Annotated in this window: 95 protein-coding genes and 7 tRNA genes (2 of these 102 cut by a window edge); 63 read left to right on the top strand and 39 right to left on the bottom strand. The window is 66.0% G+C overall.

Annotation, left to right across the window (positions count from 1 at the left end; translation table 11 throughout):
* Positions 1–449: the 5' portion of a mechanosensitive ion channel family protein gene (locus ACX9OW_RS07095; protein WP_193396694.1), read on the bottom strand. The gene continues 445 nt to the left of window position 1, outside the view; only the first 449 of its 894 coding nucleotides appear in the window; it begins with the start codon at positions 447–449; its stop codon lies beyond the left edge, outside the window.
* A gap of 151 nt (positions 450–600) precedes the next feature.
* Entirely contained in the window at positions 601–2,979 is a 2,379-nt protein-coding gene (ppsA, locus tag ACX9OW_RS07090) for a phosphoenolpyruvate synthase (RefSeq protein ID WP_346475620.1), read from the bottom strand.
* 145 nt (positions 2,980–3,124) lie between these two features.
* On the opposite strand from ppsA, the gene ppsR reads away from it, so the two are divergent.
* From ppsR to ACX9OW_RS07065, 5 genes are all read left to right on the top strand, one after another.
* Positions 3,125–3,946, top strand: coding sequence for a posphoenolpyruvate synthetase regulatory kinase/phosphorylase PpsR (gene ppsR, locus ACX9OW_RS07085; RefSeq protein WP_053517875.1), 822 nt, complete (start codon positions 3,125–3,127; stop codon positions 3,944–3,946).
* A 177-nt stretch (positions 3,947–4,123) separates the two neighbouring features.
* Positions 4,124–4,636, top strand: coding sequence for a DUF1249 domain-containing protein (locus tag ACX9OW_RS07080; RefSeq protein WP_053517876.1), 513 nt, complete (start codon positions 4,124–4,126; stop codon positions 4,634–4,636).
* A 40-nt stretch (positions 4,637–4,676) separates the two neighbouring features.
* Positions 4,677–5,165 carry an NUDIX hydrolase gene (locus ACX9OW_RS07075; protein WP_053517878.1) on the top strand — a complete coding sequence of 163 codons (489 nt, stop codon included), beginning with the start codon at positions 4,677–4,679 and terminating at the stop codon, positions 5,163–5,165.
* Between the two features lie 93 nt (positions 5,166–5,258).
* Positions 5,259–5,891 (top strand): DUF2239 family protein, encoded by a 633-nt coding sequence (locus tag ACX9OW_RS07070; RefSeq protein WP_111187038.1) that lies wholly within the window; start codon positions 5,259–5,261, stop codon positions 5,889–5,891.
* Between the two features lie 115 nt (positions 5,892–6,006).
* A complete protein-coding gene (locus ACX9OW_RS07065; RefSeq protein WP_459062112.1) occupies positions 6,007–7,368 on the top strand; it encodes an MATE family efflux transporter in 1,362 nt (453 codons plus the stop codon).
* Positions 7,369–7,466: 98 nt separating this feature from the next.
* Here the strand turns inward: ACX9OW_RS07065 and ACX9OW_RS07060 are convergent, their stop codons facing one another.
* Positions 7,467–8,117, bottom strand: coding sequence for a class I SAM-dependent methyltransferase (locus tag ACX9OW_RS07060; protein ID WP_053517883.1), 651 nt, complete (start codon positions 8,115–8,117; stop codon positions 7,467–7,469).
* A gap of 343 nt (positions 8,118–8,460) precedes the next feature.
* Here ACX9OW_RS07060 and ACX9OW_RS07055 point away from each other — a divergent pair, with 343 nt between their 5' ends.
* The 10 genes from ACX9OW_RS07055 (at position 8,461) to ACX9OW_RS07010 (ending at position 18,640) form a co-directional block, all read left to right on the top strand.
* Positions 8,461–9,075 carry a CDP-alcohol phosphatidyltransferase family protein gene (locus tag ACX9OW_RS07055; RefSeq protein ID WP_053517884.1) on the top strand — a complete coding sequence of 205 codons (615 nt, stop codon included), beginning with the start codon at positions 8,461–8,463 and terminating at the stop codon, positions 9,073–9,075.
* Between the two features lie 22 nt (positions 9,076–9,097).
* On the top strand, positions 9,098–10,189 hold the full coding sequence (phaE, locus tag ACX9OW_RS07050) for a class III poly(R)-hydroxyalkanoic acid synthase subunit PhaE (protein WP_164153103.1): 1,092 nt from the start codon (positions 9,098–9,100) through the stop codon (positions 10,187–10,189).
* Between the two features lie 3 nt (positions 10,190–10,192).
* On the top strand, positions 10,193–11,266 hold the full coding sequence (gene phaC, locus ACX9OW_RS07045; protein ID WP_459062111.1) for a class III poly(R)-hydroxyalkanoic acid synthase subunit PhaC: 1,074 nt from the start codon (positions 10,193–10,195) through the stop codon (positions 11,264–11,266).
* A gap of 32 nt (positions 11,267–11,298) precedes the next feature.
* Entirely contained in the window at positions 11,299–11,670 is a 372-nt protein-coding gene (locus ACX9OW_RS07040; RefSeq protein ID WP_445394347.1) for a YfeK family protein, read from the top strand.
* A 64-nt stretch (positions 11,671–11,734) separates the two neighbouring features.
* Positions 11,735–11,938: a PspC domain-containing protein gene (locus ACX9OW_RS07035; RefSeq protein WP_074899197.1), complete on the top strand. Its 204-nt coding sequence runs from the start codon at positions 11,735–11,737 to the stop codon at positions 11,936–11,938.
* Positions 11,939–11,949: 11 nt separating this feature from the next.
* Positions 11,950–12,387 carry a hypothetical protein gene (locus ACX9OW_RS07030; RefSeq protein ID WP_445394580.1) on the top strand — a complete coding sequence of 146 codons (438 nt, stop codon included), beginning with the start codon at positions 11,950–11,952 and terminating at the stop codon, positions 12,385–12,387.
* A gap of 738 nt (positions 12,388–13,125) precedes the next feature.
* Entirely contained in the window at positions 13,126–13,341 is a 216-nt protein-coding gene (locus ACX9OW_RS07025; RefSeq protein WP_005410085.1) for a hypothetical protein, read from the top strand.
* Between the two features lie 205 nt (positions 13,342–13,546).
* Entirely contained in the window at positions 13,547–15,934 is a 2,388-nt protein-coding gene (locus tag ACX9OW_RS07020; protein ID WP_445394348.1) for a Tex family protein, read from the top strand.
* Between the two features lie 208 nt (positions 15,935–16,142).
* Complete coding sequence (locus ACX9OW_RS07015) at positions 16,143–18,338, top strand: PAS domain S-box protein (RefSeq protein ID WP_445394349.1); 2,196 nt, start codon at positions 16,143–16,145, stop codon at positions 18,336–18,338.
* A 62-nt stretch (positions 18,339–18,400) separates the two neighbouring features.
* The gene (locus tag ACX9OW_RS07010; RefSeq protein ID WP_128990489.1) at positions 18,401–18,640 is read left to right on the top strand and encodes a hypothetical protein; all 240 of its coding nucleotides are present in this window, start codon (positions 18,401–18,403) and stop codon (positions 18,638–18,640) included.
* A 9-nt stretch (positions 18,641–18,649) separates the two neighbouring features.
* Here ACX9OW_RS07010 and ACX9OW_RS07005 read toward each other — a convergent pair whose 3' ends face one another.
* On the bottom strand, positions 18,650–19,738 hold the full coding sequence (locus tag ACX9OW_RS07005) for a DUF5694 domain-containing protein (RefSeq protein ID WP_197571903.1): 1,089 nt from the start codon (positions 19,736–19,738) through the stop codon (positions 18,650–18,652).
* 427 nt (positions 19,739–20,165) lie between these two features.
* Between ACX9OW_RS07005 and ACX9OW_RS07000 the strand changes: the two genes are divergently transcribed.
* Positions 20,166–22,001: a methyl-accepting chemotaxis protein gene (locus tag ACX9OW_RS07000; protein ID WP_459062110.1), complete on the top strand. Its 1,836-nt coding sequence runs from the start codon at positions 20,166–20,168 to the stop codon at positions 21,999–22,001.
* Here ACX9OW_RS07000 and ACX9OW_RS06995 read toward each other — a convergent pair.
* Both ACX9OW_RS06995 and ACX9OW_RS06990 read right to left on the bottom strand, forming a co-directional pair.
* The gene (locus ACX9OW_RS06995; protein ID WP_445394350.1) at positions 21,998–23,434 is read right to left on the bottom strand and encodes a GGDEF domain-containing protein; all 1,437 of its coding nucleotides are present in this window, start codon (positions 23,432–23,434) and stop codon (positions 21,998–22,000) included. The two genes, ACX9OW_RS07000 and ACX9OW_RS06995, sit on opposite strands and share 4 nt — an antisense overlap.
* 205 nt (positions 23,435–23,639) lie before the next feature.
* Positions 23,640–23,725 (bottom strand) — tRNA-Leu (locus ACX9OW_RS06990).
* A gap of 140 nt (positions 23,726–23,865) precedes the next feature.
* On the opposite strand from ACX9OW_RS06990, the gene ACX9OW_RS06985 reads away from it, so the two are divergent.
* Positions 23,866–24,246 carry a response regulator gene (locus ACX9OW_RS06985; RefSeq protein ID WP_459062109.1) on the top strand — a complete coding sequence of 127 codons (381 nt, stop codon included), beginning with the start codon at positions 23,866–23,868 and terminating at the stop codon, positions 24,244–24,246.
* Positions 24,247–24,286: 40 nt separating this feature from the next.
* Here the strand turns inward: ACX9OW_RS06985 and ACX9OW_RS06980 are convergent, their stop codons facing one another.
* The gene (locus ACX9OW_RS06980) at positions 24,287–25,243 is read right to left on the bottom strand and encodes an SOS response-associated peptidase family protein (RefSeq protein WP_459062108.1); all 957 of its coding nucleotides are present in this window, start codon (positions 25,241–25,243) and stop codon (positions 24,287–24,289) included.
* Between the two features lie 77 nt (positions 25,244–25,320).
* On the opposite strand from ACX9OW_RS06980, the gene ACX9OW_RS06975 reads away from it, so the two are divergent.
* Positions 25,321–25,737 carry a GNAT family N-acetyltransferase gene (locus ACX9OW_RS06975; protein ID WP_065182734.1) on the top strand — a complete coding sequence of 139 codons (417 nt, stop codon included), beginning with the start codon at positions 25,321–25,323 and terminating at the stop codon, positions 25,735–25,737.
* 38 nt (positions 25,738–25,775) lie between these two features.
* Here the strand turns inward: ACX9OW_RS06975 and ACX9OW_RS06970 are convergent.
* The 7 genes from ACX9OW_RS06970 to ACX9OW_RS06940 all read right to left on the bottom strand — a co-directional run bounded on the left by ACX9OW_RS06970 (position 25,776) and on the right by ACX9OW_RS06940 (position 27,113).
* Positions 25,776–25,851 (bottom strand) — tRNA-Glu (locus ACX9OW_RS06970).
* A 48-nt stretch (positions 25,852–25,899) separates the two neighbouring features.
* Positions 25,900–25,975, bottom strand: a tRNA-Ala gene (locus tag ACX9OW_RS06965).
* A gap of 42 nt (positions 25,976–26,017) precedes the next feature.
* Positions 26,018–26,093 (bottom strand) — tRNA-Glu (locus tag ACX9OW_RS06960).
* 49 nt (positions 26,094–26,142) lie between these two features.
* Positions 26,143–26,218: transfer RNA gene (locus ACX9OW_RS06955), tRNA-Ala, on the bottom strand.
* A 180-nt stretch (positions 26,219–26,398) separates the two neighbouring features.
* Positions 26,399–26,474, bottom strand: a tRNA-Glu gene (locus ACX9OW_RS06950).
* A gap of 54 nt (positions 26,475–26,528) precedes the next feature.
* A tRNA-Ala gene (locus tag ACX9OW_RS06945) sits at positions 26,529–26,604 on the bottom strand.
* 110 nt (positions 26,605–26,714) lie between these two features.
* The gene (locus ACX9OW_RS06940) at positions 26,715–27,113 is read right to left on the bottom strand and encodes a MerR family transcriptional regulator (RefSeq protein ID WP_459062107.1); all 399 of its coding nucleotides are present in this window, start codon (positions 27,111–27,113) and stop codon (positions 26,715–26,717) included.
* A 181-nt stretch (positions 27,114–27,294) separates the two neighbouring features.
* Here ACX9OW_RS06940 and ACX9OW_RS06935 point away from each other — a divergent pair, with 181 nt between their 5' ends.
* The 6 genes from ACX9OW_RS06935 (at position 27,295) to ACX9OW_RS06910 (ending at position 35,757) form a co-directional block, all read left to right on the top strand.
* Positions 27,295–28,368: a GlxA family transcriptional regulator gene (locus ACX9OW_RS06935; RefSeq protein ID WP_164151882.1), complete on the top strand. Its 1,074-nt coding sequence runs from the start codon at positions 27,295–27,297 to the stop codon at positions 28,366–28,368.
* Between the two features lie 83 nt (positions 28,369–28,451).
* Entirely contained in the window at positions 28,452–29,255 is an 804-nt protein-coding gene (locus ACX9OW_RS06930) for a redoxin family protein (RefSeq protein WP_459062468.1), read from the top strand.
* Between the two features lie 30 nt (positions 29,256–29,285).
* A complete protein-coding gene (dsbG, locus tag ACX9OW_RS06925; RefSeq protein ID WP_065182736.1) occupies positions 29,286–30,128 on the top strand; it encodes a thiol:disulfide interchange protein DsbG in 843 nt (280 codons plus the stop codon).
* Between the two features lie 459 nt (positions 30,129–30,587).
* Positions 30,588–32,018 carry a DcaP family trimeric outer membrane transporter gene (locus ACX9OW_RS06920; protein ID WP_459062106.1) on the top strand — a complete coding sequence of 477 codons (1,431 nt, stop codon included), beginning with the start codon at positions 30,588–30,590 and terminating at the stop codon, positions 32,016–32,018.
* A gap of 77 nt (positions 32,019–32,095) precedes the next feature.
* On the top strand, positions 32,096–33,448 hold the full coding sequence (gene adiC, locus ACX9OW_RS06915) for an arginine/agmatine antiporter (RefSeq protein ID WP_053517667.1): 1,353 nt from the start codon (positions 32,096–32,098) through the stop codon (positions 33,446–33,448).
* Between the two features lie 20 nt (positions 33,449–33,468).
* Positions 33,469–35,757: an Orn/Lys/Arg family decarboxylase gene (locus ACX9OW_RS06910; protein ID WP_065175308.1), complete on the top strand. Its 2,289-nt coding sequence runs from the start codon at positions 33,469–33,471 to the stop codon at positions 35,755–35,757.
* A 132-nt stretch (positions 35,758–35,889) separates the two neighbouring features.
* On the opposite strand, the gene ACX9OW_RS06905 is transcribed toward ACX9OW_RS06910, so the two are convergent.
* From ACX9OW_RS06905 to ACX9OW_RS06870, 8 genes are all read right to left on the bottom strand, one after another.
* Positions 35,890–36,603: an energy transducer TonB family protein gene (locus tag ACX9OW_RS06905; RefSeq protein ID WP_459062105.1), complete on the bottom strand. Its 714-nt coding sequence runs from the start codon at positions 36,601–36,603 to the stop codon at positions 35,890–35,892.
* Positions 36,596–37,372, bottom strand: coding sequence for a ChaN family lipoprotein (locus ACX9OW_RS06900; RefSeq protein ID WP_065182739.1), 777 nt, complete (start codon positions 37,370–37,372; stop codon positions 36,596–36,598). Before ACX9OW_RS06900 ends, ACX9OW_RS06905 begins: the two co-directional genes overlap by 8 nt.
* Positions 37,373–37,382: 10 nt before the next feature.
* On the bottom strand, positions 37,383–39,854 hold the full coding sequence (locus ACX9OW_RS06895) for a TonB-dependent receptor (RefSeq protein ID WP_445394352.1): 2,472 nt from the start codon (positions 39,852–39,854) through the stop codon (positions 37,383–37,385).
* A 64-nt stretch (positions 39,855–39,918) separates the two neighbouring features.
* A complete protein-coding gene (locus ACX9OW_RS06890; protein WP_053517660.1) occupies positions 39,919–40,845 on the bottom strand; it encodes a FecR family protein in 927 nt (308 codons plus the stop codon).
* Positions 40,842–41,351 (bottom strand): sigma-70 family RNA polymerase sigma factor, encoded by a 510-nt coding sequence (locus ACX9OW_RS06885; RefSeq protein WP_180876974.1) that lies wholly within the window; start codon positions 41,349–41,351, stop codon positions 40,842–40,844. Before ACX9OW_RS06885 ends, ACX9OW_RS06890 begins: the two co-directional genes overlap by 4 nt.
* A 134-nt stretch (positions 41,352–41,485) precedes the next feature.
* The gene (locus ACX9OW_RS06880; RefSeq protein ID WP_053517658.1) at positions 41,486–41,710 is read right to left on the bottom strand and encodes a hypothetical protein; all 225 of its coding nucleotides are present in this window, start codon (positions 41,708–41,710) and stop codon (positions 41,486–41,488) included.
* Positions 41,707–42,408, bottom strand: a complete 702-nt coding sequence (locus ACX9OW_RS06875) for a glutamine amidotransferase (RefSeq protein ID WP_445394354.1) — start codon at positions 42,406–42,408, stop codon at positions 41,707–41,709. The genes ACX9OW_RS06880 and ACX9OW_RS06875 overlap by 4 nt, the downstream gene beginning before the upstream one ends.
* Positions 42,405–43,178, bottom strand: coding sequence for a YggS family pyridoxal phosphate-dependent enzyme (locus ACX9OW_RS06870; RefSeq protein WP_065175300.1), 774 nt, complete (start codon positions 43,176–43,178; stop codon positions 42,405–42,407). The genes ACX9OW_RS06875 and ACX9OW_RS06870 overlap by 4 nt, the downstream gene beginning before the upstream one ends.
* Before the next feature lie 76 nt (positions 43,179–43,254).
* Between ACX9OW_RS06870 and ptsJ the strand changes: the two genes are divergently transcribed.
* On the top strand, positions 43,255–44,538 hold the full coding sequence (gene ptsJ, locus ACX9OW_RS06865) for a MocR-like B6 salvage transcription factor PtsJ (protein WP_445394355.1): 1,284 nt from the start codon (positions 43,255–43,257) through the stop codon (positions 44,536–44,538).
* Between the two features lie 14 nt (positions 44,539–44,552).
* On the opposite strand, the gene ACX9OW_RS06860 is transcribed toward ptsJ, so the two are convergent.
* From ACX9OW_RS06860 to ACX9OW_RS06840, 5 genes are all read right to left on the bottom strand, one after another.
* A complete protein-coding gene (locus tag ACX9OW_RS06860; protein WP_053517653.1) occupies positions 44,553–45,059 on the bottom strand; it encodes a hypothetical protein in 507 nt (168 codons plus the stop codon).
* An 81-nt stretch (positions 45,060–45,140) separates the two neighbouring features.
* A complete protein-coding gene (locus tag ACX9OW_RS06855) occupies positions 45,141–48,251 on the bottom strand; it encodes an error-prone DNA polymerase (RefSeq protein ID WP_197600990.1) in 3,111 nt (1,036 codons plus the stop codon).
* Positions 48,252–48,257: 6 nt separating this feature from the next.
* Positions 48,258–49,667: a Y-family DNA polymerase gene (locus ACX9OW_RS06850; protein ID WP_197600989.1), complete on the bottom strand. Its 1,410-nt coding sequence runs from the start codon at positions 49,665–49,667 to the stop codon at positions 48,258–48,260.
* A 9-nt stretch (positions 49,668–49,676) separates the two neighbouring features.
* Complete coding sequence (gene imuA, locus ACX9OW_RS06845) at positions 49,677–50,291, bottom strand: translesion DNA synthesis-associated protein ImuA (RefSeq protein ID WP_053517646.1); 615 nt, start codon at positions 50,289–50,291, stop codon at positions 49,677–49,679.
* Between the two features lie 210 nt (positions 50,292–50,501).
* Positions 50,502–50,936 (bottom strand): VOC family protein, encoded by a 435-nt coding sequence (locus tag ACX9OW_RS06840; protein ID WP_053517644.1) that lies wholly within the window; start codon positions 50,934–50,936, stop codon positions 50,502–50,504.
* Between the two features lie 334 nt (positions 50,937–51,270).
* Between ACX9OW_RS06840 and ACX9OW_RS06835 the strand changes: the two genes are divergently transcribed.
* Complete coding sequence (locus ACX9OW_RS06835; RefSeq protein ID WP_111185970.1) at positions 51,271–54,066, top strand: beta-glucosidase family protein; 2,796 nt, start codon at positions 51,271–51,273, stop codon at positions 54,064–54,066.
* 414 nt (positions 54,067–54,480) lie between these two features.
* Positions 54,481–56,391: a CocE/NonD family hydrolase gene (locus ACX9OW_RS06830; protein WP_065182748.1), complete on the top strand. Its 1,911-nt coding sequence runs from the start codon at positions 54,481–54,483 to the stop codon at positions 56,389–56,391.
* Between the two features lie 95 nt (positions 56,392–56,486).
* Here ACX9OW_RS06830 and ACX9OW_RS06825 read toward each other — a convergent pair whose 3' ends face one another.
* Positions 56,487–57,578: an alkene reductase gene (locus tag ACX9OW_RS06825; RefSeq protein WP_459062104.1), complete on the bottom strand. Its 1,092-nt coding sequence runs from the start codon at positions 57,576–57,578 to the stop codon at positions 56,487–56,489.
* 172 nt (positions 57,579–57,750) lie between these two features.
* On the opposite strand from ACX9OW_RS06825, the gene ACX9OW_RS06820 reads away from it, so the two are divergent.
* From ACX9OW_RS06820 to ACX9OW_RS06785, 8 genes are all read left to right on the top strand, one after another.
* Positions 57,751–58,509: an SDR family NAD(P)-dependent oxidoreductase gene (locus ACX9OW_RS06820; protein ID WP_053517641.1), complete on the top strand. Its 759-nt coding sequence runs from the start codon at positions 57,751–57,753 to the stop codon at positions 58,507–58,509.
* Positions 58,510–58,636: 127 nt separating this feature from the next.
* Positions 58,637–59,086 (top strand): MgtC/SapB family protein, encoded by a 450-nt coding sequence (locus tag ACX9OW_RS06815; RefSeq protein WP_053517640.1) that lies wholly within the window; start codon positions 58,637–58,639, stop codon positions 59,084–59,086.
* Between the two features lie 215 nt (positions 59,087–59,301).
* The gene (lldP, locus tag ACX9OW_RS06810; RefSeq protein WP_459062103.1) at positions 59,302–60,960 is read left to right on the top strand and encodes an L-lactate permease; all 1,659 of its coding nucleotides are present in this window, start codon (positions 59,302–59,304) and stop codon (positions 60,958–60,960) included.
* Between the two features lie 71 nt (positions 60,961–61,031).
* The gene (gene lldR / locus ACX9OW_RS06805; RefSeq protein ID WP_053517636.1) at positions 61,032–61,796 is read left to right on the top strand and encodes a transcriptional regulator LldR; all 765 of its coding nucleotides are present in this window, start codon (positions 61,032–61,034) and stop codon (positions 61,794–61,796) included.
* Positions 61,797–61,800: 4 nt separating this feature from the next.
* On the top strand, positions 61,801–62,940 hold the full coding sequence (gene lldD, locus ACX9OW_RS06800) for an FMN-dependent L-lactate dehydrogenase LldD (protein ID WP_459062102.1): 1,140 nt from the start codon (positions 61,801–61,803) through the stop codon (positions 62,938–62,940).
* Entirely contained in the window at positions 62,937–64,646 is a 1,710-nt protein-coding gene (gene dld, locus ACX9OW_RS06795; protein ID WP_459062101.1) for a D-lactate dehydrogenase, read from the top strand. Before lldD ends, dld begins: the two co-directional genes overlap by 4 nt.
* Positions 64,647–64,735: 89 nt before the next feature.
* Positions 64,736–65,344, top strand: coding sequence for an SMI1/KNR4 family protein (locus ACX9OW_RS06790; RefSeq protein WP_193396811.1), 609 nt, complete (start codon positions 64,736–64,738; stop codon positions 65,342–65,344).
* Between the two features lie 119 nt (positions 65,345–65,463).
* Positions 65,464–66,348: a hypothetical protein gene (locus tag ACX9OW_RS06785; protein ID WP_459062100.1), complete on the top strand. Its 885-nt coding sequence runs from the start codon at positions 65,464–65,466 to the stop codon at positions 66,346–66,348.
* Positions 66,349–66,465: 117 nt separating this feature from the next.
* On the opposite strand, the gene ACX9OW_RS06780 is transcribed toward ACX9OW_RS06785, so the two are convergent.
* The 9 genes from ACX9OW_RS06780 to tssJ form a co-directional block, all read right to left on the bottom strand.
* Positions 66,466–66,771, bottom strand: a complete 306-nt coding sequence (locus ACX9OW_RS06780; RefSeq protein WP_053517630.1) for an I78 family peptidase inhibitor — start codon at positions 66,769–66,771, stop codon at positions 66,466–66,468.
* A 225-nt stretch (positions 66,772–66,996) separates the two neighbouring features.
* Entirely contained in the window at positions 66,997–67,566 is a 570-nt protein-coding gene (locus ACX9OW_RS06775; RefSeq protein WP_368865546.1) for a hypothetical protein, read from the bottom strand.
* A complete protein-coding gene (locus tag ACX9OW_RS06770) occupies positions 67,563–68,147 on the bottom strand; it encodes a M949_RS01915 family surface polysaccharide biosynthesis protein (protein WP_180877001.1) in 585 nt (194 codons plus the stop codon). Before ACX9OW_RS06770 ends, ACX9OW_RS06775 begins: the two co-directional genes overlap by 4 nt.
* A 133-nt stretch (positions 68,148–68,280) precedes the next feature.
* Positions 68,281–70,164, bottom strand: coding sequence for a TIGR02594 family protein (locus tag ACX9OW_RS06765; protein ID WP_065182755.1), 1,884 nt, complete (start codon positions 70,162–70,164; stop codon positions 68,281–68,283).
* Between the two features lie 11 nt (positions 70,165–70,175).
* The gene (locus ACX9OW_RS06760) at positions 70,176–70,688 is read right to left on the bottom strand and encodes a hypothetical protein (protein WP_164151854.1); all 513 of its coding nucleotides are present in this window, start codon (positions 70,686–70,688) and stop codon (positions 70,176–70,178) included.
* Entirely contained in the window at positions 70,685–73,552 is a 2,868-nt protein-coding gene (locus ACX9OW_RS06755) for a type VI secretion system Vgr family protein (RefSeq protein ID WP_459062099.1), read from the bottom strand. Before ACX9OW_RS06755 ends, ACX9OW_RS06760 begins: the two co-directional genes overlap by 4 nt.
* Before the next feature lie 10 nt (positions 73,553–73,562).
* Positions 73,563–74,354: a type IVB secretion system protein IcmH/DotU gene (gene icmH, locus ACX9OW_RS06750; protein WP_065175286.1), complete on the bottom strand. Its 792-nt coding sequence runs from the start codon at positions 74,352–74,354 to the stop codon at positions 73,563–73,565.
* Entirely contained in the window at positions 74,354–75,688 is a 1,335-nt protein-coding gene (tssK, locus tag ACX9OW_RS06745) for a type VI secretion system baseplate subunit TssK (RefSeq protein WP_053517623.1), read from the bottom strand. The genes icmH and tssK overlap by 1 nt, the downstream gene beginning before the upstream one ends.
* 215 nt (positions 75,689–75,903) lie before the next feature.
* The gene (tssJ, locus tag ACX9OW_RS06740; protein ID WP_053517622.1) at positions 75,904–76,527 is read right to left on the bottom strand and encodes a type VI secretion system lipoprotein TssJ; all 624 of its coding nucleotides are present in this window, start codon (positions 76,525–76,527) and stop codon (positions 75,904–75,906) included.
* 238 nt (positions 76,528–76,765) lie between these two features.
* Between tssJ and ACX9OW_RS06735 the strand changes: the two genes are divergently transcribed.
* The 14 genes from ACX9OW_RS06735 (at position 76,766) to ACX9OW_RS06670 (ending at position 95,259) form a co-directional block, all read left to right on the top strand.
* Positions 76,766–77,386 (top strand): tetratricopeptide repeat protein, encoded by a 621-nt coding sequence (locus ACX9OW_RS06735; protein ID WP_180877009.1) that lies wholly within the window; start codon positions 76,766–76,768, stop codon positions 77,384–77,386.
* Positions 77,387–77,416: 30 nt separating this feature from the next.
* The gene (tssB, locus tag ACX9OW_RS06730; protein WP_053517620.1) at positions 77,417–77,917 is read left to right on the top strand and encodes a type VI secretion system contractile sheath small subunit; all 501 of its coding nucleotides are present in this window, start codon (positions 77,417–77,419) and stop codon (positions 77,915–77,917) included.
* Between the two features lie 3 nt (positions 77,918–77,920).
* Entirely contained in the window at positions 77,921–79,411 is a 1,491-nt protein-coding gene (gene tssC / locus ACX9OW_RS06725) for a type VI secretion system contractile sheath large subunit (protein ID WP_053517619.1), read from the top strand.
* Between the two features lie 146 nt (positions 79,412–79,557).
* A complete protein-coding gene (locus ACX9OW_RS06720; RefSeq protein ID WP_006465355.1) occupies positions 79,558–80,055 on the top strand; it encodes an Hcp family type VI secretion system effector in 498 nt (165 codons plus the stop codon).
* 126 nt (positions 80,056–80,181) lie between these two features.
* Positions 80,182–80,670, top strand: coding sequence for a type VI secretion system baseplate subunit TssE (gene tssE / locus ACX9OW_RS06715; protein WP_180877011.1), 489 nt, complete (start codon positions 80,182–80,184; stop codon positions 80,668–80,670).
* Positions 80,670–82,505 carry a type VI secretion system baseplate subunit TssF gene (tssF, locus tag ACX9OW_RS06710; protein ID WP_053520395.1) on the top strand — a complete coding sequence of 612 codons (1,836 nt, stop codon included), beginning with the start codon at positions 80,670–80,672 and terminating at the stop codon, positions 82,503–82,505. Before tssE ends, tssF begins: the two co-directional genes overlap by 1 nt.
* Complete coding sequence (gene tssG, locus ACX9OW_RS06705) at positions 82,469–83,560, top strand: type VI secretion system baseplate subunit TssG (protein ID WP_053520394.1); 1,092 nt, start codon at positions 82,469–82,471, stop codon at positions 83,558–83,560. The genes tssF and tssG overlap by 37 nt, the downstream gene beginning before the upstream one ends.
* 66 nt (positions 83,561–83,626) lie before the next feature.
* Positions 83,627–86,380 (top strand): type VI secretion system ATPase TssH, encoded by a 2,754-nt coding sequence (tssH, locus tag ACX9OW_RS06700; RefSeq protein ID WP_346480741.1) that lies wholly within the window; start codon positions 83,627–83,629, stop codon positions 86,378–86,380.
* A gap of 22 nt (positions 86,381–86,402) precedes the next feature.
* On the top strand, positions 86,403–86,753 hold the full coding sequence (locus tag ACX9OW_RS06695; protein ID WP_053520392.1) for a hypothetical protein: 351 nt from the start codon (positions 86,403–86,405) through the stop codon (positions 86,751–86,753).
* A gap of 121 nt (positions 86,754–86,874) precedes the next feature.
* A complete protein-coding gene (locus tag ACX9OW_RS06690) occupies positions 86,875–89,616 on the top strand; it encodes a type VI secretion system Vgr family protein (protein ID WP_459062098.1) in 2,742 nt (913 codons plus the stop codon).
* A 3-nt stretch (positions 89,617–89,619) separates the two neighbouring features.
* Complete coding sequence (locus ACX9OW_RS06685) at positions 89,620–90,471, top strand: DUF4123 domain-containing protein (protein WP_459062097.1); 852 nt, start codon at positions 89,620–89,622, stop codon at positions 90,469–90,471.
* On the top strand, positions 90,464–93,205 hold the full coding sequence (locus tag ACX9OW_RS06680) for a T6SS effector BTH_I2691 family protein (RefSeq protein ID WP_128989169.1): 2,742 nt from the start codon (positions 90,464–90,466) through the stop codon (positions 93,203–93,205). Before ACX9OW_RS06685 ends, ACX9OW_RS06680 begins: the two co-directional genes overlap by 8 nt.
* Positions 93,206–93,208: 3 nt before the next feature.
* Entirely contained in the window at positions 93,209–94,258 is a 1,050-nt protein-coding gene (locus tag ACX9OW_RS06675; protein WP_164151845.1) for a DUF6708 domain-containing protein, read from the top strand.
* Positions 94,259–94,317: 59 nt separating this feature from the next.
* A complete protein-coding gene (locus tag ACX9OW_RS06670) occupies positions 94,318–95,259 on the top strand; it encodes a DUF6708 domain-containing protein (protein WP_262218317.1) in 942 nt (313 codons plus the stop codon).
* A gap of 50 nt (positions 95,260–95,309) precedes the next feature.
* Here the strand turns inward: ACX9OW_RS06670 and ACX9OW_RS06665 are convergent, their stop codons facing one another.
* Positions 95,310–96,059 (bottom strand): hypothetical protein, encoded by a 750-nt coding sequence (locus tag ACX9OW_RS06665; RefSeq protein ID WP_253118604.1) that lies wholly within the window; start codon positions 96,057–96,059, stop codon positions 95,310–95,312.
* A 197-nt stretch (positions 96,060–96,256) separates the two neighbouring features.
* On the opposite strand from ACX9OW_RS06665, the gene ACX9OW_RS06660 reads away from it, so the two are divergent.
* The 6 genes from ACX9OW_RS06660 (at position 96,257) to ACX9OW_RS06635 (ending at position 104,466) form a co-directional block, all read left to right on the top strand.
* Positions 96,257–97,138 carry a M15 family metallopeptidase gene (locus tag ACX9OW_RS06660; RefSeq protein ID WP_239519783.1) on the top strand — a complete coding sequence of 294 codons (882 nt, stop codon included), beginning with the start codon at positions 96,257–96,259 and terminating at the stop codon, positions 97,136–97,138.
* Positions 97,139–97,243: 105 nt separating this feature from the next.
* Positions 97,244–97,504 (top strand): PAAR domain-containing protein, encoded by a 261-nt coding sequence (locus tag ACX9OW_RS06655; protein ID WP_053518398.1) that lies wholly within the window; start codon positions 97,244–97,246, stop codon positions 97,502–97,504.
* A gap of 42 nt (positions 97,505–97,546) precedes the next feature.
* Positions 97,547–98,980 carry a hypothetical protein gene (locus ACX9OW_RS06650; protein WP_263174662.1) on the top strand — a complete coding sequence of 478 codons (1,434 nt, stop codon included), beginning with the start codon at positions 97,547–97,549 and terminating at the stop codon, positions 98,978–98,980.
* Between the two features lie 16 nt (positions 98,981–98,996).
* Positions 98,997–102,698, top strand: a complete 3,702-nt coding sequence (gene tssM / locus ACX9OW_RS06645) for a type VI secretion system membrane subunit TssM (RefSeq protein WP_459062096.1) — start codon at positions 98,997–98,999, stop codon at positions 102,696–102,698.
* Positions 102,695–103,678: a type VI secretion system-associated protein TagF gene (tagF, locus tag ACX9OW_RS06640; protein WP_053518394.1), complete on the top strand. Its 984-nt coding sequence runs from the start codon at positions 102,695–102,697 to the stop codon at positions 103,676–103,678. The genes tssM and tagF overlap by 4 nt, the downstream gene beginning before the upstream one ends.
* Positions 103,679–103,680: 2 nt before the next feature.
* On the top strand, positions 103,681–104,466 hold the full coding sequence (locus ACX9OW_RS06635; protein ID WP_111185953.1) for an OmpA family protein: 786 nt from the start codon (positions 103,681–103,683) through the stop codon (positions 104,464–104,466).
* A 56-nt stretch (positions 104,467–104,522) separates the two neighbouring features.
* On the opposite strand, the gene tssA is transcribed toward ACX9OW_RS06635, so the two are convergent.
* The gene (tssA, locus tag ACX9OW_RS06630; RefSeq protein ID WP_065175277.1) at positions 104,523–105,581 is read right to left on the bottom strand and encodes a type VI secretion system protein TssA; all 1,059 of its coding nucleotides are present in this window, start codon (positions 105,579–105,581) and stop codon (positions 104,523–104,525) included.
* Between the two features lie 233 nt (positions 105,582–105,814).
* On the opposite strand from tssA, the gene ACX9OW_RS06625 reads away from it, so the two are divergent.
* The 8 genes from ACX9OW_RS06625 to ACX9OW_RS06590 form a co-directional block, all read left to right on the top strand.
* Positions 105,815–108,598, top strand: a complete 2,784-nt coding sequence (locus ACX9OW_RS06625; protein ID WP_368865476.1) for a type VI secretion system Vgr family protein — start codon at positions 105,815–105,817, stop codon at positions 108,596–108,598.
* Positions 108,595–109,491 carry a DUF4123 domain-containing protein gene (locus ACX9OW_RS06620; protein ID WP_111185952.1) on the top strand — a complete coding sequence of 299 codons (897 nt, stop codon included), beginning with the start codon at positions 108,595–108,597 and terminating at the stop codon, positions 109,489–109,491. The genes ACX9OW_RS06625 and ACX9OW_RS06620 overlap by 4 nt, the downstream gene beginning before the upstream one ends.
* 19 nt (positions 109,492–109,510) lie before the next feature.
* Positions 109,511–109,981, top strand: coding sequence for a DUF3304 domain-containing protein (locus ACX9OW_RS06615; protein ID WP_111185992.1), 471 nt, complete (start codon positions 109,511–109,513; stop codon positions 109,979–109,981).
* A 105-nt stretch (positions 109,982–110,086) separates the two neighbouring features.
* Positions 110,087–111,919, top strand: a complete 1,833-nt coding sequence (locus ACX9OW_RS06610) for a T6SS phospholipase effector Tle1-like catalytic domain-containing protein (protein ID WP_258391152.1) — start codon at positions 110,087–110,089, stop codon at positions 111,917–111,919.
* A 92-nt stretch (positions 111,920–112,011) separates the two neighbouring features.
* Positions 112,012–112,602: a hypothetical protein gene (locus ACX9OW_RS06605; RefSeq protein WP_053518388.1), complete on the top strand. Its 591-nt coding sequence runs from the start codon at positions 112,012–112,014 to the stop codon at positions 112,600–112,602.
* A 91-nt stretch (positions 112,603–112,693) separates the two neighbouring features.
* Positions 112,694–113,302, top strand: a complete 609-nt coding sequence (locus ACX9OW_RS06600) for a hypothetical protein (protein ID WP_368865477.1) — start codon at positions 112,694–112,696, stop codon at positions 113,300–113,302.
* Positions 113,303–113,428: 126 nt separating this feature from the next.
* Positions 113,429–114,049 (top strand): decarboxylase, encoded by a 621-nt coding sequence (locus ACX9OW_RS06595; RefSeq protein ID WP_368865478.1) that lies wholly within the window; start codon positions 113,429–113,431, stop codon positions 114,047–114,049.
* A gap of 122 nt (positions 114,050–114,171) precedes the next feature.
* Positions 114,172–115,343, top strand: the start of a protein-coding gene (locus ACX9OW_RS06590) for a type VI secretion system Vgr family protein (protein ID WP_368865479.1). 1,603 nt of this gene lie beyond the right edge of the window; only the first 1,172 of its 2,775 coding nucleotides appear in the window; its start codon is at positions 114,172–114,174; its stop codon lies beyond the right edge, outside the window.

The following is a 115,343-nucleotide window of genomic DNA, read 5'->3' as shown; positions in this document are numbered from 1 at the left end:
ATGCGCACTTCGCGTACCGTGCCGGTCTGGCCGGCGACCGTCACCACATCACCCACGCGGAACGGGCGCAGGGTCACCAGCATCACGCCTGAAGCGATGTTGGACAGCGAATCCTTCAGCGCCAGGCCGACGGCCAGGCCTGCAGTACCGAGCACGGCCAGCAGCGGGGTGATCTTTACGCCCAGCGTGCCGATGGCCAGCACCACCACGATCACCAGCGACGCCGCATACACCACGTTGCGCAGGAAGCTGCCCAGCATCGGGTCGGCGCCCATTCGCGCGGTCGCGCGCGGCATTGCGTTGGACAGGCGGCGTGCCACCCACAGGCCGACCAGCAGGACCACGATGGCGGCCAGCAGGGGCACGCCATAGGTTTCCAGCAGTCGCTCCCAGTTCAAGGTGTGGAACCAGGAGGACGTGGCGGGCGTAGCGGGTGCGGCGGCGATCATGCGGGTGGTCCTCTGCTGCGGAAGTGGGCTGCCTAGGGCAGGGCGTGCGCGCACGCCAGAAACAGCAAGCCCCGCAGAGGCGGGGCTTGCATGCAGCAGCAGTATGGGCATACGTCGATGAAAACGACGTCAGCCTGCAGCCTTCAACGCATCATGCGCTGGCCTTCAGCTTGGCCAGGCGCAGCCAGGTATCGACCACGGTGTCCGGGTTCAGCGACACCGATTCAATGCCTTCCTGCATCAGCCATTCGGCCAGGTCCGGGTGATCGGACGGGCCTTGGCCACAGATGCCGACGTACTTGCCCTTGGCCCGTGCCGACTTGATCGCCATCGACAGCAGTTTCTTGACGGCCGGGTTACGTTCGTCGAACAGGTGGGCGACGATCGACGAGTCGCGGTCCAGGCCCAGGCTGAGCTGGGTCAGGTCGTTGGAGCCGATCGAGAAGCCGTCGAAGATCTCCAGGAACTCATCGGCGAGCAGTGCGTTGGACGGCACTTCGCACATCATGATGATCTTCAGGCCGTTCTCGCCCTGCTTCAGGCCGTTCTGGGCGAGGACTTCCACCACCTTGCGGCCTTCTTCCAGGGTGCGCACGAACGGAATCATGACCCACAGGTTGTCCAGGCCCATTTCGTTGCGCACGCGCAGTACGGCCTTGCACTCCAGCGCGAAGGCGGCCGAGAAGCTCGGATCGACATAACGGCTGGCGCCGCGGAAGCCGATCATCGGGTTCTCTTCGTGCGGCTCGTAGTTGCTGCCGCCGATCAGGTTGGCGTACTCGTTGGACTTGAAATCCGACAGGCGCACGATCACCGGGTTCGGCGCGACCGACGCGGTGAGGGTGGCGATGCCCTCGGCCAGTCGGTCCACGTAGAAGCTGACCGGGTCGCCATAGCCGGCGATCTTCTCGTCGATCTTCTTCTTCGTTGCCGCGTCCTGGCGGTCGTACTCCAGCAGCGCGTTCGGGTGGATGCCGATGTGGCTGGCGATGATCATTTCCAGGCGCGCCAGGCCGATGCCGGCGTTCGGCAGCTGGCCGAAGTCGAAGGCACGTTCCGGGTTCGCCACGTTCATCATGATCTTCAGCGGAGCCGGCGGCATGTTGCCCAGATCGGTGGTGGTGCGCTCAAAGCCGAGCTTGCCTTCGTAGATGAAGCCGGTATCGCCTTCAGCGCAGCTGACGGTGACCAGCTGGCCGTCTTCGATGACCTTGGTGGCGTTGCCCGAGCCGACCACGGCCGGTACGCCCAGCTCGCGGGCGATGATCGCGGCGTGGCAGGTACGGCCACCGCGGTTGGTGACGATGGCCGAAGCGCGCTTCATCACCGGCTCCCAATCGGGATCGGTCATGTCGGCAATCAGCACGTCGCCCGGCTGCACGCGGTTCATGTCGTCCAGCGTCTTCACCACGCGGGCCACGCCCGAACCGATCTTGGCGCCTACGGCACGGCCTTCAGCCAGCACGTTGCCGCCCTTTTCGGTCAGCGCGAAGCGCTCGATCTGGGTGGCGTGGCTGCGCGACTTCACCGTCTCCGGGCGCGCCTGCACGATGAACAGCTTGCCGCTGACACCGTCCTTGGCCCACTCGATATCCATCGGGCGGCCGTAGTGCTTTTCGATCACCAGCGCCTGCTTGGCCAGTTCCTGCACGTCCTCGTCGCTGATCGAGAAGGTGTTGCGCAGTTCGGCCGGAGTGTCCTCGATCCTGACGCGCTCGCCGGGAACGTCCGAATACACCATGCGGATCGCCTTGCTGCCGAGCGAGCGGCGCAGGATCGCCGGCTTGCCGGCCTGCAGGGTGGGCTTGTAGACGTAGTACTCGTCCGGGTTGACCGCGCCCTGCACGACCATTTCGCCCAGGCCGAAGGACGAGGTGACGAACACCACGTCGCGGAAGCCCGATTCGGTATCCAGGGTGAACAGCACGCCGGAGGAACCTACGCCCGAGCGCACCATCAGCTGCACGCCGGCGGACAGGAACACGTCCTCATGCTTGAAGCCGTGGTGTACGCGGTAGGCGATGGCGCGGTCGTTGTACAGCGAAGCGAACACTTCCTTGACCTTGTGCACGACATCGTCGGCACCGGTGACGTTGAGGAAGGTTTCCTGCTGGCCGGCAAACGAGGCATCCGGCAGGTCTTCGGCGGTGGCCGAAGAGCGCACCGCCACGGCCACGTCGCCGCCGCCGTTCTCGGCGCTCAGCTTGGCGTACGCGGTCCGGATGTCCTGGTCCAGCTGCGGCTGCAGCGGAGCGTCGATGACCCAGCCACGGATTTCCTTGCCGGCCGCGGTCAGCGCGGTAACGTCCTCGACGTCCAGCGTGGCCAGCTTGTCGAAGATGCGCTTGGACAGATCGTTGTGCGCGATGAAGTCCTTGAAGGCTTCAGCGGTGGTGGCATAACCGCCTGGCACCGACACGCCCAGACCGGCCAGATTGCCGATCATCTCGCCCAGCGACGAATTCTTGCCGCCTACGCGGGCCAGGTCGGCCAGACGCAGTTCGTGCAACCACAGGATGTTCTCGTTCAAGCGCGATGCTCCGTTTGGCCATCGCCCGAGGCGGGCTGTAATGGCCGCGTCCGTAGGAAGAAGCCGATATGATGCCGGGCAGAGTACCGTCGGCACAAGCTTGTGCTGGCGGCCTTTTTAGGCTTCGTAGGGGGTAAAAGCGCGCATGTCGACCATCCGCCCGGTGTTCTATGTTTCCGATGGAACCGGTATCACCGCTGAAACCATTGGACATAGCCTGCTGACCCAGTTCTCCGGGTTCAGCTTCATTACCGATCGCATGTCGTTCGTCGATGACCCCGAAAAGGCCCGTGAAGCCTGTGCCCGGATCCAGGCGGCGGGGGAGCGCTACCAGGTCCGGCCGATCGTGGTGAACTCCTGCGTGGACCAGAGCCTGAGCCTGATCCTGGCAGACAGCGGGGCGCTGATGCTGGACGTGTTCGCGCCGTTCATCGAGCCGCTGGAGCGGGAACTGTCCAGCCCGCGCTTGGCCCGGGTCGGCCAGGCCCACGGCATGGTCGATTTCGACACCTACCACCGCCGCATCAATGCGATGAACTTCGCCTTGACCCACGACGACGGCATCGCGGTGAACTACGACGATGCCGACGTGATCCTGGTGGCGGTGTCGCGGGCCGGCAAGACCCCGACCTGCATCTACCTGGCCCTGCACTACGGGGTGCGCGCAGCCAACTACCCGCTGACCGATGAAGACCTGGAAAGCGACCGCCTGCCTGCGCGGCTGCGCAACTACCGGCGGAAGCTGTTCGGCCTGACCATCGACCCGGACAGGCTGCAGCAGATCCGCCAGGAGCGCCGGCCGAACTCGCGCTACGCCAATCTGGAAACCTGCCGGCGCGAAGTGGCTGCGGCCGAGACCATGTTCCGCATGGAGAGGATTCCGACCCTGAGCACCACGCACACCTCCATCGAGGAAATCTCCAGCAAGGTGCTGGGCACGCTGGGGCTGCAGCGCGAAATGTACTGATCCTCTCCCGGCGGCGCCGGCGATGCCGGGCCACGCTGGATGGCTGCGCTGCGTGCTCGCCGGGCATGCCCCAGCGCTACCCGTCGGCGCGTGGCTGGACAGGGACGATCGCGGCCGGTGGGTTGGCTGCGGCTTGAACCGCCCCCACGTTGAACCACCAACGTGTAGGATCGACCCATGGCCCGAGCCTTGCCCCGAACCGAACGCATTCCCCGCCTGAGCCGGCTGAGCTGGCTCATGGGCCTGTATGCGGAAAACTACCGGCACCTGGTGCGCCTGTTCGCACCGGCCGAGCTGGTTGCGGGCAGCTACATCTCTTCGGTGGGTGATGGTCTGGATGTGCGTCTGGACGTGATCGAGTGCCATCGCTACACCGTCGAACTGCGCCTGACCTACGACCTGGCCGACCCGGTGACCGGCGAGCCGGACCCGTCGGCCTATGTGCGCCTGTACCGCGACGCACGCCAGGCTGAAACCACCCATTGCTACGTCGGCCGCCGCTGGCAGGACACCATGGGGCTGTATCCGCCGCCGGCCGAACTGATCAGCCACCGCATGCGGATGAACACCTTCCTCGGCAAGTGGCTGGAATACCTGGCCGAGCGTGGCCATGGCGTGGCCACCCTGCGTCGCGATCCGGACGGCAGCGCGGCAGCCGATGGCGAGCGTCGCCTGTCGCTGGTGCGCTGATCGGCCATAATCCGGGGCTGACCTGCCGCCGGATGCCGCCATGCCGTATACCCCGATCGTCGCCACCCTGGGCTATGTGCTTTCGCCCGACGGGCGCCAGGTGCTGATGATCCATCGCAATACCCGCCCCGGCGACCACCATCTGGGCAAGTACAACGGCCTGGGGGGCAAGATCGAGCCGAGCGAGGACGTGGCAGCCGGCATGCGCCGCGAAATCGCAGAGGAGGCTGGCATCGCGTGTACCTCGATGCGTCTGCGCGGCACCATCAGCTGGCCGGGTTTCGGCAAGCACGGTGAGGACTGGTTCGGGTTCGTGTTCGTGATCGACGGCTTTGAAGGCAGCCCGCACGGCGGTAACCATGAGGGCACGCTGGAGTGGGTGGACCTGGACAAGCTCGACACGCTGCCGATGTGGGAGGGCGACCGCAATTTCCTGCCGCTGGTGTTCGACGCGGATCCGCGTCCATTCCACGGGGTGATGCCGTACAAGGACGGACGCATGCAGAGCTGGTCGTTCAGCCGGCTGTGAGCCGCGTCGAGGCAGTGCGGATTAATACCCGGGTGATATTGACGCCATAAAATTGCCCGGGTAATATTTCCGCATCGACCCGGTGCCCGTGCCATGTCCAATGCTCCCCTTCCGCCGTTCAGCTGCTTCGACGGTCATCGACTTGTCGCTTCCGGTACGCCGGACGTCGCCGCGCTGGCGCTCAGGCAGCTGCGTGCCGATGCGGCTGCCGGCCCGCTGCTGGTGTTCGACAACGCCACCGGCCTGACCCGGGATTTCGACACGCGTGGCAGCGTCGCGCAGCTGCTGGTGCGTATCGCCCAGGCCTTCCCGGCATCACGCGCGGACGCCGATGTGCAGACGGCGGCCACCGATGAGCCGGTGGTGGCGCGCGGGCGCGGGCGACCGAAACTGGGTGTGGTCGCGCGCGAGGTCACGCTGCTGCCGCGTCATTGGACCTGGTTGGCCGGACAGCCGGGCGGCGCCTCGGTGGCGCTGCGGCGGCTGGTGGAAGCGGCCAGCCGGGCCGGTGCCGATCTGGACCGGCAGCGCCGCAACGCCGAGCGCGCGTATCACTTCCTGCAGACCATCGGCGGCGATCTGCCCGGCTTCGAGGAAGCCACGCGTGCGCTGTTCGCGCACGACCGCGCGCGCCTGCAGGCTGTGCTGGAAAGCTGGCCTGTCGACGTACGCAGCCACGCTTTGCGTCTGGCCTTCGACGAACCTGCCGGCAGCACCGACGACTGACCTGCCGCCCCGCACATGCAAGCGGCCGCGCTGACCGCGGGCCGTTACTCCTCCCACCTGCGTCTCCTGCTGGCCCCTTGGCCGGGCAGGGCAACGCCTTGCCCATGGAATGCCAATGAATCCCCCATCACTGTCCGCAGCGCCTGTGGCGCCCCCCCTGTGGCGCGCCTATCTCGGGTTGTTGCTGCCGATGCTGTTGACCAACGCCCTGCAGCTGGCCTCCGGGACGCTCGACAACATCTACCTCGGCCACCTGCTCGGTGCACATGCGGTGGCCGCGGCGGCAGCGGTGTTTCCGATGTTCTTCCTGTTGCTGGCCCTGGCAATGGGCCTGGCTACGGGCGCCACGGTGCTGATCGGGCAGGCGTGGGGCTGCGGTGATGTGGTGCGGGTGCGGCGGGTCGCCGGAACGGCGGTCGCGCTGATGCTGGCGGTGTCGTTGCTGGTGATGGTGGTCGGCAACCTGTTCGCACCGCAGCTGCTGCAGGCGCTCGGCACACCGGCGCCGATCCTGGGTGAGGCCATCGCCTACGCGCGCATCGTGCTGAGCGGCGTGCCGGTGATCTTCCTGCTCTGGCTGGCAACGTCGGTCAGCCGCGCGGTGGGCGATGCGATTTCGCCGCTGCACGCGTTGCTGATCGCCACCTTGATCGGCCTGCTGTGTACACCCTTGCTGATCGTCGGTGCTGCAGGCCTGCCGAGGATGGGAGCAGCCAGCGCCGCATTCTCCGCGGTGCTGGCTTCCACGCTGGCGTTGGCCTGGCTGTCGTGGCGCTGGCGCCGACAGGGGCATCCGCTGGCACCCGATCGTGATCTGCTGCGCGCGGTGCGCGTGGATGCGGGCACGGCGCGATCAATGTTGCGGATCGGGGTGCCGTCGTCGCTGCAGATGCTCAGCCTGGCCGTTGCCGAAATCGTACTGCTGGGCTGGATCAACCGGCACGGGTACCTGGCGACCGCCGCCTATGGCGCGGTCAACCAGCTGATGAGCTGGGTGCAGCTGCCGGCGATGTCGCTGGGCATCACCGCCACTGTACTGGCTGCGCACGCGATGGGCGCAGGGCGCGTGGCGCGGCTGCCTGCGATCGCCCGCACCGGTGCGTGGCTGGGGGGCGGGCTGCTGGCTGCGGTGGTGGGGCTGGTGATGCTGTCGGCACCGTGGCTGGTCGGCCTGATCCTGGACGCACCGGACGTACGCGCACTGGCGACAGAGCAGCTGCGCACGGTGGCCTGGGGCGTGCTGGCAATGGGCGGCGCCTCGGTGCTGGTGGGCGTGATGCGCGGCAGCGGCACGGTCGTGTGGCCGGCGCTGCTCGGAATGGCGGCCATCGTGCTGCTGGAACTGCCGCTGGCGGCCTGGCTGCATGCGCGGCATGGCCTGGCGGGACTGTGGTGGGCCTGGCCGCTGGGACTGGTGATGATGCTGGTGCTGCAGCTGTTCTGCTTCGCTGGTTGGCGGCGCCGGATTGCCCGCTGAGCGCCTGGGCGCCTGGCCGCTGCGCCCGCCGGGCATGGCCCGGCGCTACCGGGCCGGCATCCTTGAGGTAGCGCCGGGCCATCCCCGACGGAAAACGATCACTGCCGGTGCGCCAGCAGCAGATGGAAGTGCTTCTCGCGCTGCTGGCCATCGTTGCCTTCCGCGGTTTCACGGTGTGCCCGCCAGGCCGAAACACGGAAGCCCGAGATCCGCAGCGCGCGTTCCACCGCCTCCAGTTCGTGCAGGTGGAAGGTCGAGGCAAACGGCAGACCGCGCATGAAAGTGGCATCGCCGAACGCCAGGCACAGGCGGCCGCCAGGGCGCAGCACCCGCGCCAGTTCGTCCAGCACCGGCGCCAGGTTCGGCCAGAAGTAGAGGGTGTTTACGCTCAGCGCCGCGTCCATGCAGGCATCGGTGACGGGCAGGGCGTGGGCGTCGCCATGGCGCAGTTCCGCGCGATCACCCAGGCCGGTCGAGGCCAGTCGCTGGTTGCCGGCCGCAACCATGGCGGTGGACAGTTCGATACCGAGGTAGCGGCTGTTGGCCGCTTGCAGCAGCAGGGGCGCGAACGCGCCATTGCCCGGGCCGATTTCCAGCACGCTCTCGCCTGCAGCGGTCGCGAGCAGGCGGATGGCGGCCTGGTTGAGCCCGCCATTGCTGCGGTTCATCGCGTCGGCCACGTCCAGGGCGTGGTCGCCATGGGGCATCCGCAGTTGAGCAGCCAGGGTGGCTGCGTCCAGCATCGGCATCGTCCGGTGAGGGGATCAGGACGTGGCGACGGCGGGTCCGCCGCTGACCATAGCGCCAGAGAGCCGGCTTGGGAAGGGCGGAAACCCCGCCAGAAGTGATGAGCAAATGTCCACCGTCGCAGTCGGTGAGAACGGGTTGTCCACAGGGGGTGTGGATTACGCGTGGGCAACTTTGTGGATAAGCCTCGACAGGCGCCACCCCCCTAGGCTGTCAAGATGGGTGGCGAAAAATTCACCGTTGGTGACGATGCGTGAGCGACCGGTGAAGGGGGAACGCGGGCCGTGCTGTCGCCAGCGGCTGCGCTCGCGGTAACCTGTGGTCCTTGATGCCCCGTGAGACTTCATGAAACGTCACTTCTCGATGCTGCGCGAGTTCCAGCTGGCGGACTGGTTCACCCTGGCCAACGCCTTCTGCGGCACCGGCGCGGTGTTCGCCGCCATGCGCTTCCTGCAGGATGGCGAGCGTGGCTACCTGCTGTTCGGCATGGCGTTGATCCCGCTGGCCTTCATCTTCGACGCGCTGGACGGCCGCATCGCGCGCTGGCGCAAATCCAGTTCGACGCTGGGCCGCGAGCTGGATTCGCTGTCCGACGTGATCTCCTTCGGCGTGGCCCCGGCCGCGCTGGCCTATGCCTGTGGCATGCAGGGCGGGTGGGACTGGCTGGTGTTGAGCTACTTCGTCTGCTGTGGCGTCAGCCGCCTGGCCCGCTACAACGTGACTGCCGAGGCGCTGGCCGGCGACGAGGGCAAGGTGAAGTTCTTCGAGGGCACCCCGATCCCGACCAGCCTGGTGCTGGTGATCGTGCTGGCGATCGCGGCGGGTACCGACGCGATCGGCCCGGACATCTGGCTTGGCCAATGGCAGCTGGGTCCGTGGCAGTTGCATCCGATGGTGCTGCTGTTCGCCCTGTCCGGGTCGCTGATGATCAGCAAGACCCTGCGTATTCCCAAGCCATGACGGCATCCTGCGGAGGCCTGCGATGACCAGTTCGGCCCATGACGCCGGCAGCAGCGATTTCGAGACTCTGGCCCGGCAGTATTTCGGGGCTTGGGGCGATGCCCTGCGCCATGCCTCCGCCGCCGGTGCGCCGGGCAGCGGCGATGCCGGCAGCTGGCAGCGCCTGTTTGACGGCTGGAGCCAGATGCTGCCCGAGCAGGGGCCGGGTGCGCCGGAGGACGCGGTGCGCCGGTTCCGCGAGCAGGCGGGCAGCTGGTACGGCACGATGCAGGAGGTCGCCAGCCGCTTCGCCGGTCGCGATGCCAGCAGCGCAGAAGTGGCACAGGCCTGGCGTGAGGCAGTGCAGGGCCAGGGGGATGGCCTGCTGCAATGGATGCTGCAGGGCGCGCGCGGCAGCACCCAGGCCGGCGGTTCGTTGCCGGAGTTCGCCAACTGGCTGCAGCAATGGCAGCTGCAGGCGGGCCCGTGGCTGCAGAGCCCCGCCTTCGGTCCCGGCCGTGAACACCAGGCGCGCTGGCAGGCCCTGCTGCGCGCGCAGGAGGATTACCAGCAGCAGTCACGCGCCTATGTCGAACAGATCCGGCAGGCGCTGGACGAGGCCTTCGAGCTGTTCGAGCAGCGGCTGGCCCAGCATGAGCAGCCCGGCAGCCAGTTGACCAGCGCGCGGGCGATGTTCGACCTGTGGATCGAGGCGGCCGAAGAGGCTTACGCCAAGGTGGCCCTGTCCGAGCCGTTCCAGCAGGTCTATGCCGACCTCGGCAACGCACAGATGCGCCTGCGCGCTGGGCTGCAGCGCGAAGTGGAGCAGGTAAGCGAGCGGATCGGCCTGCCGACCCGTTCCGAAATGGATGCCGCGCACCGTCGCATTGCCGAGCTGGAGCGCAGCCTGCGTCGCCTGCAGGCGCAGGTGACGGTGCTGGCGGGTACGGCGACGGTGGATCCGGCCGCACAGCCGGCCCCGGCCAGGGTGAAGCCTGGCACTCGCAGGGCGGCCGCGAAGAAGGCGGCGCCAGCGCCGAAGGCTGCAGTCAAGAAGGCTGCAGTCAAGAAGGCTGCTGCAAAGCGTGCGCCAGCCAGGAAGGCGACATCCCGTACTTCCTCGCGGAAAACATGACCGATGAAGGGACCTCTGGGCTTCAATGCCGATGACCTGATGCAGGAGACCCTGGCCATGCAGCGCAAGCTGATGGAAGGGCTGAAGCTGCTGCCGCAGGTGGAAGATGTCGATTACGGGGTGACCGCCCGCGAGGAAGTCTGGCGTGATGGCAAGGTGGTGCTCTATCGCTTCGTCGGCGAACAGGCACCGACCCGGCGGACGCCGCTGCTGATCGTCTACGCACTGGTCAACCGCCCCTACATGGTTGACCTGCAGGCCGATCGCTCGCTGGTGCAGAAGCTGCTGGCACTGGGGCAGGACGTGTACGTGCTGGACTGGGGCTACCCGGATCGATCCGAACGGTTCCAGACGCTGGAGGACTACCTGCTGCGCTACATCGAGGGCGCGGTGGATGCCCTGCGCGCGCGCAGCGGCGGCCCGGTGGACCTGCTCGGCATCTGCCAGGGCGGTGTGTTCGCGCTGTGCTATGCGGCGCTGCGCCGGCAGAAGCTGGGCAAGCTGATCACCATGGTGACGCCCGTTGATTTCCACACCGCCGACAACATGCTCTCGCACTGGGCGCGGCAGGTGGACGTGGACCTGCTGGTGGACACGCTGGGCAACATCCCGGCCGACCTGATGAATGCCAGTTACCTGATGCTCAAGCCGTTCCGCCTGAACGTGCAGAAGTACGTGGGCCTGCTGGACATCCTCGATGACAAGGCCGCGCTGGAGGATTTCCTGCGCATGGAGAAATGGATCTTCGATTCGCCGGATCTGGCGGGCGAGGCGTTCCGCGACTTCATCAAGCAGTTCTACCAGGACAACGCGCTGGTGAACGGTACGGTGCGGATCGGCGAGGAAGCCGTGGATCTGTCGCAGGTGACCCTGCCCGTGCTGAACATCTATGCCGAGCAAGACCATCTGGTGCCACCGGATGCGTCGCGCGCGATGCGGGGGCGCCTGGGCACGGAGGACTACACCGAGTCCAGTTTCCACGGGGGGCATATTGGAATCTACGTGTCCGGACGGGCGCAGCGCGAAGTGCCAGCTACGATTGATGGCTGGTTGAAGGCCCGGGACGGGAAGGGCTAGTCTCAGGCGCTCTGGACGGGCTGGAGCCAAGGATGCTGTCGCACAAATCACTGCTGGTTGCAGCGCTGCTGCTGACCCCTGCATGGGCCCCTGCGGCCCCGGGCCCCGTAGCGCGCGGCGAAATCGCGCAGCTGATCTCCGGCCTGGACGGCTCCCAGTGCCGTTTCCAGCGCAACGGCCGCTGGTACGACGGCAGCAGTGCGCGCGCGCACCTGCAGCGCAAGTACGACTACCTGCTGAAGAAGGACCTGGTGGACAGCGCCGAGCAGTTCATCGAACGCGCGGCCACCCAGAGCAGCATGAGCGGCAAGGCCTACCGCATCCAGTGCCCCGGGCAACCGGAGCAGGCGTCGGCCGCATGGTTCAGCGCCCGGCTGCAGGCGCTGCGCCAACGCACGCCGTAGACAGGGGGGCGGTGTAGAGTCGAGTCCTGTTCGACTGCTTTATGCACTCCCAGGAGGATCCGCCATGAGTACCGCGCCCCGCACGTTGTCGCGCTCGCTGAACGACCGGATGATCGCCGGGGTGATGGGCGGCATCGCGCATCGCTTCGGCTGGAATTCCACGCTGCTGCGGGTGGTCTTCGTACTGGTGTCGCTGGCATCGGCGGCATTCCCCGGCATCCTGGTCTATCTGATCCTGTGGCTGCTGATTCCCAACGAGGCCGATTGAACCGTCCTGCCATGGTCCGGCCGATCTGGCTGCGTGCCTTGCAGGTGCTGGGTGCAGCCTGGACCGTCCCCAATTCGCTGATCGGCCTGGTCGGAGGCCTGGCCGGGCTGCTGGGCGGTGCGACGGTGCGCTGGAGCGGCCGTGAGTGCGCGCTGGTGTTCGATCGCTGGCCGTGGGGGCCCGGCGGCGCGATCACGCTGGGCAACGTGATCCTGCATACCGGCCATGATCTGGCCATGCCGTGCCGGACCTATGGGCATCAGGCGGGGTGGGGGGCGGAGCCGCTGATCCGGCTGGACGACCATGAGCGCGCGCACGTCTACCAGTACCTGGTGCTGGGGCCGCTGTACCTGCCGGTGTACCTGCTGTGCGGCGGGGTGAGTGCGCGCAACCCGTTCGAGCGGGCGGCGGATCATTACGCCCGGTTCGGGCACGGCTGGTGGCCGTAGTCTGCAGCCAACGGCACAGCCCCTCGTGGGCGGCAATGCGCTTTGTCGCCAAATGCAGAACCGGCGGGCTGGTCGGTCGGGTCGGGTTCGCGGGGGTGGCCGCGGCATCCGTGCCGCGGACACCCCCGCGACCCCAACCCGACCGCCCTCTGACAGAGGGCTGTGGCCTGCACCAGCCACGGAAAAGAAGAAAGAACAGCAGAAGCGGGTCGCCCGCTGCGCGTGCTCGTGTAGAGCCGAGCCTGCGCTCGGCTTCGTGGACTGACCTGAAAGCAGCCGAGCGTGGGCTCGGCTCTACAAAATGCGGTCGGCCAGGCTGCTTTTGCTTTTGATCTTCTTTTTCTTTTCCGTGGGTGAACGTGCCCGAAGAACTGTCAGGGGCCGGGCGGGGTGGGTTCGCGGGACCGTTGGCGCCGTGGATGGCGCCATCGAGCCCCCAGGGACGGGTTTACGGCGTGTCCCGCGAACCCACCCCGCCCGGCCCAATCACATGAAACGCGTTACACGACCGCCCGCGAGGGGCTGCGCCGTTGGCGGGAATTCCCTTGGAATTCGTTAGCTGGAAGTTAAAGATCCGTAAGCATTCTGCTGCGATCCCGCCGTCATCTGCATGCAACCGATCGTCATTAGCCTGCGTGACGTTCCAGTCAGGTACGACGCGGTAAGCTCCTCTCCGATGGGCTCGCAGCATCGCTCATCGAGTGCAGTACGCAGTAGCAATTTGGAGGAATACATCACATGGCAATCGTTCTCTATGTCGGTGGTAGCAAGGATGGCGAGAAGGGCGTGGTGCCCTATGGCTTCAGCAAATCGCGCGCCGACACCGCGCTGGGGCCGGAGTTCTACACCGAGCGGTTCATGGAACTGCAGGGTGTCGGCAAGGTCAGGCTGATGGCACTGGAAGGCATGCGTGACGAGATCGTCATGCAGCGCGCCGCCCGCCACTACCGCTGACCCTCGCAACACGCGGCAGGGCGCGCCCACCATCGCGCGCCCGCGCCGGCATCCCAGCCCCGGGCCAGTCCGAGCCCCCCCTGCCAGGATGCCGGCGTCCAGACCGGCCACGCCGCTGAACCTCGTCTGCTGTCAATGCCTTGTCCGGCTCCGTCGCGGATTGCCAGAATGGGGTCTTCCCGTAACGCGGCACAGACCTGAAGCAATGCACGACGCCAAGAACGCCCAGAGCGCGCTCGCCCAGCAGATCGCCCAGACCATCGCCGAGGAAATCGGTGCCCAGCCCAGCCAGGTGCGCGCCGCGGTCGGCCTGCTTGACGAAGGTGCCAGCGTTCCGTTCATCGCCCGCTACCGCAAGGAAGTGACCGGTGGCCTGGACGACACCCAGCTGCGCAATCTCGAAGTGCGCCTCACCTACCTGCGCGAACTGGAAGACCGCCGTGCGGCGGTGCTGGCCAGCATCGACGAGCAGGGCAAGCTCAGCGACGAACTGCGCAACGACATCCTCGCCGCCGATACCAAGAGCCGGCTGGAAGACCTGTACCTGCCGTACAAGCCCAAGCGCCGTACCCGTGCGCAGATTGCCCGCGAGGCCGGCCTGGAGCCGCTGGCCGATGGACTGCTCGCCGATCCGACGCAGGACCCTCAGGCCTTCGCGGCCAGCTTTGTCGATGCTGACAAGGGCGTGGCCGATAGCAAGGCGGCGCTGGAGGGCGCGCGGGCGATCCTGATGGAGCGCTGGGGGGAAGATGCCGCGCTGGTGGGCGAACTGCGCACCTGGCTGGGCGAACACGGCGTGATCCGCGCCCGCGTGGCCGAGGGCAAGGAGACCGAGGGCGCCAAGTACCGCGACTATTTCGAGCACGCCGAAGCCTTGGCGAAAATTCCCTCGCATCGCCTGCTGGCGCTGTTCCGCGCGCGTCGCGAGGAGATCCTGTACCTGGAGCTGGACCCGGGCAGCGATGCCGAGGCAGGCCATCAGTACGCAGAGGGGCGCGTGGCCCGCAAGGCCGGCATCGCCGACCAGGGCCGTGCCGCCGACCGCTGGCTGCTCGATGCCTGCCGCCTGACCTGGCGTGCCAAGCTGCACATGCACCTGCTGCTGGATCTGTTCAACCAGGCCCGCGAAAAGGCCGAAGCGGACGCGATCACCGTGTTCGGTGACAACCTGAAGGATCTGCTGCTGGCTGCGCCGGCGGGCCCGAAGACCGTGCTTGGGCTGGATCCAGGCATCCGCACCGGCTGCAAGATCGCAGTGGTCGATGCCACCGGCAAGCTGGTCGCCACCGAGACGATCTATCCGCACGAGCCCCGGCGCCAGTGGGAGCAGTCGCTGCAGACGATCAGGCAGCTGTGTACCCGGTACAACGTGGAACTGATCGCGATCGGCAACGGCACCGCCAGCCGCGAGACCGACAAGCTGGCCGGCGAAGCGATCAAGGCGGTCGGCAATCCGAAGCTGCAGAAGGTGGTGGTCAGTGAGGCCGGTGCTTCGGTGTACTCGGCTTCCGAGCTCGCAGCCAGGGAGTTCCCGGACCTGGACGTGTCGCTGCGCGGCGCGGTGTCGATCGCGCGCCGCCTGCAGGATCCGTTGGCCGAGCTGGTCAAGATCGAACCGAAGGCCATCGGCGTGGGCCAGTATCAGCATGACGTCGATCAGTACCGCCTGGCGCGCGCACTGGACGCACGCGTGGAGGACTGCGTGAACGCGGTCGGGGTGTACGTGAACACCGCCTCGGCCGCGCTGTTGTCGCGCGTGTCCGGCCTGTCGGCGACGGTGGCCGAGAACATCGTGCGCCATCGCGATGACAATGGTCCGTTCAAGCGCCGCAAGGACCTGCTGAAAGTCGCCCGGCTGGGTGAGAAGACCTTCGAGCAGTGTGCCGGCTTCCTGCGCATTGCCGACGGCGACGAGCCGCTGGACGCGTCCGCCGTGCATCCGGAAGCCTATCCGGTGGTCGAACGCATCGTCGCCAGTACCCAGCGCCCGATCAAGGCGTTGATCGGCGATGGCAGCTTCCTGCGTGGGCTGAAGGCCGAGCAGTTCACCGATGCGACCTTCGGCGTGCCGACGGTGCGCGACATCCTCAGGGAGCTGGAAAAGCCCGGCCGTGACCCGCGCCCGGAGTTCAAGGCCGCACGTTTCGCCGAGGGCGTGGAAGACATCAAGGACCTGCGCGAGGGCATGGTGCTGGAAGGCGTGGTCAGCAACGTCGCCGCGTTTGGTGCCTTTGTCGATATCGGCGTGCACCAGGACGGCCTGATCCACATTTCGGCGCTCTCCGACACCTTCGTGAAGGACCCGCGCGACGTGGTCAAGGCTGGCGATATCGTCAAGGTGAAGGTGCTTGAGGTGGATGTGCCGCGCAAGCGCATCGCGCTGACCCGGCGCCTGGACGATACCCCCGGCCAGGCCACCAGCCGCCCCGGCAGCCGTGACGAGCGTGGTCAGGGACAAGGGCCGCGGCGTGACGCAGTCGGGCCGGGCCGGAGCCCGGGACGGAGCCAGGGCAACGGCGGTCGGCCCGCCCCCTCGGCAGCCCCGGCCAACAACGCACTGGCTGAAGCCTTCGCCCGCGCCAAGCGCAGTTGAGGAGCGTGTCCCCCGTCACGGTTGAACCGGGGCGGGGGACTTGTCGATTTTCCCCGTGATTGCGCACACTTGCGCATCTGGGGAGGCGTGTGGCCGACCCGCTGTCGCTGGGGAGGACCATGACGCCAGCACGCCCCGTCCGATTCCGTGACAGCTGCAGCGGATTGCTGCGGCCCGTGCACGCCTGCGCGGGACGGAGAAGGGCTTGATGGCGGGTCAGGGCAACAACAGCAACGATCTGCTCGAACGCCGTCTGCATGCGCTGGCCGAAGAGCGTCGGCGGCTTGCGATGATCATCGAAGGCACCGCTGCCGGCACCTGGGAGTGGAACGTGCAGACCGGCGAAATGCGGGTCAACGCGCGCTGGGCCGAAATCGTCGGCTACCGGCTGGAAGAGCTGGAGCCGATCTGCCAGAAGACCTTCGCGGCACTGGTGCATCCGGACGACATCGCGCTGTCGGACACCGCGCTGCAGGAGCATTTCGACGGGCGCAGCGACAACTACGCCTGCCTGGTGCGCATGCGCCACAAGAACGGCCAGTGGATCTGGGTCCATGACCGCGGTCGCGTGTTCGAATGGGACGGTCAGGGGCGGCCGCTGTGGATGGCGGGTGCCCACGCCGACGTCACCGAGCTGCAGCAGGCACGACAGGACGCGGCCGAGAGCCGCCAGCGCCTGCAGTCGGTGGTGGACGCCTCCGACGACGTCGCGGTGATCGCGACCGATACCAATGGCACCATCACCCTGTTCAACACGGGGGCGCAGCGCCTGCTGGGTTACAGCGCCGCCGAGGTGGTCGGCCTGCGGCGGCTGGATGCCTTCCATGAGCCGGATGAGCTGAAGGCCTGGCTGCAACCGCTGGCCGACCCGCAGGGTCACCTGCCGGATGTGTTCGAGGCCCTCAGTGCGCATGCCGAAGGGCAGACCTATTCGCGGCGATGGACGCTGCTGCGCAAGGATGGCCGGCAACGCCAGGTGCGGCTTTCGATCAGCCGCATGGACGGCGCCGATGGCACGCGCATCGGCTATGTCGGCATGGCCATCGATATCACCGAGATCCTGCAGGCACGTGCGGAAGCACGCATGGCGGCGGAGAAGTTCGCAGGCGCCTTCACCTCGGCTGCGCTCGGCATGGCGCTGGTTTCGCTGGAAGGGCGCTGGCTGGATGTCAATGACGCGCTGTGCCGCATCCTGGGCTATGCGCGCGAGGAGCTGCTGCAGGTCGATTTCCAGCGGCTGACCCATCCGGACGATCTGCAGGCCGATCTGGCCCTGGTGCAGGACCTGCTGGCAGGCCGGTGCAGCCATTACCACCTGGAGAAGCGCTTTCTCGATCGCAACGGCAGGGTGATCTGGACGCGGCTGTCGGTATCGCTGGTGCGCAACGAACGCGGTGAGCCGGTGCATTTCGTCTCGCAGATCCAGGACATCAGCGCACAACGCAGCAGTGAACAGCGCCTGTTTGAAAGCGAGCAGCGCAGCCGCATCACCCTCGACGCCGTCGCCGACCTGGTGCTGAGCGTCAGCCTGGAGGGCCGCATCGAATATGCCAATGCCGCTGCCGTGCGCATGCTGGCCGGCGACGGCGCACAGGCGCTGGCCGGCTACAGGGTGCAGGACGTGCTGCAACTGACCACCGAGTACGCCCCCGGCTCGATGCTGGACGTGGCCGTACTGCTGGACCCGGAAAGCAACGCGGTCGACCTGCATGCCGACCTGCTGCTGCGGCTGGGCACGGCGACGGTGCCGGTGGACCTGACCCGCGCCTGGCTGCGCGACGATGAGGGCCATGTGCGCGGTGCGGTGTGGGTGCTGCGCGACGATACCCAGCAGCGTGCACGGCAGCGCGAAGCGCGCCAGCTGGCGGAGATCGATCCGCTGACCGAACTGAGCAACCGGCGGGGGTTCGAAGTCCATCTGCAGCAGGCCATCACCCGGGTCGAGCGGACAGGCCAGGCGGCATCGCTGATGTACATCGACCTGGACCGCTTCAAGCCGGTCAACGACACCTGGGGCCACCTGGCCGGCGATGCGGTGCTGTGGGCGGTGGCCAGCGTGCTGCGCCACGGCGTGCGCGATTCGGACGTGGTGGCCCGGCTGGGCGGGGACGAGTTCGCGGTGATCCTGTCCGGCTGCACGCCGCGCCGCGCGGCGCGGATCGGCGGCGAACTGCTGCAGACCCTGGCCAGCCTCTCCATTCCCTGGGACCAGCACCGCCTGCGGGTGGGCGCCAGCATCGGTATCGCACCGCTGCTGGGCGGCATGGGGGTGGACCAGGCCGTGGCTGCGGCCGATGCGCAGTGCTACAGGGCCAAGGCAATGGGACGCAACAACGTGCAGGTGCAGGGGGAAGCCGGCGAATGGCCGGCTGAGGGCGTGGACAGCGACGCCGGTGGCGGCTGATCTCAGTCTGTGAGAGGGCGGCCGCGAATACTGCGCGCACACCCACCCCGTTGGAGAACGACATGCGTTTCTGGACCCCGGATGCCCTGCGTGCCTTCGCGCCGGCGATGGTCGGCTGGTGGCTGGCGGTAGCCGCCTGCCTGCGTTTGGAGCAACTGCACGGCGATGCCCGGGCGCAGGCGCTGCTGCCCACCCTGCAGGGCGGCGTGGTGGTGCTGCTGATACTGACCCTAGGTGCGATCGTGGTCGCCTGCGTGCTGCTGTGGCGGTCACGGCGCGGCGATGCGCCGGCCCCCTGCTAGCCCTGTGGCTCAGTCCAGCACGCTGTTGGCATCAACCAGCCGCACGTCGTGCATCTGGTTGAGGTAGGCCTCGTAGTAGCCCTTGTGCGAGGCGCCGACGAGGGTCAGCATGCGGGTGCCCGGGTGCTGGCCCAGCACCTCGCGCATGTTGGCGACCATGCGCAGGTTGCGGGTTTCCCAGTAGCCGACATAGCGGCGGCCGAAGCCTTCTGGTGATGGTTCGACCAGGGCTGCGCCGAAATCGCTGTCGTAGACCCGGGCGACGGTGTCGGGCGCGTTGTAGTTCCGATAGAGCGCCAGCAGGCCGTCCGTGCTGCCGAGTTCGGCGTACAGGGCCGTATCGGCGGCCCGTCGTGCCTGGGTGGCGGGATTGTCCCAGGCCTTCATGACGGCTTCGCCAGCCGCCTTCTCCAGTGCCGCTGGCGTGGGCGAATCAGCGGTGTGGTCATCGACTGCCCACAGGCGTTCCAGGCCCAGGCGTGCGGCAAGCTCGGCCGCGATCAGGCTGACTTCGTTGCGTCGCGAGGCGCGTTTGTCGAGGAACTGCACCAGTTGCGGTGACAGGCTGTCTGCGGCGCGACGCTCCTGCGCCGGCAGGCGCAGCCACTGCACCAGCGCAGAGCCGTTCTCACCTGCGGCCAGGAACAGTGCGGCCAGCCGGCGACGCTGTGCGTGCGTCGGTGTGGCGGGCCATGCCGCCAGCACGCGATCGACTTCGGCATTGGCCGCTGGAACATCCAGACCGGTGGCGGCCTGGGCAGGTGCAGGATCGACGCAGTAACTTTCCACGCTCTCGGCATAGCGGGCGGGATTGCGGCGCATGAAATCGCATTGCAGTCCGGACAGGTTCTCCACGGCGATCGCCGTTGGCCGCCATGCCTGCAGGCGCTGCAGCAGCGGCTCCAGCATTGCCGGCTGGAAGGTCGGGGGCAGGTCGGACAGGTGCGGTGAACCCAGCACCAGCACTTCGTTGACGCGGCCGGCGGGCGGGCCCTTGAGCTGTGCGGGATTGAAACTCGGCCGATAGCCTGCATCGGCGGCCAGCGCGCCGCTGCTGCACAGGCCGAGGGCGAAAAGAGCAGCCAGGCGTGAAAACATGCGATCTCCGTGTCGATGGACGGTCCGTGGTGGGCGCATCCTTGCCTGTCCACCCCCTTGCCGACAGCCCCGATGGTCATGGCAACCTTTTCGTTGCAGGCTGCATCGAGGGCGCCGTCAGGCGCTGCAGGGGGGGAGGGGGCTGGACAGGGCCCGCTGCGGAGGGGCCTAAAGCCCGGAACGGAGGTGCCGATAACCTCACTGGATCCCGCTCCCGTCACCCGCTGCAGGACCCCCAGGCTGCCCCGTCGGGCGGCCCGCGCAGTGTGTTCCGCCGCTCCCGGATACCGATCGCACCCGCCCCCAGATGTTCTTGCCCGTTGCTCGAGAGGTGCCTGCCGGCACCTGTAGTCCAAGCAATTGATGTTGCCGTCGGGCATCCCGCTTGACGGATCGCAGCCGCTTACCGGACACCGAGGATCAGACAATGCTCATTCCAGGCCTCACGGCGGGCGCGCAGGCGCCGGCCGAGCTGCACACCCGTTGGTCGCCGTTGCGTTCCCTGCTGGGGGCGCTGGCGGGACAGCCTCGGCCCGGCAGGGTCGACACCGACCGCGGTCATGCCGAGCTGGCCGCCCAGGTGGCCGCACTGCATCGCGTGCAGGCGGTGATCGAATTCGATCTGGATGGCACCATCCTGCAGGCCAACGACAACTTCCTGCAGGCGGTGGGCTATCGTCTGGACGAAATCCAGGGCCGGCATCATTCGCTGTTCGTCGATCCCGATCAGGCGTCCAGCGCCGAGTATCGGGACTTCTGGGCCCGGCTGGGACGTGGCGAGTTCGACGCCGGACAGTACCGACGGCTGGGCAAGGGCGGGCGCGAAATCTGGATCCAGGCCTCCTACAACCCGGTGCTGGACCCGCAGGGCCGGCCCTTCAAGGTCGTCAAGTTCGCGACCGACATCACCGCGCAGAAGCTGCAGGCCGCCGACTCGGCGGGGCAGCTTGCCGCCATCGACAAGTCGCAGGCGGTGATCGAGTTCAGCCTGGACGGGCACATTCTCTCGGCGAACGCCAACTTCCTCGCCGCCACCGGCTACAGCCTGGAAGAGGTGCGCGGCCAACACCATGCGCTGTTCGTGGAGCCCGAACTTCGCGACAGCGCCGAGTACCGCCGGCTCTGGGAAAAGCTCGGGCGCGGCGAGTACGACGCCGGGCAGTATCGGCGGCTCGGCAAGGGCGGCCGCGAGATCTGGATCCAGGCCTCCTACAACCCCATCCTGGATGGCAACGGCAGGCCGTTCAAGGTCGTCAAATACGCTACCGACATCACCGCGCAGGTGCATGAGAACCAGGCCATGCAGCGTGCGGTGGCGCAGACCCGGGAGGTCGTGGCGGCGGCCAAGCAGGGCGACCTGACCCGAACCGTCGCCATTGCCGACAAGAGTGGCCCCATCGCCGAGCTGTGCGATGGCGTCAACGCGCTGGTCGAAGCCATGGCCGGCATCATCGGCCAGATCAAGTTCGCTGCCGATACCATCGCGGTCGGCGCGACCGAAATCGCGCAGGGCAACAGCGACCTGTCGCAGCGCACCGAACAGCAGGCGGCCTCGCTGGAAGAAACCGCCGTGTCCATGAAGGGCCTGGCCGATACGGTGCAGCGCACGGCGGCCAATGCGCGCCAGGCAAGCCAGCTGGCCGGCGGCGCAGCGGAGGTGGCTGCGCGTGGCGGCAGCGTGGTGCACGAGGTGGTGGCGACGATGGCCTTGATCAACGCCTCCTCGCGTCGCATCGTCGACATCATCGGGGTGATTGACGGCATCGCATTCCAGACCAACATCCTGGCGCTGAACGCTGCCGTGGAGGCGGCCCGTGCCGGCGAGCACGGCCGTGGGTTCGCGGTCGTCGCCACCGAGATCCGCGAACTTTCGCAGCGCTCGGCCAGCGCCGCCAAGGAGATCAAGCAGCTGATCGACACATCGGTGGCCAATGTCGGTGCGGGCACGGCGCAGGTGGAAAGTGCTGGCCGCACGATGGACGAGATCGTACTCAACGTGCGCAGGGTCAGTGACCTGGTCACCGAGATCAGCAGCGCCTCGCAGCAGCAGAGCGATGACATCCAGCAGATGAACCACGCGGTGGACCTGATCGACCAGGGAACCCAGCAGAACGCGGCGCTGGTCGAGGAAGCGTCCGCCGCGGCGCGCAGCATGGAAGAACAGTCGGCCCACCTGCTGCAGACCGTCGCCGGATTCCGTGTGCAGGGGGCGGCGGGCGGCGGTACCCTGCAGCATGGCGTGCCGACCCTGCGCGTGGTCTAGGCGCGCAGGGCAGGGGCCGCTGTACGTTCCGGCAAAGCCTCGCCGCGGACGCAGTTGCGGCCCGCGCGCTTGGCCCGGTACAGGGCCTGGTCCGCACGTTCGACCACGCTGTCCGGTTCCTGCCGAGCATCGGCAGCCAACCATGCCACGCCGATGCTGACGGTTACGCTGGACGGGCCGGACGGCAGCGCGGCGTCTTCGACCGCCACGCGGATGCGCTCGCCCATGGCCATCGCATGGGCCACGTCGGAGGAAGGCAGCGCAGCGATGAATTCCTCGCCGCCGTAGCGGGCGAGCAGGTCGTCACCGCGCTGCAGGCAGCCATCGATGATCGCGGCCACCGCCTGCAGGCGGCGATCGCCCTCCGGGTGTCCGTAGGTATCGTTGAGGCGCTTGAAGTGGTCGATGTCGATCATGAGCACCGCCAGGCCCAGGCCCTGGCGCCGCGCGCGCCGTTGGGCGCCCGGCAGCGATTCATCGAAACTGCGGCGGTTGCCCAGCCCGGTCAGCGGGTCGCGCCGGGCCAGCGCTGCCAGGTCGTCGCGCTGGCGCTGGATGTCCACCTGGCTCAGCACGCTGCGCAGCGCATAGCCCAGCATGGCGCCGATGAAGCCCACCGTTGCCATCGTCTGGTTCGTGCGCGCCATCAGCAATGCGACCAGCATCAGCAGAAGCGGCAGCATCAACGGCACGCTGGCCTCGACGAAACGCCGCAGGTTGCGCGGGACAGGCGGCGCGGTCCTGCGCCGCGGACTGCCGGCGATCACCGCCAGCAGCAGGAACAGGCCGCTGATGAGCAGATCTGCCCATCCGCCGTCCGGGGTCTGCGACCGATACCGGCTGACGTACTGCTCGATCAGGAAGTAGCCGAGCAGGAACAGGGTGAGGGTGCGGAAGAAGTCGCGGCGATCTGCGTTGTCCTCGGCCAGGTAGCGGATCAGCGCGAAGCTGAACAGCAGGCTGTTCTGCGTGGTGCTGATGGGGTTCAGGCCATGCGTCCACAGCGCGGTATCCAGCTGCGCAGTCGATTGCGCGTGCGTGTAGTACAGCAGCCAGAGCAGACCGATGATCGACAGGTCGACGCTGCGGACATGGCGGTTCCGGCTGTCGGCGCTGGCGGCCACGTAGGTCAGCGGGATGCGATAGAACACGTAGAGGATCAACGATGTCAGTGCGACCTGCGCCGGCCAGGCATCGGTGATGCCTGGAAACAGCAGTGGCAGCAGTGCGACCGGAAACAGGCTGACGGCGAAAGCGAAGGTCCTCCATTTGCAGGCGGCGTGGCTGTCACGCGCACGGCGCACGCATGCCATGGCCGCCAGCAGCGGCGCGGCGCTCGACATCAGGAACGAACCCACCGGATCTCCAGGGCCTGCCAGGCCGACGACGAATGCATGCGTGACCAGAAAAAACAGTGCAGCCGGCAACGTCATGCATTCCCCCGCCCCCAGGTACGGCCAGTCACGATAGGCAGATGCGCGTGCGCCTTGCAAGAATTCCGCAGCGTTGGCCTGCTGGCAACGTTGTCAGCTGCGGCGCGCACGGTGGCGGCGCTGGGCGGTCGCCGCGCGGGAGGGGCGACGCAGGTGACGGGCCGGAAATGCAGAAGGCCAGGTCGTGGACCTGGCCTTTGATGCATGGTGCCGGTGAAAGGACTCGAACCTTCATGGGGTTGCCCCCGGCTGATTTTGAGTCAGCTGCGTATACCATTCCGCCACACCGGCAGGCAGCGGGTGATTTTACCCGAGGTCGAGCGCACTTTCATAGAGGCTGCCCGGCGCGGGACGATTGCGGCCGAATCTGCCGGCATTGCCCCCGTGATCGCTATACTGCGCCGGCGTGATATGCACAGGAGCGGGAATCGATGGCGGCGTTGCAGGACCTGCGGGTACTGGTGGTCGAGAACGACGAGATGAGCGCGGCCCTGCTGCAGATGCAACTGGTGCAGGCCGGTGCACAGGTGGTGGGGCTGGCTGTGAGCGTCGGCGAAGCACTGAGGCTGCTGGAAGAAACCACGCCGGACGTGGCGCTGCTGGACTATCGCCTGGCCCACCAGGAAACCAGTGAGCCGGTCGCGGCGGCGCTGGCCGCCCGCGGCGTGCCCTTCGTGCTCGCGACCGGCATGTCGGCGGAGCAGCTGCCACAGGCCATGCAGTCGGGTGTGCTGCTGGTCAAGCCCTACCTGTCGGCGGAGCTGTCGCAGGCGCTGGCCCGCGCGGTCGGGCATTCCAGCGCCCGCGCCTGATCCAGGCGCGGTGCCCGGACGATCCGGCCGCAGTGCGTGCTCAGGCGGACTCCTCGAAGACGTAACGGATCTCCTCGCGATCGTCGAGGATGCGGTATTGGCTGGCCAGATCGCCAGGTTCCGGATTGAGCCATGCATCGAGGTGCTCGGGCCGGATCGGCACGATGCCGCGATCATGGCCGGCGGTGGAGATATCGGCCGGCGGCGTATCGGTGATGGTCGCAAATGAGAGGAGGCGTCCTTCGGGGCCGTCCCACTCGGACCAGAGGCAGGCTACCAGCAGGTCGCGGGGCGGGTCGGGGCGGAACTCAAGGACCACATCTCCCGTCCTGTCATCAGGGGCCGGTGCGCGTCCGCCAACCGCGTGCCGGGACACATGCTCGTAGAAGGCCTGGATGACGACCACGCCATGACGCTGCCCGAAAGCGCCGCGCCAGTAGCCTTCCAGGCTGTCACGGCGGGCGTTGTAACTGCCCGGATAGAGCACGTCGTTGCGCGCGGGCGCATCCGGCAGACGGCACCGGTAGCGCATCGGCTTGATCACCCGTTGCCCGTTCTCGCTCACCATCACCGGCGCGTAGGTGCCGGGGAAAATGCGGTTGTCGCGGGGCAGCAGCTGCACGCGATGCAGGTCGTCGAGCCGGGTCTGCGCGCGATCGATGCGGTTGCCGGCGATGCGCAGCTCGTTGCGCGCCTTCAGTGTGGGACGGGTGGCCAGGGCTGCGATTGCGATGTCGCGGCGTTCGCGCTGCTGGGCCAGCTCGGCTTCCAGCGTGGCCTGCTCCTGTGCATGCCACCGCTGGATGCGGGCCACGATGTCGCGGCCGAGCTCCGTGCGCGCGCCAGCGAAGCCGTCATCCATGGCCTTGGGCGTCCTGGGCTGCTTTTTGCCGGGGTCGTACGCGTACAGCGCGGCGAACTCCTCCAGCGACAGCACGGCACCGAACTCGCGCACCAGCTTGGCGTAGTCGGCCCGGATCAAAGCGGAGTAGCACATGCGATATCTGTCGGGGTGGGTCGCGGCGGCTGCGACGCGGATGCGGCAGGATAGCCTGACACTCAGGGAGATTCCGCATGAACGATCCGGCCCATTGCCATTTCCGTGAAGGCGTGCCCACGGTCGAGGCCTATTGCCAGCTCCGGGCGCTGGCCGGGCTCAGCGCCAAGACCGCCGAAGCGGCTGCACGTGCGCTGCCCAATACCCTGTTCGGTGTCTGCGCCTATCAGGGCAGTGAGCTGGTGGCGATGGGCCGGATCGTCGGCGATGGCGGCTGCCACCTGCAGGTCTGCGATATCGCCGTGCTGCCGCCGTTGCAGGGGCAGGGACTGGGCAAGGAGGTGATGCGGCGTCTGGACGAATGGATGCAGGCCAACCTTCCGCCTTCGGCCTATGTGAGCCTGCTCGCCGATGGCGAGGCACATCGGTTGTATGCGCAGTACGGATTCGCGCCGACGGCGCCAGCCTCGATCGGAATGTATCGACGCTTCTGAAAAGAAAAACCCCGGCCGAAGCCAGGGTTTTCAGAAATTGGCGTCCCCACGGGGATTCGAACCCCGGTCGCCACCGTGAAAGGGTGATGTCCTAGGCCTCTAGACGATGGGGACGCACGAAAACTTCAAGTTGTAGAACCTTCGACGGCCTGATGTCGAAAGTGGTGGAGCCAAGCGGGATCGAACCGCTGACCTCCTGCATGCCATGCAGGCGCTCTCCCAGCTGAGCTATGGCCCCATGAAACCAGGATGCCTGCCGGGAGCAGGGTCCTTTTGAAACTGGCGTCCCCACGGGGATTCGAACCCCGGTCGCCACCGTGAAAGGGTGATGTCCTAGGCCTCTAGACGATGGGGACGCACGAAAAACTTCAAGTTGTAGAACTTTCGACGGCCTAATGTCGAAAGTGGTGGAGCCAAGCGGGATCGAACCGCTGACCTCCTGCATGCCATGCAGGCGCTCTCCCAGCTGAGCTATGGCCCCGTGTTACCGAGCCGCCTATCATACCTGCGTGTTCACGTTTGTGGAAGCCTTTTGAGCTTTTTTCGTTCCGGCGCCCCGCATACGATCCGGGAGACCACCGTGACGCCACAACCTGAATGCCGGTTGGCGGTGAACAAAAAAGACCCGGTTATCGGCCGGGTCCTCGTTGTTCGTGATGAGTGGCGTCCCCACGGGGATTCGAACCCCGGTCGCCACCGTGAAAGGGTGATGTCCTAGGCCTCTAGACGATGGGGACGCAATTCTCATCAATGTTCTTTAGCGACCTTTCGACGGCCTAATGCCGAAAGATTGGTGGAGCCAAGCGGGATCGAACCGCTGACCTCCTGCATGCCATGCAGGCGCTCTCCCAGCTGAGCTATGGCCCCACGTCGCTGAGGAGCGAAATAATAGCGATGCCCCCTGGGGTTGGCAAGCATTTGTTGCACTTTTCTTCACGTCCGCGGCCGGGTGCGCCATCGTTCCGCCGGGTGCCTGGTCACTCGCCGTCTTCGGTCAGCGCCGCCAGGATCGGGCAGTGCACCAGCGCACCGTTGCCAGGGCAGGCCTCGACCAGTTGCGACAGTGCCGCATGCATGCGCTGCAGTTCGTTCATGCGCTGCTCGATGTCGCGCAGGCGCGTCCGTGCGGTGTCACGCACGCTGCCCATGTCGTGCTGGTGCTGGTCGCTCAGTGCGAGCAGTTCAGCGATCTCCTCCAGGCTGAAACCCAGCGCCTTCGCACGGCGGATGAAACGCAGGCGACGCAGGTCCTGCTCGCCGAAGATGCGGTAGCCACCGGCCGAACGTGCCGCGGTGGGCAACAGCTGCTGGCGCTCGTAGTAGCGGACCGTATCGATCGGGACGCCGGCCCGGCGCGCCAGCTGACCAATGTTCATGGCGGAATTCCTCGGGTTTCCGGTCGCCATTCTGAACCCTTGAGTCTGGTCCAGGGTCAATGCGATGTGTGAGATACGCATCCAGTGCACTTTGCAACTTTCTTCATAGCCTCGCCGATGGAGCACTTTCTACCCTGCACCTGAACCGGTCATTCGCTGGCCAGAACCGAGGAGGTGCACCGTGGAGGGAATCAGGAGCGAGGGGTTCGTTGAAGTGGGGGTGGTCGAGTACCCCGGTGGCGACCCGTCGGCAGCATCGGTACTGGCTGAAATGGCACATGTGGCCAACCGCGTGGCGCAGCAGCAGCGGCGCCCGTTCAAGCGGGTGCTGGTGACTCGCTGGATCGTGCCGGCCAGCCGCAGCGGGGTACATCGCGTCGCGGGCGCGGACATGCTGGACGCGGCCATTCCCGCGGTGATCGCGGTTCCGGGCCAGGTCAGTTCGACGGCCTCTCTTCGTACCGATGAAATCCTGCTCGACTGGCTCCGTGCGCACTACGACGGCGGCAGTCTGCTGGCGGCCGCGGCGGATGGGGTGAGCGTATTGGCCCGGGCCGGCCTGCTGGCGGGCCGGACCGTGTCGGGTCCTGATCTCAGCCGCCATCCCGGACTGGTGGCGCAGGCTGTCAGCTGGGTACCCAGCGAACGCGCACTGGTGGACGATGGTGATCTGCTGACCGTCGCAGGTGTGCAGGCATGGCGCTTTCTCGGCCTGCGACTGCTGCACCGGCTGTTCGGTCAGGGCGTGGCCAGCGCGGTGGCCACGCAGCTCGCGATCACCGTTCCGGAACCGATCCAGCAGGATCTGGAGCGCTTCAGCGCCAACTTCGCCCATGGGGACCGCGACGTGCTGAAGGCCCAGCGCTGGCTGCACACCACGGCGGCGCGCGGCGCCACGCTTGCTTCGATCTGCGAAGTGGCCGGGCTGGAGCCGCGCACTCTGCAGCGCCGCTTCCTCAGAGCGACCGGGTTGCGTCCGATCGAATACTGCCAGCGACTGCGGGTGGCCAAGGCGCAGACATTGCTGCAGCAGGGGGCGGGTATCGATGAGGTGGCCTGGGGGGTCGGCTATGCCGATCAGAGTGCGTTCCGGCGTCTGTTCCTGCGCATCGTCGGCATGACGCCGGCGAACTATCGACGTCACGTCAGCAACAAGCGCCGCGAACGCCCGCTGCTGCCCTCCGTGGCAGGGAGCCTGCGCGGATTGGCGCCGGCGCCGACGCCGGGCATTCAGATGGGGCGCAGCGCGGCTTGACGATTGACGGTCGGTCGTCGCGCTTGCATCGCAGGCGCGACGCTTCGACCATGCGGTCAGTCGATCGTTGAGTGGGTGGAATGATGTCCAGCGTTGGGCCGGTGCCGATGCCGGTCGTTCTGATTCTGATCTGTGTACTGATTGCGATGACGATCGCCCGGCTCTGGCCCGGTCGCCGTGCGCAGGGACCGCAGCCTTCGGCGGCCGGCATGGTGCTGGATATGCTGCTGGTGGGGCTGCTGTGTGGCCGCATCAGCTTCGTCGCCGTCAATGCGGCGCTGTATCGCGACTCGCCATGGAGCATTCTGCAGATCACCGATGGCGGATACCACCTGGTCGTCGTGCTGATGGCTGCGTTGGCGTGGGGATTGTGGCGGCTGCGTGGACATCCCGCGCTGCGCCGGCCGGTACTGGCAGCAGCGCTGGCAGGTACGCTGCTGTGGGGCGCAGCCACTCACGGCGTGTCCGGGTGGCAGGCGCGGCATATGCCGCTGCCCAGGCTGGAGGTGATGGACCTGCAGGGCCGTGTCATCGATCTGCAGCAGTTCCGCGGGAAACCCGTGGTCGTGAATCTATGGGCAACGTGGTGTGGTCCGTGCCGACGTGAAATGCCCGTGCTGGCAGCCGCGCAGGACGCACATGACGATGTGCGGTTCGTGTTCCTCAATCAGGGAGAAAGTCTGGACGAGGTCCAGGGTTTCATTGCCGGCGAACGCCTGCAGCTGCGCAACGTGCTGCTGGATGACGATGCTGCCGCATCTGCGGCGCTCGGGGTGCAGGCGTATCCTTCCACCCTGTTCTTCGATGCTGACGGACGCCTGCAGGAGCTGCATCTGGGTGAACTGACCATGGCAGGGCTTGAACACAAACTGCGCCGGCTGCGGTAGCCTGCGCTGGCATCCCACTATGGAGTTCCCATGTCGTTGATTTCCCTGCGCACCGTTCCTGCGGTGCTGTTGCTGCCGGCCCTGCTGGCCTTGGCCGCCTGCAGCCAGGCGCAGACGCCACCGGGCAAGGCAGGAGCTGCGCCGGCAACCGGTGCGCCGGCCTCCGCTGCCAAGGGGGATCGCCCGGCGGTCCTGAAGGGCATCGAGAAGCATGGTTTCGAGGTCGTCGCCGAGTTCGACGCACCGGGTGGGCTGCGCGGCTTTGCCGGCGTGGTCGGTGGCCAGCAGCCTGCCGCCGCTTACGTGACCGCGGACGGCAAGCACGTGGTGGTAGGCAGTCTGTTCGATGCCGAGGGTAACGATGTCGCCGCTGATGCAGTGGAAAAGCTGGTGGCCGCGCCGATGTCGGCCAAGATGTGGAGCAAGCTGGACGCCAGTGCATGGGTGCGGGATGGCAAGGCCGACGCACCGCGCGTGGTCTACACATTCAGTGATGCCAACTGCCCGTACTGCCACAAGTTCTGGGAGGCGGCACGCCCATGGGTGGATGCCGGCAAGGTGCAGCTGCGTCATGTGATGGTCGGTGTGATCCGCGAGGACAGCCCGGCCAAGGCGGCCGCGATTCTGGCCGCACGCGACCCCAGCGCGGCGCTGCTGGAGAACGAGCGCCAGTTCGACCGCGGTGGCATCAAGCCGCTGCCGAACATCAGCCGCGAGATCGCGGGGAAGCTGGATGCCAACCAGGTCCTGATGATCGAGATGGGCTTCCAGGGTACGCCGGGGATCCTGTTCCAGGATGCGCAGGGCCAGGTGCAGCGTCGCTCCGGTCTTCCACAGGGTGCCGATCTGCAGACGGTGCTGGGTCCACGCTGAAAAGCGATCCTGCATGCAGGGTGTCATCGACAGGCCCGTACGGAAACGTGCGGGCCTGCTGCGTTTGCATGGCCACGACGACGTGAACGGCTGCGCAGTGCTTGTTCGCCGTCACGTCTGAATCGTGACTGAGATCAAGCATCGTGCCTTGATTCCAATCAAGGCCAAAAACGACGTGCGCACTAGCCTGTGACGCATGAAATACAGCGATATCGCTTCTGCACTGCTGCACACGCAGGGCTCTACCCAGAGCATGCCTGCATCGCAATTCACGACACTCTCACTCTGCGCTTGCTACCCAGACTGCTCCGGTCGCTGCCTCATCGGCGGTGCGAACCTGCCGGCGACCGTCTGTCTTAATCGCAGTATCCGTATTTCCAGCAACGGCGGAGCGAAGCCAGGACGGCGCACGCGTGCGGTCCGGCATCGCGTGGCGAGTGTTCGTGCACGGGGGATGCAATGCGCATGGCAGTACTGACTCTTGCCTGCCTGGCCGCGCTGGCCGCTGCGCCGCTGCAGGCGCAGGCGGTTGCCGACGACGACGCGCAGGCGCTGCGCCGTGAGATTGCGGCGATGCGACAGGCCCTGGAAGGCATGCAGCAACGCCTGGACCAGCTCGAGCGGCATGATGCGGGCGTCGCGCCTGCTGCTACGGCTACGCCCGTGTCCCCAGCTCCGGCGACGACGGCCGCCACATTGCAGCCCACCCGCGTGCCCGGCGTGGCGCAACCGGTGCTGCCGGCGCGCGAATCAGTGGCGGACCCGTCGACGGCCGCCTCGCGTCCAGACAACGCTGCCAGCCCCACCGACGCGGATCTGAAAGGCTTCTTCGCCATCCCCGGAACCGACACGGTCATCCGCATCGGCGGCTATGCCAAGCTCGATGCCATCGCCGACTCGCGCCGGGCGGGGGACGAGGACCAGTTCATCCCTTCATCGATGCCGGTAGGGGACAGCCATCGCGATGTTTCCAACTTCAACATCCACGCCAAGCAGACGCGGTTCAGCTTCGAGGCGCGCCGGCCGACCACGCACGGCAACCTGCGCTTCTATCTGGAGAATGATTTCTTCGGCAGCAGCGACGGATACCAGTTCCGCCTGCGCCACGCCTATGGGCAGCTTGGCAATACCTATGCCGGCTATGGCTACTCCAGCTTCATGGATGCCGACAGCCTGCCCGATACGCTGGATTTCGCAGGCCCGGGAGGCGCTGGCTACCTGCTGGTGGCCGGCATCCACCACAGTTTCGCGCTGGGCAAGGGAAGCACGCTGACGATCGCCGCCGAAGACCCGGAGACGGAACTGGCCGGGGCCAGCGAGACGCTGGCGGCGGTGAACCGGCTGCCGGATGTCACGGTAACCGCGCGCATGGAGCGCGATTGGGGCCACCTGCAGATGGGTGCGGTGGCCCGCAGTCTGGCCTATGACGGCCAGGACCAGCGCGACCGGCGCATCGCCGGCGGCCTGCAGCTCAGCGGTTCTGCTTCCGTGGGCGCGCGCGACCTGCTGCTGTTCGGCGTGCTGGGCGGCCGCGGCCTGAGCCGCTACACCGCTGATCTGACCGGCTCCGGCCTGGATGCCGTGGTGGATGCGGACGGTCGCCTGGAGGCACTGGATCTGCACGGCGGCTTCGTCGGTTACACCCATTACTGGTCCGATCTGTGGCGCTCGAATCTGATTTTCGGACAGCTCACGCTGGAGCGGAACGCCGCTCTTGCCAGTGACGCGTTCCGGCAAAGCCGTTACGGCGTCTTCAACCTGATCTGGAGCCCCGCGCCCTCGTGGACGATGGGCATGGAGCTGCTTTACGGCCGCCTGCAGCAGCAGGACGGTGCACGCGGCGACACAGTAAGAGTGCAGGGCAGCCTGCAGTACAACTTCATCAAATAGGCGCCAGCGGCAGCACGCCAGCGCAGCCAACCCCCATGCCCGGCGCAACCGGGCTGATGCCGGTACAGGAGATTGTCATGGCAGAAGCAAAGAAGATCGGGGTGGTGGGAGCCACCTTCCTCGTCGCGGGCAACATGATGGGCTCAGGCGTATTCCTGTTGCCCTCCAGCCTGGCCAAGATCGGTACCGCCTCGATCTGGGGCTGGCTGATCACCACGGCGGGTGCGCTGCTGTTGGCGTTCGTGTTCGCCAAACTGGGCAAGCTGGCCCCGAAGGCCGGCGGCCCCTATGCCTATGCGCGCGACTGGTTCGGCCCCTACATGGGCTTCCAGACCAATACCATCTACTGGTTCGCCAACTGGATCGGCAATGTCGCCATCCCGATCGCGGCGGTGGGTTACTTCAGCTACTTCTTCCCGATCCTGTCCGAGCCGCTGGTGCGCTGCATCGCGGTCCTGGTGCTGGTGTGGGCGCTGAGTTTCGCCAATGTGATCGGTCCGGCCTTCGTCAGCCGCGTGCAGACCGTCACCACCAGCTTCGCGCTGGTGCCGATCCTGGGCATCGCCATCTTCGGCTGGTTCTTCTTCGATGCCGACATCTTCAAAGGGGCCTACAACGTCTCCGGTGAATCCAACTTCGGTGCGATCTCCAGTGCAGCCGCGCTGACGCTGTGGGCGTTCATCGGCGTGGAGTCAGCGTCGGTGACCGCCGGCGTGGTCGAGAACCCGGAGAAGAATGTCGCGCGCGCTACGCTGGCCGGCGTGTTCCTTGCGGCCATCGCCTACATCGCCAGTTCGTCGGTGATCATGGGCATGGTCCCCAACGGTGAACTGCAGACTTCGGACGCGCCGTTCGCCTTGGCGGCGGCCAAGGCCGTGGGGGGGTGGGGCGGTGCGCTGGTCAGCCTGTGCGCGTTCATCGGTGCGGCCGGCTCGCTCGGTGGCTGGATCCTGCTGACCGCACAGAGCGCGAAGGCCGCATCGGATGATGGCCTGTTCCCGAGCATCTTCAGCAAAACCAACAAGGATGACGTGCCGGTCAAGGGCGTGCTGATCGTGGCGGTGCTGATGACGCTGGCCGTGCTGGTCACTTCCACCTCGGAAACGGCATCCGCGCAGTTCGATGTGATCACCTCGGCCGCGGTGGTGCTGACCCTGCTGCCCTACATCTATTCCTGCGTGGCCTGCTACTTCGTGGTCGAACGCTCGCACACCCTGGTGCATACCGGCGCGTTCTGGACCTTGACCAGCCTCACCGTCGTGTACTGCCTGTGGGCGATCTATGGCTCGTCGGGAACGATCGTGCAGTACGCCTTCCTGTTCGTCCTGTTCATCACCGTGTTCTATCCCTTCTTCAGCGAGGAGCGCCGCCAGCAGCGGCAGCGTGCCCGCGAGGCGGCGGCGATTTCTGCCGGCGCGCAGCATTCCTGATTCGGACAAGGAGAAACAACGTGTATTTCAAGTCATTGGACTATCCGGTCATAGTCATCGACGGTGATTACGACTCACCACGCATCGGCGGCATCCTGATCCGCGCTCTGGTGGAAGAGCTGCGCAGCAACGACCAGCGCGTGCTGTGCGGGTTGAACCTGGATGATGCCCGTGCAGGAGCACGCACCTATGTTGCGGCGTCAGCCGTGCTGATATCGATCGATGGAAGCGAGGAAGTCGATGGCGAGTTCCAGCGCCTGACCGCGTTCCTGCGCGAGCAGAGTGCGCGCCGCGCGAACCTGCCGGTCTTCCTGTATGGCGAGCGCCGTACCATCGAGAAGGTACCGAGCAAGCTGCTCAAGTACATCCACGGCTTCATCTTCCTGTTCGAGGACACCAAGAACTTCATCTCCCGACAGGTGATGCGGGCCGCTGAAGACTACATGCAGCACCTGCTGCCGCCGTTCTTCAAGGCGCTGATCCATCATGCCGCCGAGTCGAACTACTCCTGGCATACGCCCGGCCATGCCGGTGGCGTGGCCTTCACCAAATCGCCGGTTGGCCGTGCATTCCACCAGTTCTATGGCGAGAACACGCTGCGCAGCGATCTGTCGATCTCGGTGCCGGAGCTGGGATCGCTGCTGGACCACACCGGGCCGATCAAGGACGCCGAGAACGAAGCGGCCCGCAACTTCGGCGCCGACCATACGTTCTTCGTGACCAATGGCACCTCCACGGCCAACAAGATCGTCTGGCACGGCACGGTGGCGCGCGGCGATGTGGTGTTCGTCGACCGCAACTGCCACAAGTCGCTCCTGCATGCGCTGATCATGACGGGCGCGGTACCCGTGTACTTCACGCCCAGCCGCAACGCGCACGGCATCATCGGCCCGATCAGCCTGGACCAGTTCACTCCGGAATCGCTGCAGCAGCGCATCGCCGCGAACCCGCTGGCGAGCAAGGCATACACGGCGGGCTCCAAGCCGCGTATCGCCGTGGTCACCAACTCCACCTACGATGGTCTGTGCTACAACGCCGAGAAGATCGCCGACGAGATCGGCAGTGCGGTGGACTTTCTGCACTTCGATGAGGCCTGGTATGCCTACGCCGCATTCCATCCCTTCTACGAGAACCACTACGGCATGGCCAAGGGCAAGCCGCGCGAGCAGGATGCGATCATCTTCACCACGCACTCCACCCATAAGCTGCTTGCCGCGTTTTCGCAGGCCTCGATGATCCATGTGCGCAACTCGGCACAGCGCAATCTGGATGCGGAGCGTTTCAACGAATCATTCATGATGCACACCTCCACCAGCCCGCATTACGGCGTGATCGCCGCCTGTGATGTCGCGTCGAAGATGATGGAGGGCGAGGCCGGTCGCTCGCTGGTGCAGGAGATGCACGACGAGGCGATCGCATTCCGGCGCGCCATGCTGCATGTGCGCGACGATCTCGGCCGTGATGATTGGTGGTTCAGCGTGTGGCAGCCGACCAAGGTCGAGCGCAGCCTTGACAAGGGCGACACGCCGGCGCCGATGGTGGCCAAGCGGGAGGAGTGGTACCTGCAGCCGGATGGGCACTGGCATGGTTTCGAGAATCTGGTGGACGACTATGTACTGATCGATCCGATCAAGGTGACCCTGCTGACCCCCGGCCTGTCGATGGATGGCGGAATGGGCCGGCTGGGCATTCCAGCGGCGGTGCTGAGCAAGTTCCTGTGGGGTCGTGGCATCACTGTGGAGAAGACCAACCTCTACTCGGTCCTGTTCCTGTTCTCGATGGGGATCACCAAGGGCAAGTGGAGCACGCTGGTCACCGAGCTGATGGCATTCAAGGAGCTGTATGACCGCAACGCCCCCCTGAGCCAGGCGCTGCCGACGCTGGCGGCGGACTATCCCGTTGCCTACGCCGGCTGGGGACTGCGCGACCTCTGCGATGCGCTGCACGCCTTCAACCAGGAGTTCGCAGTGGCCCGGGTGATGCGCGAGATGTACGTGGACCTGCCGACGCCGGTGATGACCCCGGCCGATGCCTACAACCATCTGGTGAAGGGGGAAATCGAACGGGTGGACATCGAACAGCTCAGTGGCCGCATCGCGGCGACCATGCTGGTGCCGTACCCGCCCGGCATTCCCACCATCATGCCGGGCGAGCGCTTCGGTGCCAGCGATGAGCCCATCATCGAGTCGCTGCGCATCGCGCGCGAGCAGAATGCGCGCTTCCCGGGCTTCGAGTCGGACGTGCACGGACTGATCATCGAGCACGACGGCGAGACCGTTTCGTACAAGGTGGAAGTGCTGAAGGCCTGAGCCACTCCGTGGTCCTCCGCACGCGTCGCGGTGCGGAGGACTGCCAAGGAGGGGGCCCGGTGCACCGTCGCGTTGATCCGGTTGCCGCATCTGGCAGTGGTTGGCCGAGATCGAAGCGGAGGCGCGGACCGTCTAGCGCAGGTAGTACTCCACGGGTACCACCAGTTCCTGCGGCGCCTTCATTTCGTCGGGAATGCGTGGCAGCGGCTGTGCGCGGCGGAAGGTCTGCAGCGCCGCGTCATCGAGCAGGGACTGGCCGCTGGACTGCTCCAGGCGCAGCGCCAGAAGGCGTCCGTCGCGGTCGATGCTGGCGCGGACCCAGCTGGTGCCCTGCTGGCGCCGCGATCTAGCGCTGGAGGGGTAGTAGCGGTATCGCTCCAGTCGTGCCATCAGCCGCGCTTCCCACTGGTCGCTGGCAGCGCCGGCCTGGACGTCCGCGGGTGGGGCGTCCGGAGCAGGCGGCGCGGCCGAGATCGATGCCGGTGCGGGACGGGCATCGGCCGCGGCCGCAGGTGGGGCGACCTGCGTGGGTTGCCGGCCGGCGCCGGCGATCTCGCTGGCGGCCAGTTCGCCTTCACGCGCGTGGGTCGGCGCGGGTGGCGGCGGCGATTTCCGTGGCTGCGCGGCGCGCGCCTGTTGCGCCTGGCTGGGCTGTTCGGCCTGGCGTTCCTCCACAGGCTGTGGCGGTGCAGCCGGCGCAAGCAGGCGCAGGCTGATGCGCACATCCTGCTCTGGCGGCGGCAGCGTAGGCGGGGCTGCCACCCAGTGCACGAGCAGCAGCAGCGGCAGCAGGTGGATCCCGACGGTGATCGCCATTGCCTGCCAGTGTTGCCTGCGTTCACTCATCTGCGATCACCCACAGCAGGTCGGCGTCGCTGGCGTCGATGGCTTCTTCCGCCGATGCCAGAGCGACCACCAGCGCAGGCGCGGATGCGGGCAGATAGCCCGGTACGCCGGTGCCGCGCAGCACATGCCAGCGGCCGGCAACGAGCAGCGCGGGTGTCTGTGCGGCCGCCAGTACCTGCGCCATACGCGAATCGCGGGCCTGCTGAACGGCCAGCATGCCTTCCAGCAGCGGTGCGGCGTCGGCGTGCTGGGCCAGCACTACGTTCGACAGGCGGTGGCGTGCGCCAGGCACCGGGAAGCGCGCCGGTGCCGACGAAGCGAGCAGCGCGTCGACCTCCGCACGCGAGAGGTTGCCACCGTGCAGGGCGATGCCTGCAGCGGCGGCATCCTGCACCAGTCCGCCATAGGCCGACCACGGCCAACGGGGGTCCCAGCCCAGCAGTTCCTGCAGGTGTTGCCCGTCGGCACGGTTGCCCTTGTCCAGCCAGCGCTGCACGCGCTGCAGGCGGGGCTGGCGTTCACTGCCGATCATCTCCAGGACCAGCGCACCCTGTGGTCGCTGCTGGTGCAGGGCCTGCAACAGCCAGCGTTCGGCGGCATGGTCGGCGGCGACGTCATGGCGTTCCCCCAGCAGCAGGTGCCGGGCGGCGGCGACGCGCTGCACGAACGCCGCTTCCTGCAACGGCCGGCCGCTGGCCAGGTCGATCACCGTGCCGGGCATCGACTGGGCCTGCCCGGTCGCCAGCACGGCAAGCAGGCACAGCGGCAACCAGCGTCGGCTAGAACGCCACGTTGACGCCCATCGAGACGGTGCGGCCGCGGCCGTTGCCGCGGTCCAGGATCGGGCTGAAGATGCTGTCGATCGAGGCATTGTTGTCATAGGCTTTGTTCTGCAGGTTTTCGATGTTCAGCCATACGGTGGTGCTGGCCTGTGGCTTGAAGCTGGCGTAGAAGTCCAGCAGCACACCCGTGCCGCGGGTCTTGCGGGTCTGGAAGAAGTCGTAGCCTTCCTCAGTGGGGCCGGAGTATTCGGCGCGCACGCCGGCCTGCACGCGCTGCTGCCACCAGCGACCGCCGACGTCCAGCGTCCAGTAGCGGTCGGGAAGCGCGGTGATGTCTTCCAGGTTGACGAACTCGATGGTGGGCGCGCTGGTGTGTGATCGTGTCCAGCTCAGCGTCGCGTGATAGTGCTCGCTGGCGTAGTGGGCCTCCAGCTCGATGCCACGCATGCGCACCACGCCCGGGTCGTTCATCCAGCGGGTGGTGACGCTGAAGTCGTCCACATCCAGCGCATCGGTCCAGGCCGAAAGCTGCGGGTCGCTGTCGATCGGTACCACGACGGGCTCGATTTCCGGTGGATGCACGATCAGCAGGTACTGCGGCTTGATGTAGTCGCGAATGCGGTTGTCGAAGCGGGTTACCCGCAACTGGGCCAGGTCGCCGTCGCGCAGCAGCGAGTCGGTGCTGAGATTGGCGCCGAACTGCAGGTTGCGCGAGCGTTCGCGACGCAGGAATGGATTGGCGCCTACGCCATCGGCATCGCTCATGCCTTCCAGCGGAATCTTCTCGAAGAACATCTCCTGCACGCGTGGCGGCCGCGACGTCCGCGAGGCCTCGGCGTACAGCTGCAGCCAGTCGGTTGCCTGCAACGAAACCGAGAGGCTGGGACTGAATGCATGTTGGCGGCGGCGGATGTCGATGCCCCCGCCGTTGATCCGGGTGCACTGGCCCGGCACATCCGAACAGGCCGCGATGTGCCCGCGGATGCCGTAGCGATCCTGGCGCAGCCCGGTGGTCAGTGCGTAGATGCCGTACTGCAGTTCGAGCGTACTGAACACGCTGTCCAGCTGGCTGCGCCCCTGCGGGTTGGCGCCGCGCAGGGTGGGCGTATCAGCAACGAAAATGTCCGACTGGTGCTTGAGGCCTGTGTTCCAGCGTGCCTGCAACGAGCCGATCTCGAAGTGGCTGGTGTTGTCGATGTTCCAGCTGCTCAGGCTGCTGTGGGTACGCCGGCCGATGTAGCTGGACACTTCCACCGGCGGATAGAACAGCCGCGTCTTGTTGGCGGCGAAGCTGGCGCGCAGATCGATCCAGGGCGTGTAGGGCGTGTAGTGATAGCTGGCGCGCTGGTTGCGTGCCGAAATCTGCCACGGGTAGTTGTGATAGAAGTCGTTCTCGTAGCGCATGTGGCTCAGGTCCAGCCGGTGCAGCTCACTGGGTTGCAGGCGGGCCTTGAGCAGCCAGCTTCTGGGGTGCTGGCTGCCCGGGTCGGCGCTGTTCTTCTGCCCGTTGGCGGTCGCGTACTCGCTGCTGCGGCTGCTGCTGGCCGCCGCAAGCAGGCCGAACTGGCGGTCACCGCCTTCCTCGCTGTGGCGCCAGGCGCCGGCGAAGGTGCGGCCAGTGCCATAGCCGTTGTCGCCGTGCCGGTAGCCGGCGCGCAGGCCCCAGTCGCGGCTCTCACCCAGCAGGTCATCGATATCCAGCGTGCGGAAGTTGGCGGTACCGGCCAGGGTGCCAGCGCCATCGCCGCCAGCGACGGCACCGCGCTGCACATCCACCCCGGCCAGCAGGAATGGATCGACATAGGCGAACGGGCCGCCGGAGCCGTGCCCGGCGTTGTTGCGGAAGGTCTGGGTGACACCGTCGATCATCGTGTTGACGCGGCCGGCGCCGGTCATGCCACGGATGTTGACCTGGAGGCCGGGCTGGCTGCGCGAGTGGAAGCTGTGCGTGCCGGGCATCGAGCGCAGCAGGCTGTTGCCCTCCTGGCGTTCGGCCATCGCCACGCGTTCGCTGCCAACGGCTGGCGCGAAGCCATCGCGGGTGGCGGGGACGTACTGGCTGGCGCCGGTGCCGGGCGCATGGCCCTGCGCAGGAGTGCCCTGCACGCGCAACGGACCGGTGCGGCGGCTGCCATCGCTGGACTCGGCAGGCGCCGGCTCGAGGGTGGCACGCCTTGCATCGATGAAGCGGGGCCGCAGGCCGGTGCCGACCAACAATTGTGACAGCGCCTGCCTGTCGTCGAAGTTGCCGCGCAGCGCGGGCGCCATCTGGCGCTGGGGCAGCGCGCCACCGATCACCAGATCGATGCCGGTGAGCCGGCTATAGGCATCCAGTGCGCCGGCCAGCGGCTGTGCAGGCAGGTCGTAGTGGCGGGTTGCGGTCTGTGCCTGGGCATGGCCGGACAGGAATGGAACCGGGCTGGCGCAGGCCAGCGACAAGGCCAGGACAAGGGGGCGGTGGGACAGCATCGAGGTCTCCAGGGAGTGACGCAGAGCGTCGTCAGCCTGGGAAGACGCACGGGCAGGGACGATGTCAGGGTGCATGGCCGGTGCCGTGCGTTGATGACAGCCACAGCTGCAGTCCGGGACCGATGCGCAGCACGCGGACCTGCAGTTGCCGGGCGAGCTGGTCGCGGGTGCCGGTGGCGCCGGTGGCATTGCCCAGCACGGTGACCCGCTGCTGGCGCAGGCGCGCGCCCATGATCCAGGTGTGCCCACCGTCCCAGCGGTCCAGCCCCCGGGCGACATCCTCCAATGGCGCCGATACCCAGTGCAGGCGCCGCTCGCGCCAGGCGAGCACGCCTGCCGGTGCGGCCGACGGGGTGCCGGGTGTCTGGCCATCGAAGCGCAGTTGTTCGCCCTGGCTTGCCTCTCCGCTGCCGCTGCCGCTGTCCACCCGCACCTGGTGTTCGGTGACGGTCACCACGCTGCTGCCGTTCTGCACGGCGACATCGAATGCGGTGCCCAGCGCGGTGACCCTGCCATGCGGCGTGCGCACCTGGAACGGCCGGTCGGCATCGGCGGCAACCTGGAACCAGGCCTGTCCCTTCTTGAGCTGCAACTGCCGGCGCTGCCCGTCGATGCGGACGCGCACCTCGCTGCCCGGAGACAGCACGACGCGCGAACCGTCCTGCAAGGGTGTCTCGCGGATCTCGCCGACGGTGGTGCGCAGCACCAGTTCTGGCGGCGGTGCGTCCTGGCGGAGCGACAGGCCCAGCACGCACAGCAGCAGGGCGCCGATGCCCGCCTCGCGCAGGGCGCGCCGGCGGTGACGCTGCTGCTGGCGTTGCAGGCTGGGCAGGCCGGCACCGGCCTGCCACAGCTGCTGCAGGTGCAGGTACTGTGCTGCATGGCGCGGGTCTGCCTGATACCAGTGGGCGAACGCGCGCTCGTCGCGCGTACCGTCATGGCCGTCGAGCCACCAGCGTGCGGCTTCGCGTGCGATCGTGTCCTGGCTCATGGGCCGGGCACCTGTTGCAGCGCGACCAGCGCGCGCAGCAGGTGTCCATGCACGGTCTGCCGGCTGATGCCGAGCTGGCGACCGATTTCGGCCAAGGCCATCTGTTCCACCCGGGCCAGCAGGAACACCTGCCGCGAGCGCGGCGGCAGGGCGGCGATGATCGCGTCCAGGTGACGCAGTTGTTCGAGATCGAGCAGGCGTTGTTCCGGCAGGGGCGCCGGATCGGCGAGGGTGGTCAGAGATGCTTCGTCCAGCGGCTCTTCCCGGCGGCGCTGGCGTTGCCGGTAATGGTCGGCGATCAGGTTGTGGGCGACGCGGTACAGGTAGGCGCGGCCATTGCTGAGCAGGCCACTGGCGGCGACCTTGACGACACGCAGCCAGGTCTCCTGGACGACGTCATCGGCATCGCTGCGTTGCGGGAGTTTGCGGCGGACGTGGGCGTGCAGCGGCCGGTAATGGGCGGCGCACAGATGCGCGACATCCGTCGGTTCGACAGGCGTGGACACGGGGCGGGCTACAACTGGGAAAGGGAACAGCCCGCGGCGGCAAGGGCAGCGCCTGCACCTTACAGTAAAAGAGAATCATTTGCATCCATGGTGCCGGCGCATCGAAGGCGAGCGGGCCGGCAGCGCGCTCTGCGTCAGAGGTCGCGGTACTGGATCTGTGCAGCGAGCACGCGCAGGCCTTCGGCATTGCTGGACAGGATGCGTTCTTCGCCAATGCCCTTCTGGCGTTGCAGCTGGAATCCCGCTGCGTTGGGCAGGTGCGCGGCGATGGTCTCCAGGCGTTGCAGCGCATCGGCCCCTTGGCAGTCGAAATGACCCCAGTAGGCGCCGTGACGGTGGACCAGCAGGCGGTAGTTCATCGTGCGTTCTCCGGTAGTTCCTGCAGCCAGTGGTTGAACATCGCAGTCGCGGCTGCGGCCAGCGGGGCGCCATAGCGGCGTGCCTGCGCGCGAAGATCGTTCGGGTCGATGCCCGCCTGGGCCAGCTCGAGCGCGTGGCCGATCAACCAGCGTTCGAACTGCCGCGCGTCCAGTTCCGGGTGGCACTGCAGGGCCAGTGCATGCTTCCCGATGGAAAAGGCCTGGTGGCGGCAGGCGGGTGTGCTGGCAAGACGGTGCGCACCGTCCGGGAGTTCGAAGGCTTCGCCATGCCAATGCAGCACAGGAATGCCCTGCAATGCCAGCAGGGGAGAACGCTGGCCCTCGTCGGTCAGCAGCAGTGGCGCGAATCCGATTTCCTTGCCTCCGCTGGGCGCCACCTCCGCCCCCAGCGCACGTGCCATCAGCTGCGCACCCAGGCAGATGCCGAGGGTCGGCCGCTGCAGGTGCAGGCGCCGTTGCAGCAGCGCGATGCTGTCAGCCAGGAAAGGGTAGAGCAGGCCATCGTTGACGCTGACCGGGCCTCCCAGTACGACCAGCAGATCAGCCGCTTCGGCCGCGTCAAGCGCATCGATGCCGGCCTGCAGCACGTGCAGCTGCCAGCCCCGGGCCAACAGCAGCGGCTGCAGCGTGCCGAGGTCTTCGAAGGCGACGTGTTGCAGGACGACCGCGTGCTTCATGCGGCCCCTCCACGGGTGGGCCAGTAGGCGCTGTCCGGTGTCGCGCGTGCTCCGAAGATGGCCTGGCCGACGCGGACCACGGTGGCGCCCTCCTCGATGGCGACCTCGAAGTCGCCGGACATGCCCATCGACAGCTGCGACAGGTCGATGCCGGTCGGCGCGCTGCGCTGCAGCTGGTCGCGCAGCGTGCGCAGGCGGACGAAGCAGGCGCGTACGCGTTCCACCTCCGGAGTGAAGATGGCCAGGGTCATCAATCCGCGTACGCGCAGGCGGTCGAACATGGGCAGCTGCTGCACGAAAGCGTCGACGGCGCCTGGCTCCAGGCCGTACTTGCTGGGTTCGGCGGAAGTGTTGACCTGCACGAACACGTCCAGAGTGCGGTCCTCCAGCAGCAGGCGCTGCTGCAGCGCTTCGGCCACGCGCAGGCTGTCCAGCGCCTGGAATTCACTGGCGAAGCGCGCCACATGGCGGGCCTTGTTGGTCTGCAGGTGGCCGATCACCGACCAGTGCACGCCAAGGTCGGCCATCGACTCGGCCTTGCGCTGTGCCTCCTGCACCTTGTTCTCACCCAGCTCATGGCAGCCGGCAGCCACGGCCATGCGGATGCGCGCCTCATCCACGGTCTTGCTGACCGGCAGCAGGCGCACGCTCTGCGGGTCGCGGCCCGCGCGGGCACAGGCCCGCGCGATGCGCTGGCGCACCGTGAGCAGGTTGCGGGCGATCTGTTCAACGGACTGGGCGACAGGCCAGTCGGCGGCGGCAAGGGGCATGCGTGCACCTCCAATGCAGGGTGGCCAGGGTGGGATACACTGGCACAGGACAAGATTTATTTTGGCATAGGACAAAATGAAAATCACCGGGCACAGTGCCGAATCGATCTTCGACAGCATCCGCGAGGGCATCGGCGACGGGCGGCTGACCGCGGGCAGCGTGCTGCCGCCGGTACGCGAACTGGCCGAGCGGCTGGGCGTCAACCGCAACACGGTGGCGGCCGCGTACAAGCGGCTGGACGCGGCGGGCCTGGCCAGTACGGGGGGGCGGCGCGGTACCACGGTGCGTGGCGTGCCGGCCCCCGTCGCGCGCGAAGGCAGTCCGCCGGGGCTGGCGCTGCACGATCTGGCAGGTGGCAATCCGGACCCACGGCTGTTGCCGAGCCTGCGCCTGGCACCGGCGCCACCTCGGCTGTATGGCGTGGGTACGGTCGACCCGCGCCTGCAGCGGTTGGCACGTGCGTCGCTGGATGCCGATTGTCCGCAGGGCTACGCCCTGGAGCTGAGCCACGGTGCGGTCGATGGCATCGAACGCCTGCTGGCCGCCTGGCTGCTGCCCGGCGACCGCATTGCCGTGGAGGATCCCTGCTTCCTTGGCAGCCTCAACGTGCTCAATGCCGCTGGCCACACGCCGCTGCCCGTGGCGGTGGACACGCATGGGATGCAGGTGGCGTCGCTGCGGCGGGCGCTGGAGGCTGGCGCACGCGCGGTACTGCTGACGCCGCGCGCACACAATCCTACCGGCGCCAGCCTGGATGCGAAGCGGGCGCGGGCACTGCGCCAGCTGCTGGCCGGCTACCCGCAGGTGGCGGTGCTGATCGACGATCACTACGCGTTGCTCTCGCAGCAGGCCTACCACTCGGTGCTGCCCGTCGATGGCCGGCGCTGGGCACTGCTGCGCTCGCTGTCCAAGCCGTTGGGCCCGGATCTGCGCCTGGCGTGGCTGGCCTGCGATGAGGAAACCGCAGTACGGCTGCGCCTGCGGCTGGCAGCGGGAACCGGCTGGGTCAGCCACCTGCTGCAGGACGCGGCGGTCTCGGTGCTGGAATCAGCCCCGCAGCGGGCGAAGATCGCTTCGGCCGGCGTGCGTTACCAGCAGCGGTTGCAGTCGCTGCAGATGCTGCTGCAGGCGCGGGGCGTGCAGCAGGCCGTGCCGATGGAGGGGTTGAACCTGTGGTTGCCGCTGCCGGATGACAGCCGCCCGCAGGTACTGGCGCTGGCCGCCCGCGGCTGGCATGTGCGTGCAGGCGAAGTGTTCGCAGTTTCCGCCCCCGGCCATGGCCTGCGCATCACCTGTGCGGCGCTGGGAACACCGCAGCAGCGACAGCTGGCCGATGACCTGGCGGCCGTGCTGGGATGATGAACCCGCGTCCTTCAGGGCGCGGCACTGACGCCGGGGCGCACGTAGTAGGACTGCCCGCTGTCATCCACGAACATCAACTCCGGCTTGCCCTGCCAGGAGGTGAGCATCGCGCCGGTGTTGTTCTGGTGTTTGACCATCAGGCTGGCGCCGCGGTCGGGGTTGGCGACCACCTTGAACACTTCGGTGGTGCCGGCTGCATCGTCAAGCGTCAGCAGGGCTTCGCCACCGTGGTCGGTCGTGCCGTAGCCGCCGCGTTCGGAGCCGTCCGGACCCAGCAGAACCAGGCCGGACAGGGCGCTGGCACGTGTTCCCTGCACCTGGCCGCGACTGCGCGGGTCGGGCACCGGGGCGCCCAGGATCACCCGCGCCTGACCGGCGCCATCGTGGATGACCAGGCCCCGGGCTTCGATCACCCGCTGCGGCGATTGGCTGCGATGCAGGCTCCAGGCAGTCCAGCCGGAAACGAGCAGGGCGAGGGTGGAGACCAGCAGCGTGGTCAGCGTGAGTGCACGGGGCATCGGATCGTCCTTCCTTGGATGTGCCGACGATAACGGAAGCGGGCCGCTCATGACCAGTTCGCTGTGTGACGCGGTGTGTCCTCAGTGGAAGTCGCGGCTTCGGCTGCGCAGGCCCTGCAGCAGTTCATCCAGGCAGTGCATGCGTTGCACGATCACATGCTGCACGCCATCGACACGCTCCAGTCGGCCGTCGATCTGCATCAGCTGGGTATCGACCAGTACACGGTGCTGCCGGTCGGCCAGGTGCCGCCAGACCACGGCATTGACCATGCCGGTTTCATCTTCCAGGGTAAGGAAGGTGACGCCGCTGGCGGTCTGGGGACGCTGGCGCATGCGTACCAGCCCGGCGATGCGTACGCGGCGGCCATGGCCGTGGCCGGCCAGTTGTGCGGCGTCGAGGCAGCCGCGGCTGCGCAGCTGCGTGCGCAGGAATGACATGGGATGGCGACCCAGGGTAGTGCCGATGCTGCGGTAGTCGGCCTGCATGTCTTCCCACGCACTGGGCAACGGCAATGGCACGCGTGCTTCAGCGGTGGTGCGGGCCTGATCGAACAGCGGCAGGCGGTTTTCCACGCCGGAGACATCCCAGCGCGCACGATGACGATGCCCGCTGAGGCCGCGCAGCGCGCCGGCATCGGCCAGCAGGCCCTGATGGCGCCGGTCCAGGACGGTGCGCTGGCACAGATCGCCGACATCGTCGAATGGCCGTCGCGCGCGTTCGCGCATGATGGCCTGTGCCACCTGTTCGTTGCAGCCATCGACCAGGCGCAGGCCCAGCCGGATCGCCGCGGGACCCCTGCTGAAATCCAGCGTGCAGTCCCAGTCGCTGTGGCGCACGTCCACCGGCAGCACGATGATGCCGTGCCGGCGCGCATCCTGCAGCAGCTGGTCGGGGCTGTAGAACCCCAGTGGCTGGCTGTTGATCAGGCTGGCGGTGAACGCGGCCGGATGATGGCACTTCAGCCAGCAGCTGTTATAGGTCAGCAGGGCGAAGCTGGCGGCGTGGCTTTCCGGGAAGCCGTAATCGCCGAAGCCCTTGATCTGCTCGAACAGGTGCTCGCCGTATTCGCGACTGAAGCCGTTCTCCAGCATGCCGGCCAACAGCTTCTCGCGATGCGGCTCCAGCCCGCCGCGGCGCTTCCAGGCCGCCATCGAACGGCGCAGGGCATCGGCCTCGCCCGGGGTATAACCGGCCGCATCCACCGCCAGCTGCATCACCTGTTCCTGGAACAATGGCACGCCCAGCGTACGTGCGAACACGCGTTCCAGCCGCGGTGGGTAGAGCGGATTGTGTGGATCGTTCAGTGCATCAGGGCCGTGCTCGCGCAGGATCCGCCGCCGCTCCAGATAGGGATGCACCATGTCGCCCTGGATCGGACCGGGCCGCACGATCGCGACTTCGATCACCAGGTCATAGAACGTGCGCGGCTGCATGCGCGGCAGCATCGCCATCTGCGCGCGCGATTCGATCTGGAACACGCCGATGGTGTCGGCGGCGCAGATCATGTCGAAGGTCTTCGCATCCTTGGGCGGGATCGCATCCATGCGTCCTTCGTGCAGGCCATGCTGCTTCAGCATTGCCAGGCATTTGCGGATGGCGGTGAGCATGCCCAGCGCCAGGCAGTCGACCTTCATCAGGCCGGTGGCATCCAGATCGTCCTTGTCCCACTGGATGACGGTGCGGTCGGCCATCGCTGCGTTCTCCACCGGCACCAGGGTCGACAGCGGGTGTTCGGAAATCACGAAACCGCCCGGATGCTGCGACAGGTGGCGCGGGAAGTCGATCAGCTCGGCGGTCAATGACAGCAGTCGCCGCATCAGCGGCGTCTCCGGGTCGAAGCCGCGCTCGCGCAGGGTTTCCGGTAGCGGAATGTTGCCACCCCAATGGTCCATCGCCGCGCCCAGTTCATTGACCTGGTCCATCGGCAGTCCCAGCGCGCGGGCGACATCACGGATCGCACTGCGGCCGCGATAGCTGATCGCCACCGCCGTCAACGCGGCGCGTTCGCGGCCATAGCGCTTGAACACGTACTGCAGGACTTCCTCGCGCCGTTCATGCTCGAAATCGATATCGATATCCGGTGGTTCATTCCGCTCGGCGGAGATGAAGCGCTCGAACAGCAGATTGCTGCGCGCGGGGTCGATCTCGGTCACGCCCAGTACGAAGCACACCGTTGAATTGGCGGCCGAGCCGCGGCCCTGGCAGAGGATGTCCTGGCTGCGGGCGAAGCGCACGATGTCGTGCACGGTGAGGAAGTAGGAGGCATAGTTCTTCTCCCTGATCAATGCCAGCTCATGCTCGATCTGCCTGCGCTGTGGTTCCTGGATGCCCTCCGGCCAGCGCCAGGGAATCTTTTCTTCCACCAGCTCGCGCAACCAGCTGTCCGGGTCATGACCTTCCGGCACCAGTTCACGCGGGTAGGTGTACTTCAACTGGTCCAGGGTGAAGTGGCAGCGCTCGGCGATGCGCACGGTCTCGGCCAGCAGTGCAGGGGGATACAACCGGGCCAGCGCGGTGCGCGGGCGCAGATGGCGTTCGCCATTGGGGAACAGGCGCCAGCCGGCTTCGGCCACGCTGCAGCGGTGACGGATCGCGGTCAGCGTGTCCTGCAGCGCGCGGCGGCGGCGCACATGCATGTGCACATCGCCGCTGGCGACCAGCGGCAGGCCGTGGCGTTCGCCGAACGCCTGCAGCTGCTGCAGGCGGCGCGCGTCGTCGTGCTCATGGTGCAGTTCCACCGCCAGCCACAGGCGGTCCTTGAAGGCTGCGCGCAGCAGTGGCAGATCGGTGGCGGCGGGCTGCCGGTCCAGCCACAGGCACAACAGGCCGTCGGGCAGGCCGGACAGGTCATCGCGCAGGCAGCGGTACTCGCCCTTGCCGGCCCGCCGCCGGCAGGTGGTGATCAACTGGCACAACCCGGCGTAGGCAGCCTGGTCGGTGCACAGCAGCACCAGCTTCGGTCCCTCTTCGACCTGGAACTCGGCACCGACGATGAGCGCCACGCCCTGTGTCTTCGCTGCCTGCCAGGCGCGCACGATGCCAGCCAGCGAACACTCGTCAGTGATCGCCAGCGCGCGGTAGCCCTGGCCGCGGGCACGTGCGAACAGTTCCTCGGCGGTGGAGGCACCGCGCTGGAAGCTGAAGGCCGACAGGCAGTGCAGTTCGGCATAGCCGGGCAGCTCATCGTGCATGGTGGTTCAGCCGAACCAGCCGTGCAGCATCCACGGTGCATGTGGATCATTGCGCTCACGGAAGGCCCAGCCGCGCTGGCCGTGTGCGGTTTCCACCACATAGTAGTCGCGGCGCGCATCGGCCTGGTCCCACCAGCCTGATTCGATCCGCTCCGGCCCGGTGACGACGCGCAGCCGCGGGTCACGCAGCACCTGTGGTGTGTCCAGCAACCAGCCGGGGCGCAGCGGCCAGTACGCCGGTGGCCTGGCGGGTGCCTGGGTGCCACTGGCGCGTTCGGGGCGATGGTCGGCCTGCACGGCAAGGGGCTGCACGGCGTCATCGCCGAGCCGTGCACGCAGGCGCTCGCGCAGCTGGGTCCACGGCATCGCCTGTGCCGGGCGGGTGTCGAACAGATCGCGTGCGGCGGGCACGAAGGGCGGCAGCTGTTCGGCCTGCAGGCGCAGGGCCCGGCTGCCCGCCGGCAGCGGGAAAGCCTCCATGCGGTTACGGGCGATCTCGAACAGCAGCGCGGCATCGCGCTCGGGTGCGAGCAGGCCGATGGTCAGCACGCTGGCAGGCAGCAGGTCGTGTTCGAAATGCAGGTCGAAACGCTGCACGCCGCCATCGCGCGAGCACAGGAAGGCCGCCAGATCCAGCAGCAGGCGTCGCAGCGGAAACAGCAGGGCCTGGCTGGATTCGATCTCGTACTCGAATTCGATGCGTGCGTCGAAACGGTCTGGTGGCTGGTAGTAGCGCAGGGGTGCGGTGGGCAGGCCACGCAGCGCGTCCAGCTGCTGCAGCACGTCCGGCGCGAAGCGGCGCGCCAGGCTTTCGCGCGGCAGGTCGAACACTGCCCCCAGCGTACGCAGCCCGGAGCGGCCAAGCACGGTCACCGCATCGGCCGGCAATCCGCTGCGCGGCAAGGGCAGCTGCGCCAACAGGGCTGGCAACTGTCCTGCATCGATACCGAGGCCATCATGCACGTTGGCCAGCACCCGTGCGGCATGGGGATTGGGCGCCGCGACCAGGCGGTGACGGAATCCAAGTTCATGCAGGCCATCACGCAGGCGCCGTTCGATCGCCAGCCAATCGCCGAACAGGGCACGGCTGGCACCGATCTCCAGGACCAGGGCATGGGGAAAGTCGAGGCTGACCTGCGAACTGAAGCCGTACAGCCAGCTGGCCAGCAACTGGCGGGTGTGCAGCTCGGTGGCCGGATCGTAGTCATGCAGCTGCAGGTCCTGCACCAGTACCTGTGCGGCCGACAACAGCATGCCCGGACGCAGGCCGGCTGCACGCGCAGCAGGGCTGACGGCGCGCAGCACGCGACGCTGCGCCGGCCCCTGCAGCAGCACCAGTGGCCGCTGCGGATCCGCTTGCAGGCGCAGCACGCAATCCAGCGCCAACTGCGGCAACAACAGGCAGGCCCAGTCCATGCGGCCGCCTCAGTGGGCGATGGCCAGTGGCAGCGGCTGTGCCGGCGGCAATCCGCCACGGCACTTCAGGACCCGGACCTGGCCGTGGTCGAGCTGCAGGCGCAGGCTGGCCGGGGACGGGTTGCGGGCCGCACGCGCCTCGCGGAACACGAAGCCCAGGCACTGGCCACTGTCGGCGGCTACCTGCAGGCGGCGCAGGGCGCGGTCGTCGGCCTGCTGTGGCCAGCACAGCACTGCCGCGCAGGCCGCCGAGCGCAGGCATTGTTCGGTGGCCCACAGCGCCTGCTTTGGCCCGGCCTGGATGATCTGCAGCTGCGCCAGATCCAGCCCGGCCGCGGCCCAGGCCGGCGCATGCGGCCGGTAAGGCGGCGCGACCAGCACGATCGGCCGCTCGCGGCGGCTCAGCTTTGCCAATGCCGGCCAGACCAGCGCCAGTTCGCCTACACCCGGCGCGCCCTGCAGCACCTCGCACAGCCCGCTGGCCGGCCATCCCCCCCCGGGCAGGCGTGCATCCAGGGCGGGGTGGCCACTGGCCAGATGGTCGCTGGCCGGGCCGTGCCGCGCCGGACCGCGCCATAGCTGGCGACCGTCCAGGAGACGGTCGAGGGCAATGACCGCACCCATCAGCCCACCGTCCGGAAACGCGTGGGGGCTGGCTGAGAGCGACAATAGTTGTCGGAAACGGCTGGCATGGAGCGAGTATCGACAGGCCGGTATCAAGGGCTGAGACCGGACATGCTACTCGCCTCGTGAGTAGAATTACTAATGAATTCGGGAGCCGCGTTTCAGGTTGCTGAAGAGCGGGCGCGGTTCATCGATCAACGTGCCCCGCACTCACCGCCCCTGCGGATCCGGGCGGTGGTGCACGTACTCGACCACGGTGCCATCGGGATGTACCGCATTGAACGCCGCACCGGTCGGGACGATCTGCAGCGGGAAGATGATCTCGGCCCCGGCAGCGATCAGTTTGTCGTGATAGGGCCGGACATCGTCGACCAGCAGGGTGCCCGTGGTCGAGGTGAAGGGTGCCAGTGCGGTCTCGCTGCCTTCGATCAGCAGGAAGGCACCGACCATGGCCAGGCGCAGTCCTGCATCGGGAAACGGAAACCCGGCATCGGCGACCACACCCTGCAGCTGCTCGTAGAACGCCACACTGCGCTCCAGTTCGCCGGGAGCGACGAATACGCGGATCAGCACGCGCGGGCTGCGTTGGCTGGAGGTGTCACAGCGGTCGCGCCAGAGATGGTCGAAGTCGCGATGTACGTTCATGGGCGTGATCCGTGGCCAGGGGCTTCCATTATCGGCAGCGCCGCGCACCCCACTGATGACCGCCGGTGATGGACTGATAACCGGCGTGCAGGGGCTGGCCTGTGCCTTAGGTCCTGTTGACAGGCATGAACGCCCTCGCACAATCTTCACAGGTTGGGCCACGTGCGTGGCCCAGGCAGGCAGGTTGTCACGCCGGGAGGAGGGTCCCGCGCGCAGACCGGTCCGCCCTCCGGCCTGAGGTGTTGCCCGGCAACGCCTGTACGGCATGAACGCTGCACCCTTCGGCGGCATTTTCCCTGGACCGATTGCCTTGGCAACGGAATTACGCCCGTCGATGAAAACGTTTACAAAGCCGCTTGCCCTGTCCCTCGCCGTGTCCGCCGCCGTCATCGCGCCGGCGTGGGCCGATCCCGCCGCGTTCACCGTGTTGACCCTGGAGCAGGCGCCGCCGGCCGAAGCGATGCCGGCCCTGGCCACCCAGCTTGGATCCCTGCAGGTGGATGCCGTGAGTGTGCGGCAGGTGCAGCGCAGCATCGACCAGGTCGATCCGCTGCAGCTGCTGGCTGATGGCCTGGGCTACGAATACCGCTTCATCGCCGCCGGGAAGGACGATGGCCGGACCCAGCGCGGTCAGGCCGTGCTGACCCGGTTGCCGATCGCGGCGGAATCCGGCCCGGACCAGCCGGGGCTGAACTACCTGCGCCTGGATGACGGTCGCCACACCGTTGCGGTCTACACCGATGCCGGCGCGGGTGCCCTGCAGTTGCCGGCCCTGGTGTCGCGTTCGCGGCTGGGTGCGCCGGCGGTGCTGCTCGGCGCTGTTGCTGGCGATTCCGCCAAGGCTGCCGGTTTCGATCCGGCGCGGGTGGCCCCGGAAGCCGATGCCAGCTACTTCAGCGATGGCTTCCAGGCCGCCAGCAGTGCGCCGTTCAAGGTTGAGGGCAGCGCCCTGCGCGCGACCCTGCTGACCCTGGCCTATGCCGCCGACAAGGGGGGCGATGCGCCGTGGATGGACACCACCCTCAACGCCGACGCCCGCGCTGCGCTGCTGCTGAAGGCGATGACCGAGGATGAGAAATTCCAGATGCTGCACAGCTACTTCGGGCTGGGCAAGGACGGCGGCCCGCTGCCGGACGGCGCGGTCGGTTCGGCCGGTTTCGTGCCGGGCGTGCCGCGCCTGGGCATTCCCTCGCAGCAGTCGGCCGACGCCGGCGTCGGTGTGACCAACCCCGGCGGCATCCGGCCCGGCGACTTCGCCACCGCCATGCCCTCCGGCCCGTCCACCGCATCGAGCTGGAACCGCGAAGTGGCTTTCGCAGGCGGCGCGACGATGGGCCGCGAGGCTTGGCAGCAGCGTTTCAACATCCTGCTTTCCGGCAGCGTCAACCTGCAGCGCGATCCGCGCAACGGCCGCAACTTCGAGTACGCCGGCGAAGATCCGCTGCTGGCAGGCTCGATGGTTGGCGCGTTGATCCAGGGCGTGCAGAGCCAGCACGTGATCTCCTCGATGAAGCACTTCGCGCTGAACGACATGGAGACCCGCCGCAACTTCCATGACGTACGCATCGGCGAACAGGCCATGCACGAGTCCGACCTGCTGGCCTTCGAGATCGCGCTGGAGACCGGCCGCCCGGGCGTGGCGATGTGCTCGTACAACAAGATCAACGGCACCTACGGCTGCGAGAACGGCTACCTGATGAACCAGGTGCTGAAGCAGGAATGGAAGTTCCCTGGTTTTGTGATGTCCGACTGGGGTGGCGTGCACAGTGGCTCAAAGGCGGCGCTGGCCGGCCTGGACCAGCAGTCGGCCGGTGAAGTGTTCGACGCGGCGGTGTTCTTCGACGAGCCGCTGCGCCTGGCCGTGCACGGCGGCGTGGTGCCGCAGGCGCGCCTGAACGACATGGTGGCGCGCATCCTGCGCACGATGTTCCTGCACGGCAACTTCGACAACCCGCCGCAGCACCAGAAGGTTGATGCCGAGGCCGGTTTTGCCGTGGCACAGCGCACGGTGGAAGAGGGCAGCGTGCTGCTGCGCAATGAAGGCAACCTGTTGCCGCTGGCCGACAGCGTGAAGCGCATCGTCATCATCGGCGGCCATGCCGACAAGGGCGTGATCGGTGGTGGCGGTTCGTCGATGGTGGGCGTGACCGCCAAGGGCACCAACGCGGTGCCGGGCGTGATGCCGACCACCTGGCCGGGCCCGGTGATGTTCCATCCGTCCTCGCCGCTGGAGGCGCTGCGTGCAGCGCGCCCGGACGCCACCATCGCGTATGTGGACGGCAACAATGCCGCGGCTGCAGCCAAGGCCGCCGCACAGGCGGATGTCGCCATCGTGTTCGCCACGCAGTGGGCCGCCGAATCGGTGGATCTGCCGGACATGCAGCTGCCGGACAATCAGGATGCGCTGATTTCGGCGGTGGCCAAGGCCAACCCGAAGACCGTGCTGGTGCTGGAAACCAACGGCCCGGTGCGCACGCCGTGGCTGGCGCAGGTGCCGGCGATGCTGCAGGCCTGGTATCCCGGCATCCGCGGTGGCGAGGGCATCGCCGCACTGCTGACCGGCCAGGCCAATCCGTCCGGCCGCCTGCCGGTGACCTGGGTGACGGACGAGTCGCAGCTGCCGCGCCCGCATATCGATGGCCTGGGCTTCAAGCCGGCCAAACCGTTCGGTGATGTGTTCGATTTCGATATCGAAGGCGCCAACGTCGGCTACAAGTGGATGGCCGCCAAGGGCCTGACTCCGACCTTCGCCTTCGGCCATGGCCTGTCCTACACCTCCTTTGCCTACGACAACCTGAAGGTGAGCGTGGAAGGTTCGCGCCTGGTCGCCAGCGTGGACATCCGCAACACCGGCAAGCGCGCCGGTGCCGATGTGGCCCAGCTGTACCTGAAGCTGCCGGCGGGCAGCAGCACGCCGATCCGGCTGATCGGCTACGACAAGGTGCAGTTGCAGCCGGGTGAGCAGCGCCGCATCCGTATCGAAGCCGAGCCGAAGACCCTGGCCCACTACGATGCGCAGGCCCGCCAGTGGAAGATTGAAGGTGGCACCTACCAGGTGCAGCTGTCGCGCAATGCCGCCGAACCGCTGCAGAGCGCGGACGTGCAGCTGGTGGAGCAGGTGCTGCGCTGACACCGCGTGGTACTCACGCTTGCAGACACGGCCCCGCAAGGGGCCGTGTCTGTTTGCGGCCTGCCGCTGCGCTCGCCGGGCATGGCCCGGCGCTACCCCATGACCCGCACGAGCGGTAGCGCCAGGCCATGCCCGGCGGAGCAACGATGGGCAGAGGAATGCGGTAGCACCGGGCCATGCCCGGCGAGCGCAGCGATGGGCCGAGGAATACGGTAGCGCCGGGCCATGCCCGGCGAGCGCAGCGATGGGCCGAGGAATACGGTAGCGCCGGGCCATGCCCGGCGAGCGCAGCGGCAGCGGAGGCACATGTGCCATCAGTCCTGCCCGCATCCGCCCCAGAATGCAAAGCCGTAACACACTTCACAGGGCAGGGCAGGAGTAGGCTTGGAACTTTCCCGCCGGAAGGGGTTGTCCATGCGTGTGCGTGCCGTTGCAATAGCCATCGCCCTTTGCCTGTCCAGCAGCGTGCTGGCTGCCGATACGCCGCCGATGACCCCGGACATCAGCGGCAAGCCTTTCGTTGCCCCGGATGTGGGGCGCGACTACGACAAGCGCGTGGTGATGGTGCCGATGCGTGATGGCACCAGGCTGTATACGGTGATCGTGGTACCCAAGGGCGCCCGTAACGCGCCGATCCTGCTGACCCGCACGCCCTACGATGCTGCCGGCCGCGCCAACCGCAGTGACTCGCCGCGCATGCGCGACCTGCTGCCACAGGGCGACGAGGTGTTCGTCGACAGCGGTTACATCCGCGTATTCCAGGACATCCGTGGCAAGTACGGCTCCGAAGGCGATTACGTGATGACCCGGCCGCTGCGCGGGCCGTTGAACAACACCAAGGTGGATCACTCCACCGACGCCTGGGACACCATCGACTGGCTGGTGAAGCACGTGCCCGAGAGCAACGGCAAGGTCGGCATGCTGGGCTCGTCCTATGAAGGTTTCACCGTGGTGATGGCGTTGACCGATCCGCATCCGGCGTTGAAGGTGGCGGCACCGCAGAGCCCGATGGTCGATGGCTGGATGGGCGACGACTGGCTCAACTACGGCGCCTTCCGCCAGGTCAACTTCAACTACTTCGCGATGCAGACCGAGAAGCGCGGCAAGGGCACGCCGCTGCCGAGCCTGGGCTATGACGACTACAGCACGTTCCTGCGCATCGGCTCGGCTGGCGACTACGCCCGTTTCACCGGCGTGGACCAGCTGACCTGGTGGAAGAAGCTGGTCGAGCACCCGGCGTATGACGCCTTCTGGCAGGGCCAGGCGCTGGATGCGGTGATGGCCAAGACGCCGTTGAAGGTGCCGACCCTGTGGTTGCAGGGCCTGTGGGACCAGGAGGACATGTGGGGTGCCAACCACGCCTACCAGGCGATGGAAGGGCGCGATAGCGGCAACGACCGCAACTATCTGGTGATGGGGCCATGGCGGCACAGCCAGGTGAACTACAGCGCCAGCGAACTGGGCGCGCTGAAGTTCGACGGCGATACCGCGCTGCAGTTCCGCCGCGATGTGCTCAAGCCGTTCTTCGACCAGTATCTGGTGGACGGCGCGCCGAAGGCGGACACACCGCCGGTGCTGATCTACAACACCGGTGAAAACCACTGGGATCGCCTGAAGGGCTGGCCGCGCAGCTGCGACCAGGGGTGCGCCGCCAGCAGCAAACCGCTTTATCTGCGTGCCGGCGGCAAGCTGGCGTTCCAGGCGCCGGCGGCGGGCGAGGGCGACTTCGAGGAATACGTGTCCGACCCGGCCAAGCCGGTGCCGTTCGTACCGCGCCCGGTGCGCTTCGGTGACCGCGACATGTGGACGACCTGGCTGGTCAAGGATCAGCGCTTCGTCGATGGCCGACCTGACGTGCTGACCTTCATCACCGAACCGCTGGCCGCGCCACTGCGCATCGGCGGCGCGCCGGTAGTGCACCTGCAGGCGTCCACCAGCGGCACCGACAGCGACTGGGTGGTGAAGCTGATCGATGTGTATCCGGACCAGGAGGCCTCGGCGCCGGAGATGGGCGGCTATGAGCTGCCGGTGTCACTGGCGATCTTCCGTGGCCGCTACCGCGAAAGCTTCAGCGATCCGAAGCCGCTGGCGGCGAACCAGGTGCTGCCCTACCGCTTCGACCTGCCCAACGCCAACCACACCTTCCAGAAGGGGCACCGGGTCATGGTGCAGGTGCAGTCGAGCCTGTTCCCGCTGTATGACCGCAACCCGCAGACCTATGTGCCGAACATCTACCTGGCCAAGCCGGGCGACTACCAGAAGGCCACGCAGCGGGTCTGGCACAGCGCGGCGCAGGCCAGCTACATCGATCTGCCGGTGTACTGAAACGGGGCGGGCAACGCCGGGCCTGGCCCGGCGCCACCTTCCATGGGCAACGTCGGGCCATGCCTGGTCGCGGTGGACCGGGCATGCACCCGTCGTCAGGCATCCAGTGCCGGGTAGTCGATGTAGCCGTGTTCGCCACCGCCATACAACGTGGCCGGGTCGAGCTCGGCCAACGGCGCACCGCTGCGCAGTCGCGCGACCAGATCCGGGTTGGCAATGAAGGGCCGACCAAACGCGATCATGTCGGCATAGCCGCTGGCAAGGGCCTGCCCGGCACGCTCAGCGTCGTATCCGTTGTTGGCGATCCAGGCGCCACGGAAGCGTGCGCGCAGCGCAGGGTAGTCGAATGGGATGTTGTCCCGATCGCCACCGGTTGCACCTTCGATGACATGGATGAAGGCCAGTCCGTCGATCGTGTCCAGGCGCTCCACTGCACGGTTGAACAGCGGTTGCGGGTTGCTGTCATGGGCATCATTGACCGGGGTGACCGGTGACAGGCGCACGCCGGTGCGGCCGGCGCCGATTGCTTCGGCGACCGCGCTGACCACCTCGAACAGCAGCCGCGTACGGTTCTCGATGCTTCCACCGTAGGCATCGTCCCGATGGTTGCTGCCATCGCGCAGGAACTGGTCGATCAGGTAGCCGTTGGCTGCATGTACCTCGACGCCATCGAAGCCTGCGGCAATGGCATTGCGCGCGGCGATGCGGTAATCCTCGATCAGTTGCGGGATCTCCTCCAGCGCCAATGCGCGCGGCGCGGACACATCCTCGAATCCATTGGCGGTGAAGGTCTTGCCGTTGGCGCGGAGGGCGCTGGGTGCCACCGGCACTTCGCCTTCCGGCAGCAGGCTGGTGTGGGAGATGCGACCCACATGCCACAGCTGCAGCACGATGCGGCCACCTTCGGCGTGTACCGCGTCGGTGATGGATTTCCACGCAGCGACCTGCTCGGCGCTGTAGATGCCCGGCGTATCAAGGTAGCCCTGGCCCAGAGGGCTGATCTGGGTGGCTTCTGCAATGATCAGGCCGGCACTGGCACGTTGGCGGTAATAGGTGATCGCCAGCGGAGAAGGGACACGGTCGGGCAGGGCGCGGTTGCGCGTCAGCGGTGCCATGGCGATGCGGTTCGCGGCAGCGATGTCACCCAGGTGAGTGGGCGTGAACAGCAGGGCGTCAGCGGGATTCATTGGAGTTTCCAGAGCAGGGGAGGGTGAGGTCGAGCATACGGTCGAACGCGTTGCAGCGATGGGAAGGTTCGTTGCAGCGCCTGGAAGTGGCGCGGCCGTAACACGGCGGGGCGTACCGTGGGTCGCGGGTGGACGCGTGTCCACATCGATTCCCGATAGATGGAGAACACAGATGATCGACTATCAGCTCGGCGGCAAGACGGCGATCGTGACCGGTGGCGTTTCCGGCATCGGCCTGGCCGTGGCCGAACTGCTGGCAGCGTCCGGTGCTGCGGTGTCAGTGTGGGACCTGAAGCAGGACGCGGTGGACGCCACCGTGGAAGCGCTGGCCCGGCGTGGCAGCCGCGCCATCGGCATCGCCTTGGACGTCACGGATGAGGCTGCCGTGGAGGCGGCGGTGCAGCGCACAGTGAAGGAGCTGGGCGGCGTGCACGTCGCGGTCAACAACGCCGGCATCAGCGGTCCGGCGGCGAGCAGCGGCGACTATCCCGTCGATGGCTGGAAGCGGGTGGTCGATGTGAATCTGACCAGTGTATTCCTGTGCCAGCGTGCGCAGATCCAGGCCATGCGCGCGGCCGGGAAGGGCGGGAGCATCATCAACATGGCCTCGATCCTGGGCCAGGTGGGCTATGCCGGTTCGACCGCGTACGTGGCAGCCAAGCATGGTGTGGTCGGCCTGACGCAGACCGCAGCGTGGGAGCATGCCGCCGATGGCATCCGTGTCAATGCGGTGGGGCCGGGCTTCATCGCCACGCCGCTGCTGGAGAAGATGGATCCGAAGGTGCGCGCCACGCTGGAAGACCGCCACGCGTTGAAGCGCCTGGGCAAGGCCGAGGAAGTGGCGGCGCTGGTGGCCTGGCTGGCCAGCGATGATGCCTCGTTCGCGACCGGCACCTATTACGCGATCGATGGCGGTTATCTGGCGCAGTGATGCGGTGACCGCAGGGACGGTGGTGCCGGGCATGGCCCGGCGCTACCGGGTGAACGGGCCGTGGTGCGGCCTTCACCGCGATCCGACGGCTGACGCGCAACGCTCCGGGAAACTCCCGGAGACGTCGATGGAACTCAACCAGGATGTATCGATCCTGCTGCGCGTGGCCGCCGCGATGCTGTTCGGTGGCGTGCTCGGTATCGAGCGCGAGATGGGCAAGCATGCGGCGGGCCTGCGCACGCACATGATGATTGCCGGCGCCGCAGCGCTCATCGTGGGCCTCGGCGATTCCGTGGCCGAGCATTTCCAGCAGGAGCGCTACCGCGACCTGCTGCAGGTCGACCCGGTGCGCCTGATCGAAGCGGTGGTGGCCTGCGTCGGCTTCGTTGCCGCAGGCACCATCCTGCGTGGCAGCCGCGAGGACCAGGTCAGCGGGCTGACCACGGCCAGTTCGCTGGTGATGGCCGCCGCCATCGGGATTGCAGTGGGCATCGGCAAGTACGTCATTGCCCTTGGTGTGAGCGTGCTGTGCCTGCTGGTGCTGGCGGTGATGCGACGGTTGGCGGACAGGCTCTAGCGGGGCAGCACCTTCGAGCTTCTGTCATGTGGCGCTTTATTGGTAATACCAATATGTCCGGTAACTCTATGGTCTAATAGGCTCTTCGTCGAAATGGCGGTTCAATCGGCTTCAAGTGGTCCGATGAATCTGATTATTGGTAATACCAATAATCGTGACCACGGCGTCCCATCGCATGCGGTGGGGAAACATTCCGCCCCCCGTCGAGAGCCTCCATGCAGCCCTGGCAACACCTGTACGACCCCGCCGGCAACCTGTGGTTGTCCAGCCTGATCGCGTTGCTGCCGATCGCGTTCTTCTTCGTTGCCCTGGCCGTGCTGCGCATGAAAGGCTGGCTGGCCGGCACGATCACCGTGGCCATCGCACTGGCCGTGGCCCTGCTGTTCTACCGCATGCCGCTGACCCAGGCGTTGGGAGCGGCCGGCTTCGGTTTCGTCTACGGGCTGTGGCCGATCGCCTGGATCATCATCGGCGCGGTGTTCCTGTACAAGGTCTCGGTCAAGACCGGACAGTTCGACATCATCCGCGCTTCGATCCTGTCGGTGACCGAAGACCAGCGCCTGCAGATGCTGATGGTCGGCTTCGCCTTCGGTGCCTTCCTGGAAGGCGCGGCGGGGTTTGGCGCGCCGGTGGCGATCACCGCAGCGCTGCTGGTCGGGCTGGGCTTCAAGCCGCTGTATGCAGCGGGCCTGTGCCTGATCGTCAATACCGCGCCGGTGGCATTCGGTGCGATGGGCATTCCGATCATCGTGGCGGGACAGGTCACCGGGCTGGAGGCCTTCGAGATCGGCCAGATGGCCGGTCGCCAGCTGCCGTTCCTGACCATCATCGTGCTGTTCTGGATCATGGCGATCATGGATGGCTGGCGTGGCGTCAGGGAAACCTGGCCGGCTGTGCTGGTGGCCGGCGGGTCGTTCGCCATTGCCCAGTACCTGACCTCCAACTTCATCGGGCCGGAGCTGCCGGACATCACCGCGTCGCTGGCGTCGCTGGTGTGCCTGACCCTGTTCCTGCGCTGCTGGAAGCCGGTACGGATCTTCCGCTTCGATACCGAAACCAGCGCCGAGGCGGCCGCCCAGGCGCTGGAAGCGCCGCGCTACAGCGTTGGCCAGATCGCCAAGGCCTGGTCGCCGTTCCTGATCCTTACCGCGATGGTCACGCTGTGGAGCATCAAGCCGTTCAAGTCGCTGTTCGCGGCGGGTGGCCCGCTGGAAAGCTGGGTGCTGAAGATCCCGGTGCCGGGCCTGGACCAGATGGTGCAGAAGATGCCACCGATCGTGCCTGCGCCGTTGAGCTACGAGGCGGTCTATAAGTTCGACGCGTTCTCGGCCACCGGCACGTCGATCATCCTCGCCGCAGTGATTGCCATCATCGCCCTGCGCATGCCGGCCAAGGCGGCGCTGCAGACCTTCGGCGAGACCGTGCGCGAGCTGCGCACACCGATCTACTCGATCGGCATGGTGCTGGCCTTCGCCTTCATCGCCAACTATTCGGGTCTGTCGGCCACGCTGGCGCTGGCGCTGGCCCACACCGGCAAGGCATTCACCTTCTTCTCGCCGTTCCTGGGTTGGCTGGGCGTGTTCCTGACCGGCTCGGACACGTCCTCCAACGCGCTGTTTTCGGCCTTGCAGGCCACCACTGCGCAGCAGATCGGCGTGTCCGAGGTGCTGCTGGTGGCGGCCAACACCACCGGCGGCGTCACCGGCAAGATGATCTCGCCGCAGTCGATTGCCATCGCCTGCGCCGCGGTCGGCCTGGCCGGCAAGGAATCGGACCTGTTCCGCTTCACTGTCAAGCACAGTCTGATCTTCACCGTGATGGTCGGCCTGATCACCACCGCGCAGGCGTACTGGCTGACCTGGATGATTCCCTGAGCCATGCAGCCGACGACCTATCCGCGCAGCATGGGCCGCACCTGCCAGGCGCTTCGGGCCACAATGGCGCCATGAGCACGCAACGGATTTCAGACAAGGTGGCCGCGCAGCTGCGTGGTCTGGTGCAGGAGCGGCAGCTGCAGCCGGGTGACCGGCTTCCGGCCGAGCGCGCGCTGGCTGTGCAGCTGGGTGTCTCGCGCACGGCGCTGCGCGAGGCCATCGCGCAGTTGTCCAGCCAGGGCCTGCTGAGCGCACGCGTGGGCGGCGGCACCTACGTGGCGGAGCCGGCCACGCGCGCGCGGCAGGCGCTGGATGAACCCCTGGCTCCGTACCTGCCGTTGTTCCAGGGCGACCCGGAATACCGCTTCGACGTGCTGGAGATCCGTCACGCGCTGGAAGGAGCGACGGCCTGGCATGCAGCGCTGCGTGCCACCGATGAGGATCGGGCGCGCATCGCCCAGGCCTTCCAGACCATGATGGATGCGCATGGCAAGGATGATCCTTCAGGCGAGGCGGAGGCCGATGCGGCCTTCCACCTGTCCATCGCCGAAGCGTCGCACAACCTGGTGCTGCTGCAGGTGATGCGTGGCCTGTTCGATCTGCTGCAGACCAACATCTCGCAGAGCCGCGAGAAACTCTATACCTCGGCGAGGACCTTCTCGCCGTTGTCCGACCAGCACCGCGAGATGATGGATGCGGTGCTGGCCGGTGATCCGGAGCGCGCGCGCGCCGCCGCGCATGCCCACCTCGAGTTCGTGCACACCACGCTGCGCACGCTCGACGACAACGAAGCCCGGCGCGCGCGGGCCTCGCGCCTGCCTTCCCCACACGGTTGACCCCATGATCATCTCCGCCTCCACCGATTACCGCGCCGCAGCCAAACGCCGGCTGCCGCCGTTCCTATTCCACTACATCGATGGCGGCGCCTATGCCGAGCACACGCTGAAGCGCAACGTTTCGGATCTGTCCGACATCGCACTGCGCCAGCGCATCCTGCGCAACATGTCCGACCTGAGCCTGGAGACCGAGCTGTTCGGCGAGACGCTTGCGATGCCGGTGGCACTGGCGCCGGTCGGCCTCACCGGCATGTATGCACGCCGCGGTGAAGTGCAGGCGGCGCGGGCAGCTGACAGCCGCGGCATTCCGTTCACCCTGTCCACCGTGTCGGTGTGCCCGATCGAGGAAGTGGCCCCGGCGATCCAGCGGGCGATGTGGTTCCAGCTGTACGTGCTGCGCGATCGCGGCTTCATGCGCAACGCCCTGGAGCGCGCCCAGGCGGCGGGCGTTACGACGCTGGTATTCACCGTGGACATGCCGGTACCGGGTGCGCGCTATCGAGACGCGCACTCCGGCATGAGCGGTCCGAATGCTCCGCTGCGCCGCATCGGCCAGGCCATCACCCATCCGCGCTGGGCCTGGGACGTGGGTCTGTTCGGACGTCCGCACGATCTCGGCAACATCTCCACCTATCGCGGCAACCCCACCGGGCTGGAGGACTATATCGGCTGGCTGGGCAGCAACTTCGATCCATCCATTTCGTGGAAGGACCTGGAATGGATCCGCGAGTTCTGGAAGGGACCGATGGTGATCAAGGGCATCCTCGACCCGGAAGACGCACGCGACGCGGTTGCATTCGGTGCCGACGGCATCGTGGTCTCCAATCACGGGGGGCGCCAGCTCGATGGTGTGCTGTCCACCGCACGCGCGCTGCCGGCCATCGCTGACGCGGTACAGGGCGACCTGAAGATCCTCGCCGATTCCGGCATCCGCACCGGACTGGACGTGGTGCGCATGCTGGCGCTGGGCGCTGACACCGTGCTGCTGGGACGTGCCTTCGTCTATGCGCTCGCGGCGCAGGGTGAGGCCGGCGTGGCCAACCTGCTGGACCTGATCGCCAGGGAGATGCGCGTGGCAATGACGCTGACCGGCGCACACCGCATTGCCGACATCGGCCGAGATTCACTGGTGCGGCTGCCATGACTGGCCACGGGGCCATGCTGTCGCAGCTGCGTGCTGCTGTCGGCAGCCGCCATGTGCTGACCCGCGACAAGGCGACCCGCCGCTTCCGCCGGGGCTATCGCTTCGGCGACGGCGCGGTGCTGGCCGTGGTGCGTCCGGGCACGTTGCTGGAATTGTGGCGTGTGCTGCAGACGGCTGTGCAGGGTGGGGCAGCGATCATCCTGCAGGCCGCCAATACCGGCCTGACCGGCGGCTCGACCCCGGATGGCAATGATTATGGGCGCCCGGTCGTGCTGGTCAGCACCCTGCGCCTGACCGGCATCCAGTTGTTGAACGAGGGCCGCCAGGTGGTGTGTCTGCCAGGCGCCACCCTGGACCGGCTGGAGCAGACGCTGGCGCCGCTGGGGCGCGAGCCGCATTCGGTGATCGGCTCGTCCTGCATCGGTGCCTCGGTGCTGGGCGGCATCTGCAACAACTCCGGCGGTGCGCTGGTGCGGCGTGGCCCCGCTTATACCGAGCTGGCGCTATATGCGCAGGTTGATGCGCAGGGCCGGTTGCAGCTGGTCAACCACCTGGGCATCGCGCTGGGCGATACGCCCGAGCAGATCCTGCAGCGCTTGCAGGCCGGTGACTACGATGCCGCCGATGTCAGCGACGGCGACGGCCGTTCCGCGTCCGACCCGCGCTACGCCGACGAGGTGCGCAGGGTCGATGCCGATACACCGGCGCGCTTCAATGCCGATCCCGGTCGTCACTACGAAGCGGCGGGTTCAGCCGGCAAACTGGCGGTGTTCGCGGTGCGCCTGGATACGTTTGAGAAGGAGCCCGCCGAGGTCTTTTACATCGGCAGCAACCGTACCGGGAGTTTCACCGCCATCCGCCGCCAACTGCTGACCGGCTTCGATCGCCTGCCGATCGCCGGTGAGTACATCCACCGAGACGCCTACGATATCGGCGAGCGCTATGGAAAGGACACATTCCTGCTGATCGACCGGCTCGGGACCGCACGGGTGCCCGCAGCATTCGCACTGAAGAGCAGGGTTGACGGCTGGTTTGAGCGGCTGGGCCTGCGCGGCGTGACCGACCGGGTAATGCAGGTGCTGACCGGCCTGTTGCCCTCGCACCTGCCCCAGCGCATGGGCGAGTTCCGGCAGCGTTACGAGCATCATCTGCTGCTGAAGGTCTCCGCACAGGATGCAGCGGAGACCGAGGCCTGGTTGCAGCAATTCTTCGCCGAGCACGAAGGCGGCTATTTCCACTGCACGGCCGAAGAAGGGCGCAAGGCCTTCCTGCATCGTTTTGCCGTGGCCGGTGCTGCCGTGCGCTATCGCGAGGTGCATCGTCAACAGGTGCAGGACATCGTCGCGCTCGACATCGCATTGCGTCGCGACGACGCAGACTGGTTCGAGCAGCTGCCCGCCGCCATCGAAAGTCGCCTGCTGCACAAACTGTACTACGGCCACTTCCTGTGCCACGTGTTCCACCAGGACTACATCGCGCGCAAGGGCGAAGATCCGATGGCGATCGAGCACGCGATGTGGGCACTGCTCGACCGGCGCGGGGCCGAGTATCCGGCCGAGCACAACGTCGGTCACCTGTACCCGGCCAAGCCGGCGCTGGCTGGGTTCTACCGACAGTTGGACCCGAGCAACACCTTCAACCCGGGCATCGGGCAGACTTCGAAGGCCAAGGGCTGGGGTGGCTGCGACTGCGATGGGCATCCGTGACGTACCCGCTGAGAATTCGGATTTCTTGCATTCCTCAGTGATCGGGCTGGTACTAGGCTGAAATCCTGGCTGAGACGGATACAGGATCAATGCAGAGCGCAGATCAGATATGGGCTTCCATCAAAGCGTCGCTTTTCGAGAAGGGCTGTCTGAATGAAGTACAGCTACGGTCGGGAGCCTCTGAAGGCGAACTGGTTGAATTGGAAGCTCAGCTTGGAGTCCCCCTGCCAGATCTGCTGAGGCAGCTTCTGAAGATTCACGACGGGCAGGATGGGGCCGGGTTTCTGTTTGGGAGTCAGATGCTCTCGGCGACGGAGATTTTGCGGAAATGGCAAGGTTGGCGTGAAATCGAGGCCGACGGCATGAACGAGCACTGTGCCGAATTCATGGCATCGAGCCCTGGCGGGGTGGTGAAGCCAATGTACACCAACGCACGCTGGATACCGTTGACCCACGATGGTGGTGGCAATCATATGGGATTGGATTTCGACCCCGACATCGGCGGTGCTGAAGGCCAAATGATTGCCTTTGGTGCGGATGAAGACACCAAGTACCTTCTTGCTTCCACGTTCGCTGAGTTCGCTGAAAAGGCCGTGGCGTGGATCAGGCACGCCCGCTGGGATGGTGAGAATCTCGAGTCGCCAACTGATGACGGCTTCGCTCCTCCGGCCATTCTCCGGACTGCTGGCGGGGCGTAGTCGGAAGCGCCGTCATGGCGGGCAGCGCGTCGGTTGGGTTCCGGTTGACTGGAGCGACTGGCGAACGTCCCGGTTTCCCTGCGCTACCATCAAGATTCCTCATGCCGGAGCCGCCCTCGATGCCCATTGCCGTTGCTCGCACCTTTCTGTGCGTCGTGTTGTTGGCGACGCCGCTACTGGCACTGGCACATAACGCCATCCTGCCACAGCAGCGCGATGCCGCCGGCAATGTGATGGAGCCGCTGGGGCAGGTGTTGATCACTCAGGAGGCGGGCCCGGCAGGACTTTATGAGTGCACCCGGGACGGCAACTGGTGCGTACGCGTGCAACCGGTGGCCGAAGAGGGGCAGCGGCCCACCGTGCTGGAAGTGCTTGAGAAAGTGCCGGGCCAGGGCAAGCCGCACAGCTACCACGTCCGCATTGACGTGCCGCAGGAAAGCGAACTGAAGCTGTGGCCGTGGATCGTACGCCTGGCACCCGGTGTCGGCGCGGATGAGGACGTGAAGGACCCGCAGCCGCGTGCCCGCCAGAACGTACTGGTAGGCGCCACGGTCACCTTCAGCATGATGTACTCCGGCGGCGGTGCAGACGCATCGACGCTGCAGCTGGCACGCGTGCGCCACCTGCAGGAGGGCATCCAGGTGGACGATGATGTGCTGACCGTGCCATGGGTGGGCAACGCGATGATCCGTGCCTGCTTCAGCGAACAGGACATCAAGCAGCGTGCCGGTGCCTGCCACGATGAGTATGGGTTCTCGGCAAAGCTGGGGCTGGATCCGGCAGTGCAGGGCATGCCGGTGCTTCGTTACCAGACGGTGGCGACCCGCTTCCCCGCAGGTGCATCGCGTTTCGAGGATTCGCTGGCGAAGGGGCCGTTGAAGACGAAGGACCTGCGCACCGAGCAGGATCCCGCGTGCAGCTATTCGCGTCTTTTCCGTTTCAGTGAGGGCCGTTTTCACCCCGACCAGCCACTGCCGGATTGTGCGGGCTATACCGAACCCTGAGCCCTGTCACGCTGGCCCATGCCCGACACGCGTTCTGTGTAGAGCCGAGCCCATGCTCGGCTGCTGTTCAGTGGCAGCCGATCGTGGGCTCGGCTCTACAGAAGCCCGCGGCGGTGATTACTCGCAGCGGGCTGCGGTGATGATGTTGTCCTTGTCCATGTAGACGCGCAGGCGATCCGGACGGATATCCTTGGTGGTAATCGTGGTCGGGCCGATCGGGTTGACCAGGCCGGCGCCGCTCTCACGCGACAGACGACGCATGTTCTCCTCATTGCCCGGCTGGCCGATTGCCCAGCCAAGCTGGCTGGCGTCGCAGCGGCCGGTGCCCTTCACCTCCGGCCCGGGCGTACTGACACAGGCGGCGAGCAGCATCGGCGTGGCGACTGCGGCCAGTGCAAGGCCGACGGAACGGAAACGGGTCATGAGCGGCGCTCCTGCGAGATGGTGGCGCCACCATAGCACCCTGCTCGTGGCGACGGCATGCGTTGGATCAAAGGAGGGGGCTCGGGAGCACAGGCACTGACGAGGTTGGCGCGTCCTGGCCGTGACCCTTCACGCCTGCGGAGCGCATGGAGCGCGTCTGCACGTTGCGAGTCAACCCAGCATTATCCTGGCATTCGGCCTATCGGTTTCGCGTCGCATCTGTCGCTATTCACTGCAGACCTGGATCAGGTCAATGCCGGCTGGACCGCGATAGCGCATCGTCGCCGGGTCGAACTGCAGCTGGATCTTCCCGGTACGGATGGTGTCATTCTGCCCAGTCGGACAGTCCCGTGTCGCGTCCAGTGCTGGCCAGGCAGCATGCGGCGCGACAGGGGCCGTCAATGTCGTGAACCTGCCCTCCAACAGACGGATATAGGTTCCATCCGCACACTGGGCAAGGATCAGTTTATCGGCGATATCGACATCGCCGTAGCTGCTGCCGAAGTAGGTGAGGATCGCGTCCTCGCGCCCGTCGTTGTTGAGATCGGGCGTGTCGTTCAAGAAGGTCTTTCCCTGCTGACCGCTGTATGGGCAGTCCTCGTCATTCCCCGGTGGACATGCACTGACGCGTTTCCCCTCCACCGGTACCAGTTCGATCCTGTCATCGATGGCGGTTGCACACGCGCGTTGCAGCGAGCCGGGCGGCGGAGTGCGCGCGATGGCGACGTCCGCGGCAGCGGAGAGCGCCAGCAGCAGGAGAGCCTGATGCTGGCGCTGGCATCGTGACGACGTCACGGTGAGCTTCCGCGCTTGATCGCCTCCCACACCTTGTCTACGTGCGCGCGAAGCACGGGCGCAGCCGAAGCCAGCGCAGGATCGTCCTGCCGGTCGCCGCCGAAGGGTTCATCGCCTTCCACCTCCACCAGCGATTCACCACGTACTTCGTAATACTGCTCGCCCTGGCGAAGCCCAATGCGCAGCTGCTGCGGATCGACGCCGCCGCCGCAGAAGCTGTGGCTGGCCAGCGTCAACTCGGCGCGGCCATCCTTGTCCAGGTCCGTTGCAGTCACCTGGTCCAGGAAGTAGCCGGCCTCCAGATCCAGACCTTCGCATTGAACCGGATCTTCCACGCTCCACCGCGAGGCCCAAGGAGCCGCTTGTCCGGCGCGCCGGAACAGCTCCGCACGCAACGTGATCTGATCCATCGCCTCTTCATCGCCCTGCGCCGGCACTGTCTGCTCGCTGCGCGAAAGAAGCAGCAGGCCCGGCCCGTCGATGTCATTGAACACCACTTGCTTCAGCAGCGTGCCCGAGTAGAGGTCTTTCAGTTCCGCATCTGCCAGGGCGGGCAACAGCTCCAGTCGAGCAGCGGGCACGGCCTCAACCTGCCCGGGAAGTGCGTGTGCATTCGTTGCGGCATCGTCTGCTGCATCTGCAACCGGTGAGGACGGCGCACCGCAGCCGACTGCACCGAGTGCAAGCACGGCCAGCACGGCAAGTCGCAGCTGATCAGCGCGTATTGTCGCCAGCCTTTTTGGCCACGACAATGCCGAGCGCCGCGTTGAGGTCCGTGGCTGCCAGTTCATCGAGTTTGGTTTCCTTGAGTTCCTTCTGCGCGAATGGCAGATAGCTTTTCGGCACGTAGTAACGCAGCGTTGCAGGGTTGAAGCGGACAAAATTGATCTGGTCGCTCTGGTTGCCACCCAGCAGCACAGGTCGACCGCGGTCCATGGCGTAGACGAACCCTACGTGCGACGTACCGACCAGGGCTACCGCGCCGAACACCGGTTCGTCGATCTGGCTGAAGCGCGTGGTGTCGGCGGCGAACGAACGCGCGCGGTACGGGTGTGGAGATGATATAGCGTATCCGGCCGTGCGAAGGCACCAGTTCACGAACGATGCGCACCAAGCGTTGGAGCTTCCGGCCAGCGTAGTGAACTGCTTCCCGTAGCCGAGTTCGGAATGGAAGTTGATGGTGCGGCTGATCTCAGCCTCTTTCTTGCCCGCCCATTTGCGCGCCTGTGCATAGGCGTGCTCCACCCAAGGTGCGCGCTTCTGCGAAAACGGAATGATTGCGATTGGGTGGCCTTCGCCCTCGCGACTTCGGGTATCCCGTGCCTGTACTGACGCCGGCGGCCGCACAGCAGCAGCAGGTGTTTCCGGCGGAGGCTTCACCAGCGAGGGCCGATCAGACGTTTGCGGATTCCCGCTGTTGCCCGCTCGCCGGGAAGACCCGGCCGCTGACGGGGGCACGGCTTCGACCCCAACAGGCAGCGTGATTTTCTGGCCAGGGTTGATTCGATTGGCATTGCTGATCGACGGATTGGCGGCCATCAGCGCATCGACGCTGGTGTGATGGCGGTCTGCAATTCGGCTCAGCGTGTCGCCGGAGCGAACGCTGTAGCTGGCTTGACGTGACCTTGTTGGAGTCGCCGGGGCGCCGTCGTTGGCTGCGTCAGCCGGCGCCTTTCCGTAGATCCAAACCACATGACCGGGATAGATGCGGTTGCGGTTGCGGATATGGTTGTTGCTCACCAGATCGTCAACTGAGGTCTTGAACCTGCTGGCGATCGAGGCGAGAGTGTCGCCTGGCTGCACCACGTAGCGCAGCGGTGTGCGCTTCTCCTTGCTGGGCTGCGTTGGAGTGTGTGGTTGCGAATTCCCGCCGACCGTCATCATGTTGCGCGCAAATACCAGGGACGCTGAGGCCTGCTGAAGCGCAAACTGGCCGATTCGGCTTCCAATCTTGCCTGATTCCTCAAGGAAGAGCTCTATCACTTCTCCTGGCTGGCGGGTGATGAATGTCGGCAGCGCCCCGTGCTCATTGGTGGTGACCTTCTTCTCGCCCGTATTGCTGCTACGCACGATCACGGGCGTTGCCGGCATCGGTCGGGCGCCGTCAGACAAGGTGACCTGCGTGGCGTGCACGATCCGTTCCTTGCGTGTCTCAGGCTTTGCATTGAAGCCCTCATATTGCTCCATCGCAGCGATCATGCCGTTGAACTGCTCATCGGTCATGTCCTTGATGACCGTCTGGTCGGTGGCACCAGATCGCTTGCGCACGTATGCCAGATAGGCCGCTGTGTCGTTTTCCGATTCCGGTGCATAGGTATGCATGGCGTTGTACAACGTCATGTCGTTGTACTTGCGGCGCAGCAGTGCGCGCTTCTCGGCGCGGCCATCCTCGGCAGTAGGAAAAATGGCGAACTTGCCGCTCTTCGTATCGGCCTGGCCGATCATCTTGGCGTACTTTCCGCCTGGACGCAGGTTGCCGGGGTTGTTGAGCAGCCAAGCCAGCGAGCCGCCACTGCGGATGAGCTTGTCACCGTTGTCGGCGGTGAACTCCACAGTGCGCGTATCCTTGTTGAAAACCGCGCTGATGTAGGTAGGCATTCCGTGTCGTCCTATCGGGGCGTCAGCGTGCTCAGGGCCTGTGCGACATCAACGCCCTGGGGCAGACGGCGGGTGGAATCGAGCACCAGTACCCAGCGCTCCTCGTCGGGCTGCTGCTTGAGAAGGTAGCGTTTCAGCTCGACGGCAGCGTCGTCGTCGTATGGCGTGTCCTTGAAGGACAACTCAGCGATGTAGAGGACCACCTTGCCCGCCTCGACCCGCACACGCGCATCGCGGAGCGGGAAGTCAGCCGTGGCCGTCGCCTTTACGAGGAAATCCACCGGCGGCGCATCGTTGCGTGCGAGCAGCGGAAGCTGGTTCCACACGGCTTCGTTGGCAATCGGACGGTACTGGAAGCTGTAAACATGGAAACTGTGGGCATTGGAATGACTGACATACCCGGAATTCACGCGCAACGTACCTTGAGCGGTCTTGATGTCAGTGCTGCCGGTCGAGTACTGCTGCGCATTGGCGGAGGGGCCCATGCACAATGCGAGCAGCAGCAGGAAGTGTCGGATGATCATGTTGATGACGGGGGTTCGTTGAGCAGTTCCAGGATCTGTTCGGACGTCAGGGCGCCGGTCGCATCGGCCGCGTCCAGGTTCCCGAGGAAGGGGGCGCTGCCGTCGCTGTCGGGTGTGTCGCCGTCATTCTCGGGTGGGCGGCCCGGCGCCGACACCAACATTTCCCAGGTGTCATCGCCAACCTCCAAGGTCAGCGGCCGACCCAGGCCATCGGCCATCACGCGGGGCAACCGACCGTCCTCACCGATGGTTCCGCTGGCGACCTGTTCGCCTTCGTTGTTGAAGATGCGGTAGGCCTTGTCCTTCCACCCCATTTCCGTGGCCAGTACATCGGCGCCTTCCAGCGCGAAGCGCAGGCTTTCCTTGAACGAGTACAGCCCACTGGGAAGTACCGGCATGGACGGCGCATCACTTCCCCCCCCCATGAACGGATGCTCGCCCGCCTTCACCTTGAACTCGCCCGGGCAGCTGAACGTGATGTTGCCGCCCTCCAGGGTGATCGCGCTGCTGCCGGCCTGCAGCACCACTTTGCTCTGCGCCAGCACATCGATGCGGTCATCGGTGGCGGTGATGGTCAGTGCCTGGTCGCTCAGCAGCTCCAGTTCGCCATCGTTGGCCTGCAGGCTGACCGGGCCCTGGGCGGCGATCACCCGCAGCGGGCCGCTCTGCGCGAACAGTGAGACGTGCTCGCCGGACACCGTGGCGATGGTCTCGCCTGCGCTGATGTGCAGATCCTGCTGCACCGTCATCTGCAGGTTCTGCCCGGCGTAGGCCACCGCGCTGGCTGGCGTGGTCCAGGCAATGTGGTGCGGTGCTTCGGCCAGCAGCAGCGGCTTGGCCAGACGCTCCACCGGCTGGTCACCCGGGCTGCGGCCATCGCCGCCCGGCTTCATCGCGCTTTGTCCGTTGACCTCGCCTTCGTAGCGTCCCTGTGCCTGCGGATCGATCTGCTCGCGCAGCTGCTTTGTGCGCTCGAACTCGGCCAGTCCGGGCACCTGCTGCTGGGCCAGGGTCTGCTGCATCTGCTCCAGGCTGCGCTCGGCGCCCTTGAGCTGCGCCACCACGCTGGCGTTGTCCATGACCGTGGAAGCGGCCCGCTCCTGCGCGCTGGCGGACAGCAGCAGGCCTTCGGCCGCATGCACGTTGCCCCAGCCCTGCGTGGCCAACTCGAAGCCCTCGCCGCGCAGGGCGCCGCGGGCGGTGTTCTGGTGCGCGATCAGGTAGCCCAGCTCCAGCCGGCTGTCGGCCAGCGAGCTGTGCAGGCGCGTACGCAGCTGGCCCGGCGTGTCATCGATCACCCATTGCTGGGTGCCGCTGCCGTCATGGGCCTGGGTGTGCAGGCCGCTGAGTACGCCGGGATGGCGCGCGTTCTCATCGATGCCGCCGCCGAAGGGTGGGGCGACCTCACCGTTGTAGAGCTGGCCGGTGACGCGCGGCTGGTCGATGTCACCGTGCAGGAATTCCACCAGCACTTCGCTGCCGATGCGCGGCAGGAAGGCCGTGCCCCAGTTCGGGCCGGCCACCCATTCGGCCACCGACACCCAGCTGCCGCTGGTGTGGTCGCCGGGCGCATGGCCGGTCTGGGCGCTGCCGGTGTCGGTCAGACCGCCCGGATTGGGCTGGCTGCCGCGCTGCCAGCCGAACTGGATGCGCACCTGGTGTTCGCGGTTCGGGCTGACGGCCGCATTGGCCACACCCACCACGCGTGCGGTCTGCGGGCCATGCAGGGTGGGGCGGTCCTGCGGCAGGGCGCGCAGCGGCACTCCGGCGCCGGTGGCGAGGAAGGCGTTGCGGTAGGCGCCGCGCTCCAGATCGGTACTGCCGAGCAGCTCGGCGATGCCCTGGTCCAGATTGTTGACGGCGACATGCTGCACGGCCAGCAGCTGGAAGCACTGGCCCTCATGCTGCGGATGCTGGGCCAGGCTGAAGGTGCTGCCTGCGGCCAGCTGGCGCTCGCTGCCGCTGCCGCTGTACAGCACCTGGCCAACGCGCAGTGCGTCCAGCCGCGCCTGCGCTTCGGCGTCGGCCCAGGCGGGCTGGGCGAAGCGACCAGCACGCGGCTGCACATAGACCTCCAGCGCGGGCAGGGTGCCGGCATCGGCACTGGACTGCGCCGCCACGGCGTTGACCTGTTCGCTGTGCCAGCTGGCGACGGTACTGGCGTTGGGCACCAGCTGCTGGCGTTCGGCGAAGGCAGTGATGCCATCGCTGCTCTCGGCCATGTCGGCGCGATGGAAACGCACGCGGCCCACATCGGGCAGTTCGGCGCCGGGCTCGAACACCACCAGGGTGTGGGCGGCATCGCCCTCCTGCGCCTGCTCGATGCGCCAGGCCAGACCAGCCTCGGACAGCAGGCGGGTGACGAAGGCCCAGTCGGTTTCGCGGTACTGGGTGGTGATCGCGCGGGCCGGCAACTGGGCCTGCACGTCGAAGCGGAAGGCGGCCTGCGGGTAGTCGGCGAAGATCTGCTCGCAGATCGCGCGGGTGTCCTGGTCCTGGAAAATCACTGCGTTGCGGCGAAGGCGCAGCAGGGCGGTCCAGGGTTCGAGGGTGAGCCGGTAGCGGGCCAGCCCGCCGTCGCTTCCCAGCTGCGCCGCCTCGGTGCACAGCCCGTGCCACTGCCGCAGCGCGCCATCGGCCTGGCGCAGCTGCAGGGTCAGCGGCTGCTCCAGCCACGGCTCCAGTTCCAGGAACGCATCGGTGGCCAGGCAGTCGATCTGCAGGCGGTTGTCACCGCACACCGATTCGGTGCCTTCAAACCGCTCGACCACAAGGCCCTCGTCAGGGCCCTTGAGCTGGATCAGGCGATCCCGATGCGACAGCGAGGCGAGGGAAGCAAGCAGCGTGGAGCGCGAGATGTCCATATCGTCAGGCTCATGGGAGGGTGATCGTAATGTGGGCGGTGCGCTCGGGCATCTGCACCACGTCGTTGTAGGCGGCCAGCTGCTGACGGGTTTCGTGTCCGAGGTAGGCGCGCATGCCGAAGAACGCGACGATGCCGAAGCAGCCGACAACCACGGCCGGCAGCCACAGCGGCACGACCCGGCGCAGGCCATGGCGCACGTTGTCGGGCGGCAGCGCGTGCGGGGCGAAGCCGTGGCGCTTGCCCTTCAGGTAGACGATCTCGTCACCCAGGCGCGCGGTCAGATAGCCCAGCTTCTCGGTGCCTTCGATACGGTACTTGCCCTCGAAGCCCATCAGCAGGCAGTAGTGATAGACCTCCAGCGACGGCAGGCGCGCCGCGCCCTGGCGGCGCAGTTCTTCCAGCCGGTCGAAGAAGTGCTCGCCGGCGAGGTGCTCGCCGAACAGGCGCAACTGCAGCGGATTGCGTTCCCAGGTTTCGTGCAGCGGCGACGGCTGCGACAGGATCGCCTCATCCACCGCGGCGCAGAACGCGTATTTGGCGGCGTAGACATCTTCGGACGCCACGCCAAGCCGCATCGCGTTGCGTTCGACGCCATCGAGGAACTTCTGCACCGTCTGCACGAAGCCCTCTGCGTCGTGCGGCAACTGGCCACGCTTGAGCAGAAGCAGCAGGTAGAAGCCGTCGGACATCAGATCCTGCAGGCTCTGCGGATTAGCCGCCTGCGGCGTCGGATTGACCATCGCGCCATTGGCGGTCAGCGACGGCATCGGGCCCGGGGTCGGGGGCAGGGGGGAATTCATCATGAGGTCACCGCCACAAGTTCCATCTTCAGCTCGGCAATGCCGGCCGGCACATAGATCATCACCGACTGCGCCTTGAGCATGCGCTCATACAGCGCACCGCGCGAATCAAATTCGAAGTAATGGCTGCCCGGGCGCACCGGGATCGCTGCCGGCACCTGCGCGGCGTGGGTAAGCTTCACGCCTGGCAGTGCGGACAGCACGCACTTCTCGACGTCGTCCGGCGCGCCGACCTTGAAGCGCACCGGGACGCTCTGGATCAGCTCCTGCGCCGGCAGCGAGGCGGAGACGGACAGGTAGAACGAGGCATTCCCGTCGATCCGCTGCGAGTCCAGCCGACCGAGGTGGTAGGACGGCTTGACCTCGTTCAGCGCGATCTTGAAGTAGCGCGTGGAGATCACCGTATCCAGCAGTGCCCGCACGATCTCCAGCAGCTTGCGGAACGAAGCTTCCGGCTGGTCGTGGCGGTACACCGGCAGGTCGCCCAGCTGGTAGGCGTTGGAGAAGGTCAGCAGTGCGCCCGCCATGCGCAGCAGTTCCTGGTGCAGGCGCTCGGGATGCAGCTGCGGATGATGCAGCAGATGGGCCAGCGCGCTGAAGGAACTGTTGATCGTATGCAGCAGCCAGAACGACGCGATGTCGCCCGAGCGGAATTCGATGATGTTCTGCGACGTCTGCCGATGCAGCCCGTACAGCGCATCGACCTTGGCCTGCAGCGCATCGAGCACCGCACGCAGTTCACGATGCAGGAACGGCGAGGCCTGCAGCTGCGCGCAGGGCGGGATGAACTCATCGTCCAGCTCGAAGCCGCCGCTGGAGGTGCGGCGCACACGCGCCACCGGCACGGTGGCATAGGCATCACGGGGCTGGTCGTCGGTAAGCAGCTTCACCGCCTTGCTCAGGTAGGCCAGTTCGGCCTCCACCGCATCGGTGAACAGGTCCTGCGTATCGCGGTTGGCCTGCCGATAGCGCGCAAGCACGGTGCCTTCCGCATCGGTGCAGTTGGCGCCGTCATCGCGCAGCAGCGGAAGTGCCAGGTAGATCACCGTGGACTGCACGCCAGGCGGCAGATCCTGCAGCGACACCGCGTCCGGCAGGCTGTCGTGGGCGGGGGCATCGTAGGTTTCGCCATCGGGAAACACCGCCGACAGATCGAGCGGCCTCAACGTGCCGCCGGACAAGGCATGGGGGTCGAAACGCACGCGGCGCGCGCCCCACGCGTACGGGTGCAGCGTCTGCGAAAGATCCTGCAGCCGTGCCTCGTGATACGCGTCCTGGCGCTGGAAATGCTGGGGCCGCAGGAACAGCCCTTCACCCCAGAGAACCTTCGACATCCTGCTTACATAAGCCACATTCAATCCTTGGAAATACCTTGAAAGGTTGCCCCTTGGGGGCCGGTTCCGCCGTCCTCGCGTTCCGCTGCGGCGAAGGCCCTGCCTTGCAATGTGAAAGTGTGAATCACATCGCACATTGATTGCGGCGGGGCAAACGTTGCGCGGAAGATACTATCGCATTGCGGCAATTTGAGTGCCAGAATTCCGACGCGGTCCTATTTCGCGCCTGCACAGCGGATCGAGGCAAGACTGCCCGGATCGCCGGAAAGTCGTGTGAGCAGGGCCTTGCTGTCGCTGGTCAGGGCACAGGCGTGGACACCGATGGTCACACCGTCCTGCGGCAGGGTCTTGCCCTTGGTGTCGAACGCGAGCCGCCAGCGGTTCTCGGCGGGGGCGCGGAACAGGGCGACCACGCCCAGCACTGCACTTCCTTCACTCAGCTGCTCGGACAATTCCTGCCGGGCCCCGGGGGTCAGCACCACCTCATTGACCGACAGCAGGTCGGCACCGAGGGCGGCCTGCTCTCCGGCCTGGTCCAGGAATGCGTTGAAGGGCGCCTGTTCGAACCGTTGCAGGCTGCGCAGGTGGTAGACCTTGACCACCGCCGCGCTCGCCCGCTTGTCGTTGCCGGCATTGAGGTTGGTGCCGGCATACAGGCGCAATGGGACGGTCGGTGGCGCTTTCGGCTTTTCCTCGCGGATCCCGACGGCCTGCAGCGTCTTGTCCATCGCTTTCCCGAGCTTGCTGTCGCTGGCGCAACCGGCAAGGGAACCCGAAACAATGAAGGAGAAAATCGTGACGGATATCACGCGGCGAAATGAGGAGAGTTGCGCATTCATCTGGAGTCGGCGGGCTCGAAGGGCGGGGTGAAAGTCACGTATGCAACGGATTTCGCTCGCGGATATCACATTGGAATGTGAAGAATGTGTCTATCAAAACCGCCACATTCTTGACGAAATTCACTATACCGATGCGTATTCGCGAATGTACACTGCCGCCGACAGGGGCAGGAATCCCGTGCGGTGTATCGGCGGCGATTCGGCTTCCTTTAGGAACTAATTTCGACGAGGGATCACTATGGAAGTGAAGGCAATGGGGAAGGCTGTCTACCGGCCGATGTTCGCGCTGATGTTGCTGTCGGGCCTGGCGGCCTGCTCATCGGCACCGAAGAAGGCCGAGGTCGTGCCGTTCGAAACGACGCTGAGCAATGCCGAAGCACAGGTCACCACCGGTGGCGCGGATGCCGCCATCAGCGCATTCGAGGAAGCGGCGAAGGCCGATCCGACGCGCAAGGAGCCGTGGGTGCGCATCGCTCAGCTGCAGTTCGACCAGGGCCAGTATGCCCGCGCCATTGTGGCTGCCGAGGAAGTGCTGCAGCGCGATCCCAGCGATCTGGTCGCCGATGGCGTGATCACGGTGGCCGGTTTCCGCATTGCCAACCAGTCGCTGACCCGCCTGCAGGGGCGCGGCGCGCTGGCTTCCGATACTGCCCGCAAGGAAGCGCAGACCCTGGCTACCACCCTGCGCAACACCATGGGTGATGCCATTCTCGATCCGGCGCCCAAGCCGAAGCCGCGCAGCCGCGCCCGTGCCGGCCGTGCCGCCGCGCCCGCCGCTGCCGCACAGCCCGCTGCACAGCCGGCCAAGCCCGCTGCCCGCTCGAACAACTCCGATCCGTTCCAGAACATCGGCAACTGATCCGGACCCGGCCCCAGTCAGGAGACACACATGGCCAAGAAGGAAAGCATCCAGAAGCGGCTGCAGAAGATCCGCCCGCCGCGCGTCCAGCTCACCTACGATGTCGAGAAGGGTGACGCGATCGAGCAGAAGGAACTGCCGTTCGTGGTCGGCGTGATGGGCGATTTCAGCGGCAACCCGGAGCAGCCGCTGCCCAAGGTCAAGGATCGCAAGTTCGTCAGCGTCGACATGGACAACTTCGACGAAGTGATGGAAGGCATCGCGCCGCGTGCGGTCTATCGCGTGCCGAACAAGATCAGCGACGAAGGTGGCGAATTCGGCGTCGAGCTGAAGTTCAACTCCATCGATGACTTCCGTCCCGAGGCGGTGGTCCAGCAGATCGAGCCGTTGCGGCGCCTGCTCGAGTCGCGCACCAAGCTCGCCGACCTGCGCAACAAGCTGGCCGGCAACGAGAAGCTGGAAGACCTGCTGACCGATGTGCTCAACAACACCGAGCAGCTGAAGAAGCTCGGCGTGACCAAGGAGGACTGACCGATGTCAGCCGAAGCCAGCCCGTTGGCCACGCAGGCCGCCGTTGCCGAAGACGTCGGCCTGCTCGACCAGATCGTCGAGAAGAGCAAGGTCGCCAAGTCGAAGACCGAGCATGACCGCGCCAAGGACATCATCGCCGCGCTGGCGAAGGAAGTCCTGGACGGCACCGTGGTCGTCTCCGACAACCTCAACCTCACCCTCGATGCGCGCATCGCCGAGATCGACCGGATCATCTCCGAGCAGCTCAGCGCCGTCATGCATGCCGAACCGTTCCAGAAGCTGGAAGGCAGCTGGCGAGGCCTGCATTACCTGTGCCAGCAGACCTCCACCGGCCCGAACATGAAGATCAAGGTCTTCAATTCGCCGCAGAAGGATCTGGTGAAGGATTTCAAGTCGGCCATCGACTTCGACCAGAGCGCGCTGTTCAAGAAGGTCTACGAAGAAGAGTTCGGCACCTTCGGTGGCGCGCCGTTCGGCGCACTGATCGGCGACTACTTCCTCGGCCGCCAGCCGGAGGACATGTACTTCATCGAGCAGATGTCGCACGTGGCTGCCGCCGCGCACGCGCCGTTCATTTCGGCAGCGAGTGAAGGCATGTTCGGCCTGGAAACCTTCACCGATCTGGGCAAGCCGCGCGACCTGGCCAAGGTGTTCGACACGGTCGAGTACGCGAAGTGGAAGTCGTTCCGCGAGAGTGAGGACAGCCGCTATGTCGGTCTGACCATGCCGCGCTTCCTCGGTCGTCTGCCCTACAACCCGAAGGATGGCACCACCGTCGAAGGCTTCAACTTCGTCGAGGAGATCGAAGCGGCCGACCACAGCAAGTTCCTGTGGTGCAACACCGCCTATGCGATGGGTGCGCGCCTGACCCAGGCCTTCGAGAACTTCGGCTGGTGCGCGGCAATCCGTGGCGTGGAAGGTGGCGGCCTGGTCGAGGACCTGCCGACCCATACCTTCCGCACCGATGATGGCGAAGTCGCGCTGAAGTGCCCGACGGAAGTGGCCATCACCGACCGTCGTGAAAAGGAACTCAGTGACCTCGGCTTCATGCCGCTGGTGCACTGCAAGAACACCGACTACGCCGCGTTCTTCGGCGCACAGTCGGCACAGAAGCCGAAGAAGTACAACACCGATTCGGCCAACGCCAACGCGATCCTGTCTGCCCAGCTGCAGTACATTTTCGCGGTGTCGCGCATCGCCCATTACCTCAAGGCGATGATGCGCGAGAAGATCGGCAGCTTCGCATCGGCGGGCAACGTCGAGGAATTCCTGAACCGATGGATCGCCCAGTACGTGCTGCTGGACGACAACGCATCGCAGGAAGCCAAGGCCCAGTTCCCGTTGCGCGAGGCATCTGTGCAGGTTTCGGAGGTGCCGGGCAAGCCTGGTGTCTACCGCGCGGTGGCCTTCATCAGGCCGCATTTCCAGCTCGATGAGCTGTCTGTTTCGTTGCGTCTGGTCGCCGAACTGCCGGCGTCCGCGAAAAAGTCGTAACGGTTTGCTGTAACTGAAGCGTCCAGGGGAGTCCGCTCCCCGGATTGCAGTGACGCTTATTTCAAGAGGGCGCAGCCCCCCTTAACCGCCAGGCCCCCGCCTGGCACATCAAATCTCACGGAAGAACGGAATTTAGGAGACCAGATATGCAGCACGCTTTCCTCTCGATTGACACCATCAAGGGCGAGTCGCACGACGACAAGCACAAGGACTGGATTGAAATCCAGTCGTTCTCGCAGGACCTGTTGCAGCCGCGTTCGGCCACCGCGTCGACCTCCGGCGGCACCACCGCTGCCCGCGTGAACCTGTCCCCGATCGAAATCACCAAGTCGATCGACCTCGCCTCCACGGCCCTGAACCAGGCCGCCTCCAACGGCACCACCTTCCCGAAGGCGCAGATCCAGTTCATGCGCGCCGACAAGGACGGCAACGCGATCAATTACTACACGGTCGAGCTGCTGAACGTGCTGGTCCACCGCGTCACCACGACGGTGGACAAGGAAGGCATGCCGCAGGAAGTTGTTCAGCTGAGCTTCGGCGCCATCAAGTGGACTTACCAGCAGCAGAAGCCGGAAGGCGGCGTTGGTGGCAAGACCGTGGCGCAGTGGAGCGCAACCAAGAACATCCCGAACTACACCGTGTGATGTTGTGTCACTGCGATGGCGCCTCGTGCGCCATCGCAGTCTGATCGTCGGGCAGGGCCAGGAACGGCCCTGTCTCTGCCGCACCGCTGCCGCCCGCACGGATGCCGAACCTGAGTGGATCGACCAATGAAGGGACTCGAACCCAGCCTGCTGGAAAAACTGTTCGACGACGCCCCCAAGCAGCCGGGCGCCGGGCCGGTATTCAAGTCCGTCTCGCTGGAGCAGTACAAGGAATCCATTGCCCGTGACCTGGAAGGGCTGCTGAATTCGCGCGCCGCGTTCCAGGAAGGCGACATGAAGGAGTTCCCCAACTGCCGGCAGTCGCTGCTGACCTACGGGCTGGCCGATTTCTCCGCGATGAGCCTGGCCAACGCTTATGATCGCGCCGCCATCTGCCGCTCCCTGGAGCAGGCCGTGGCGCGACACGAGCGCCGGCTCCGCAACGTCAACGTGCACCTGGACGCCGGCAATCAGTTTGCCGGCGGCCTGCACTTCACCATCCATGCGCTGCTGGATCTGGAACCGGCGCGCGAGCCGGTCAGCTTCGACGCGATGCTGCAGCCCTCGACCCTGCAGTACCAGGTCACCCGCGCACGTCGCACGCAGGCCGGCTGATGCAGGACCTGCTTCCTTATTACGAACGCGAACTGGCCTATCTCCGTCGTTACGGACGCGAGTTCGCCGAGCGTTACCCGAAGATTGCCGGCCGCCTGCAACTGTCCGCGGAGGGCAGCCAGGACCCGCATGTCGAGCGGCTGATCGAAGCGTTCGCGCTGCTCAGTGCCCGCGTTTCCAAGCGCATCGAGGACGACTATCCCGAGTTCACCGACGCGCTGCTGGATGTGCTCTATCCACATTACCTACGCCCATTCCCGTCGTGCTCGATCGCCCACTTCGACATGGAAGGGGTAGCCTCCAAACTGAGCGCGCCGGTGCGCGTACCCCGCGGTACCGCCCTGCAGAGCCGCCCCGTGCGTGGCGTTCCGTGTGATTTCCGCACCGCCTACGACGTGGTCCTGGCACCGGTCGGGGTACAGCAGGTGGTCTACCGCAGTGTCGCCGATGCACCGATGGCCACGACGCTGCCGGCGGGCACCGGCGGCCAGATCTCGCTGGGCTTCCAGCTGCTGTCCGATCAGCTCGGCTTCGGCCAGCTGGGCACCGATCAGCTTCGCCTGTTCCTGGATGGCGAGCCGTCGGTGCGGGCCGCTCTGCGCGATGCGCTGATGCTCGGGGTAAAGGCGGCCTATGTCGAATCCGATGGCGATGGCCGCTGGCGACGCCTGGAAAAGGTCCCGCTGAGCCCGGTGGGCTTTGCCGAGGATGAGGCGCTGATCGACTTCCCGGCGCGCTCGCATCCGGCGTACCGGCTGCTGACCGAGCTGTTCGCCTATCCGGAGAAGTTCGGATTCGTCGATCTGCACCTGCCCACAGTGACCGCCGGCGCCAGCCGTCGTTTCACGCTTCACCTGGTGCTGCATGCGCAGGGCCAGGACCGGGGCAACACGATGGTGCTGGAGGAACTGGGTACGCACAATGTGCGCCTGGGCTGCACCCCCATCGTCAACCTTTTCAGGACCAGTGGCGAGCCGATCCGCGTCACCCATCGCACGGTCAACTATCCGGTGCTGGCCGACGCGCGTCGCGCCTTCGCCTACGAGGTGCACTCGATCGACTCGGTGCACCGCATCCGGCAGACACCGCAGGGCGAACTGATCCAGGCCTTCCGTCCGTTCTACTCGCTGCATCACGGTGAAGATCCGGAGCGGACCGGTCAGTACTGGGTGGCACGTCGTGACGAGGATGTCGCACGGCAGAGCCCCGGATTCGAGACGGAGATCAGCTTCGTCGACCTGTCATTCAATCCGGTGCTTCCGCAGACCGACACGGTCAGCCTGGAGCTGACCTGCAGCAACCGCGATCTGCCCAACCAGCTGGCGTTCGGTGTGGCCGGTGGTGACCTGAACATCGAGGGCGGCAGCCCGGCCAGGGCGATCAGCCTGCTGCGCAAGCCGACCAAACCGCTGCGTTTCCGCCATGGCCGCAATGCGCAGTGGCGCCTGATCTCGCACCTGTCGTTGAACCAGCTGTCACTGACCGCCAGCGGCCTGCCAGCGCTGAAGGAGATGCTGCGTCTGTACGACCTGTCCGGCAGCAATGTTTCCGCTCGCCAGATCGACGGCATCCTTGAGCTGCAGCAGACCCCGACCACCACCTGGATGCATGGTCGCCAGTTCGCTTCGGTGGTGCGTGGCCTGGAGATCCGCCTGACGATCAATGAAGCCCACTTCGTGGGTACCGGTGTGGCCGCCTTTGCCCAGGTGATGGACCACTTCTTCGCACTTTACGTGCATGCCAACAGCTTTACCCGTCTGGTGCTGGTTTCCGGCGACAGCGGGGAGGAGATCGTCCGATGCCCAGCGCGCAGCGGCGAATCGATCCTGGCGTAGCCCAGCAGCTGCTCACCGAGCCCCACCGCTTCCAGTTCTTCCAGGCGGTGCGGTTGCTTGAGCAGGTGTTCCAGCGGCAAGGCGTCAAGCCCGGCCAGGCCGTGCCGATGCGCGTGCGCTTCCGCAACTCGCTGTCGCTGGGCTTCCCGGCCACCGAGTTGTCCGCGGAGGGTGAGGTCTACTCGCTGAAGGGCGAGCGGCTGGAGGGGCGCGAGGCCATCGAGCAGGCGCTGCACGGCGAGGAACTGGCCGAGGTCCACCTGACTCCGCAGTTCATGGGCCTGCTGGGCACCGCTGGCGCATTGCCGCTGCATTACACCGAGACCCTGCAGCTGCGCGAGTTGTACCAGCGCGACCGCACCGCGCGCGCGTTCCTGGACATCTTCTCCACACGCGCCGTATCGCTGCACTACGCGGCGTGGAAGAAGCATCGGCTGGCGCTGCAGTACGAACTGGATCGCCGCGAGCGCTTCCTGCCGCTGGTGCTCTCGCTGCTCGGCATGGGCATGAGCGAGCTGCGCGATCGCCTGCACGAGGGCGAGGGCGAGATCTTCGATCAGGCCGTTGCCTATTACGCCGGTGCCGTGCGCCAGCGCCCCGTATCGGCCGTGCTGATGCAGCGCATCCTGTCGGACTATTTCCAGGTGCCGTTGCACCTGGAGCAGTTTGTCGGCGCGTGGTACCGGGTGCCCGCCGGTCAGGCAACGCGGCTGGGCCAGGCCAATGCGGTGCTGGGGGCGAGTGCCCTGGCTGGCGATCGCGTCTGGCAGCGAGACCTGCGCATGCGACTGCGCATCGGGCCGCTGCGGCGCGATCAGTTCGACGCCTTCCTGCCGGGTGGCAGTGCGGCCGAAGCCCTGTCCAAGTGGTTGTCGTTGTTGACCGGCGGCGTTCTCGAGTACGAAGTGCGGCTGGTGCTGCGCGCCGAGGATGTGCAGGGCAGCGCCCTCGGCAGCGGCGGCGGCGCTCGGCTGGGCTGGGACAGCTACATGTGCACCCAGGCGCAGACCACATCGCGTGAGGACACCACCTATGGCATCCACACGCTGCAATGACAACCCGCCGCAGGCGTCCGTGCCTGCGGTCCTCGAACGGTTCCAGCAAGGAGTGCGTGTTTCCGCATGAGCATCAACCTCAAGACCCTGATCAGCAAGCTGGACGACACCTGCCGCCAGGCGGCCGAGCGGGCCGCGAACCTGTGCATGGCCCGCGGCAACTATGAGGTGGACCTGGAGCATCTGTTCCTGGCCCTGCTCGAGCAGCCGCAGAGCGATTTCGTGTTGATTGCCCGTCGCAGCGGCATCCTGCCGGAATCGCTGGAGCGTGATCTCAACGATGAGATCAGTCAGTTCAAGACCGGCAACGGCCGCACGCCGGTGTTTTCCCAGCACATTCCCAAGCTGTTCGAGCACGCCTGGCTGATCGCCTCGCTGGACTCGGAAACCACCCGCATCCGTAGCGGCCATCTGCTGCTGGCGCTGTTGACCGAGCCGGACCTGGCGCAGTTGGCCTACCGTGGCTCGAAGCTGTTCGTGCGTTTCAAGCGCGAAGAGCTCAAGCACGACTTCGCCAAGCTCACCGAGGGCTCGCAGGAGGCGGTGCAGACCGTCCGCTTCGCCGATGCCTCGGCGAAGGACGAGGGCGGTGAGGGCGAGGATGCCGTGTCCGGCGAGGCCAAGGGTGGCCTGTCCAAGACGCCGGCGCTGGACCAGTTCACCACCAACCTGACCCAGCGCGCCCGTGAGGGCAAGATCGATCCGGTGATCGGCCGTGATGGCGAGATCCGCCAGGTGATCGACATCCTGATGCGTCGCCGCCAGAACAACCCGATCCTCACCGGCGAAGCCGGTGTGGGCAAGACCGCCGTGGTCGAAGGGCTTGCCCGGCGCATTGCCGACAAGGACGTGCCGGAGGTGTTGCAGGGTGTCGAGCTGCACACGCTGGACATGGGGCTGCTGCAAGCGGGTGCCAGCGTCAAGGGCGAGTTCGAGAACCGCCTGAAGAACGTGATCGACGAGGTCAAGAAGAGCCCGCATCCGATCATCCTGTTCATCGATGAAGCGCATACGATGATCGGTGCCGGGGGCACCGCCGGCCAGAACGATGCGGCGAACCTGCTCAAGCCGGCGCTGGCCCGCGGTGAGCTGCGCACGATCGCGGCGACCACCTGGAGCGAGTACAAGAAGTACTTCGAGAAGGACGCGGCGCTGGCCCGCCGCTTCCAGGTGGTCAAGGTTGAAGAGCCCAGTGAAGTGCTGGCCGCAGCGATGCTGCGCGGCATGGTCGGGTTGATGGAGTCGCACTTCAACATCCGCGTTCTGGACGAAGCGGTGACCGAAGCCGTGCGTCTGTCGCACCGTTACATCAGTGGCCGCCAGCTGCCGGACAAGGCTGTCAGCGTGCTGGATACCGCCTGCGCGAAGGTCGCGCTTGGACAGAGCGCCACGCCTGCGATCATCGAAGACACCCGCAAGCACCTGGATCGCCTGCAGGCGGAAATCAGCGCGCTGCAGCGCGAAACCGCAGGGGGCAGTGCACAGCACAGCGAGCGCCTGGACGAGCTGCATGCCCAGCAGGCGGAAGCGCAGGCGGTGCTGGCCAGCAATGAGGAGCGCCTCACCCGCGAGCGCGAACTGGCAGGCCGCATTGCCGCGCTGCGCCAGCAGATGGAGCAGGGCCAGGCCCAGGCGGCCGATGGCGAAGCGCCCAGCGATGACGGTGAGGGCGACGTCGCCGTGGCCAAGCCGGCCACCAAGCGCGGCAAGGCCAAGCCGGAACTGTCGCCGCAGCATGCTGAACTGTCGCGACTGCAGGCCGAGCTGCGCGAGTTGCAGGGCGAGACGCCGATGGTCCCGCTGCAGGTCGACGGAACCGTGGTCGCGGAGATCGTGTCGGCATGGACCGGCGTGCCGCTTGGCCGCATGGTCAAGGACGAGATCCGTACCGTGCGCACGCTCGGAAACCTGCTGGTCGAGCGCGTGATCGGACAGGACCACGCGCTGGATGCGATCGCCCAGCGCGTGCGCACCGCCACGGCCAAACTGGAAGACCCGAACAAGCCACGCGGTGTCTTCATGTTCGTCGGCCCCTCCGGTGTCGGCAAGACCGAGACCGCGCTGGCGTTGGCTGACATTCTCTATGGTGGTGAGCGCAAGCTGATCACCATCAACATGAGCGAATACCAGGAAGCGCACAGCGTGTCCGGGCTGAAAGGCTCGCCGCCGGGCTACGTCGGTTATGGCGAAGGCGGCGTGCTGACCGAAGCCGTGCGCCGCAACCCTTACAGCGTGGTGCTGCTTGACGAGGTGGAGAAAGCCCATCCCGACGTGCTGGAGATGTTCTTCCAGGTGTTCGACAAGGGCGTGATGGATGATGCGGAAGGCCGCGAAATCGACTTCCGCAATACCCTCATCATCCTGACCTCCAACATCGGCTCCTCGCAGATCATGCAGGCCTGCCTGAACAAGCCGGCCGAGGAGATTCCGGCGGCCGACGCGCTCGCCGACGCGCTGCGCCCGGTGCTGATGCGCAGCTTCAAGCCGGCCTTCCTCGGCCGCCTCAAGGTCGTACCGTACTACCCGATCAACGATGACGTGCTTGCGCGGATCATCACGCTCAAGCTCGGTCGCATCCGCGACCGCGTCATTGCCAACCACAAGGCCACCTTCAGCTGGGACGACAGTCTGGTGGAGGCCGTGCTTGCGCGTTGCACCGAAGTGGACTCAGGTGCCCGCAACGTTGACCACATCCTCAATGGAACCTTGCTGCCGGAAATCGCCGAGAGCGTGCTGGCGGCGATGGCCGAGGGGAACCGGATCAACGCCATCAAGGTCACCGCCGGCAAGAAGGGTGACTTCAAATACAAAGTGTCTTGACACTGAGCAAATGGAGAAGGCAATGGAATTCTATGGATTCGACCGCGAAGCGGCTCTCAACCACTGTGACAGCCTGGAACTCGGCCTTGGCCGTGAGCTGGACCGTGTGCGTGCCTGGAACCGGCTGCGCCCCGAACATGTGATCGAGCTGCTGGAGACCGCGGTGCCCGCTGCCCGCCAGGATGCCCGCAACGTGGCCGCGCAGATCAGCCGCGGTTCCTGGCGCATCCACATGGATGCCCCGGTCGTGGGCAAGCCGCAGCTGGTGAGCAACGTGCGCGAACTGCAGATCACGGCCGGTGGACGCGATTACCGCCTGAAGATCAGCGAAGGCGTCCGCCTGCAGCTGGAAGAAATCGTCCAGGCCGCCTGATGATCGTGTGAGCCTGTCGCCCCGCACAGGGGCGCAGGCCACGCGGAAGCGGGAACCGGAGGAAGCCGATGCGCACGCCGCATGCAGACCACCTTGAAGCACGGGAAGTCGGGGAATCACCATGGACCTGGTAAACAACCTGCGGGCAGCGCTGGCCGGCCCATCGCATGCACAGCGCTTCCTGCGGCTGCACACCTCGCTGGGGAGCGACGTGCTGGTGGCCGAAACGCTGGATGGCGTCGAACAGATCGACGGCATCGGTTTCCAGTGGACGATCACGGCGCTGTCGCTGGATGCGGGCCTGCCGCTGGGCCCGCTGATCGGGCAGGGCGCGCTGCTGCAGATGCAGCAGGCCAACGGCAGCCTGCGGCCGTTGCATGGACGCATCACCGCCGCCGAGCGGCTGGGCAGCAATGGCGGGCTGGCACGCTACCGGCTGCGCCTGCAGCCGTGGCTGGCGTTCCTGTCGCAGCGGGTGGACAGCTATGTGTTCCACGACAGGACGGTCGTGGAGATCGTCGAGGACATCTTCGCCGACTACGGTGGTCTGGCCCCGGCCTGGCGCTGGTCGCTGGCCGATGGCGGCCAGTACGCCCGGCGCAGCCTGACCACGCAGTACCAGGAAAGCGACCTGGCCTTCCTGCAGCGCCTGCTGGCCGAGGAAGGCATCTATTACTGGTTCGAGCATGCCGGTGACCCTGGCAGTGCCGACTTCGGCAGCCACACCCTGGTGCTGGCCGATCACAGCCATGACACCGCCGAGCTGGGCAGCGTGCGCTTCCATCGGCGCGATGAAAGCGAGCGCAGTGACAGCGTGCAGCAGTGGTCGACCGCGCACCGCTGGCGTCCGGGCAAGGTGCAGCGTGCCACCTGGGACTACCGCACCCTGGAGCGCCGCCAGGCCAGCGCCGAAAGCGGGCAGGCCAACGACCTGGGCATCATCGACCGCGACACCTGCGGCCCCTACGGCTGGCAGGACAATGCCCGCGGCCAGCGCCGCGCGCAGCAGCACCTGGATGCGCTGCGCGTGCGCGCGCAGACCATCGACGGTGCCGGCCAGTGGCGCACGCTGGCCCCGGGCGCACGGTTCGGCCTGTCGCAGCACCCGCAGGTGAGCCAGGACGCGCAGTTCCTGTGCCTGTCGGTGCAGCACCAGGCGCGCAACAACCTCGATGCCGATGTATTCGATGCGCTGGAGCAGACCCTGGGTCCGTCCAGCGTGGCCGCGCCGGCACTGCCGGGCGCGCTGTCGGGCCTGGCCAATGGGCGTGCGCCCGGTGAGGTCTCCACCGCCTTCTACGACAACCGCTTTGTGGCCATCCCGGCCGAAGTGACCTACCGGCCGCAGACCGACGATGGCCATGGCACGCATCTGCATCCGCGGCCGACCATCACCGGCACGCTCAGTGCGATCGTGGTCAGCGATGGCGACCCGCTGCTGTCCGACCGCGACCACCGCATCAAGGTGCAGTTCCCGTGGCAGCGCGGCGGCAACGCCAGCAGCGGGCTGACCCATCCGGGTGGGGACGACAATGCCCCGGCCACCGGGGGGGCCTGGACGTGGGTGCGGGTGATGACCCCATGGGCGGGCGACAACTGGGGCGGCGTGGTGCTGCCACGGCGCGGCCAGGAAGTGCTGGTGGCCTTCCTGGAGGGCGACATCGACCGTCCGGTGGTGGTCGGTGCGGTGTACAACGGCCGTGGCCAGCAGGACGCGCAGCACAACCAGATCAACGGTGGCGGTGCCAACGCCACCGGTAATGCGGCGGCGTGGTTCGAGGGCAACGATCACGCCGCGGTGTATACCGGTTTCAAGAGCCAGGCGCTGGCCGACAGCCAGGGCGGGCAGGGCGGCTACCAGCAGCTGCGCTTCGATGACACGCCGGGCCAGGGCCGCGCGCAGCTGTCCACCACCCAGCACGAGACCACCCTGACCCTGGGCCATCTCAAGGGCGGCCAGGACAACGTGCGCGAGGGCGAGCGGGGCTTTGGTGTGGAACTGTCCACGCAGGCCCAGGGTGCACTGCGCGCCGGCCGTGGCCTGCTGCTGACCACCGAGCCGGGTACGCCGCAGCTGGCGGCGCCGCAGGCACTGAGCCAGTTGCAGGAAAGCCAGCAGCTGCTGCAGCAGCTGGCCGAGTCGGCGGCCAACCAGCAGGCACAGCTTCCGAGTGATCCCAACGAATTGCCGGTGGACACGACGCTGACCGAACTGCAGGAGACCCTGCGCGCCACCCACAGTGGCAGCGCGGCGGGCAGCATTGCCGGTGGCGACGGTGAAGCGCCGGGCTGGAGTGCGCCGGTCCTGCTGGGCAGTGGCGTGGCCGGCGTGCTGAGCCTGACCCCGGCCGACCAGGTGTGGGTGAGTGGCACCCACACCACGCTGGCCAGCGGCGTGGCGCTGAACTGGATGACCCAGGGCTCCTTGACGATGGCCGTCGCCGGCGGGCTGGTGCTGTACACCGCCGGCATGGAACCCAGCGGCGAGAGCCCGAACCAGGAGCGCGGCATCGCGCTGCATGCGGCACAGGGCAAGGTGAGTGCGCGTGCGCACAAGAACCAGGCGATCGTGGCGGCCAAGACGCAGGTACGCATCGCCAGTACCGAAGCGGACGTGCAGCTGTCGGCGCCGAGCAAGCATCTGCTGGCGACGGCGGCCGGGGCCTACATCCGGATCGAGGGCGACAACATCGAACTGGGCGCGCCGGGCAAGGTGGAATTCAAGGCGAGCCAGAGGGAATGGCTGGGGCCGGCGAGTGTGGTGGGGGAGGTGAAGGTGCCAGACGGTTCACACAAGGCATGCGAGTATCGCGTGCGTGCAGCGGAACAGTCGGGCGCCGGCTTGGTCCCACTGGGAGCCTGAGAGATGCAACTCGATCACCGGCTATTCGAAGCTCATCAGTATGCGTTGATCAATCCACTCCAGATCGATCGACGTATCGCCAAGCTTTGGCCATGCGAACCCATCGTTCCCAAGGAGCTCCTTGGGCAGAAGCATCTTCTTCCCTATCTAATCAGACTGGAAGAAATTGAGCCTGATGCGCGTCTAGCGGCACTTGATGAAACTGTGCACTACGCACGCGATCATGACCGCATCCCATTCTCGGCGTTGCTGAAATGCAATGCCGACAGTCAGCGAGTCCGAAATCACTTGGCTCGTATGATGGTGAGAAAATTTGATGGTGAGAAGATGCTATTCAGATACTACGATCCTCGTGTCTGGAACGCGCTGAAGTGGATTCTCTTGTCGTCGCAGCTGGATGCATTGCTTGGTCCCATCAATGCCTGGACCGCAACCGTGGACAGGGGCGCGCGGTGGCAATCATACGAAAACAGTGGTTGTAACAAGGATGGGATGCATCTAACGTCCGATCAGCTGTACGCGATTTCCTCGTTGGCTTCTGTTAACAGGGTGATCGATCGGTTGCATCGAGAGGGTGGGAGCATTGAGGGTGCTGGGCTTTCGAGACGTGTCTTTGACGAGATGGAGAAGGCCGGCGAGTGCGGGCTGACAGACCCTGACGATAAGGAAGCGTATGCATTTGCTTCAGTATTTCAATCACCTGAAGTTCATAACACGCCGCGGTATCAAGAGGCTCTTCGGATCGCCTGCTTAGAGCCTGGCGCGTTCCGCAGTGCCGTCAGCGACCCCTCCGACGAAGAGGTGGATGAACCTTCATTGGAGCAGACAGAACAAGGAGCTTGGCAGCATGGATAAGAGGCCGACACAGTCGTGTGACCCCGCGAAGAAGTGTGATGTCTGCGATCAGGTCGGCTTGCCGATTCTTCCGATCAGATACGCCATCTGCCGTTCAGACGTCAAGGAAATGTGGCAAGGGCCAAGGCTGGGAGGAGGGTTTGGAAAGGATGTGGCCAGTGTCACCCTTCCGGCCAGTGAGGCTCACTACACGTTGCGACTTGCCCGCCAAGGGTATCTTTATGTATTCAACGAGATCCGTGGCGAATGGAAGGGCTATCAGATCACCAGCGACTCCTATCTCTTGGAGTTCGATCCGCATGCGGCTCCTCCACCGCAGGAAGAGTTTCAACCTACATGCGCGCGAATGGCCGATTCGCAGGTGGCCCGCTTCGTTATCATCCCCGACCCCAAGCGAGCTGGAAAAGTTTGGTTTGGCTTCTCGGAGGCTCCATGGACGAAAGAGATCATGGAGCGAAATCGAAAATCCAGCGAGCGCAAGAAGCACATGCGCTGTATTGATGTCCAGATGTGGCTCAAAGGAAAGTCGCTGGATCACGTGGGAAGTGCGGCTGACGCCCCCTCCATGGTCAGCGAGTTCAAGTTTGGCAAGAGGGTAAAATCCGAGTCTGAAGTGAAGATCCCTATGCTCCCCTCAAGTCCGCCACCGGCTGCGGACCCTGGGAAGCCCCGAATTGTGGATCGTGCAGTTGAGACGATCCTCGAAGTCGTTGATGTGTATGCTAATCCTGGCTTTTCGTTCTCCTTTGCGCCTTTTTCAAGGTGTAAACAGGATGTGCCAGGAATGGAGGCATGGCTTCAGAAGAGCTCTTTGTCTGCGCGTCCGATGATGGTTGCGTTGAATGATCCCGCAGGAATAGCGCAGGAGCTTTCCGCACTTATTCGGCAGAAGACCCGAGAGTTCGAAGAGGAAGATGACAGGGGGTGGAAGCATGCAACCTCAGTGGCGATCCGCGGAATCCGGCAGGCAATTGAGGATCAGGCGGCCGCAGAGAAGCTGAGCTCCGTACGTGCCAGCGCGTACACCGGGCGCGCGGCGATGGAGCTGTATGCGGCGGGAATCACTAAAATGCGTGAGGAGTTGACGGCCGAAGAAGACAAGAGGGCCAGGGACTCCGCATGGGATCGCTACCGTGATGATTACAGCCAGCAAGCGCTTGATAGGTTTGACAAAAGCCTCATGCCGGAAATGGAGCGATACATCGCTTCGCACCTGAACCCGATTGCCCAGAGTTTCGTTCGCTGGTACAGGAACGACGATTTCAGGACTTGGCTGGCATGTAATCACCTTGATGAACTGTCATATAGTTCAATGAGATTGACGGAGATCGTCGATAATTCGCTTGAAGGGGTTGTTGGATTTGACTGTGTGCAGGCTGCGCTTCTGGAGGATCTCGCTGGTCGTTTTCAGGACATCAAGAACTGCACTGTTCGAGCGTTGACGCTCAATGACAAGATCGCGGCGGAGGTTATTGAGAAGCAATCCAAGACATTCTTGAGCAATTCAGATAACCCCGGTGCTTGGTCCAACATATTCAAGGCATATGCTCACGTCCTCGATCGAGGAGGTAGCAAGCCCCAGGAACTGCAACAGGGGTTAGGCCTGGTTGCAGGTCTTGTCTTCAAGACGTCTGGGATGTTTGTTACAGCCCTAACCAAGGCAGGATCAACTGTCGCAAAGGCAGGCATCAATATCGCTATTTCTACGGCGACGAGGAACAATCTGGTCGGCCTGCTCGGTGTTCTTTCGGGTAAGCGCATTCAGAGGGTCGGCATTCGTGCCTCGGAGCGTGAGATGGCGCACTTTCTGGTGGAGGCGCTCAGCGAGGGACAATCTGGTGTCAACAAGCGGGAGCTGAGGGCCCGTGTTGATCAGCATCTTCGACAGGAGCTCAGTGAGCGCAGTGGCGCAAGAGTCGCGACAGGCGATCGAAATGCGCGCGGCAGGAAGGTCTTCGAGTGGGCCTTGTTCTGGGATAAGGAAGCGATGGCAGCCGTCCGGAATGGACAACCGGGGGCTATGTCAAACATGCTGATGAGCGAAGATCAGGTGAGGGTCCTGGTGAGGAATCGCGCCGCGCAGTACACCGCTCCACGTGTGAGTTTAGACGTGCGTCTGGGGGTTGTGGGGCTGGTGCTGGACGCTTGGAATGTTGCGGATTCCTACGGCAAATTGGATGACGAAAAAGAGGGGCCGGGTGGGCGTCGCGATCTTAATCTAGGCGCCGCGCTTGCCGGCTTTGCGGGGACCAGTGTCGAGTTGACCGGGTTGGCTCTGGGCAAGTCGATGTGGGGGCGTGCCGCACTGTCCTCAGAGATTCGATTTGGCGCACTTCAAGCCTCCACCCGGGCGGGAATGGTAGGGTTCTTTGGAAAGCTGCTTGGGGCTGTGGGGGGTCTATTGGGCGCGGTAATCGACGGGTGGAAGGCTTATGACGCCTATAAGCGAAATGACGTTCCGATGGTTGCGTTTTATACCGTCACTGCGGTGTCAGGAGCGGTTGTCGCTGTTTTGATGTTGGCTGGCGTGATGACCGCTGGCGTGGGATTTATCGTGCTTTTGGTTCTGGGGCTTATCAGTATGCTCGGCGAGTGGCTAATTAATCTAATTCGGGATGATAAAATTGAGCGTTGGCTTGATATGACGCCATTCGGTGTTCATAACCATGGCTCGTTTGACTCGGTTGACGCACAGGTGGACGCATATAATGCAATGCTTCCCGCAGGAGCCTGACCGATGAGCCAGTTCGCAGGTTGGCTTGGACAGCGATACCGTAACAATCGCTCCTTGACGGATTACGAGATCGCTGCAGATGTTCGAAAATTCGATTCGTCAGGCGTCACGCCACTTGATCAGGGGATCGTGTACCTTGATGACGACTACATTGAGTACGTCGACCGCCATTTCCTCTATCGTGGCTGGGGCGCGATGTGGGGGTGCGTGATCCTCGGTCTTGTATTGGTTTTCGTTCTGGCATTTGTGTATGCAACTCTCGCGATGCACGCCGAGGGAAAGTCCATTAGTTCTGAGATGACGATTACGGTCGGCGTCCTCTCTGTCCTCATGCTCGGTTTCGCTGCCTTCACCTACCGGATGCTTCTTGGTAGAGATATATTCAGATATCAGTACTACCCCATCCGATTCGATAGGCGTGAGAGGAAAGTCCACATCTTCGCAGGGGGGCGAAGGGGCGTAATTTCAGTGCCATGGTCAAGTGTCAATTTCGTCATTGGGAGGGACAAGCCTCTTGGGCCGGATGAAGGTGCCACGTATGACCTGCGTGGATTGGTCATGAAGGGAGATCAGGTCGTCCATACCTTTGCAGTTGGTTCGGATAGCGGGTCCAATCCTGGCATCACGCTCGCACATTGGGAAATGATCAGGCGCTTCATGGAGGATGGCCGCTCTGCACTTCCGTTTCCTCCGCTTCAGCTGTACACATCGGTGGCGCCAACGTTGCGAAATGCATTCATCATCCATGTGTCTTCCGCTGGCGCGGGACTGATGTGGATAGCGCTGCCCGTTACATTGCCTTGGGCGCTATTCCGTTTCCTGACAATGAAATTGTGCCGCAGGCCAGTCTGGCCAGTGGGGGTGATCAGGCGCGAGGTATCTGACGACTCGGGCGCAGCTCCGCTCCGTGCACCCGTCGTATACGGACGCGTGAATCGCGTGGAAGGTCGTGCCGATGAAATGGAGCGCTTCTGGAAGGACTCGATCACGGCAGCCAAGGCCCGTAACGATGAGATTCGTCAGCAGCTGCAGGCAACCTCGTTGAATGCGTGAAGTGGGCGTTGGATGCATGGCGTGGCATTCTCGCTCAGACGAGTGAGCGAGGATCACGGATGTACAGCGGCTGGATGCGCAGTTTCCCGACGGATCGCTTTCTCTCGGCGCAGGAGAGCGCCTCGCGTTTCGATCCTCGGGTCGCCGAGGAGGTTGCACCTGACGAACGTGCGTCGTTGGTTCATTTCAACTCGACCTACATCGATCTGATCGACCGAAGGTTCCGCCTGCGCGGAATGGTCTCGACCACCATGGTCCTGCTGGGGACGCTGGCCCTGTTCCTGTTCGGTTTCTTCCTGCTTTTCACGCTGGTGATCCCGAACCTGGAAGGCGACTTCTGGGACTGGGTGATGTACGCCATGGTCGGCGTGTGCGTGGTCGGTGCCCCGGTGCTGTTCTGGCACACGACGCTGCGCTACGAGTTCTTCACCTATGTCTGGTATCCGACACGGTTCAACCGGCGCAACCGGACGGTCTATTTCTTTACGGGTGGTGAAGAGGGCGCCGTATCCGTCCCATGGGATGAGGCCGTGTTCTACATCGGGCAGGGGACCAGCCAGGCCTTCCTGCGCGACCTACGCTGCAGCATCCTTGAGGATCGGGTGATCAAGCGCACCTTCGCGGTGGGCCATTACTTCGACGACGAACAGAAAATCCGCGGCATCTGGGAGTTCATTCGCCGCTACATGGAGCAGGGGCCGGCAGAGGTGGTCGATACCATCGAGGGTCGCCAGATGAATCTGTCCGTGACGCCGTCATGGCGCAACTGCTACCTGTTCGTGGTGGCCAGTCTCGGTCCCAGCCTGCTGGGCGCGCGCTTCATCCTGATGCCCTTGCTGCTGCCCTTGGTGTTGTGCAGATGGCTGGTCCTTCGATCCTGCCGCGCGCCCGTGTGGCCACAGTGGGTGGAAGACGAGTGTGCGATCGATGCCAACGATCCTCTTCGGCTCGTGGAACCCGAGGTGATGGCGCAGTTCGAGCCCGATCGGCGTCCGCTCTGAGCGGGCCCGTGCGGCAGGCCCCTGCCCGCGTCAGCAGGCAGGGCTGAGGATCACATCGCCGGGCAGGCCGGATCCTTGCCGCTCACCGCCGCACAGATCCTGCGCCGGCAGTCCACGCCTTTCAGTGACGTGGGGCTGGGGCAGCTGCGCAGCTGCGCCTGGATGTTGGATTCGGTTGAGGCGGACTTCTTGCTGGCCACGCGCTCGAACGCGGCGCGCTCATCTTCGGCGCGTTTGCGCTGGTCTGCTTCGATCTGGGCGATCAGATCATCCATGCTCTGAGGCTGGGCCTTGGCTTTTGCCTTGGCCTTGTCCTCTTCCTTGATGATGCCGAGCAGGGTGCCGAGCAGATTTTCATCGCCCTTGCCTGCGGTACCGGCGGCGCGACTGCTGCGTTCACCCGGCTGGGTGCCCCGTGCCCGCGTCGTTGCAGCGGTGCCGGTGGTTGCGGCAGCGCCCGCAGCAGCGGTTGCCGCGTCAGCGGCAGGAGCGGGTGGGCTCCCGGCGGTGGCCGGCAGCGCCGGCTCAGTCGGAGAAGCGGGTGCATCGACGATCATCGCGGCACCTTCACCCGGTGCCACGGACGGGGCGTCCGGGTGCCCGGTCACATGGCCGGTGTCGGGTGTCAGTGAATACTCGGACGGGTCGCTGTAGTCATTACTACCGGACAGACCCCAGGCGGTCAGCCCGGCGATGACGACCACGGCACTGGCCAATGCCAGCCACAGGACCGTACGGCGTTTGCCGCTGGACGGCGCGCGTGCGGCACGTGGCGACGCGGTTGCCTGCCGGCCCTCCATGTCTGCCAGAATACGGCCCGAATTCGGGGCCTGGCCCTTTGCCTGCGCTCCCCCTGAGAGCAGACTTGGCCGATTGATTCCGCCATTATTCAAGTGCATCCAGCCCTTGGTTTGAGTCGGCAACTGCCGAAGCGAATTTGCGCATTCTTAGTGAAAGCGGTTGGGGCGTCAACCAGATCGCGTGTCAGGGAGGACCGGTGTTGCCAATCGTGGTTGCTGCCATTGCCGTCGTACTGTTGGTGGCTGGCGTGTGCTGGGTACTGTTGTTCCCCGAGACGGTCGAATCGCTGCGTCAGGCGATCGCGAAGCGTCTGGGCGGATTCCGTCGTCGGGCGGGGCAGGTCGGTGACCGGGTCGGCCACGGCGCCACCCGCGTGCGCAGTGGGGTTCGTGAAGAGGTCGGAGCCGTGCACGGCGCACTGCGGCGCCACTGGCTCATTCTGGTTGTCGCCGCAGCGTTGCTGCTGATTCCTCCAATTGTGATATTCGTCACGCGGCAGACCGTGGTGCTGGAGGATTTCAGGGGCGATGATCTGGCGGAATCGAGTTCGATGGTCGCCCAGCTGCTACGCGGGGAGCGGCTGACGCCGCCACCGCCGCCGCCGCCGGAGGTGTTCACCACTGCCGAAGTGCGTCGTCTGCGGCCTGAAATCGTCACGGCTGATCGCAAATGGGGTCAGATCGATCCCGATCTGCAGCAGCGCGTGCTGGCCATCTATGAGGTGATGCGACGCCAGTACGGTTACGAAATGGTGCTGATCGAAGGCTATCGCAGTCCGCAGCGGCAGGCCGAACTGATGGCCGGTGGCAAGGCGACCCGGGCCGGTGCCTGGCAGAGCTGCCACCAGTATGGGCTGGGCGTGGACAGCGCACCCATCCGCGATGGCAAGCTGCAATGGGACATGGAAGATCCGTGGACCCGGCGTGGGTACTTCCTGTACGGCGAGCTGGCTGAACAGGCGGGCCTGGACTGGGGCGGAAACTGGCGGAGCATCAAGGACTATGTTCACGTGGAAATGACGGACCGCTGCCGCGCCGCCCGGGTGGCAAAGCGCGAGGAACTGTCCCGTCAAGGGTGATAACCGCACGGCGGTACTGGTATGGTTACGCCGATGGCCTGCGTCGTCGGGGGAACCGGGGGGCGATGGAACGCCGGGTCACACATGGATCAAGGAGCATGATGGATGGCACGACCGTTTATCGTCGTCGGTGACCCGCTCAGCCACGGAGGGACCGTGGTGGCGGGCACCGGACAGACCGACATCAATGGCAGGCCGGTGGCGCGCGTCGGTGATCGTGCGTTGTGCGCCGTGCACGGCGCCACCACCATTGTCAGTGGCGACGCGACAGTGCTCATCGACGGTCAGCCGGTGGCGCGCGACGGCGACCGCACCGCGTGTGGAGCGACGCTGGTCGCTTCACAGGCCATGACCGGTCTGCGTTGACCTGCGCGGTCGACAGGAGCAGCGCATGGAGCAGGGCAACTGATGGCAGGATGGCTGGGCAAAGCAGCTTCGGTGGTGATGATCTTCGTCGCCACCTGGGGCGCGACGATTCTCTACTGGCGCAACAGCGGCACGGTACCGACCGGCATGCAGATGCTGGCCTACCTGGGCCTGCTGCCCGTCGGCCTGAGCGGTGCCGGCTTCATGCTGCGTGGCGCCGCGCGCCGTGGCGTCGATGCGGCGCTGGACAAGGCTGCGGCCAACGATGGGGAGCCGACCAAGGGCAAAGGCGAAGCCGTCGCGACGAAGGTGATGGTGCCGCCGTCGGTGGCGTTGATTGCCGGTGGCCTCAGGCTGGGTGTGGATCTGGATGCCCAATCATGGCTGGCTGCTGCCGCTGCGCCGCCGCGTCCGACGCTCGATGGCCGCTTCCGCGACAACTACAACCTGCCGGTGCGCATGAGCGCGGCGCAGGACCTCGATGAGTTCCTGGTGCTGCAGGCCCGTCAGGACGGCATCGACACCGCAGCCCACGAACGGCGTGCGCTTGCCCTGCTGCAGCCGGTGCTGGAGGAACTGCTGGAGGCAGCATCCGCGGCGCTGCCGGAAATCATGGCTTCCGAGGAAGTGGTGGTGGCCGGTCTGCGGCGTCGCGACGAACAGCGCGTGGAGAACGTACTGAGCGTCGAGCTGCTGGTGCCGGGCAGTTGGTCCGATGCGCTGCGCCCCTGGGTGCAGACATGGCTGCTGGAGCAGGCGCGGATGGCAGGCATCGATGCGCGCCGCTTCGATGTCCGGGTCACCTCGCTGGACGGCGCACGCGAGGTGTGGCCGCACCTGCAACGGGTGATCGACGCACTGGATCAGGGCGAGCCACGCTGGCACCTGCTGGTGTCCGCGTCTTCTTCGATCGATGCCGCAATCGTTTCCTCATGGCAGTCCTCCGGTGTGCTGGCAACCGCACAGAATCCGGATGGCCGCATACCGGGCGAGGGTGCGGCCGGCGTCCTGCTGGCGAGCCGGGGCGTTGCCCATGAAGGCGACGCGCGGCTGTGGCGCCCGCAACTGGTACGCGCCGAGCAGATCGAGGCGACCCGGCCGGCCGAACAGCGCCGTCAGCTGGCGACGCTCGCTGCGCAGTGGCAGCAGACGCTGGGCCTGGAGGGCGCACAGGCCCAGTTCGTGCTGCATGATGCCGATCACCGGGGCGATCTGATGGTCGATGCCGCCGCCATCACGGCGTCGCTGGCTCCCGACCTGGACTTCAGTCCGCAGAGCCTGGCGCTGGCGATCAGCGCAGGCGAACTGGGCCCGGTGCTGCCGTTGGCGCAGCTGGCACTGGCCCGCGCACAGCTTGACCGCCAGGCCGAGCCGGTGCTGTTGCTCGGCGTGGCCGACAACCAGCAGCGACTGTTCGGCCTGGTCGACCCTCTTCCTTCCCCGACGCAGGCGGCCGATGCGCCGTCGGCCCCCTGACTTCCTGGATCCCTGCATGAGTTTGAGCAATTTCAGCTACTACCTGCGCGACTACCGTCTCTGGATGGTGCTCGGCCTGGTCGGTGCCGCTGCGCTGGCCCACTACGGTGAGGCCGAAGCACGGCAGATCGGCATCTGGGTGGCCATCGTGCTGGCCGGCCTGCTGGTGCTGGCGCTGCTGGTCTGGATCGTGAAGCGGATCCTGGCCCGTCGCGCGGCCAAGCGCGTGGAGGCGATGGTCAAGGATGAGGCGGACAAGGCGGTAGCCACCGCTCAACCCGCCCAGCGTGCCGATACCGAGGCGCTGCGCACGCGCATGATGGACGCGGTCAAGCAGATCAAGTCCTCGCGGATGGGCGTGCTGAAGGGCAACGCCGCGCTGTACGAGCTGCCGTGGTACGTGATCATCGGCAATCCGGCTGCGGGCAAGAGTACGGCCATCCTCAATTCCGGCCTGCAGTTCCCGTTCGAGGACAACCGCGGCAACGTGGTGCAGGGCATCGGTGGTACCCGCAACTGCGACTGGTACTTCACCACCAACGGTATCGTGCTCGACACCGCTGGCCGCTACTCGGTCAGCGTCGAGGACCGCATGGAGTGGCTGACCTTCCTCGGCCTGCTGAAGAAGAACCGCCCGCGCGCACCGATCAACGGCGTGATCATCGCCGCCAGCCTGGCCGAGCTGTCCGGCAGCAAGCCGGAGTTCGCGATCGAGCTGGCCAAGAACCTGCGCCAGCGCGTGCAGGAAATCACCGAGAGGCTGGAAGTGTTCGCGCCGGTGTACGTGCTGTTCACCAAGGCCGACCTCATCGCCGGTTTCAGCGAGTTCTTCCGCAACCTCGATCCCGGCGAGCGCGAGCATGTGTGGGGTGCGACGCTGCCGTTCGACGTGCATCAGCAGGGCGACGCGCTGGCGGCATTCGACAGCCATTTCGACGAGCTGGCCGAAGGCATCAAGGAAATGAGCCTGACCCACATGGCGATGCAGCGTGGCCGTGAAGTCTCGCCTGGGCTGCTGTCGTTGCCGCTGGAGTTCGTCGGCATCAAGCCGGCGCTGCGCACCTTCATCGCTACGCTGTTCGAGGACAACCCCTACCAGTTCAAGCCGGTGTTCCGTGGCTTCTACTTCTCCAGCGCACTGCAGGAAGGGCGTTCGGTGCATCACGCGTCCGAACGCGTCGGCCGCCAGTTCAACCTGGAGCGCGGGTCCAATGTCGATGAGGCGCCGACCGGCCATACCGCGTTCTTCCTCAAGGACCTGTTCCGCAAGGTGATCTTCGCCGACAAGGAACTGGTCCGGCAGTATTCCAGCCCGCACCAGAACCGGCTGCGCTATGGCGTGTTCCTGGGCGCAGTGGGTGTGCTGGCACTGGCGCTGGGCCTGTGGACCTGGTCGTACACCACCAATGCCCAGCTGGTGGCCAATGCCACCAAGGACCTGGATCAGGCCGTGCGCGTGCAGAAGGACCGCATGGACCTGAAGTCGCGCATCGACGCCTTGCTTCTGCTGCAGGATCGCATGGAGCAGCTGGACCGTTATGGCAAGGAGGGCGGCATCACCACCCATCTGGGCCTGTACCAGGGCACCGCGATCCGCGAGAAGCTGCTGCGTGAGTACAACCACGGCATGCAGCAGGTGATGCTGGCGCCGACCGTCTCCAATCTGGAGAACTATCTCGGCCAGGTGGTCGCCGAGCGCGACAAGCTTGGCCAGGGCAGCAGCGCTGCTGCCGAGAGCGAGGTGCTGTATCAGAACGCATCGCCGACCAGTACCAACGATGCGTACAACGCACTGAAGACCTACCTGATGCTGGGTAACCCGAAGTATGTCGAAGGTGCTCACCTGTCGCAGCAGCTGACCCTGTTCTGGCGCACCTGGCTGGAGGCCAACCGCGGCCAGATGAGCCGTGAGGAGATGGTGCGCGCGGCCGAGAAGCTGATGACCTTCTACGTAGCGCAGGCGGGCCAGCCAAGCTGGCCGCAGATACAGAACAAGGTCACGCTGGTGTCCGACACGCGTCAGGCGCTGGGGCAGGTGATGAAGGGGCAGCCGGCGATGGAGCGCGTGTACGCGCAGATCAAGGCACGTGCCGGCGCCCGCTTTGGAACCACCACCGTCGATAGCCTGGTGGGTGTGGAGCGCAACGGGCGCCTGATCAACGGCAGCTATGCGATTTCCGGTGCGTTCTCGCGCAAGGCGTGGGAAGAGTACGTAAAGGATGCGATCAAGGAAGCAGCCAATACCCAGCTGAGCACCACCGACTGGGTGCTGGGTACCACCGAGCAGAGCGATCTGTCGCTGGCCGGCAGCCCCGAGCATGTCTCGCGCGAGCTGGTGACCCTGTACAAGAACGACTACGCGCGCGAGTGGAGCAAGTTCGTGCAGGGCCTGAGCGTGGCCGAGTTCAGTACGTTCGACGAGGCGGTGGCCCGCATCAACAAGCTGGGTGATCCCGGCAACTCGCCGCTCCGTGTTCTGCTGGAGCGCATCAACGAGGAGACGGTATGGGACAACCCGCCGGCGCAGGCGCGTTCGAGCAAGGCGCGCAAGGGCTTCGTGGCCTGGTTCCAGCGCACCATCCTGCGCAAGGACCCGGCAGTGACGGCCGCCGCGCAGCCGGTGGGTCCGATCGGCAAGGCGTTCGAAGGCATCGCGCGGCTCACCAGTGAGCGCGGCGATCAGCCGGCAGTGATCACGGCCTACTTCGAGACACTGGGCAAACTGCGTGCGCGCCTGAATGCCATCAAGAGCCAGGGCGAAATCGGCGTGGGCACCCGCAAGCTGATGCAGGACACCTTCAGCAATGAAGGCTCCGAACTGAGCGCGGGCCTGGCGCTGGTCGACGAGCAGGTACTGACCGGGCTGGACGAGAAGCAGCGTGAAGCCCTGCGCCCGCTGCTGCTGCGCCCGTTGACCCAGACCTTCAGCGCCCTGATCCCGCCGACCGAAGATGAGGTCAACAAGACCTGGAAGGCGCAGGTCTACGACCCGTTCAAGGCACGCATCGGGCAGCAGTACCCGTTCAACCTCAACTCGGATGTGGATGCCGCACCGAGCGACATCGCCGGCATCTTCGGCGCCAGTGGCAGCATTGCCGCCTTCAACAAGGACGCGCTCGGCACGCTGGTGATCCAGCGCGGTCCGCTGCTGGAGACCCGCCGCTGGGCAGGGCAGGGTGTGAACCTGTCGGCTGAGCTGGTTGCCAACTATGGCAACTGGGTGAGCGGCTCTGCCGCCGGCGCGGCGCAGGACACCACGATCTTCGAGATCCTGCCGTCGCCGGCTGCCGGCGCGCTGGAGTACAGCATCGAGATCGATGGCCAGGTGCTTCGTTATCGCAATACCCCGCCGCAGTGGACCACCATGCAGTACCCGAACGCGGGTCAGGTGCCGGGCGTGAAGATCACGGCGGTGACCGGCGATGGTCGTACCGTGGAGGTATTCAGTGCACCGGGCGCGAACGGCTTCAACCGCCTGATGGCCGAAGGCGAATACGAGCGCCTGGATGATTCCAGCCGTATCACCTGGAACGGCAATGGTGTGGCCGTGACGGTGGAAATGCGCATCGTCCGCCGGGCCGGCAGCGGCAGCGAGGGCGGCGGTGACTGGCAGCGTGGCCTGCAGCTTCCCGAGCGGGTGGCCGGTGGTACCCCTGCCGCGCCCGCGCCGGCGGCCACCGCGCCTGCTGCGGCGCAGACCACGGGAGGTGCGCAATGAGCCGCGTCGTCAGTGCCGGAGTTTCCTACTTCGGCAAGGTGCCATCGCGCGGTGATTTCGTCCGCGCGGCCGACAATCACCAACTGCTGGGCTGGCTGGACCGGTGGGCGGGCGAGAGCCTGGAACTGCTGAGCCAGAGCCCGGACTGGAAGCAGCGCTACGACGAGGCACCGGAGATCCACTACGCGTTCCTGGGTTCTCGCAGCAAGATGGTGCTGTGCGGGCACTTCCTGGCCAGCCGCGATTCCTCCGAACGCCGCTTCCCGCTGCTGTCCGCGCTGCGCCTGGATGCGCCGGAACCGCTGCCGTTCATCGGCCGCAGCCCGCTGGCGATGTCCAACGCCTGGTCCGGACTGGCCCGCCTGGCACGCCAGGCCTACCAGGAAAGCGACGCGGCGCAGGCGCTGGCGCAGCTGGCGGACGCACGTTTCAGCATCAGCACCGATCCCGGTGACTACAACGGCAGCTTCCAGGACTTCCTGGAGAGCACGTCCGTGGCAGACCTCGAGTCGCGCCTGCGCGATTCCGGTCACGGCGAGGTGGCGCTGCGACAGGTGCTGCCGGCACTGGGCCTGCTGCTGCAGCCGGTGCTCAGCGGGGGCGATGTCAACATCGACAAGGCGCTGGTGTTTCCGCTGGTCCGTGACCCGGCCTATCGCCCACTGGTGGCGGCATTCTGGCTGGATCTGCTGTCCAGCTTCGTCTCCCGCGGCGATTTCGAACTGGCGGTGCTGATCCGCAACGACGCTGCGCCGAGCATGATCGTCGGTTTCAACGGCGCCGACCGCCAGGTGCTGCGTGCGGTGCTGGACCCGGCGGAAGCCGGCGACTTCCTGATCCGGATCCAGCATTCGGAATGGGTGGACGACTATCTGCGCGGCGATTACAACCTCAACCGCTTCGGCAGCTTCCTCGACCGTGACGATCTGGCCCTGGCCACCGCACGCAAGCTGTTCGGCGAGACTTTCCTGGGAACCTGATGATGCGCTTGTGCAACCCTCTCTCCCTTGCGTTGCCGCTGCTGCTCGCAGCCGTGCCGCTGGCCGCGCAGAACGCGCCTGCTGCGGCACAGGCTGCCACCGAACGACCGGTGGTGATCGAAGGCGTGGTGCCTGACCAGGCGACCAAGGCCAAGCTGCTGAACAATCTGCGTGCCGTGTATGGCGCCGAGCGCGTGGTCGACCGCATCCAGGTCGAGACGATCGCGACCCCACCGAACTGGGGCGATTACGTGGCGGGCATGATCAATCCCGGCTTGAAGCGGGTGTCGCCCGGCAAGCTGGAAGTGAACGGACAGGCAGTGCGGATCACCGGTGAGGTCGGCAACGAAGCGCTGCGGCAGCAGGTGGCCAGCGACCTGAGTCTGGCCAGCAATACCAGTTACACCGTGACCAACGCGCTGAAGGTCGGCTCGCAGCAGAACGTGCTGGACCAGACGCTGGCCAACCGCATCATCGAGTTCCAGAGTGGCAGTGCGCGTCTGACCCCGTTCGGCATGAGCATCCTCGACGAGATGGTCGCCAAGATGGCGCAGATGCCGGACAGCCGTTTCCTGATCATCGGCCATACCGACAATGTCGGGCAGCGCGAATCGAACCTGGCGCTCAGCCACGCGCGTGCGCTGTCGGTGAAGAACTACATGGTGTCCAAGGGCATTCCGGGCAGCCACATGGATGTCGTCGGCAAGGGACCGGACGAGCCGGTGGCGGACAACACCAGCAACGATGGCCGCGCACGCAATCGGCGCATCGAGTTCAAGATCCAGTAAACATGACGGGGATCGGGCCAGACCCGATCCCCGCACGAGCGTGATCCGCAGGCAGATCAGTCTTCTGGATTGACGTCCAGCATCTCTTCCATCTGTTCCAGCGTGCCGTGGTCCTTGATGACGCGCTTGAGCCAGACATGCAGCGGCATCTCGCCCCAGCGTGCGGCCTTCTCGGCGAGATAGGCCACGGGGCTGTGCGGTTCGGTCCGACGGAAGAACTCAGCGACCTGGCGCAGCTGCTGCAGCGCTTCCTTGCGCGAGCCGGGTGCACCCGCAGGGCCACGCGGTGCTGTCACCGGGACCGCTTCGGACGCGGGCGCCTCATGGCCGAACGATGCATCTTCAAAATCGTCGGAGGAGGCTTCGGTTTCACCATCGAGCAACACCCCGGCTTCGCGTGCGAAACGCAGCACGGTGCGCTGCAGGTGTTCAAGCTGCTCACGCACCGCGCTGAAGCTTGGGCCATCCAGCCCCAGGCGGTTGTCGACCGCGGCCTGCAGTTCGGCCAGGGCCTGGCTGCAGTCGGGCAGGTCGTCGGCCAGCTGCCGGTAGAACCCGTGCTGGGTATCGCGGCGGGCGGCAGTGAGAATGTCCAGGCCAGGGCGGCCGTCATCCTCTTCGCCGCTGTTGGCACGGGCATGGGCATGCTCGAAGTCGGCGAGGCTGAAACGCCCCTGCGGCGCGACGGCAATCGGCACGGAGCGCAGCCATTGCAGCGAGTTGGTCAGCAACCAGCTCAGGTTGCCGATGCGCTCTTCAAAATCGCCGTCAGGTGCCTGCGGATGCACGTCATCCCAGTAGCGGTCGCACAGGCCGGCGGTGAGCCGGTAGCCAGCGGCGAGGCCCTGGAATCCTTCCAGCTGGGTGGCGGCTTCGCTGAGCCACCCTGCCAGCCGCAGGTCCTTGGTCCGGGTCTGCAGCAGGTCGGTGGCATCGCGCAGCACGCTGCTCCAGTCAGCGTACTTGATGTCGGTCTGCCACGCCCCCTGGTCCAGGGTCGGGTCGTCGGCACGACGGTTTTCGATGATCCGATCGAATTCAGCCGAGAACGACAGGTCTTCACCGGTCGGGGCGTGTTCCGAAATCGGGGCCAGCAGGGCTTCCTGATCCAGCATGGCGGGTCTCGTTGGGGACTGTGGGCGATTCTAGCCCGCCGATGTGAACGCGGTCGCGGGATTGGTCCGTCCAGGCATGCCTGAATACGGAATGCCGTCAGTTATGTGACGAACAACGCACTTCTGCGGCGGTAGAGGCGTCGTGATTTTGACGAACACCGCAATCTGGTAGATTTGATGGCTGGAATCCGACGCCGCCGGGTAGGTGCAGGCGTCTTCACACTGGAATTGGCATGGATCAGCTGAACTACGTGATGACCCAGGTTGCCGGGCTCGGTGACGCGCAACGCCTGTATCGACTGCGGTCCGATGCACTGGAAGGGTGCACGGTGGAGCGGTGGCGCGGCGGTGATGCGCTCGGCCAACATGCCTGGACCGATGTCGATGTACTCGCCACGCGCGCTGATATCGCGCTGGACGCCCTGCCGGGCACGCGTGCGACACTGGTCGCGCAGATGGCCGATGGTGGTCAATGGCAGCGCAGCGGCCTGATCGCGGACGCTTCCTGCCTGGGCAGCGACGGTGGCCTGGTGCGCTACCGGCTGCAGCTGGTGTCATGGACGTGGTGGCTGCAGCATGCTCGGCACAGCCGCGTGTTCCAGGAACAGAGCGTGCGTGCGATCGTCGATGCCGTACTGGCAGGGCACGCTGGCATCGCTCGCTGGCGCTGGGCCGAGGGCGTCGACGCCTTCCTTGGCCAGCGCGTGCGCAGCTACTGCGTGCAGTACCGCGAGAGTGACCTGGATTTCCTGCAGCGCGTGCTCGCCGAAGAAGGCCTGGGCTGGCGTCTGTACGCCGATGAGGAAGCGCCCTGCGGCAATGGCATGGAGATCTTCGCCGACAGCGTCGCGCTGCCGGAAGATGCCACCAGCGCGGCTGCAGGCGTGCGGTTCCATCGCAGTGACGCCACCGAATCCAGTGACAGCGTGCAGGCCATTGGCCTGCGTCGGCGCCTGGCCAGTACTTCGATCAGCCTGCAGAGCGATGATTACCGCCAGGTACGCGCACTGGTGGCACAGTCGCCGATGGAGGGCGGAGGTGGCCAATCGTCGCGCGAAGACTACGATGCGGTAGGTGCCTACGCCTTCAGCGACAGTACCGCCGGTGCGCGCCAGGCCCGCCTGCAGGCGCAGGCGCGCGAATCCCACAGCCGTGGCTGGCAGGGGTCGGGTACGGTTCGCGGCTTCCAGTCCGGACAATGGCTGCGGCTGCAGCAGGCCCCCGGTGCGACACCGCCTGAGCTGCTGTTGGTGGCCGTCGAACATGCCGGCATCAACAATCTCCCTACCGATCTGCGACGAAGCCTCGATGACGCGCTGGGCGTGGCGCCGATCGATCCGGCCGACGCTGCGCTCTGGCAGCAGGCCGAAGCAACCGGGTATGGCAACCGTTTCGACGCGGTGGATCGCAGCCTGCCGTGGCGCCCGCTGCTGCAGGACGGTAGTGGCGCACGGCTGAATCCGCGCCCGACCGTGCCGGGTTACCAGACCGCTGTCGTGGTTGCTGGCGACGGAGGCGCCAGCAAGGACCTGCACGCAGACAGCCATGGCCGCGTGCGCGTGCGTTTCCACTTCCAGGAAGGCGAGGGCGGCGGAGCCAACGACAGCGCATGGTTGCGCGTGGCACAGCGCTATGCCGGACCCGGCGTGGGCAGCCAGTTCCTGCCGCGCATCGGTCAGGAAGTGCTGGTGGGCTTCCTCGACGGCGATATCGATCGGCCACTGGTGCTGGGCACCCTGTACAACGGACGTGGCGAGGCGGGCGTGGCACCGACGCCAGCCGGCGGAAGCGGCCAGAGCGACGTGTCGCTGTATGGCCAGGCTGCAGACATGCGCGGCAGCGCGCAGGCCAACCTCAGTGGCGGCCAGGCGCCGGCCTGGCATGCTGCCGGCATGGGGGACCAGGCGCATCGGCAGGGCGGTGCGCTGTGGGGTATCCGCTCGCGCGAGTGGGAAGGCGGGCAGGGCGCCAACCATCTGCTGTTCGATGACTCGAACCAGCAACTGCGCGCGCAGCTGGCCAGCAGCCAGCAGGTGTCACAACTGACCCTGGGGCACCTGCGTCACCAGGCAGACAATTATGTCGGCAGCCTGCGTGGCACCGGTTTTGAACTGCGCAGCGACGCGTGGGGCGCGGTGCGCGCCACGGCCGGTGCCTGGTTCACGGCGTACGGGCATCGGTCGACGGCACCTGCGGGCGAGGCAGTGCAGCCCGCTGCCTTGCTCACGCAGTTGCAGGCATTGGGCGAACGCTTCACCCAGGCCGCGCGTACGCACCTGACCAGCCCGTTGGCGATGCAGGAGGGCGCGCGCGCGCCAAAGCGCTCGGAGCTGGTTCCCGATCAGTCGCCGGTTCCCGCGCTGCTGGCGAGCGTACGCACCACCACGGGCGGTGATGGATTCGATATCGGCAAGAGTGGTGCGACCGAGCGCAAGTCGGATGCTGGGCAGGATCGCGTGCCGCATTCGGGTGATCCACTGCTTGGACTGGCCGCACCGCAGGGACTGGTGCAGGTGGCAGGCCAGGGAGTGCACTGGGGGAGCGGTGAAGGCCTGCTGTTGGCCAGTGGCGGTCATAGCGACACGGTTACCATGGGGCAGACCCGTCTGCATGCGGGGCAGGCGATCGGCGTGCTTGCGTCCGTGGTTGAGGGCGCAGCGGCCGCACCCACCGCGCTTGACGTCGTGGCCGGCACTGAAATGCTCGATATCCAGTCCCAGGCGGATGGGGTGCGCGTGCAGTCGCGTGGCGCTCTGCGCGGGGCCAGCGCGCAGGCGCCGGTGGAACTCGCCGCGGCCAATACGATCCACGTGGCGACGTCCGGGGGGGCCAGCCTGACCATTGCCGGTGGCAACATCACCATCGCCTGTCCGGGCACGATCAAGGTGCATGCCGGCAGCAAGTCATTCGTCGGCCCGGCGCAGCAGGGCTATCCGCTTCCCCAGTTCCCGCGCAGCAGCTGTAAGAGCTGCATTCTCGACGCCATGCGCCAGGGCACGCCGGGAGTGCTGGTGTGAATCGTTACGCCGTGATCGACAGCGCGCAGCGGTCGCACTTCCATGAGCGGCTGGAGCGTCTTGGCGCGCGCTACCGCTCGCTGTTCGAAGGCACGGCCGAGGCCGGCCTGCTGGATATTGCTCCCTTGCTGGTGGCTTGGACGGACAGGGACCTGCACGCGCAGCTGGATGCGGAGATCCGGCAGATGGGAGCGCAAAGGCCGGGCGTGACCCTGCTGTGGAGTGCACTGGAACTGGACGATCTCGCGAAGCGGTTGCGTGCTTTCCATCTGGTGAAGGTGCCCGAGAAGGGCGGTCGCGAGATGCTGTTGCGCTGGTACGACACCCGTATCCTGCCTGCACTGCTGGATCTGTTGTTGCCTGCGCAGCGTGCCGCCCTGCTGGAGGGCGTACAGCGCCTGCAGTACTTCGACCGCTACGGCGATCTGCAGGAATGGCCGCTGGCCGAGATGCTGGCCGGAATGGATGATGCCGGCCTGCCTGCGCTTCCGCCATTGCGCCTGGACGAAGACCAGTACACGCGCCTGCTGGACGCGTGCGAGCCGGATGTGGCCATTGCCCAGCTTCGCAGGGTCATCCCCGATGAGATCAAGCGGGTGCCGTATCGATCGCTGTACCCGTTCGTCGTCGACCTTATGCAGGATACGATCGCCCACGGTGTGAACCAGGTGGACGATCACGTGCAGTACCTGTTGCTGGCGTTGTACACCTCCGGCGCGTGCCGCGGCCATCCTGCCGTGCAGGCGCGTTTCGCGCAGCCTGCCGGGAGCTGTGAGGTGCCGTTCGCGGACTGGGCATCAGCGCTGCCGGAAGATATCTGGACGACGGGCGTCCCGCTGTGGGACCACACCGCCTCGCCTTTGCAGGCCGAGCCTGCACCCTCGTGGACGTGAAGGAAGAATCATGCGTTTGATGCGGACCCATCTGCTGGCGGCCCTGGCGTTGCTGCTCCTGTTGCCGGCATTGGCGGCCTGCAAGGGACGGACGGCCTCCACGCCGGTGGCCGTGCTCGGCTACAACCATACGGATGCCTACATTGCGCAGTTCCTCGTGAATGGCGGCAGTGGCGGGTCGGCCGATTCCCACTCGGAAGGCGGAACTGTCTGCTGCGTCGTGCTGCCTGATCGATGGACGCCGGACATGAAGGTGGAGATCGAATGGACCACGGATCTCGAAACGTTCCAGAAGAAGACCGTTGCGATTCCGAAGTACAACCAGCTCGGAAACCTGGCCGTCCATTTCCTGCGCAATGGCGAGATCAAGGTCTTCGTCACCAATCTTGTGCTCGGTCATCCCGACTATCCATTGACCGGCCCCGAGGCGCCCTTGCGCGAGGGCGAGAATCCAGTCTGGGAGCACCTTCGGCGCCCGCTTGAAAAGTGATCACGGGGCCCGGTCGCTCACCGGGCATCCGATCCGAATGCTTGGCGTGGGTGACAAGGACAACGATCCCGGCGGGGACCAGCAGCGAATCCAGGAGACAAGGACATGAGTGGACGCACGGCAACCGGCGCGCAACCAATGCCGGCAGATGGACGCAGAGCGCTGAGCGGCGCCGAAGCGCAGCAGCGGGCGCGGGCCATGGCGTGCATGCGCGAGAAGGGCTCCGAATGCCAGGGCCAGGTGCACGTAGGCATCTACTTCGACGGCACCGGCAACAACCGCGAGTGGGAAGGGACCTTTGTAACCGGCAAGACGCGCTCCCCCAAGACCCAGCTGGCCCGCAACGGTCACAGCAATGTGGCGCGCCTGTACGACGCCGCCCTGAAGGAGCGTGGCAACGGCTTCTTCAGCATCTACGTTCCCGGCGTCGGCACGCCATTCGCCGACGTCGGCGATACCAACCAGGATGGTGACACGCTGGGAGGCGGCGCCGCGCGTTATGGTGCGGACCGCATCCACTGGGCCATCCTGCAGGTCATCAATTCGGTACATCAGTACCTGAACGGTGGTGACCTGATCCAGCCCAACGAAGCCAAAGTACTGGTCGCCTCAATGAGCGAGACGCGGCTGCTGGAAGGCATGACGCGACGCGCGATGCTCACGGCGATCGCGCAGCGGTTGGAGCGCGTGGTCAAGGGGCACCAGCGCCGCGTCAAGTCGGTGCACGTTTCCGTCTTCGGCTTCTCGCGTGGCGCGGCACAGGCGCGGGCGTTCGTGCACCGGCTGTATGAGACGGCAGAAGCCTGGGGCAGCGGTTGCGGCTACAACATTGCCGGCATTCCGCTCTACCTGAACTTCATGGGCATCTTCGATACCGTTGCGTCGGTCGGCGTTGCTGCGATGAGCCGCGTCTCGAAGGGCAAGTGGGACTGGGCCGCCGGTGACATGATGAGCATTCACCCCGAAGCGCGCCAGAGCGTGCATTTCGCGGCCCTGCACGAGCAGCGGATCAATTTCCCGCTGGACCTGGCGACCAGCGGGAAGGAGGTGCTTTACCCGGGCATGCACTCGGATGTCGGTGGCGGCTACTCGCCCGGCGGCCAGGGCAAGGACTTCGTTTCCGGTGCCGCGAACGGTACCGCCAAGCTTGCGCAGATTCCGTTGATCGACATGCATCATGAGGCCGTCAAGGCGGGCGTGATAATGAAAACGATCGAGGAACTGGGGGCGCAGCCAGTGCTCGCCATGCATTTCGGCTGCCACCCGCAGCTGATCCGCGATTACAACGCCTGGCTGACCGGTCACGGTGTCCCCGGAGGCGCGCACACGCAGCAGATTGCAGGACATTGCCGGCAGTACGTTGCCTGGAAGGGCAAGCGGCTGCCGAATGGTCCACAGAGCGTGCTGCAACAGCCGTTCTTCAAGCAGTCCGATGTCGAGGATCAGGTGGATCTGGCCAATGCGCAGCGCGATTTCGCAAATCTGGTTGGAAAGCTGCGCAGGGGCAAGGAGGAGATGGCGGCCTACCGCAGGCAGCTGGACGAAAGCCAGAAGCGCATGGAGGCGGGTCGCAAGATCGGGCGTCCGGTATTTGAACCTACGCCGCGGGCCTCCCAGGCGGCTTACGACTACGCAAAAATCCCGGCCGAGACCAGCACTCTGCTTAACCTTGTGCTGGACGGTGCGCCGGTACCCGATGTGAGTACGGTGCTGTTTGACAACTACATGCATGACTCGCTGGCCGGCTTCTACATCGGGAAGTGGACGGAGCTGAATATTCCTGCCGTCAATACCTATGGCTACCTCCGCTATCGCGAGGTCTTCAGTGTGGCCGGCAGGAGGGCTCAGGAGTGCCGGGATCCGGCTACGCTGCCGCCAGCGAACATCCCCACCATCGGCGGCGCGTTCCAGCAGCTGGGCTCGGCAATGGGCGGGTGAGGCGATGCAGCGTCTGGAATGCCCGTTGCGCTTATGCGCCAATCGGGCGCTTCACCTCTGGGAGGCTGGGAGCCATGCATCAGAGCAGGTCAGTGAATCGTCAGCGCCCCGCTGCGCTGCGTCAGCTGCTCCTGGCCAGCCTTGTGCTGCCGTTGGTGGCATGCCGGCAAACCACCTCACAGGATATCGAGCAGGCAGACACCGCCGGCCGTGCGCAGGCCTCCATCGAGGCAAAGGCAGACGCCCATGCCGCGCAGGCGGAGCCGCCGTTGCCGGGTGATCCGGACAGCTCTGAAACGCTCTTCGACGGATTGCTGGATTGCCAGCCGAAGGGCTGGTACCTCAGCACTGAATCAGGCCAGCCCGCGAATCCTTACCTGGCCCTGCACGCGCCCGAACCCTGCGAACGCGATGAGGAGTTCGGGATGGCGCACTTCTGCGTCAAGGCCGATTTCCATGGCCTGCCGGTCTACAGGGTCGTTGCCCATCTGGGAACCGCACCCACGCCCATCGGCATCATGATCGATCTACCACTGGACCAGGCGCGTGCGCGACTCCGCATGGCGCTGGGGTCTGAGTTTCCCGATGACGCGCGCAGCCGGCGCGGCGAAAGGCCGATGCTGGGTCCCCAGGTCGGCAACGCGCAGAAGTCGCAGTTGATGTGTGCGCCCGATTGGGCCTGATCAAGATGGGCAGGCGATGGCCCGAACAAGCCAAAGGTTGAGGCTACGTCGGTGGTTCGCGCGCTTCTTGTCGAAGGCCTGGAACGGAGAAATGGTGAAGATCAACACCCGTGTCTGGCGTGGACTGCAGCCTGTGCTGCTGCTCGGCCTTCTTCTCTCGGTCGCCGCTTGCACCGGGAAGCCGAATTCATCGCAGAACCCAGCTGCAGGTGTGCCGCCAACGGGGGCGGCCACCAAGACGAAGGAAGTGCCTGCATCTACAGCGCGAAGCGCACGATATGCCGGCGTCAGGATGCTCTTACCTCATTCCGGCTGCGCGTACGAATACAGCCCGGTGGACTTCTGTGATGCGCAGCATCGCGCGCAGATCGACCAGGCCATCCTTACCCAGGTGCCGAACTTCAACCGGCATTACATCCTGGCCCAGCTGGATGAGCGCAAGGAGTACTTCCAGCGCTCCATCGTGCTGATCGACAGCCGCGACGGCACCGTGTATCCGTTGCCCATCGATGCATTCTCGGGCCCGTTGGTGAGCAAGGATGGCGCGCGTACCTATGGCACGGTGGAGACATCCGCTGAGAGCGACACGTTCTGCGTGAGCGGCGCACTGCTCGTCTACCGGGCATTCGAAGAGGGCCGCTTCTGCTTCGGATTCGATGGTGTCAGATTCACCGGCCACACCACGCAGTACATGCAGTAGCGGCCGCGTTCCCCGGCGATCGCCAGGCCCGGCTTAACGAGCCGCGCTGCCCGACGTGGCAACCGTCGCACCTTCATGGCATCCTCACGAAACTGATTGGCCACCGGCCATCGACGGATGAACGACATGCAGAAGTGGATCGGACGCACCGCCGGCGGGCTTGCGGTGGCGCTGTGCCTGGCGGCGCCGCTGGCACAGGCCGCCGAACCGGCCTTTGGTGGCTGGCGCAACCTCGACTCCCGCGATGGTGCCGAGCCCGCCTTGCGCGACGTCCCGTTCGCACTGCTGCCGATGCCGGTCGCACGCGATGCGCGCTTCTCGGTGTATGACCGCGAGAGCAAGCGGCTGGTGTGCTGCCTGCAGGTGGCCAGCGCCGAGCTCGATGATGGCGCACTGCGCAAGGTCTACCAGCTGCCGGAACAATGGGTGGCCGATCTGCGCAACAGCCACAGCGGCCAGCGCCCGTGGCCGACCCGGGTGTACGAAATGCGTCGCACGGACGAGCTGGTGGACTATGGCTTCAACGAAGCGCCGGAGGCCTACAGCGATCTTGGAGGATTGCTGCTGCCGGCCGACGCACGGTTGATGCCCGACGGCAGCGTGCAGGCCGGTGCATCTTCCTATCGCCTGCAGTTCCGCAGCACGCAGCTGGGCGACGACAGCAGCGCACTGGACCGGTTCACCCTGCAGCCACTGCAGGACGGGGGCAAGCCGGTGGTGGTGGAAGTCTCCTACGGAACCTATTGATCCGTAAAGTTAATCTGGTGTGATGGCGCGGGCGTGCGCCGCGCTTTTCCATCTGCTAACGTCGGCCTACAGGGGAAGGACGTGCCATCCGGTCGCCGGTTGGCAGCAACGGTGGGAACGCCATGGAAGCGATTCGCAACCTCATGGTGCAGGCAGCGGGCCTCGACGCTGGAAGCCGCCTGTACCGGTTGGATCTGCCAGGCACGCCCGAGGTCGTCGTCGACCGCTGGCGTGGACATGATGCGCTGTCGCAGGGCAGGCAGCTGCAGATCGATCTGCTCACGATGGATGCTGCATTGCCGCTCGCTGAGTGGCCGGGGCAACCCGCCTGCCTGCATGTGCGGCAGGCCAATGGCGAGGATTGGCTACGCCATGGTGTGATCGCCGCGGCCGAGTGCCTGCAGTCGGACGGTGGGCTGGCGCGCTACCGCGTGACCCTGCGCGACTGGACGTGGTGGCTCGACCAGGCCCGCTGCAGCCGCGTGTTCCAGGAACAGAGCGTGCGCGAGATCGTGGACGCGGTGTTCCAGATGCACCCGCAACATGCGCATTGGCGCTGGAGCGATGAGGTCGATGGGATGCTGGCCGCATCCCGGCCGCGCAGCTATTGCGTGCAGTACCGCGAGACCGACCTGGCGTTCGTGCAGCGTCTGCTCGCCGAAGAGGGGCTGGGCTGGTGCGTGGAGGAGGTTCCCGATGCCCCGGTGGGCCACGGCGTGGTGGTGTTCGCCGATTCGACCCTCCTGCCGGAAGCCGCTGCGTCGCAGTCGGCGGGAGGGATCCGCTTCCATCGTGCCGATGGCACCGAACAGAGTGACGGCGTGCAGCAGCTTGGCCTGCAACGGCGGCTGCAGAGCACGCACGTGCAGCTGCACAGCAGCGACTACCGCAGTGCGCGCTCGCTGGCCGGCCAGTTGCCGGTGCAAGGCAGCGGGCAGGCGCGGCGCGAGGACTATGACCCGGTTGGCGCGCATGCCTTTGCCGACGCGGCCGAGCTGCAGCACCACGCTCGTCTGGTCGCCGAGGCACTGGAAGCGCAGGCACTGCAATGGCACGGCCGTGGCAGCGTGCGCAGCGCTGATGCCGGCCAGGTCTGGTCATTGAGCGGAACGCCGGGGGCGGTGCCGACCGAGCTGCTGCTGGTGGACGTCGAGCACGCCGGGGTCAACAACCTGCCGGTGGACCTGCGCCAGGCGCTGGCAACAATGGACGATGCCGCCGCGACCGCAGACACGCTGCAGGTGGCTGCCCAGACGCAGGGCTACGCACAGACATTCGTCGCGCTTCCCCGCGA

It is taken from the genome of Stenotrophomonas genospecies 5, assembly GCF_054473825.1.
The sequence above is the reverse complement of the archived record's forward strand: the minus strand, read 5'-3'. Positions and strand labels throughout refer to the sequence as shown.

What these genes read in the sequence shown, in the direction of transcription:
- tagF (WP_053518394.1), top strand. Translation starts at nt 102,695, where the DNA reads ATGAGCCGCGTCGTCAGTGCCGGAGTTTCCTACTTCGGCAAGGTGCCA.
- ACX9OW_RS06610 (WP_258391152.1), top strand. Translation starts at nt 110,087, where the DNA reads ATGAGTGGACGCACGGCAACCGGCGCGCAACCAATGCCGGCAGATGGA.
- ACX9OW_RS06625 (WP_368865476.1), top strand. Translation starts at nt 105,815, where the DNA reads ATGGATCAGCTGAACTACGTGATGACCCAGGTTGCCGGGCTCGGTGAC.
- tssG (WP_053520394.1), top strand. Translation starts at nt 82,469, where the DNA reads ATGCCCAGCGCGCAGCGGCGAATCGATCCTGGCGTAGCCCAGCAGCTG.
- ACX9OW_RS06670 (WP_262218317.1), top strand. Translation starts at nt 94,318, where the DNA reads ATGTACAGCGGCTGGATGCGCAGTTTCCCGACGGATCGCTTTCTCTCG.
- dsbG (WP_065182736.1), top strand. Translation starts at nt 29,286, where the DNA reads ATGTCGTTGATTTCCCTGCGCACCGTTCCTGCGGTGCTGTTGCTGCCG.
- ACX9OW_RS07035 (WP_074899197.1), top strand. Translation starts at nt 11,735, where the DNA reads ATGAGTACCGCGCCCCGCACGTTGTCGCGCTCGCTGAACGACCGGATG.
- ACX9OW_RS06890 (WP_053517660.1), bottom strand. Translation starts at nt 40,845, where the DNA reads ATGAGCCAGGACACGATCGCACGCGAAGCCGCACGCTGGTGGCTCGAC.
- ACX9OW_RS06930 (WP_459062468.1), top strand. Translation starts at nt 28,452, where the DNA reads ATGTCCAGCGTTGGGCCGGTGCCGATGCCGGTCGTTCTGATTCTGATC.
- ACX9OW_RS06655 (WP_053518398.1), top strand. Translation starts at nt 97,244, where the DNA reads ATGGCACGACCGTTTATCGTCGTCGGTGACCCGCTCAGCCACGGAGGG.
- tssH (WP_346480741.1), top strand. Translation starts at nt 83,627, where the DNA reads ATGAGCATCAACCTCAAGACCCTGATCAGCAAGCTGGACGACACCTGC.
- tssC (WP_053517619.1), top strand. Translation starts at nt 77,921, where the DNA reads ATGTCAGCCGAAGCCAGCCCGTTGGCCACGCAGGCCGCCGTTGCCGAA.
- ACX9OW_RS06850 (WP_197600989.1), bottom strand. Translation starts at nt 49,667, where the DNA reads ATGGACTGGGCCTGCCTGTTGTTGCCGCAGTTGGCGCTGGATTGCGTG.
- lldD (WP_459062102.1), top strand. Translation starts at nt 61,801, where the DNA reads ATGATCATCTCCGCCTCCACCGATTACCGCGCCGCAGCCAAACGCCGG.
- tssM (WP_459062096.1), top strand. Translation starts at nt 98,997, where the DNA reads ATGAGTTTGAGCAATTTCAGCTACTACCTGCGCGACTACCGTCTCTGG.
- imuA (WP_053517646.1), bottom strand. Translation starts at nt 50,291, where the DNA reads ATGGGTGCGGTCATTGCCCTCGACCGTCTCCTGGACGGTCGCCAGCTA.
- ACX9OW_RS06985 (WP_459062109.1), top strand. Translation starts at nt 23,866, where the DNA reads ATGGCGGCGTTGCAGGACCTGCGGGTACTGGTGGTCGAGAACGACGAG.
- ACX9OW_RS06600 (WP_368865477.1), top strand. Translation starts at nt 112,694, where the DNA reads ATGGTGAAGATCAACACCCGTGTCTGGCGTGGACTGCAGCCTGTGCTG.
- adiC (WP_053517667.1), top strand. Translation starts at nt 32,096, where the DNA reads ATGGCAGAAGCAAAGAAGATCGGGGTGGTGGGAGCCACCTTCCTCGTC.
- ACX9OW_RS06860 (WP_053517653.1), bottom strand. Translation starts at nt 45,059, where the DNA reads ATGCCCCGTGCACTCACGCTGACCACGCTGCTGGTCTCCACCCTCGCC.
- ACX9OW_RS06790 (WP_193396811.1), top strand. Translation starts at nt 64,736, where the DNA reads ATGCAGAGCGCAGATCAGATATGGGCTTCCATCAAAGCGTCGCTTTTC.
- ACX9OW_RS06675 (WP_164151845.1), top strand. Translation starts at nt 93,209, where the DNA reads ATGAGCCAGTTCGCAGGTTGGCTTGGACAGCGATACCGTAACAATCGC.
- lldR (WP_053517636.1), top strand. Translation starts at nt 61,032, where the DNA reads ATGAGCACGCAACGGATTTCAGACAAGGTGGCCGCGCAGCTGCGTGGT.
- ACX9OW_RS07025 (WP_005410085.1), top strand. Translation starts at nt 13,126, where the DNA reads ATGGCAATCGTTCTCTATGTCGGTGGTAGCAAGGATGGCGAGAAGGGC.
- ACX9OW_RS06820 (WP_053517641.1), top strand. Translation starts at nt 57,751, where the DNA reads ATGATCGACTATCAGCTCGGCGGCAAGACGGCGATCGTGACCGGTGGC.
- ACX9OW_RS06735 (WP_180877009.1), top strand. Translation starts at nt 76,766, where the DNA reads ATGGAAGTGAAGGCAATGGGGAAGGCTGTCTACCGGCCGATGTTCGCG.
- ACX9OW_RS07005 (WP_197571903.1), bottom strand. Translation starts at nt 19,738, where the DNA reads ATGTTTTCACGCCTGGCTGCTCTTTTCGCCCTCGGCCTGTGCAGCAGC.
- ACX9OW_RS06905 (WP_459062105.1), bottom strand. Translation starts at nt 36,603, where the DNA reads ATGAGTGAACGCAGGCAACACTGGCAGGCAATGGCGATCACCGTCGGG.
- ACX9OW_RS06665 (WP_253118604.1), bottom strand. Translation starts at nt 96,059, where the DNA reads ATGGAGGGCCGGCAGGCAACCGCGTCGCCACGTGCCGCACGCGCGCCG.
- ACX9OW_RS07075 (WP_053517878.1), top strand. Translation starts at nt 4,677, where the DNA reads ATGCCGTATACCCCGATCGTCGCCACCCTGGGCTATGTGCTTTCGCCC.
- ACX9OW_RS07060 (WP_053517883.1), bottom strand. Translation starts at nt 8,117, where the DNA reads ATGCCGATGCTGGACGCAGCCACCCTGGCTGCTCAACTGCGGATGCCC.
- ppsR (WP_053517875.1), top strand. Translation starts at nt 3,125, where the DNA reads ATGTCGACCATCCGCCCGGTGTTCTATGTTTCCGATGGAACCGGTATC.
- tssK (WP_053517623.1), bottom strand. Translation starts at nt 75,688, where the DNA reads ATGTCGAAGGTTCTCTGGGGTGAAGGGCTGTTCCTGCGGCCCCAGCAT.
- ACX9OW_RS07040 (WP_445394347.1), top strand. Translation starts at nt 11,299, where the DNA reads ATGCTGTCGCACAAATCACTGCTGGTTGCAGCGCTGCTGCTGACCCCT.
- ACX9OW_RS06720 (WP_006465355.1), top strand. Translation starts at nt 79,558, where the DNA reads ATGCAGCACGCTTTCCTCTCGATTGACACCATCAAGGGCGAGTCGCAC.
- ACX9OW_RS06785 (WP_459062100.1), top strand. Translation starts at nt 65,464, where the DNA reads ATGCCCATTGCCGTTGCTCGCACCTTTCTGTGCGTCGTGTTGTTGGCG.
- ACX9OW_RS06895 (WP_445394352.1), bottom strand. Translation starts at nt 39,854, where the DNA reads ATGCTGTCCCACCGCCCCCTTGTCCTGGCCTTGTCGCTGGCCTGCGCC.
- ACX9OW_RS06870 (WP_065175300.1), bottom strand. Translation starts at nt 43,178, where the DNA reads ATGCCCCTTGCCGCCGCCGACTGGCCTGTCGCCCAGTCCGTTGAACAG.
- ACX9OW_RS06635 (WP_111185953.1), top strand. Translation starts at nt 103,681, where the DNA reads ATGCGCTTGTGCAACCCTCTCTCCCTTGCGTTGCCGCTGCTGCTCGCA.
- tssE (WP_180877011.1), top strand. Translation starts at nt 80,182, where the DNA reads ATGAAGGGACTCGAACCCAGCCTGCTGGAAAAACTGTTCGACGACGCC.
- phaC (WP_459062111.1), top strand. Translation starts at nt 10,193, where the DNA reads ATGAAGGGACCTCTGGGCTTCAATGCCGATGACCTGATGCAGGAGACC.
- ACX9OW_RS06875 (WP_445394354.1), bottom strand. Translation starts at nt 42,408, where the DNA reads ATGAAGCACGCGGTCGTCCTGCAACACGTCGCCTTCGAAGACCTCGGC.
- ACX9OW_RS06760 (WP_164151854.1), bottom strand. Translation starts at nt 70,688, where the DNA reads ATGATCATCCGACACTTCCTGCTGCTGCTCGCATTGTGCATGGGCCCC.
- ACX9OW_RS06615 (WP_111185992.1), top strand. Translation starts at nt 109,511, where the DNA reads ATGCGGACCCATCTGCTGGCGGCCCTGGCGTTGCTGCTCCTGTTGCCG.
- dld (WP_459062101.1), top strand. Translation starts at nt 62,937, where the DNA reads ATGACTGGCCACGGGGCCATGCTGTCGCAGCTGCGTGCTGCTGTCGGC.
- ACX9OW_RS06680 (WP_128989169.1), top strand. Translation starts at nt 90,464, where the DNA reads ATGGATAAGAGGCCGACACAGTCGTGTGACCCCGCGAAGAAGTGTGAT.
- ACX9OW_RS07010 (WP_128990489.1), top strand. Translation starts at nt 18,401, where the DNA reads ATGCGTTTCTGGACCCCGGATGCCCTGCGTGCCTTCGCGCCGGCGATG.
- ACX9OW_RS06940 (WP_459062107.1), bottom strand. Translation starts at nt 27,113, where the DNA reads ATGAACATTGGTCAGCTGGCGCGCCGGGCCGGCGTCCCGATCGATACG.
- ACX9OW_RS06880 (WP_053517658.1), bottom strand. Translation starts at nt 41,710, where the DNA reads ATGAACTACCGCCTGCTGGTCCACCGTCACGGCGCCTACTGGGGTCAT.
- ACX9OW_RS06830 (WP_065182748.1), top strand. Translation starts at nt 54,481, where the DNA reads ATGCGTGTGCGTGCCGTTGCAATAGCCATCGCCCTTTGCCTGTCCAGC.
- ACX9OW_RS07055 (WP_053517884.1), top strand. Translation starts at nt 8,461, where the DNA reads ATGAAACGTCACTTCTCGATGCTGCGCGAGTTCCAGCTGGCGGACTGG.
- tssA (WP_065175277.1), bottom strand. Translation starts at nt 105,581, where the DNA reads ATGCTGGATCAGGAAGCCCTGCTGGCCCCGATTTCGGAACACGCCCCG.
- ACX9OW_RS06690 (WP_459062098.1), top strand. Translation starts at nt 86,875, where the DNA reads ATGGACCTGGTAAACAACCTGCGGGCAGCGCTGGCCGGCCCATCGCAT.
- ACX9OW_RS06595 (WP_368865478.1), top strand. Translation starts at nt 113,429, where the DNA reads ATGCAGAAGTGGATCGGACGCACCGCCGGCGGGCTTGCGGTGGCGCTG.
- ACX9OW_RS06695 (WP_053520392.1), top strand. Translation starts at nt 86,403, where the DNA reads ATGGAATTCTATGGATTCGACCGCGAAGCGGCTCTCAACCACTGTGAC.
- ACX9OW_RS06995 (WP_445394350.1), bottom strand. Translation starts at nt 23,434, where the DNA reads ATGACGTTGCCGGCTGCACTGTTTTTTCTGGTCACGCATGCATTCGTC.
- phaE (WP_164153103.1), top strand. Translation starts at nt 9,098, where the DNA reads ATGACCAGTTCGGCCCATGACGCCGGCAGCAGCGATTTCGAGACTCTG.
- lldP (WP_459062103.1), top strand. Translation starts at nt 59,302, where the DNA reads ATGCAGCCCTGGCAACACCTGTACGACCCCGCCGGCAACCTGTGGTTG.
- ACX9OW_RS07030 (WP_445394580.1), top strand. Translation starts at nt 11,950, where the DNA reads ATGGTCCGGCCGATCTGGCTGCGTGCCTTGCAGGTGCTGGGTGCAGCC.
- ACX9OW_RS07000 (WP_459062110.1), top strand. Translation starts at nt 20,166, where the DNA reads ATGCTCATTCCAGGCCTCACGGCGGGCGCGCAGGCGCCGGCCGAGCTG.
- ACX9OW_RS06840 (WP_053517644.1), bottom strand. Translation starts at nt 50,936, where the DNA reads ATGAACGTACATCGCGACTTCGACCATCTCTGGCGCGACCGCTGTGAC.
- tssJ (WP_053517622.1), bottom strand. Translation starts at nt 76,527, where the DNA reads ATGAATGCGCAACTCTCCTCATTTCGCCGCGTGATATCCGTCACGATT.
- ACX9OW_RS06815 (WP_053517640.1), top strand. Translation starts at nt 58,637, where the DNA reads ATGGAACTCAACCAGGATGTATCGATCCTGCTGCGCGTGGCCGCCGCG.
- ACX9OW_RS07065 (WP_459062112.1), top strand. Translation starts at nt 6,007, where the DNA reads ATGAATCCCCCATCACTGTCCGCAGCGCCTGTGGCGCCCCCCCTGTGG.
- ACX9OW_RS06975 (WP_065182734.1), top strand. Translation starts at nt 25,321, where the DNA reads ATGAACGATCCGGCCCATTGCCATTTCCGTGAAGGCGTGCCCACGGTC.
- ACX9OW_RS07070 (WP_111187038.1), top strand. Translation starts at nt 5,259, where the DNA reads ATGTCCAATGCTCCCCTTCCGCCGTTCAGCTGCTTCGACGGTCATCGA.
- ACX9OW_RS06825 (WP_459062104.1), bottom strand. Translation starts at nt 57,578, where the DNA reads ATGAATCCCGCTGACGCCCTGCTGTTCACGCCCACTCACCTGGGTGAC.
- ACX9OW_RS07020 (WP_445394348.1), top strand. Translation starts at nt 13,547, where the DNA reads ATGCACGACGCCAAGAACGCCCAGAGCGCGCTCGCCCAGCAGATCGCC.
- ptsJ (WP_445394355.1), top strand. Translation starts at nt 43,255, where the DNA reads ATGAAAATCACCGGGCACAGTGCCGAATCGATCTTCGACAGCATCCGC.
- ACX9OW_RS06650 (WP_263174662.1), top strand. Translation starts at nt 97,547, where the DNA reads ATGGCAGGATGGCTGGGCAAAGCAGCTTCGGTGGTGATGATCTTCGTC.
- ACX9OW_RS07080 (WP_053517876.1), top strand. Translation starts at nt 4,124, where the DNA reads ATGGCCCGAGCCTTGCCCCGAACCGAACGCATTCCCCGCCTGAGCCGG.
- tssB (WP_053517620.1), top strand. Translation starts at nt 77,417, where the DNA reads ATGGCCAAGAAGGAAAGCATCCAGAAGCGGCTGCAGAAGATCCGCCCG.
- ACX9OW_RS06855 (WP_197600990.1), bottom strand. Translation starts at nt 48,251, where the DNA reads ATGCACGATGAGCTGCCCGGCTATGCCGAACTGCACTGCCTGTCGGCC.
- ACX9OW_RS07015 (WP_445394349.1), top strand. Translation starts at nt 16,143, where the DNA reads ATGGCGGGTCAGGGCAACAACAGCAACGATCTGCTCGAACGCCGTCTG.
- ACX9OW_RS06835 (WP_111185970.1), top strand. Translation starts at nt 51,271, where the DNA reads ATGAAAACGTTTACAAAGCCGCTTGCCCTGTCCCTCGCCGTGTCCGCC.
- ACX9OW_RS06755 (WP_459062099.1), bottom strand. Translation starts at nt 73,552, where the DNA reads ATGGACATCTCGCGCTCCACGCTGCTTGCTTCCCTCGCCTCGCTGTCG.
- ACX9OW_RS06685 (WP_459062097.1), top strand. Translation starts at nt 89,620, where the DNA reads ATGCAACTCGATCACCGGCTATTCGAAGCTCATCAGTATGCGTTGATC.
- tssF (WP_053520395.1), top strand. Translation starts at nt 80,670, where the DNA reads ATGCAGGACCTGCTTCCTTATTACGAACGCGAACTGGCCTATCTCCGT.
- icmH (WP_065175286.1), bottom strand. Translation starts at nt 74,354, where the DNA reads ATGAATTCCCCCCTGCCCCCGACCCCGGGCCCGATGCCGTCGCTGACC.
- ACX9OW_RS06765 (WP_065182755.1), bottom strand. Translation starts at nt 70,164, where the DNA reads ATGCCTACCTACATCAGCGCGGTTTTCAACAAGGATACGCGCACTGTG.
- ACX9OW_RS06980 (WP_459062108.1), bottom strand. Translation starts at nt 25,243, where the DNA reads ATGTGCTACTCCGCTTTGATCCGGGCCGACTACGCCAAGCTGGTGCGC.
- ACX9OW_RS06920 (WP_459062106.1), top strand. Translation starts at nt 30,588, where the DNA reads ATGCGCATGGCAGTACTGACTCTTGCCTGCCTGGCCGCGCTGGCCGCT.
- ACX9OW_RS06780 (WP_053517630.1), bottom strand. Translation starts at nt 66,771, where the DNA reads ATGACCCGTTTCCGTTCCGTCGGCCTTGCACTGGCCGCAGTCGCCACG.